Origin of the sequence: Streptomyces incanus (assembly GCF_042656345.1) — a bacterium.
GTDB classification, from domain to species: domain Bacteria; phylum Actinomycetota; class Actinomycetes; order Streptomycetales; family Streptomycetaceae; genus Streptomyces; species Streptomyces incanus.
Genome location: NZ_JBHSPC010000100.1, coordinates 57,301 through 169,884, shown reverse-complemented (window position 1 = coordinate 169,884; position 112,584 = coordinate 57,301). Strand labels below are relative to the sequence as shown.

Annotated in this window: 92 protein-coding genes and 13 pseudogenes (2 of these 105 cut by a window edge); 52 read left to right on the top strand and 53 right to left on the bottom strand. The window is 72.3% G+C overall.

The window, feature by feature from the left end:
* A protein-coding gene (locus tag ACFP2V_RS29470; protein ID WP_381218331.1) for an FAD-binding protein crosses the window boundary here: on the bottom strand, nt 1-575 show its beginning. It extends 682 nt beyond the left edge of the window; 575 of the gene's 1,257 nt are visible here — the first part of the coding sequence; it begins with the start codon at nt 573-575; the stop codon falls past the left edge of the window.
* 145 nt (nt 576-720) lie between these two features.
* Here ACFP2V_RS29470 and ACFP2V_RS29465 point away from each other — a divergent pair, with 145 nt between their 5' ends.
* The 6 genes from ACFP2V_RS29465 (at nt 721) to ACFP2V_RS29440 (ending at nt 9,215) form a co-directional block, all read left to right on the top strand.
* Complete coding sequence (locus tag ACFP2V_RS29465) at nt 721-1,923, top strand: RNA-guided endonuclease InsQ/TnpB family protein (RefSeq protein WP_381218330.1); 1,203 nt, start codon at nt 721-723, stop codon at nt 1,921-1,923.
* A gap of 318 nt (nt 1,924-2,241) precedes the next feature.
* Nucleotides 2,242-3,567 carry a radical SAM protein gene (locus ACFP2V_RS29460; protein ID WP_381218329.1) on the top strand — a complete coding sequence of 442 codons (1,326 nt, stop codon included), beginning with the start codon at nt 2,242-2,244 and terminating at the stop codon, nt 3,565-3,567.
* 293 nt (nt 3,568-3,860) lie between these two features.
* Entirely contained in the window at nt 3,861-5,381 is a 1,521-nt protein-coding gene (locus tag ACFP2V_RS29455; protein ID WP_381218328.1) for a cellulose binding domain-containing protein, read from the top strand.
* A gap of 636 nt (nt 5,382-6,017) precedes the next feature.
* Nucleotides 6,018-7,133 (top strand): ribosome small subunit-dependent GTPase A, encoded by a 1,116-nt coding sequence (gene rsgA / locus ACFP2V_RS29450; RefSeq protein WP_381218327.1) that lies wholly within the window; start codon nt 6,018-6,020, stop codon nt 7,131-7,133.
* 127 nt (nt 7,134-7,260) lie between these two features.
* Nucleotides 7,261-8,664, top strand: a complete 1,404-nt coding sequence (locus ACFP2V_RS29445; RefSeq protein WP_381218362.1) for a bifunctional transcriptional activator/DNA repair enzyme AdaA — start codon at nt 7,261-7,263, stop codon at nt 8,662-8,664.
* A gap of 29 nt (nt 8,665-8,693) precedes the next feature.
* Nucleotides 8,694-9,215, top strand: a complete 522-nt coding sequence (locus tag ACFP2V_RS29440; RefSeq protein ID WP_381218361.1) for a methylated-DNA--[protein]-cysteine S-methyltransferase — start codon at nt 8,694-8,696, stop codon at nt 9,213-9,215.
* A 39-nt stretch (nt 9,216-9,254) separates the two neighbouring features.
* On the opposite strand, the pseudogene ACFP2V_RS29435 reads toward ACFP2V_RS29440, so the two are convergent.
* Nucleotides 9,255-9,722: pseudogene (locus ACFP2V_RS29435) on the bottom strand (DUF456 domain-containing protein); the annotation flags it as partial.
* Between the two features lie 186 nt (nt 9,723-9,908).
* Between ACFP2V_RS29435 and ACFP2V_RS29430 the strand changes: the two are divergent.
* The 3 genes from ACFP2V_RS29430 (at nt 9,909) to ACFP2V_RS29420 (ending at nt 14,141) form a co-directional block, all read left to right on the top strand.
* Nucleotides 9,909-11,330 (top strand): protein phosphatase 2C domain-containing protein, encoded by a 1,422-nt coding sequence (locus ACFP2V_RS29430; RefSeq protein WP_381218326.1) that lies wholly within the window; start codon nt 9,909-9,911, stop codon nt 11,328-11,330.
* Between the two features lie 76 nt (nt 11,331-11,406).
* Nucleotides 11,407-13,149, top strand: a complete 1,743-nt coding sequence (locus ACFP2V_RS29425; protein ID WP_381218325.1) for a pyruvate dehydrogenase — start codon at nt 11,407-11,409, stop codon at nt 13,147-13,149.
* Nucleotides 13,150-13,709: 560 nt separating this feature from the next.
* Nucleotides 13,710-14,141: an ATP-binding protein gene (locus ACFP2V_RS29420; RefSeq protein ID WP_381218324.1), complete on the top strand. Its 432-nt coding sequence runs from the start codon at nt 13,710-13,712 to the stop codon at nt 14,139-14,141.
* A gap of 113 nt (nt 14,142-14,254) precedes the next feature.
* On the opposite strand, the gene ACFP2V_RS29415 is transcribed toward ACFP2V_RS29420, so the two are convergent.
* Nucleotides 14,255-15,298: a DUF2637 domain-containing protein gene (locus ACFP2V_RS29415; protein ID WP_381218323.1), complete on the bottom strand. Its 1,044-nt coding sequence runs from the start codon at nt 15,296-15,298 to the stop codon at nt 14,255-14,257.
* Nucleotides 15,299-15,603: 305 nt separating this feature from the next.
* Entirely contained in the window at nt 15,604-16,506 is a 903-nt protein-coding gene (locus ACFP2V_RS29410) for a (2Fe-2S)-binding protein (protein ID WP_381218322.1), read from the bottom strand.
* Nucleotides 16,507-16,685: 179 nt separating this feature from the next.
* On the opposite strand from ACFP2V_RS29410, the gene ACFP2V_RS29405 reads away from it, so the two are divergent.
* Entirely contained in the window at nt 16,686-17,573 is an 888-nt protein-coding gene (locus ACFP2V_RS29405) for a GntR family transcriptional regulator (RefSeq protein WP_381218321.1), read from the top strand.
* Between the two features lie 59 nt (nt 17,574-17,632).
* On the opposite strand, the gene ACFP2V_RS29400 is transcribed toward ACFP2V_RS29405, so the two are convergent.
* Together ACFP2V_RS29400 and ACFP2V_RS29395 are read right to left on the bottom strand one after the other, a co-directional pair.
* Complete coding sequence (locus ACFP2V_RS29400) at nt 17,633-18,400, bottom strand: hypothetical protein (RefSeq protein WP_381218360.1); 768 nt, start codon at nt 18,398-18,400, stop codon at nt 17,633-17,635.
* Between the two features lie 276 nt (nt 18,401-18,676).
* Complete coding sequence (locus ACFP2V_RS29395; protein WP_381218320.1) at nt 18,677-20,428, bottom strand: PucR family transcriptional regulator; 1,752 nt, start codon at nt 20,426-20,428, stop codon at nt 18,677-18,679.
* Nucleotides 20,429-20,835: 407 nt separating this feature from the next.
* Between ACFP2V_RS29395 and ACFP2V_RS29390 the strand changes: the two genes are divergently transcribed.
* The 4 genes from ACFP2V_RS29390 (at nt 20,836) to ACFP2V_RS29375 (ending at nt 26,055) form a co-directional block, all read left to right on the top strand.
* On the top strand, nt 20,836-21,726 hold the full coding sequence (locus ACFP2V_RS29390) for an FAD binding domain-containing protein (RefSeq protein WP_381218319.1): 891 nt from the start codon (nt 20,836-20,838) through the stop codon (nt 21,724-21,726).
* Entirely contained in the window at nt 21,726-22,349 is a 624-nt protein-coding gene (locus ACFP2V_RS29385; RefSeq protein ID WP_381218318.1) for a (2Fe-2S)-binding protein, read from the top strand. Before ACFP2V_RS29390 ends, ACFP2V_RS29385 begins: the two co-directional genes overlap by 1 nt.
* 2 nt (nt 22,350-22,351) lie before the next feature.
* On the top strand, nt 22,352-24,802 hold the full coding sequence (pucD, locus tag ACFP2V_RS29380; RefSeq protein ID WP_381218317.1) for a xanthine dehydrogenase subunit D: 2,451 nt from the start codon (nt 22,352-22,354) through the stop codon (nt 24,800-24,802).
* 89 nt (nt 24,803-24,891) lie between these two features.
* Entirely contained in the window at nt 24,892-26,055 is a 1,164-nt protein-coding gene (locus tag ACFP2V_RS29375) for an XdhC family protein (RefSeq protein ID WP_381218316.1), read from the top strand.
* A gap of 51 nt (nt 26,056-26,106) precedes the next feature.
* Here the strand turns inward: ACFP2V_RS29375 and ACFP2V_RS29370 are convergent, their stop codons facing one another.
* Entirely contained in the window at nt 26,107-26,547 is a 441-nt protein-coding gene (locus tag ACFP2V_RS29370) for an SRPBCC family protein (protein ID WP_381218315.1), read from the bottom strand.
* A 283-nt stretch (nt 26,548-26,830) separates the two neighbouring features.
* Nucleotides 26,831-27,031: a hypothetical protein gene (locus ACFP2V_RS29365; protein ID WP_381218314.1), complete on the bottom strand. Its 201-nt coding sequence runs from the start codon at nt 27,029-27,031 to the stop codon at nt 26,831-26,833.
* A gap of 237 nt (nt 27,032-27,268) precedes the next feature.
* Between ACFP2V_RS29365 and ACFP2V_RS29360 the strand changes: the two genes are divergently transcribed.
* On the top strand, nt 27,269-28,393 hold the full coding sequence (locus tag ACFP2V_RS29360; RefSeq protein WP_381218313.1) for a winged helix DNA-binding domain-containing protein: 1,125 nt from the start codon (nt 27,269-27,271) through the stop codon (nt 28,391-28,393).
* Between the two features lie 449 nt (nt 28,394-28,842).
* On the opposite strand, the gene ACFP2V_RS29355 is transcribed toward ACFP2V_RS29360, so the two are convergent.
* Nucleotides 28,843-31,674 carry a helix-turn-helix transcriptional regulator gene (locus tag ACFP2V_RS29355; protein WP_381218312.1) on the bottom strand — a complete coding sequence of 944 codons (2,832 nt, stop codon included), beginning with the start codon at nt 31,672-31,674 and terminating at the stop codon, nt 28,843-28,845.
* Between the two features lie 596 nt (nt 31,675-32,270).
* Between ACFP2V_RS29355 and ACFP2V_RS29350 the strand changes: the two genes are divergently transcribed.
* Nucleotides 32,271-33,944, top strand: a complete 1,674-nt coding sequence (locus ACFP2V_RS29350) for an AMP-binding protein (RefSeq protein ID WP_381218311.1) — start codon at nt 32,271-32,273, stop codon at nt 33,942-33,944.
* A 130-nt stretch (nt 33,945-34,074) separates the two neighbouring features.
* Here ACFP2V_RS29350 and ACFP2V_RS29345 read toward each other — a convergent pair whose 3' ends face one another.
* The gene (locus ACFP2V_RS29345) at nt 34,075-34,647 is read right to left on the bottom strand and encodes a GNAT family N-acetyltransferase (RefSeq protein ID WP_381218310.1); all 573 of its coding nucleotides are present in this window, start codon (nt 34,645-34,647) and stop codon (nt 34,075-34,077) included.
* Between the two features lie 52 nt (nt 34,648-34,699).
* Complete coding sequence (locus ACFP2V_RS29340; protein WP_381218309.1) at nt 34,700-34,870, bottom strand: hypothetical protein; 171 nt, start codon at nt 34,868-34,870, stop codon at nt 34,700-34,702.
* Between the two features lie 58 nt (nt 34,871-34,928).
* Between ACFP2V_RS29340 and ACFP2V_RS29335 the strand changes: the two are divergent.
* Nucleotides 34,929-35,552: pseudogene (locus ACFP2V_RS29335) on the top strand (thiamine pyrophosphate-dependent enzyme); the annotation flags it as partial.
* Nucleotides 35,553-35,756: 204 nt separating this feature from the next.
* Here the strand turns inward: ACFP2V_RS29335 and ACFP2V_RS29330 are convergent.
* Together ACFP2V_RS29330 and ACFP2V_RS29325 are read right to left on the bottom strand one after the other, a co-directional pair.
* Nucleotides 35,757-35,996, bottom strand: coding sequence for a hypothetical protein (locus tag ACFP2V_RS29330; protein ID WP_381218308.1), 240 nt, complete (start codon nt 35,994-35,996; stop codon nt 35,757-35,759).
* Between the two features lie 371 nt (nt 35,997-36,367).
* Nucleotides 36,368-36,529: pseudogene (locus ACFP2V_RS29325) on the bottom strand (NAD-binding protein); the annotation flags it as partial.
* Nucleotides 36,530-36,670: 141 nt separating this feature from the next.
* Between ACFP2V_RS29325 and tnpA the strand changes: the two are divergent.
* Together tnpA and ACFP2V_RS29315 are read left to right on the top strand one after the other, a co-directional pair.
* Nucleotides 36,671-37,135, top strand: a complete 465-nt coding sequence (gene tnpA / locus ACFP2V_RS29320; RefSeq protein WP_381218359.1) for an IS200/IS605 family transposase — start codon at nt 36,671-36,673, stop codon at nt 37,133-37,135.
* Nucleotides 37,119-38,330, top strand: coding sequence for an RNA-guided endonuclease InsQ/TnpB family protein (locus tag ACFP2V_RS29315; RefSeq protein ID WP_381218307.1), 1,212 nt, complete (start codon nt 37,119-37,121; stop codon nt 38,328-38,330). Before tnpA ends, ACFP2V_RS29315 begins: the two co-directional genes overlap by 17 nt.
* A 44-nt stretch (nt 38,331-38,374) precedes the next feature.
* On the opposite strand, the pseudogene ACFP2V_RS29310 reads toward ACFP2V_RS29315, so the two are convergent.
* Together ACFP2V_RS29310 and ACFP2V_RS29305 are read right to left on the bottom strand one after the other, a co-directional pair.
* A pseudogene (locus tag ACFP2V_RS29310) lies at nt 38,375-39,118 on the bottom strand (2-hydroxy-3-oxopropionate reductase); the annotation flags it as partial.
* A gap of 39 nt (nt 39,119-39,157) precedes the next feature.
* Complete coding sequence (locus ACFP2V_RS29305) at nt 39,158-40,024, bottom strand: TIM barrel protein (RefSeq protein WP_381218306.1); 867 nt, start codon at nt 40,022-40,024, stop codon at nt 39,158-39,160.
* 1,602 nt (nt 40,025-41,626) lie between these two features.
* Here ACFP2V_RS29305 and ACFP2V_RS29300 point away from each other — a divergent pair.
* Nucleotides 41,627-43,669: an APC family permease gene (locus ACFP2V_RS29300; RefSeq protein ID WP_381218358.1), complete on the top strand. Its 2,043-nt coding sequence runs from the start codon at nt 41,627-41,629 to the stop codon at nt 43,667-43,669.
* A gap of 318 nt (nt 43,670-43,987) precedes the next feature.
* Nucleotides 43,988-44,662, top strand: a complete 675-nt coding sequence (locus ACFP2V_RS29295) for a CBS domain-containing protein (RefSeq protein ID WP_381218305.1) — start codon at nt 43,988-43,990, stop codon at nt 44,660-44,662.
* A 75-nt stretch (nt 44,663-44,737) separates the two neighbouring features.
* On the opposite strand, the gene ACFP2V_RS29290 is transcribed toward ACFP2V_RS29295, so the two are convergent.
* The 3 genes from ACFP2V_RS29290 to ACFP2V_RS29280 all read right to left on the bottom strand — a co-directional run bounded on the left by ACFP2V_RS29290 (nt 44,738) and on the right by ACFP2V_RS29280 (nt 47,277).
* Entirely contained in the window at nt 44,738-45,145 is a 408-nt protein-coding gene (locus ACFP2V_RS29290) for an SHOCT domain-containing protein (RefSeq protein ID WP_381218304.1), read from the bottom strand.
* Nucleotides 45,142-45,510: a carboxymuconolactone decarboxylase family protein gene (locus ACFP2V_RS29285; protein ID WP_381218303.1), complete on the bottom strand. Its 369-nt coding sequence runs from the start codon at nt 45,508-45,510 to the stop codon at nt 45,142-45,144. The genes ACFP2V_RS29290 and ACFP2V_RS29285 overlap by 4 nt, the downstream gene beginning before the upstream one ends.
* A gap of 456 nt (nt 45,511-45,966) precedes the next feature.
* The gene (locus ACFP2V_RS29280; protein ID WP_381218302.1) at nt 45,967-47,277 is read right to left on the bottom strand and encodes a cation:proton antiporter; all 1,311 of its coding nucleotides are present in this window, start codon (nt 47,275-47,277) and stop codon (nt 45,967-45,969) included.
* A 267-nt stretch (nt 47,278-47,544) separates the two neighbouring features.
* Here ACFP2V_RS29280 and ACFP2V_RS38745 point away from each other — a divergent pair, with 267 nt between their 5' ends.
* Nucleotides 47,545-48,036, top strand: coding sequence for a DUF7144 family membrane protein (locus tag ACFP2V_RS38745; protein ID WP_461091035.1), 492 nt, complete (start codon nt 47,545-47,547; stop codon nt 48,034-48,036).
* A 312-nt stretch (nt 48,037-48,348) separates the two neighbouring features.
* Here the strand turns inward: ACFP2V_RS38745 and ACFP2V_RS29270 are convergent, their stop codons facing one another.
* From ACFP2V_RS29270 to ACFP2V_RS29245, 6 genes are all read right to left on the bottom strand, one after another.
* Nucleotides 48,349-50,910, bottom strand: a complete 2,562-nt coding sequence (locus tag ACFP2V_RS29270) for a sensor histidine kinase (RefSeq protein ID WP_381218300.1) — start codon at nt 50,908-50,910, stop codon at nt 48,349-48,351.
* Between the two features lie 99 nt (nt 50,911-51,009).
* Nucleotides 51,010-51,654, bottom strand: a complete 645-nt coding sequence (kdpC, locus tag ACFP2V_RS29265; RefSeq protein WP_381218299.1) for a potassium-transporting ATPase subunit KdpC — start codon at nt 51,652-51,654, stop codon at nt 51,010-51,012.
* A 24-nt stretch (nt 51,655-51,678) separates the two neighbouring features.
* Nucleotides 51,679-53,784: a potassium-transporting ATPase subunit KdpB gene (kdpB, locus tag ACFP2V_RS29260; protein WP_381218298.1), complete on the bottom strand. Its 2,106-nt coding sequence runs from the start codon at nt 53,782-53,784 to the stop codon at nt 51,679-51,681.
* Nucleotides 53,784-55,448 carry a potassium-transporting ATPase subunit KdpA gene (gene kdpA / locus ACFP2V_RS29255; protein WP_381218297.1) on the bottom strand — a complete coding sequence of 555 codons (1,665 nt, stop codon included), beginning with the start codon at nt 55,446-55,448 and terminating at the stop codon, nt 53,784-53,786. Before kdpA ends, kdpB begins: the two co-directional genes overlap by 1 nt.
* Nucleotides 55,448-55,537 (bottom strand): K(+)-transporting ATPase subunit F, encoded by a 90-nt coding sequence (gene kdpF, locus ACFP2V_RS29250; RefSeq protein ID WP_381218296.1) that lies wholly within the window; start codon nt 55,535-55,537, stop codon nt 55,448-55,450. Before kdpF ends, kdpA begins: the two co-directional genes overlap by 1 nt.
* 160 nt (nt 55,538-55,697) lie before the next feature.
* Nucleotides 55,698-55,913 carry a hypothetical protein gene (locus tag ACFP2V_RS29245; protein ID WP_381218295.1) on the bottom strand — a complete coding sequence of 72 codons (216 nt, stop codon included), beginning with the start codon at nt 55,911-55,913 and terminating at the stop codon, nt 55,698-55,700.
* A gap of 178 nt (nt 55,914-56,091) precedes the next feature.
* On the opposite strand from ACFP2V_RS29245, the gene ACFP2V_RS38740 reads away from it, so the two are divergent.
* The gene (locus tag ACFP2V_RS38740) at nt 56,092-56,565 is read left to right on the top strand and encodes an NAD-binding protein (protein WP_461091031.1); all 474 of its coding nucleotides are present in this window, start codon (nt 56,092-56,094) and stop codon (nt 56,563-56,565) included.
* 49 nt (nt 56,566-56,614) lie between these two features.
* Here the strand turns inward: ACFP2V_RS38740 and ACFP2V_RS29235 are convergent, their stop codons facing one another.
* The 6 genes and pseudogenes from ACFP2V_RS29235 to ACFP2V_RS29210 all read right to left on the bottom strand — a co-directional run bounded on the left by ACFP2V_RS29235 (nt 56,615) and on the right by ACFP2V_RS29210 (nt 61,323).
* Nucleotides 56,615-57,607: an Acg family FMN-binding oxidoreductase gene (locus tag ACFP2V_RS29235; protein WP_381218294.1), complete on the bottom strand. Its 993-nt coding sequence runs from the start codon at nt 57,605-57,607 to the stop codon at nt 56,615-56,617.
* A gap of 54 nt (nt 57,608-57,661) precedes the next feature.
* Nucleotides 57,662-58,525, bottom strand: coding sequence for a pyridoxamine 5'-phosphate oxidase family protein (locus ACFP2V_RS29230; protein WP_381218293.1), 864 nt, complete (start codon nt 58,523-58,525; stop codon nt 57,662-57,664).
* Between the two features lie 140 nt (nt 58,526-58,665).
* Nucleotides 58,666-59,127 (bottom strand): Hsp20/alpha crystallin family protein, encoded by a 462-nt coding sequence (locus ACFP2V_RS29225; protein ID WP_381218292.1) that lies wholly within the window; start codon nt 59,125-59,127, stop codon nt 58,666-58,668.
* A gap of 128 nt (nt 59,128-59,255) precedes the next feature.
* A complete protein-coding gene (locus ACFP2V_RS29220) occupies nt 59,256-59,540 on the bottom strand; it encodes a DUF1876 domain-containing protein (protein WP_381218291.1) in 285 nt (94 codons plus the stop codon).
* Nucleotides 59,541-59,593: 53 nt separating this feature from the next.
* Nucleotides 59,594-60,153 (bottom strand): annotated as a pseudogene (locus ACFP2V_RS29215) (nicotinate phosphoribosyltransferase); the annotation flags it as partial.
* Nucleotides 60,154-60,501: 348 nt separating this feature from the next.
* The gene (locus tag ACFP2V_RS29210; RefSeq protein WP_381218290.1) at nt 60,502-61,323 is read right to left on the bottom strand and encodes a universal stress protein; all 822 of its coding nucleotides are present in this window, start codon (nt 61,321-61,323) and stop codon (nt 60,502-60,504) included.
* Between the two features lie 185 nt (nt 61,324-61,508).
* On the opposite strand from ACFP2V_RS29210, the pseudogene ACFP2V_RS29205 reads away from it, so the two are divergent.
* The 3 genes and pseudogenes from ACFP2V_RS29205 to ACFP2V_RS29195 form a co-directional block, all read left to right on the top strand.
* Nucleotides 61,509-62,385: pseudogene (locus tag ACFP2V_RS29205) on the top strand (universal stress protein).
* 112 nt (nt 62,386-62,497) lie between these two features.
* Entirely contained in the window at nt 62,498-63,979 is a 1,482-nt protein-coding gene (locus ACFP2V_RS29200; RefSeq protein WP_381218357.1) for a bifunctional aminoglycoside phosphotransferase/ATP-binding protein, read from the top strand.
* 89 nt (nt 63,980-64,068) lie between these two features.
* Nucleotides 64,069-64,289 (top strand): annotated as a pseudogene (locus ACFP2V_RS29195) (alcohol dehydrogenase catalytic domain-containing protein); the annotation flags it as partial.
* A 28-nt stretch (nt 64,290-64,317) separates the two neighbouring features.
* Here ACFP2V_RS29195 and ACFP2V_RS29190 read toward each other — a convergent pair.
* From ACFP2V_RS29190 to acsA, 5 genes are all read right to left on the bottom strand, one after another.
* Nucleotides 64,318-64,563: an acyl carrier protein gene (locus ACFP2V_RS29190; RefSeq protein WP_381218289.1), complete on the bottom strand. Its 246-nt coding sequence runs from the start codon at nt 64,561-64,563 to the stop codon at nt 64,318-64,320.
* Nucleotides 64,560-65,948, bottom strand: a complete 1,389-nt coding sequence (locus ACFP2V_RS29185; protein ID WP_381218288.1) for a 2-oxo acid dehydrogenase subunit E2 — start codon at nt 65,946-65,948, stop codon at nt 64,560-64,562. Before ACFP2V_RS29185 ends, ACFP2V_RS29190 begins: the two co-directional genes overlap by 4 nt.
* A gap of 2 nt (nt 65,949-65,950) precedes the next feature.
* Nucleotides 65,951-66,967, bottom strand: coding sequence for an alpha-ketoacid dehydrogenase subunit beta (locus tag ACFP2V_RS29180; RefSeq protein WP_381218287.1), 1,017 nt, complete (start codon nt 66,965-66,967; stop codon nt 65,951-65,953).
* Nucleotides 66,964-67,908 carry a pyruvate dehydrogenase (acetyl-transferring) E1 component subunit alpha gene (pdhA, locus tag ACFP2V_RS29175; RefSeq protein ID WP_381218286.1) on the bottom strand — a complete coding sequence of 315 codons (945 nt, stop codon included), beginning with the start codon at nt 67,906-67,908 and terminating at the stop codon, nt 66,964-66,966. The genes ACFP2V_RS29180 and pdhA overlap by 4 nt, the downstream gene beginning before the upstream one ends.
* Nucleotides 67,909-68,035: 127 nt before the next feature.
* Nucleotides 68,036-69,664, bottom strand: a complete 1,629-nt coding sequence (acsA, locus tag ACFP2V_RS29170; RefSeq protein ID WP_381218285.1) for an acetate--CoA ligase — start codon at nt 69,662-69,664, stop codon at nt 68,036-68,038.
* 658 nt (nt 69,665-70,322) lie between these two features.
* On the opposite strand from acsA, the gene ACFP2V_RS29165 reads away from it, so the two are divergent.
* The 4 genes from ACFP2V_RS29165 to ACFP2V_RS29150 all read left to right on the top strand — a co-directional run bounded on the left by ACFP2V_RS29165 (nt 70,323) and on the right by ACFP2V_RS29150 (nt 73,139).
* Nucleotides 70,323-71,237 carry a universal stress protein gene (locus tag ACFP2V_RS29165; RefSeq protein ID WP_381218284.1) on the top strand — a complete coding sequence of 305 codons (915 nt, stop codon included), beginning with the start codon at nt 70,323-70,325 and terminating at the stop codon, nt 71,235-71,237.
* A 97-nt stretch (nt 71,238-71,334) separates the two neighbouring features.
* Nucleotides 71,335-72,192: a universal stress protein gene (locus ACFP2V_RS29160; protein WP_381218283.1), complete on the top strand. Its 858-nt coding sequence runs from the start codon at nt 71,335-71,337 to the stop codon at nt 72,190-72,192.
* A gap of 27 nt (nt 72,193-72,219) precedes the next feature.
* A complete protein-coding gene (locus ACFP2V_RS29155; protein WP_381218282.1) occupies nt 72,220-72,498 on the top strand; it encodes an SHOCT domain-containing protein in 279 nt (92 codons plus the stop codon).
* A complete protein-coding gene (locus ACFP2V_RS29150) occupies nt 72,495-73,139 on the top strand; it encodes a cation-translocating P-type ATPase C-terminal domain-containing protein (RefSeq protein ID WP_381218356.1) in 645 nt (214 codons plus the stop codon). Before ACFP2V_RS29155 ends, ACFP2V_RS29150 begins: the two co-directional genes overlap by 4 nt.
* Here ACFP2V_RS29150 and ACFP2V_RS29145 read toward each other — a convergent pair.
* Complete coding sequence (locus ACFP2V_RS29145) at nt 73,078-73,332, bottom strand: LapA family protein (RefSeq protein WP_381218281.1); 255 nt, start codon at nt 73,330-73,332, stop codon at nt 73,078-73,080. The two genes, ACFP2V_RS29150 and ACFP2V_RS29145, sit on opposite strands and share 62 nt — an antisense overlap.
* A 75-nt stretch (nt 73,333-73,407) precedes the next feature.
* Here ACFP2V_RS29145 and ACFP2V_RS29140 point away from each other — a divergent pair.
* Nucleotides 73,408-73,711 (top strand): annotated as a pseudogene (locus ACFP2V_RS29140) (rhodanese-like domain-containing protein); the annotation flags it as partial.
* Here the strand turns inward: ACFP2V_RS29140 and ACFP2V_RS29135 are convergent.
* From ACFP2V_RS29135 to ACFP2V_RS29125, 3 genes and pseudogenes are all read right to left on the bottom strand, one after another.
* Nucleotides 73,710-74,594: a universal stress protein gene (locus ACFP2V_RS29135; RefSeq protein ID WP_381218280.1), complete on the bottom strand. Its 885-nt coding sequence runs from the start codon at nt 74,592-74,594 to the stop codon at nt 73,710-73,712. The pseudogene ACFP2V_RS29140 and the gene ACFP2V_RS29135 sit on opposite strands and share 2 nt — an antisense overlap.
* Nucleotides 74,595-74,679: 85 nt before the next feature.
* Nucleotides 74,680-74,979 (bottom strand): annotated as a pseudogene (locus ACFP2V_RS29130) (hypothetical protein); the annotation flags it as partial.
* A 288-nt stretch (nt 74,980-75,267) separates the two neighbouring features.
* Entirely contained in the window at nt 75,268-75,501 is a 234-nt protein-coding gene (locus ACFP2V_RS29125; protein ID WP_381218279.1) for a hypothetical protein, read from the bottom strand.
* A gap of 337 nt (nt 75,502-75,838) precedes the next feature.
* Between ACFP2V_RS29125 and ACFP2V_RS29120 the strand changes: the two are divergent.
* The 3 genes and pseudogenes from ACFP2V_RS29120 (at nt 75,839) to ACFP2V_RS29110 (ending at nt 80,294) form a co-directional block, all read left to right on the top strand.
* Nucleotides 75,839-76,661, top strand: a pseudogene (locus ACFP2V_RS29120) (universal stress protein).
* A gap of 306 nt (nt 76,662-76,967) precedes the next feature.
* Nucleotides 76,968-77,837, top strand: a pseudogene (locus tag ACFP2V_RS29115) (universal stress protein).
* A gap of 57 nt (nt 77,838-77,894) precedes the next feature.
* Nucleotides 77,895-80,294 (top strand): glycoside hydrolase family 65 protein, encoded by a 2,400-nt coding sequence (locus tag ACFP2V_RS29110; RefSeq protein ID WP_381218278.1) that lies wholly within the window; start codon nt 77,895-77,897, stop codon nt 80,292-80,294.
* Between the two features lie 561 nt (nt 80,295-80,855).
* Here the strand turns inward: ACFP2V_RS29110 and ACFP2V_RS29105 are convergent.
* Nucleotides 80,856-83,219 carry a heavy metal translocating P-type ATPase gene (locus ACFP2V_RS29105; protein ID WP_381218277.1) on the bottom strand — a complete coding sequence of 788 codons (2,364 nt, stop codon included), beginning with the start codon at nt 83,217-83,219 and terminating at the stop codon, nt 80,856-80,858.
* A gap of 1,021 nt (nt 83,220-84,240) precedes the next feature.
* Here ACFP2V_RS29105 and ACFP2V_RS29100 point away from each other — a divergent pair.
* Nucleotides 84,241-84,684 carry a universal stress protein gene (locus tag ACFP2V_RS29100; RefSeq protein WP_381218276.1) on the top strand — a complete coding sequence of 148 codons (444 nt, stop codon included), beginning with the start codon at nt 84,241-84,243 and terminating at the stop codon, nt 84,682-84,684.
* 11 nt (nt 84,685-84,695) lie between these two features.
* Nucleotides 84,696-84,890 (top strand): annotated as a pseudogene (locus tag ACFP2V_RS29095) (CBS domain-containing protein); the annotation flags it as partial.
* A 308-nt stretch (nt 84,891-85,198) separates the two neighbouring features.
* Here ACFP2V_RS29095 and ACFP2V_RS29090 read toward each other — a convergent pair.
* Nucleotides 85,199-86,884 carry a ribonuclease J gene (locus ACFP2V_RS29090; RefSeq protein ID WP_381218275.1) on the bottom strand — a complete coding sequence of 562 codons (1,686 nt, stop codon included), beginning with the start codon at nt 86,882-86,884 and terminating at the stop codon, nt 85,199-85,201.
* Nucleotides 86,885-87,591: 707 nt separating this feature from the next.
* Here ACFP2V_RS29090 and ACFP2V_RS29085 point away from each other — a divergent pair.
* The 6 genes from ACFP2V_RS29085 (at nt 87,592) to ACFP2V_RS29060 (ending at nt 91,683) form a co-directional block, all read left to right on the top strand.
* On the top strand, nt 87,592-87,843 hold the full coding sequence (locus tag ACFP2V_RS29085; protein WP_381218274.1) for a YkoF family thiamine-binding protein: 252 nt from the start codon (nt 87,592-87,594) through the stop codon (nt 87,841-87,843).
* Nucleotides 87,840-88,208, top strand: coding sequence for a helix-turn-helix domain-containing protein (locus ACFP2V_RS29080; RefSeq protein WP_381218273.1), 369 nt, complete (start codon nt 87,840-87,842; stop codon nt 88,206-88,208). The genes ACFP2V_RS29085 and ACFP2V_RS29080 overlap by 4 nt, the downstream gene beginning before the upstream one ends.
* 191 nt (nt 88,209-88,399) lie before the next feature.
* Nucleotides 88,400-88,927, top strand: coding sequence for a 2-oxo-4-hydroxy-4-carboxy-5-ureidoimidazoline decarboxylase (gene uraD / locus ACFP2V_RS29075; protein ID WP_381218272.1), 528 nt, complete (start codon nt 88,400-88,402; stop codon nt 88,925-88,927).
* Between the two features lie 13 nt (nt 88,928-88,940).
* Nucleotides 88,941-89,348 carry a hydroxyisourate hydrolase gene (gene uraH, locus ACFP2V_RS29070; protein ID WP_381218271.1) on the top strand — a complete coding sequence of 136 codons (408 nt, stop codon included), beginning with the start codon at nt 88,941-88,943 and terminating at the stop codon, nt 89,346-89,348.
* A gap of 5 nt (nt 89,349-89,353) precedes the next feature.
* Nucleotides 89,354-90,274, top strand: a complete 921-nt coding sequence (pucL, locus tag ACFP2V_RS29065) for a factor-independent urate hydroxylase (RefSeq protein WP_381218270.1) — start codon at nt 89,354-89,356, stop codon at nt 90,272-90,274.
* Nucleotides 90,275-90,303: 29 nt separating this feature from the next.
* Nucleotides 90,304-91,683, top strand: a complete 1,380-nt coding sequence (locus ACFP2V_RS29060) for an 8-oxoguanine deaminase (RefSeq protein ID WP_381218269.1) — start codon at nt 90,304-90,306, stop codon at nt 91,681-91,683.
* 82 nt (nt 91,684-91,765) lie between these two features.
* Here the strand turns inward: ACFP2V_RS29060 and ACFP2V_RS29055 are convergent, their stop codons facing one another.
* The 4 genes from ACFP2V_RS29055 to ACFP2V_RS29040 form a co-directional block, all read right to left on the bottom strand.
* Nucleotides 91,766-92,440, bottom strand: coding sequence for a peptidoglycan recognition protein family protein (locus tag ACFP2V_RS29055; RefSeq protein ID WP_381218268.1), 675 nt, complete (start codon nt 92,438-92,440; stop codon nt 91,766-91,768).
* A 212-nt stretch (nt 92,441-92,652) separates the two neighbouring features.
* On the bottom strand, nt 92,653-93,534 hold the full coding sequence (locus tag ACFP2V_RS29050; protein ID WP_381218267.1) for a lysozyme: 882 nt from the start codon (nt 93,532-93,534) through the stop codon (nt 92,653-92,655).
* Between the two features lie 393 nt (nt 93,535-93,927).
* Nucleotides 93,928-94,350 carry an acyl-CoA thioesterase gene (locus tag ACFP2V_RS29045; protein WP_381218266.1) on the bottom strand — a complete coding sequence of 141 codons (423 nt, stop codon included), beginning with the start codon at nt 94,348-94,350 and terminating at the stop codon, nt 93,928-93,930.
* A gap of 59 nt (nt 94,351-94,409) precedes the next feature.
* On the bottom strand, nt 94,410-95,084 hold the full coding sequence (locus ACFP2V_RS29040; RefSeq protein WP_381218265.1) for a hypothetical protein: 675 nt from the start codon (nt 95,082-95,084) through the stop codon (nt 94,410-94,412).
* Between the two features lie 138 nt (nt 95,085-95,222).
* On the opposite strand from ACFP2V_RS29040, the gene ACFP2V_RS29035 reads away from it, so the two are divergent.
* Both ACFP2V_RS29035 and ACFP2V_RS29030 read left to right on the top strand, forming a co-directional pair.
* A complete protein-coding gene (locus tag ACFP2V_RS29035; RefSeq protein ID WP_381218264.1) occupies nt 95,223-96,014 on the top strand; it encodes an IclR family transcriptional regulator in 792 nt (263 codons plus the stop codon).
* 288 nt (nt 96,015-96,302) lie between these two features.
* Nucleotides 96,303-97,643, top strand: coding sequence for an MFS transporter (locus ACFP2V_RS29030; RefSeq protein ID WP_381218263.1), 1,341 nt, complete (start codon nt 96,303-96,305; stop codon nt 97,641-97,643).
* 208 nt (nt 97,644-97,851) lie between these two features.
* Here ACFP2V_RS29030 and ACFP2V_RS29025 read toward each other — a convergent pair whose 3' ends face one another.
* A complete protein-coding gene (locus ACFP2V_RS29025) occupies nt 97,852-98,058 on the bottom strand; it encodes a DUF397 domain-containing protein (RefSeq protein WP_381218262.1) in 207 nt (68 codons plus the stop codon).
* On the bottom strand, nt 98,058-98,885 hold the full coding sequence (locus ACFP2V_RS29020) for a helix-turn-helix domain-containing protein (protein WP_381218261.1): 828 nt from the start codon (nt 98,883-98,885) through the stop codon (nt 98,058-98,060). The genes ACFP2V_RS29025 and ACFP2V_RS29020 overlap by 1 nt, the downstream gene beginning before the upstream one ends.
* Before the next feature lie 242 nt (nt 98,886-99,127).
* On the opposite strand from ACFP2V_RS29020, the gene ACFP2V_RS29015 reads away from it, so the two are divergent.
* Complete coding sequence (locus tag ACFP2V_RS29015; protein ID WP_381218260.1) at nt 99,128-99,298, top strand: hypothetical protein; 171 nt, start codon at nt 99,128-99,130, stop codon at nt 99,296-99,298.
* Between the two features lie 122 nt (nt 99,299-99,420).
* On the opposite strand, the gene ACFP2V_RS29010 is transcribed toward ACFP2V_RS29015, so the two are convergent.
* Both ACFP2V_RS29010 and ACFP2V_RS29005 read right to left on the bottom strand, forming a co-directional pair.
* Entirely contained in the window at nt 99,421-99,747 is a 327-nt protein-coding gene (locus tag ACFP2V_RS29010) for a hypothetical protein (protein WP_381218259.1), read from the bottom strand.
* A 44-nt stretch (nt 99,748-99,791) separates the two neighbouring features.
* Nucleotides 99,792-101,000, bottom strand: coding sequence for a pyridoxal phosphate-dependent aminotransferase (locus tag ACFP2V_RS29005; protein ID WP_381218258.1), 1,209 nt, complete (start codon nt 100,998-101,000; stop codon nt 99,792-99,794).
* Between the two features lie 89 nt (nt 101,001-101,089).
* On the opposite strand from ACFP2V_RS29005, the gene ACFP2V_RS29000 reads away from it, so the two are divergent.
* The gene (locus ACFP2V_RS29000) at nt 101,090-101,743 is read left to right on the top strand and encodes a winged helix-turn-helix transcriptional regulator (protein WP_381218257.1); all 654 of its coding nucleotides are present in this window, start codon (nt 101,090-101,092) and stop codon (nt 101,741-101,743) included.
* 285 nt (nt 101,744-102,028) lie between these two features.
* Here ACFP2V_RS29000 and ACFP2V_RS28995 read toward each other — a convergent pair whose 3' ends face one another.
* From ACFP2V_RS28995 to ACFP2V_RS28985, 3 genes are read right to left on the bottom strand one after another with little or no spacing between them, the layout of a single operon-like run.
* Nucleotides 102,029-102,862 (bottom strand): hypothetical protein, encoded by an 834-nt coding sequence (locus ACFP2V_RS28995; RefSeq protein ID WP_381218256.1) that lies wholly within the window; start codon nt 102,860-102,862, stop codon nt 102,029-102,031.
* Nucleotides 102,862-104,133, bottom strand: coding sequence for a VWA domain-containing protein (locus ACFP2V_RS28990; protein ID WP_381218255.1), 1,272 nt, complete (start codon nt 104,131-104,133; stop codon nt 102,862-102,864). Before ACFP2V_RS28990 ends, ACFP2V_RS28995 begins: the two co-directional genes overlap by 1 nt.
* Nucleotides 104,134-104,192: 59 nt before the next feature.
* On the bottom strand, nt 104,193-105,716 hold the full coding sequence (locus tag ACFP2V_RS28985) for an IucA/IucC family protein (RefSeq protein ID WP_381218254.1): 1,524 nt from the start codon (nt 105,714-105,716) through the stop codon (nt 104,193-104,195).
* A gap of 123 nt (nt 105,717-105,839) precedes the next feature.
* On the opposite strand from ACFP2V_RS28985, the gene ACFP2V_RS28980 reads away from it, so the two are divergent.
* Nucleotides 105,840-107,390, top strand: a complete 1,551-nt coding sequence (locus tag ACFP2V_RS28980; protein ID WP_381218253.1) for an IucA/IucC family protein — start codon at nt 105,840-105,842, stop codon at nt 107,388-107,390.
* A gap of 172 nt (nt 107,391-107,562) precedes the next feature.
* Here ACFP2V_RS28980 and ACFP2V_RS28975 read toward each other — a convergent pair.
* Nucleotides 107,563-107,950 (bottom strand): annotated as a pseudogene (locus tag ACFP2V_RS28975) (TSUP family transporter); the annotation flags it as partial.
* A 607-nt stretch (nt 107,951-108,557) separates the two neighbouring features.
* Here ACFP2V_RS28975 and ACFP2V_RS28970 point away from each other — a divergent pair.
* The 5 genes from ACFP2V_RS28970 to ACFP2V_RS28950 all read left to right on the top strand — a co-directional run.
* Complete coding sequence (locus tag ACFP2V_RS28970) at nt 108,558-109,136, top strand: Dps family protein (protein WP_381218252.1); 579 nt, start codon at nt 108,558-108,560, stop codon at nt 109,134-109,136.
* Nucleotides 109,137-109,602: 466 nt separating this feature from the next.
* Nucleotides 109,603-109,737 carry a hypothetical protein gene (locus ACFP2V_RS28965; protein WP_381218251.1) on the top strand — a complete coding sequence of 45 codons (135 nt, stop codon included), beginning with the start codon at nt 109,603-109,605 and terminating at the stop codon, nt 109,735-109,737.
* 238 nt (nt 109,738-109,975) lie between these two features.
* Entirely contained in the window at nt 109,976-111,223 is a 1,248-nt protein-coding gene (locus tag ACFP2V_RS28960; protein WP_381218250.1) for an NAD(P)/FAD-dependent oxidoreductase, read from the top strand.
* Between the two features lie 124 nt (nt 111,224-111,347).
* Nucleotides 111,348-112,058, top strand: coding sequence for an SDR family NAD(P)-dependent oxidoreductase (locus ACFP2V_RS28955; RefSeq protein WP_381218249.1), 711 nt, complete (start codon nt 111,348-111,350; stop codon nt 112,056-112,058).
* A protein-coding gene (locus tag ACFP2V_RS28950) for a lycopene cyclase family protein (RefSeq protein ID WP_381218248.1) crosses the window boundary here: on the top strand, nt 112,055-112,584 show its 5' end (the start). The gene runs 691 nt beyond the window's last position; 530 of the gene's 1,221 nt are visible here — the first part of the coding sequence; it begins with the start codon at nt 112,055-112,057; the stop codon falls past the right edge of the window. Before ACFP2V_RS28955 ends, ACFP2V_RS28950 begins: the two co-directional genes overlap by 4 nt.

Here is a 112,584-nt window from a genome sequence, read left to right as displayed (position 1 = left end):
AGCGGCAGTTCGGTGAAGAGGTGCTGCTCTACGTCGAACGCCGGCTCCAGGTCCAGGGTGAGTGCCGTGACGACACCGAGTGCCCCGAGCGAGGTGACCGCACCGCCGAACCGGGCCTCGTCCTCGCGGCCGATCCGTATCGCCGAACCGTCCGCCGTGATCAGCTCCACCTCGCGTACCACCGAGGAGAGCGGGCCGTTGCCGACCCCGGAGCCGTGTGTGCCGGTGGCTACCGAACCGGCCACCGAGATGTGCGGCAGCGACGCCATGTTCGGCAGCGCGAGCCCTCGCTCGTGCACCCGGCGGGCCAGCTCCGCGTACCGCACGCCGCCGCCCACCCGTACCGTCCGGGCCGTCGTGTCCACGTCGACCTGGGCGGGCAGGCCGTCGAGCGAGAGCAGGACGCCGGCCTCGCCCGGCTCGGCGATCTCGTTGAAGGAGTGCCCGCTACCCAGGGCCCGCACCCGGCTGCTCCCGGCGACCAGCGCGCGCAGCGCGTCCAGGGTGTGCGGGCGGTGCAGCTCCTTGGCGGCGTACGTGATGTTGCCCGCCCAGTTGGTCACGGTCCCGGTCATCTGAGTCCTTTCGTGGAAACTCCCGCCTTCAGGAGGAGGAAACGAAACTCCTGTGGAGCAGGACATCGAGCGGGGTTCCGCCGTCAAGGCGGAAAACCGTGCCCTGACCGGCGGATTTGATACTCACAGGCAGTCCCGCTAGTTTGTGAGCGTGACCACAGCGTATGTGAAGCGGGCGTTCAAGTACCGCTTCCGTCCGACCGATGCGCAGGCGGCCGAACTGTCGCGCACGTTCGGATGCGTGCGGAAGGTCTACAACCTGGCGCTGGCGGCCCGCACCGAGGCGTGGGCGCGGCGGGAGCGGATCAACTACAACCAGACGTCGGCGTTGCTGACGGCCTGGAAGAAGACCGAGGAGCTCGCCTACCTGAACGAGGTCTCCTCGGTCCCGCTCCAGCAGTGCCTGCGCCACCTGCAGATGGCGTTCACCGGCTTCTTCGGCAAGCGGGCGAAGTATCCGCGCTTCAAGTCGAAGAAGAAGTCCCGGAAGTCCGCCGAGTACACCACCAGCGGTTTCCGCTTCCGCGAGGGGAAGCTGACGCTGGCGAAAATGGCCGAGCCGCTGGACCTCGTGTGGTCCCGTCCGCTCCCCGAGGGGGCGACGCCCTCCACGGTCACCGTGTCGCAGGACGCGGCCGGGCGCTGGTTCGTGTCCCTGCTGTGCGAGGACCCGACCGTGCAGCCGCTGCCTGCCGCGGATGCGGCGGTCGGCGTCGACGTGGGTCTGAAGCACCTTCTGACCCTGTCCACCGGCGAGAAGATCGCCAACCCGAGACACGAGCGACGCGACCGTACCCGGCTCGCCAAGGCCCAGCGGAACCTCGCGAAAAAGGCCAAAGGAGACGGAGCCAACCGGCACAAGGCCCGGATCAGGGTCGCAAAGATCTACGCCCGGATCACCGACCGGCGCCGGGACCTGCTGCACAAGCTGACCACTCGACTCGTGCGTGAGAACCAAACGCTCGTGATCGAGGACCTGGCCGTGCGCAACATGGTCAGGAACCGGAACCTGGCCCGTGCCATCAGTGATGCCGCGTGGTCGGAGTTCCGGAGCATGCTGGAGTACAAGGCCGCCTGGTACGGGCGGGACGTCGTGGCCGTGGACCGCTTCTTTCCCTCCTCCAGGCTGTGTTCCCACTGCGGCGCCCTGCAGGACAGGCTGCCGCTGCAGGTCCGCACCTGGACCTGTGACTGCGGCGCGACCCATGACCGGGACGTGAACGCGGCGCAGAACCTTCTGGCCGTCGGACTGACGGTGTCGGCCTGTGGAGCCGGTGTAAGACCTCAACGGAGAACTCCGGGCGGGCAGTCGGCAGTGAAGCAGGAAACCCCACGGCGCGAGCCGTAGGAATCCCCCTCCTCCAGGAGGGGGAGGAAGTCAACCGTCGTCCTTCCCCGAGGTGCGGGACCGAAGAGGTCCCCGCCCGAATTTATCGCGGGGCCCGGGGTACGTGTCGCCCGGGCACCTCCCCGCGAGGGCCGGCCCGGGACCCGCACGGCACCGAAGCCGGCAGACGCCCGGGAGACGTACTGTTTCCGCAGGTCCGGGGAAGTGCCCCAGGTCACGTCGGGGCCCCGGCACCACGGACCGGGGGGCGGGGGCATACCGTGAGGAGTCGTACGTCCGAGCCGGGAGTCGTACGTCCGAGCCGGAAGGAGACACGGGATGGGCAGCGGCAGCCGTACCGCGCTGGTCGAGGATCTGATGGAGCGGTTTCCGCATGTGCCACGCGAGGCCGTTTTCAAAGAGGACCTGCTCCGGGGCGGAATCGCCTTCGATCCGTCCGCCCTCAGCGACAACGAGAGCGGTGACGTCAAACCGAAGTCGTACTTCATCTTCTCCTTCGACCACGGCACTCTGCCCGAGTTGGGTGAGGCCGCGCTCCGGCGTCCGCCCGAGGAGATCATCCTCACCGGCGGCCCCTACGACCTGCGCCGCACCGTCGTCTCCGTCCGGGTGAACCCCTCCTCCCCGTACCGGGTCGCCGCGGACGAGGACGGCGTGCTCGGGCTCTACCTCGACGGGAAGCGCATCTCGGACGTCGGCGTGCCGCCGATGCCCGAGTACTACCGGCACACCCTCGCCAGCGGGAAGTCGGTCATGGAGGTGGCCCCGACCATCCAGTGGGGCTACCTGATCTACCTGACCGTCTTCCGGGTCTGCCAGTACTTCGGCGCCAAGGAGGAGTGCCAGTACTGCGACATCAACCACAACTGGCGCCAGCACAAGGCGGCCGGCCGGCCCTACACCGGGGTCAAGGACGTCGAGGAGGTCCTCGAGGCGCTGGAGATCATCGACCGGTACGACACGGCGAAGGCGTCCACCGCCTACACGCTGACCGGCGGCGCGATCACCAAGACGGTCGCCGGCCGTGACGAGGCCGACTTCTACGGGCACTACGCCAAGGCCATCGAGGAGCGCTTCCCCGGCCGCTGGATCGGCAAGGTCGTCGCCCAGGCGCTGCCCAGGGACGACGTGCAGCGCTTCAAGGACTACGGCGTGCAGATCTACCACCCCAACTACGAGGTGTGGGACCGCCGCCTGTTCGAGCTGTACTGCCCCGGCAAGGAGCGCTACGTCGGCCGCGACGAGTGGCACAAGCGCATCCTGGACTCCGCGGACATCTTCGGCGCGCGCAATGTGATCCCCAACTTCGTGGCGGGCGTGGAGATGGCCGAGCCGTTCGGCTTCACCACCGTCGACGAGGCCATCGCCTCGACCACCGAGGGCCTGCGCTTCTTCATGTCGCACGGCATCACACCCCGCTTCACCACCTGGTGCCCAGAGCCGACGACCCCGCTCGGCAAGGCCAACCCGCAGGGCGCGCCGCTGGAGTACCACATCCGGCTGCTCGAGGCCTACCGCGCGACGATGGACGACTTCGGCCTGTCCTCGCCCCCCGGCTACGGTGAGCCCGGACCGGGACGCGCGGTGTTCTCCGTCAGCTCCTTCATGGACAGCCTCCCGGCACAGGAGCCCGCCGAGGCGTGAGACCCGAGCGGGCTGCCGAGAGGGCCGCGAAGGCCTGAGACGGTTCAAGGGGAAGAAGCGGAGAAGCGGAGAAAAACAAGGAAGGCCGGAACCGAGACGTTCCGGCCTTCCTTGCGTATCCTCCGGCGTGGGGCGCGCGCGAGGGGCGCGTACGCGGGCGTCGTGCTGCCCAAAGCGGAGACAGTGCTTGTCAGTTGTGTCGAGAGCGTGAAAAGCTCGTCCATCGCCCCGAGGGTCACCCAACTATGCCGCCAATGTGGCGAGTTGACCTCGTTCGTGGATGCAGGAGACTTATGCCCGACCTGCCGGCCCCCCAGGACGCCACCGAGACGGCGCTGTTCTCGGAGTGCTGGGACGCGGTGCTCTCGTACGCCGATCTCTGCACGGCCGGCTCCACCGCCGCCGCGCAACTCGCGCGGGAAGCGTTCGCACAAGGTATACGGGAGGTGCGCGAGGCGGAGGCGAGTACCGTGCGCGGCACCGGCCGCCGAGCGTCCCGGCTGCCCCGAATACCCCTGCTGCTGGCCGCCGTTCGCGCCACCGCGGCGGACTGGGAGGACACCGGCCAGGGACACCGGCTCGATCCCGACCTGCGGCTGTGGCTCCACTCCGACAAGGCCGCCCGGTACACCGGCCCGCCGCTGAGCCGCCCGGTCGCCCTGCGCGGACTGCGCGATCTGCAACAGGCCGACGCCGAACTGCTCTGGCTGGCCGAGGCGGAGTCCCTGCCACTGTCCCTGGTCGCCCGCCGGCTCGGCCTCGACCCCGCCACCGCAGCCGACGAACTCGCCCAGGTCCGCCGCCTGTTCCGGGACCGCTGCCACCGCAACCACCTCGACTCCCCGATGGACGCCGAGTGCCGCAGCTACGCCCGGCTGCTGGACGCCGTCACCCGCTCGCCCGCCGCCGACACCCCCGACGACCTGTCCCGGCACCTCGCCACCTGCGTGCAGTGCGCGGAGGCGGCGGCCTGCCTCCGGCCGCACGGCGGCGGACTGCCCGTCGCGCTCACCGGCGGGGTCATCGGCTGGGGCGGTCTTGCCTACCTGGAGCGCCGCCGCCGTGCGACCGAGGCACGCCTCGGTCCCGGCCGCCCCGACGGCCCCGACGCGGGCGGCGCCCCGGCCGACGGATCGGACCGGGCGCGGGCCGTGCGCAACGGACTGATGATCGCCGCCGTCCTGGTGTCGGGGCTCGCGCTCACGGTCTCCCTCATGCAGCTCGGCGGCGCGGAGGACGACAGCGCGACCCGCCCCGACGCCGACCGCCAGGTGGTGGCCGACCCGGACCCGTACCCGCCCGCGGGCCCCGGCGTCCCACCCGTCTCGGCCTCGGACACCGCTCCCTCCACCGGCGGGAAACCCCCCGCCGGCAGTCCCGTCCCGGAGCGGTCGGACCCCGGCACCGCATCCGACCGCGACCCCGAGCCCGATCCCGAACCCCAGGGCAGCACCTCCGCCACGGCCTCCCCGTCCCGGACCACCGCGCCCAGCGAGCCGGCCGTCTGCCATGCCACGTACGACCTGGGCAACCAGTGGCCCGACGGCTTCCAGGCCACCGTGACCGTCACCACGGCAGCGCCCCTCGACTCCTGGCGCGTCGCCTTCACCTTCCGGGACGGCCAGCGCGTGACCCAGATGTGGGACGCCGAAGCGAGCCAGGAGAGTTCCCGCGTCACCGCCACCGCCGCCGACTACAACAAGACGGTCCCCGCCGGCGGAAAACTGGCCTTCGGCTTCCTCGCCTCCTGGGCCGGCAAGAACTCCCCGCCCACCGACATCACCCTCAACGGCCGCCCCTGCGCGACCGGGTGACGGGGCCCGGCGGCACTCGCAGGGCGGGGCCTGCCGGGCGGCGCGCCGTCACCATCGCCGACCCGGCCGACCTTCGGGCGCCTGGGGCTCCCACCAGGTCTGCCGACCTCCACAGCCCCCGTTCATCCCTCGGGAACGCGCAGCCGGGCCGGGCCGTACCGCGGTCGGGAGAGGGCCGATTCCTGCTGCTGCCGGGTCATCTGCGTAAGGTCGGCCGGTGGATGTGGAGTGTGCGCCGCCGCTACGTGGGGTGGCGCATGCCGCCGCACACCAGCTCGGGGCGGTACAGATCCCCTCGCGAGAGTCCTGTGCCGCGGGCGGCAGGGGCGGCAGGGGCGGCGTAGGTCCGGTGAGGTGCTTACCCGCGCCGGGCGGTGGGTCGAGGACGGTGCCGGAAAAGGGTTGGCCGCCCGGGTGGTCGGGCCTCTAGGCTGTGGCGCGGAAGTGAGCAGGGCCGTTGGCTACCGCTGTTGTCGGTGTGTGGTGAAAGGGAGGTGTGACCGATGGCTGTCTCCGTGATGGGTGCTGTCTGCATCCGGACGTTCGTTCATCCCACCTCCGTGGCCCTCGGCTGACACCTTTCTTCTGCCGCGCCTGTGACGCGCGGTGCCGGGGCCGCCCTTCGAAGGGTTTCCCTTGAACCTCTCCTCTTCTCCGTCGGCTTCCTCGCATCCTCTCGTTCCCCTCGGCTGGGACGAGGAGTGGGAGGCCGTGTTCTCCTCGTACGGCGCGCGGGGGCTGCTGTCCGGCCGCGTGGTGCGGGTCGACCGCGGGCAGTGCGATGTCGTCACCGGTGACGGGACCGTGCGGGCCGACACCGCGTTCGTCACTCCGCACGACCCCCTGCGGGTCGTGTGCACCGGGGACTGGGTCGCCGTCGACCCGGCCGGGAGTACGCCGAGGTACGTGCGGGCGTACCTTCCGCGGCGTACCGCCTTCGTGCGTTCCACCTCCTCCAAGCGGTCCGAGGGTCAGATCCTCGCCGCCAACGTCGACCACGCCGTCATCGCCGTCTCACTCGCCGCCGAACTGGACCTGGCCCGGATCGAGCGGTTCCTCGCGCTCGCCTGGGAGTCCGGGGCGCAGCCGGTGGTCGTGCTCACCAAGGCCGACCTCGTGCCGGACCCGGTGACGCTGGGGCACCTGGTCCAGGACGTGGAGACCAGCGCGCCCGGCGTGCCGGTGCTCGCCGTCAGCGCGCGGGAGGGGGAGGGGCTGGATGTCCTCACCGGGGTCGCCGCCGGTGGCACGTCCGTATTGATCGGCCAGTCCGGCGCCGGCAAGTCCACCCTCGCCAACGCGCTCCTCGGCGAGGACGTGATGGACGTACGGGCCACCCGCGACGTCGACGGCAAGGGCCGCCACACCACGACCACCCGCAACCTGCTCGTCCTGCCCGGAGGGGGAGTCCTCATCGACACCCCGGGCCTGCGGGGCGTCGGCCTCTGGGACGCGGGCAGCGGCGTCGGCCAAGTGTTCTCCGAGATCGAGGAGTTCGCCGAGGGCTGCCGCTTCCACGACTGCGCCCACGAGAGCGAGCCGGGCTGCGCGGTCCTCGAGGCCGTCGAGACCGGCGCCCTCCCGGAGCGCCGGCTGGAGAGCTACCGCAAGCTGCTCCGGGAGAACCGGCGCATCGTCGCCAAGACCGACGCACGCCTGCGTGCGGAGATCCGCAAGGACTGGAAGCGGAAGGGGGCGATGGGCAGGGCCGCCATGGAGGCGAAGAGGGGCGGTGGCGGCAGGCAGTTCTAGCGTCCGCCCCGGGCAGGTTCCGGCTCCGGCGGCGCACGTCCGTCCGTGGCCTGTCCGCAGGCTGCTCGCCTTCATGTCCGTTTTCCGCCAGCCGGGGCCCTCCGGCCGGCGGAGACTGGACGGTGTGATGGACGAGGACAGCAGGTACGAGGCGGTGCGCAGCCGGGACGGACGGTTCGACGGGGCGTTCTTCTTCGCCGTCGGGACGACCGGGATCTACTGCCGTCCCAGCTGCCCCGCGGTCACGCCCAAGCGGCGCAATGTGCGGTTCTTCCCGACCGCCGCCGCCGCGCAGGGCGCAGGGTTCCGGGCCTGCCGGCGGTGCCGCCCGGACGCCGTCCCCGGCTCCGCCGAGTGGAACGTACGCGCCGACGTCGTGGGCCGGGCCATGCGGCTGATCGCCGACGGCGTCGTCGACCGCGAAGGTGTCGCCGGACTGGCCGCCCGGCTCGGCTACAGCGCCCGCCAGGTGCAGCGCCAGCTCACCGGCGAACTCGGCTCCGGGCCCGTCGCACTCGCCCGCGCGCAGCGCGCGCACACCGCTCGTGTGCTCCTCCAGACCACCGGGCTCCCGGTCACCGAGATCGCCTTCGCCGCCGGGTTCGCCAGCGTGCGGCAGTTCAACGACACCGTCCGCGCCGTGTACGCCGCCACTCCCAGTGAGCTGCGTGCCGCCGCGCCCCGCGGCGGCCGGGCCGACCGCCGCACCGCCACCCCCACCGCCGGCATCCCCCTGCGCCTCGCCCACCGCGGCCCGTACCAGCCCGGCCCCGTCTTCGACCTGCTGGAACACGAGGCCGTCGAGGGCGTCGAGGACGTCACCGGCACCCCGGGCGCCCGCACCTACCGGCGCACCCTGAGGCTCCCGTACGGCATCGGCATCACCGCCGTCGACGAACACCCCGGCACCACGCGCACCGGATCCGGCGCCCACCCCGGCGGCTGGCTCGACGTCCGGATCCACCTCACCGACCTCCGCGACCTGACCACCGCCGTACAACGGCTGCGCCGCCTCCTCGACCTGGACGCGGACCCCTACGCCGTCGACGAACGGCTCGGCGCCGACACGCGGCTCGCCCCGCTGGTCGCCGCCCGGCCGGGACTGCGCTCGCCGGGCACCGCCGACCCCGACGAACTCGCGGTACGGGCCCTGGTGGGCCGCGACGAGGCCGCACGGCTGGTCCAGCGGTACGGCAAGACGCTCGACGCCCCCTGCGGCACCCTCACCCACCTCTTCCCCGAACCGGCCGCCCTCGCCGGCGCCGAACCCGAAGGCACCCTGGGCGCGCTCACCGCCGCCCTCGCCGACGGCACCGTACGGCTCGACCCCGGAGCCGACCGGGACGAGGCCGCGGACGCCCTGCGCGGCGTTCCGGGCCTGGACGCCCGTAGCATCGCCGGGATCCGCACCCGTGCCCTCGGCGATCCGGACGTGGCCCCGCCCGGCCCCGACCTGCCCGACAGCTGGCGCCCCTGGCGCTCATACGCCCTGAACCACCTGCGTGCGGCAGGGGAGTTGGAGTACCCATGAACACCACGACACACACCACGACGAGCACGATGACGAGCACGATGACCGGCGGCGCGGCTGCCGTGGACACCTACTGGACGAGTGTCGACAGCCCTCTCGGGGCGCTGCTGCTCACCGCCGGCCCGGACGGGGCGCTGACCTCGCTCTCCGTGCCCGGGCAGAAGGGCGGGCGCGCCGTGCGGGACGGCCTGCGGCAGGACCCGGGACCGTTCCGCGCGGCCGAGGAGCAGCTCGCCGCGTACTTCGCCGGTGAGCTCAAGGACTTCCGGCTGCCGCTGCTCACCGCCGGCACCCCCTTCCGGGAGAAGGTCTGGGCCGCGCTCGACGACGTCCCCTACGGGGCGACCGTGTCCTACGGCGAGATCGCCGCGCGGGTCGGCGCCTCCAGGGCCGCCGTACGGGCTGTCGGCGGGGCGATCGGCGCGAACCCGCTGCTGATCGTGCGCCCCTGCCACCGGGTGATCGGCGCCGACGGGTCACTGACCGGATACGCGGGCGGCCTGGACCGCAAGGTCCACCTGCTCACCCACGAAGGAGCGCTCCGGTCGTAGGAGGAGTGCTGCGGTCGTCACCGCTGGTCGGCGCGGTCGTCCCCGGATGACCGCGCCGAGCCGTGCCGCCGTGATCAGCAGGCAGGTGAACAGTTCGGTCGGTACGCCCCAGCCGCCCGAGCGCGTCGCCGTCACGGCTTCGCCGCGGCGGCCCAGGCGGATCCGCTCGCAGGCGTAGATCCCGGCCACGAAACCCGGGACCGCGCCCAGCACGGGCACCAGCACGAAGCCCAGGAACGACCCCGCGCCCGCGTACGCCGGCACCCGGCCGTCGATGCCGCCGGCCCGCAGCCGGCGGGGTGGCAGGGTCCAGCGGACCACCTGGGAGAGGAACAGGACGACCGTCGCCCCGACGAGCACCCACCACGCCACGGGCCGCGGGTCCTTCAGCGCCCACCACATGACCGTGGCCCACACCAGCCACGACCCCGGCACCCCGGGCAGCAGTACTCCGCACAGACCGAACAGGATCACCAGTCCGGTCAGCAGGAGATCCCACGCTCCCATCCGTCCAGGGTGCCGGAGGGCGGCCGGAGGCGCAGATCAGGTGCGGGCACTCGCACCGACCCCTCGCGTCGGACGGATGTGCCTCCGCGGGTCCCAGGGGCGGGTGTGCCGTGTGCCGCGCGGCGGCGGGAACGGATTTCCCGATGCTCCGTTTTCATCGGGCCCGCGCGGTGGACAATTCAAGGTATGAGCGAGCAGGGAGGCAGGTCCACCGGTCACGAGGACGACTGGTGGGGGCAGTTGTACGACGGCGCCACCGATGACACGGGCTCCGCACCCGCACCCGATTCTCTGGACGACCGCTTCGACTCGGCGGCCGGCACGGTGAACGAGGCGGTCGGCGGCCCGGCGGACGGCCCGGCGGACGTGGAGCCCTCCGCGGGGAGCTCCTTTGGCACCCCGTTACCCGCGCCGAGGCCGGCGCCCGGTGAGGGGACGCCTCCCGTGCGGCCGCCCGGCCCACAGCGGTCCGGCGGCCGGACGCCCCGCCTGCCGGAAGGGCCACCACCGGCCTGGCCCCCGCTGGGCCGTACGACCTCGGCGACCGGCTTTCCCGCCCCGCCCGACCACGCCCCCACGCTCACCGACGCTCCCGCCGACCCCCGCGCCCCGCGCCCTGTCCAGCCCGTGGAGCCGCCGCCCTCGCCGCGCGGCCACGTGGGCTCCCGGCCGCCCACCTACGACGCAGAGCCCACCACGCTGCCCGCCGCCGACCCCCACGAACTGGACGATCTGGTCCCGGACACCGTCCTCGACGGAGCCCGGTACGGGGCCTGCACCCTGCGGGCCGCCTCCGTGCGCGGTGACTCCGCGCGGTACCGGGGCGAACTGCGGCGGGACGCCCTGCTGACCGCCCGGTTCGGCAGCGGGGACCGGGCCCTGGTGCTGGTGGCGGTCGCCACCGGCGTACGGGGCGCCCCCGGCGCACACCGCGCGGCCGCCGAGGCCTGCCGGTGGATCGGCAAGGCGGTGGGCCTCAGCCACGCCCGCCTCGCCGAGGACATCAGGGCCGGCCGGCGCGGCGACCTCAAGTCGGGGCTGCACCGCCTCACCGACCGCACCCTCGGCAGGCTCCGGGCGGGCGCCGCCGAGCAGGGCCTCGAACCCGAGGCGTACGCGGCCACCCTGCGCTGCCTGCTGCTGCCCGCGGACCCCGAATGCCGCACCCGCGTCTTCTTCGGCATCGGCGCCGGCGGACTGTTCCGGCTGCGGGCCGGGGTATGGCAGGACATCGAACCGAAGGCCGCCGAGGCCAGGGGCGGGGCCGTCCTCGGCTTCGGCTCACCGCCCTCCGAGACCCCCGAGGGCGACCGGCTCACCATGGACCTGGGCATACCGACACCCCCGAGCCCGTACGAGCCCGCCCCCGAACCTCCGCGTGAACCCTTCCGCTTCCGTACGTCCGTAGCCCGCGAGGGTGACACCCTCCTGCTGTGCAGTCCGGGCCTCGCCGACCCGCTGCGCGGCGAGGACGAACTCGGCGCCCACCTGGCCACGCGGTGGTCCCGGCCCGAACCGCCCGGCCTCGCGGCGTTCCTCGCCGACACCCAGGTACGGGTCAAGGGATACGCGGACGACCGTACGGCCGCCGCCGTCTGGGAGGCGTGAGCGCACCGGGTGTGACTCCATGGAACCCGAACGGAGATCCAGGGATTCACGGACACCGAAGGGGCACCTGGGAACCATGGCCAAACAGAACGTCGCGGAACAGTTCGTCGACATCCTGACCCGCGCGGGAGTCAAGCGCCTCTACGGCGTCGTCGGCGACAGCCTCAACCCAGTCGTCGACGCGGTGCGCCGCAACTCCGCCATCGACTGGGTCCACGTCCGGCACGAGGAGACCGCCGCCTTCGCCGCCGGCGCCGAGGCGCAGATCACCGGCAGACTCGCCGCCTGCGCCGGCTCCTGCGGGCCCGGCAACCTCCACCTCATCAACGGCCTGTACGACGCCCACCGGTCCATGGCCCCGGTCCTCGCCCTCGCCTCGCACATCCCGTCCAGCGAGATCGGCCTCGGCTACTTCCAGGAGACCCACCCCGACCAGCTGTTCCGCGAGTGCAGCCACTACAGCGAGATGATCTCCAGTCCGCAGCAGATGCCCCGGCTGCTGGACACCGCCATCCAGCACGCGGTCGGCCGCTCCGGTGTCAGCGTCGTCACCCTCCCCGGTGACATCGCCGACCAGGCGGCCCCCGAGAAGGCCGCCGAGACAGCCCTGGTCACCTCCCGGCCCACGGTCCGCCCCGGCGACGCCGAGATCGACCGCCTGGTCGACATGATCGACGAGGCCGAGAAGGTCACCCTGTTCTGCGGCGCCGGCACGAGGGGCGCGCACGCCGAGGTCATGGAGTTCGCCCAGAAGATCAAGTCCCCGGTCGGGCACGCGCTGCGCGGCAAGGAGTGGATCCAGTACGACAACCCGTACGACGTCGGTATGAGCGGGCTGCTCGGCTACGGCGCCGCCTACGAGGCCACCCACGAGTGCGATCTGCTGATCCTGCTCGGCACCGACTTCCCGTACAACGCCTTCCTCCCCGACGACGTGAAGATCGTCCAGGTCGACGTGCGGCCCGAGCACCTGGGCCGGCGCTCGAAGCTGGCCCTGGCGGTGTGGGGCGACGCGCGGGAGACGCTGCGTTGCCTGCTCCCGAGGGTCCGGGCCAAGGAAAACCGGAAGTTCCTCGACCGGATGCTGAAGAAGCACGCGGACGCGCTGGAGGGGGTGGTGAAGGCGTACACGCGGAAGGTGGACAAGCACGTGCCGATCCACCCCGAGTACGTGGCCGCCGTCCTGGACGAACTCGCTGACGAAGACGCGGTGTTCACCGTCGACACCGGGATGTGCAACGTCTGGGCCGCCCGCTACATCTCGCCCAACGGCCGCCGCCGGGTCATCGGTTCGTTCTCCCACGGCTCGATGGCGAACGCGCTGCCCATGGCGATCGGGGCGCAGTTCACCGACCGCGGACGGCAGGTCGTGTCGATGTCCGGCGACGGCGGATTCTCCATGCTGATGGGGGACTTCCTCACCCTGGTCCAGTACGACCTGCCGGTGAAGGTGGTCCTGTTCAACAACTCCTCCCTGAGCATGGTCGAGTTGGAGATGCTGGTCGCCGGACTGCCCTCGCACGGCACCGCCCTGAAGAACCCCGACTTCGCCGCCGTCGCCCGCGCCTGCGGTGCCCACGGGGTGCGCGTGGAGAAACCGAAGGAGCTCGCCGGGGCGCTCAAGTCCGCGTTCAAGCACAAGGGGCCGGCCCTCGTCGACATCGTCACCGACCCCAACGCGCTGTCCATCCCGCCGAAGATCAGCAAGGAGATGGTGACCGGCTTCGCCCTGTCCGCCTCCAAGATGGTGCTGGACGGAGGGGTCGGCCGGATGGCGCAGATGGCACGGTCCAACCTGCGGAATGTTCCGCGCCCGTAACGGCGTCGGCCGAAAGCGTGGACGTTCAGCCCGTGCGGGGTGTCCGGCGGCGGTTGGAGGTGTCGTACTCGTAGCGGGGCGGGCCCTGGATGCCGCTGGTGCGGAACGGACGGCTGCCGTCGTCGATCCGGACGGAGCCGGAGCGGCCGCCCGAGGGCCAGTCCGGTCCAGGTACCAGCGGCAGTCGCAGCCCGCGGTCGTGGCGGTCACCTCCAGCACCTCCGGGTCCTTCGCAAAGACCCGGTAGGGCATGCGGACCGCCGGGATCGGCGTACCGGCGCCGTTCCCGGCGGCCGACGCTTGCGCCGGCCGCCCGGGACGGCAGATGCTCTTGGCGTCGCCCCGACGGCCACCGGACGGACCATCCGGGCCATCCGGTGGCCGTTGAAGTTCGGCCAATAACCGGCCTTGACGATGCCGCATGACTGGCGCGTGGGTGACGGGGCATGGATTCCCACGGACGTGTTCGAGCCGCAGGGGGAATCGACACCGGAACGCGGGCGGGGGCCATGAGAAGGCAGGCACAAGGGGGTTGTCCCGGCACGGCCGGGACCGGCTCGGTGACGACCGTGGAAGGGACGGCCGACGGGGACGGGGAGCAGGCGCCAAAGGCCCAGCTGAGACGCCGGCTGGGGCGCGCGGACCTGCGGGCGGTGCCCGAGTCCCGCCATGACCTACGACAACTGCTCAGGCACTGGGGAAGGCCCGGGCAGTCGGAGACGGCCGAGCTGCTCACCACCGAGCTCGTCACCAACGCGCTGGTCCACACCGACCGGGCGGCGGTCCTCACCGCCATCGTCGGCCCCCGGGGATTACGGGTCGAGGTACGGGACTTCGTGGACCACGAGCCCCGGCCGCGGGTACTGGACACCGACGGCGGTACGCACGGCCGTGGACTGGTCCTGGTCGAGTCCCTCGCCGACGCGTGGGGGATCAGGGCACACGGGGTGGGCAAGGCGGTCTGGTTCGAACTCGACGCGGACGCCGCCTGACACGTGCGCCGGCACCGGCACGGACACCGGCACCGACGCACGGAACGGGACGGGGTGCGGCCTGTGCGGCCGCACCCCGTCCCGTTCCGCGTCCGTCTCCCGTCCCGCCGACGTCAGCCGAACTGCTGCTCCAGGTCCTTGAGCTTGCGCTCGAGGGAGTCCAGGCGCGGCAGTGCCTGGGTGTCGTCCTCCGCGGTGAGGTCGACGGTCATCGGATCTGAACCACCGCGTACCGGCTGCAGGGAGGGACGCGAGCGTACGGGCAGGACGGCCTCCGGCACCGCTATGGCAGGCTCCGTGGTCACCACGTCGTCCGCCCGCTCCACCGTCGGGGCCTCCATGGGGCGGCCACCGCCGCCCACGAGGGCGCGGTGGCCCCGGCTGATGGCTTTCAGCCGCGCCCGCTCCACTCGCTCCTGGCCGCGCCGGCGCCGGCGCGTCTCGTCCTTCTGGCGCTGGTCCTCGCGGACCTCCTCGACCGCCTCGTCGAGGCTGCGTACGCCCTCCAGCAGCATCAGCGACCAGGCACGGTACGTCTCCCGGGGAGCCCGCAGCCAGCGGACGATGCGGATCTGCGGCAACGGACGTGGCACCAGGCCCTGTTCGCGCAGGGCGGCCCGGCGGGTCTGCTTCAGTGCGCGGTCGAACAGCACGGCCGCCGACAGGGACATACCCGCGAAGAAGTGCGGAGCGCCCGCGTGCCCCATGCCCCGGGGGGCGTGCACCCAGTTGAACCAGGCCGCGGCGAACGCGAACGTCCACACGAGTATGCGGGAGCCGAGCGCCGCGTCACCGTGGCTGGCCTCGCGCACGGCGAGCACCGAGCAGAACATCGCCGCACCGTCCAGACCGAAGGGCACGAGGTACTGCCAGCCGTCGGACAGGCCGAGGTTCTGCTCGCCGAAGCCGACCAGACCGTGGAAGGAGAGCGCGGCCGCCACCGCGGCACAGCAGAACAGCAGGATGTAGGAGACGGTGCCGTACAGAGCCTCCTTGCGCCTGCGGCGCTCCTCGTTGCGCTCCCACGAGTCGTCCGCGCTCGGGTCCTTGACCGAGGAGCGCTTGCCGCGCGCGAGCACCGCCACCGCCGCCAGCATGCCCAGGAGCAGCACGGCGCCCGGAAGCAGCCAATTCAGCGATATGTCGGTCAGTCTCATCCAGGGGTCCCTTGCGTTGGGATAGGGCGTAACGCCCGCCATAGTGGCCCAATCCCGCCGTCCTTCAGGGGATTTCGGGGCAAGTGGCCGCCATTGAAGCGCGAGGGGGTACCCAAGGCGGCGTTCTGCTCGAACTGACGCATGAGGGACGAGGGTTGGGTTCGAATGAGACTACCGGTACGGGTGGTTCCGTGAATACACCTTGCGGCAGGTGAGGGAATCGTGAAACCTCTGTGACCTTCGCGGTGCTTCAGGGCCGGGCGCGGTTCAGCGGACGCGCGGGTGCACCGACGCCCGACGTGCCGTCAACTCGCCTTCGCCATCGGCATGACGGCGTCGCCGGTGGGCATGTCGACGACCTTGCCGGTGGCCGCCCTGCCGCCCGCCTGTCCGGCGCCGCAGGTGCGCGGGCAGGTGGCGCAGATGTCGTCGGGGCGCAGGGTGTAGAACATGCAGCAGCTGATCCGGTCCCGAGTGTGCGTGGCTTCGCCGCCCGGCCCGGTGACCGGGCGGAAGCCCGCCGCGCCGACGTACGGCTTGGTGGCGCCCGGCAGCAGCAGCTCCAACTCGCGCAGGGCCCGCTCCTCCTCGCCCAGCAGCCGGCCGATGTACCGCAGGCTCTCCACGACCTCATCGGTCGCCATGCCCCACAGGGCGCGGCCGCGACGGCGCATCCTCGGGCCGAAGCCCGCCAGGACGGGTTCGAGGTGCTCGGCGACGGAGGCGCGCACCTCGGCCCGCAGGGCCTCCTCGTCCACCACCACGCGGGCGCCGGGCAGCGCGGCCGCCGGGTCGTCGGGAAGGCAGGCGAACGTGTCGGGGCGTACAGCCATGCGGCCCACGGCGAGCCCGGCGGCGGTGCGGTCGAAGGAGACGTGGGTCGCGGGGTAGCGGGGCACGCGGCGGTGCAGGAACCACGGCACGGTGATCAGCAGGCAGGCGGGCCAGGCGTAGCGGTGCAGGCCGAAGCTGGCGACCACGTCGGGGCGGGCCTGCTGTCCGTAGTCCCGCAGCACCTGGCTGTCGTCCCAGGACAGGAAGGCGTCGAGGGCGGAGCCGCTGTCCCCCTCGGCGAGAGCGTCGGCGGACACCCAGGCGCCGCCCCGGGGTGTCTCCTCGTCGGCGGCGAGTTCCGTGACGGCGAGTGCCGGGAAGGCCTCCGCCAGGCGGGCGTACGCGTCCGCGACGGCCGAACCGGGCGCTGTCATGGAACCACCCCTTCACGTCTCGCCGGACCGACTCGACGCCGGGCCGGTAAAGGTAAGCCTCACCTTACCCAAGGTCGTTGAGATGTGAACCGCGGGGCCCGTGCCCGTAAGGTGCTTGACGAGCGACTGACAAGCCGCCGTAATGACCTCAAGTACCGAAACGTCCGGAGGAGGACCCCGTGAGGCAGGGTACGAAGGGCTTCGCAGGGGCGGGTGACACCGGGACCGGACAGGGCGGCACGGGCACGAGCGCGAGCGCGAGCGCGGGTGCGGGTGCGGGCGTGGACGCGCGCACCGGCGCGGGTCCGGGCAGGGTCAGGGTGTCCGCCCAGTCCGGCGTACGGGGCCAGGAAGGCGACACCGCACCCGGCCGGGACGACGCCGTGCGCGGCGAGCACACCCACAGTGAGCCGGCCGCCGTCCTTCCCCGGCCCCGGACACCCGTCCAGCGGTCCTCCGTGCGCGGGCAGGTCCTCGCCGCACTGCGCACCGCGCTGGTGACGGGCGACCTGCGGCCCGGAGTGGTGTACTCCGCGCCGGTGCTGGCCGAGCGGTTCGGGGTCTCCGCGACACCCGTCCGGGAGGCCATGCAGCAACTCACTCTGGAGGGCGCGGTCGAGGTCGTGCCGAACCGGGGCTTCAGGGTCGTCGAGCGGGGCGACCGGGAACTGGCCGAACTGGCCGAGGTCCGGGCGCTGATCGAGGTCCCGGTGGTGCTGCGGCTGGCCCGTGCGGTGCCCGCCGAACGCTGGGCCGAACTCCGCCCCCTCGCCGAGGCCACGATCCGCGCCGCATCCTCCGGCTGCCGGGCCACGTACGCCGAGTCCGACCGCGTCTTCCACCGCGCGGTGCTCGCCCTCGCCGGCAACGAACAGCTGGTCCGGATCGCCGAGGACCTCCACCGCCGCGCCCAGTGGCCCCTGGTCGGCACCACCCCCGGCCCCCTCGGCCGGGTGGGACTGGTGACCGACGCCCACCAGCACACGGCCCTGCTGGACGCGTTGATCGCGGGCGACCAGGACGCGGTGCGGTCACTGCTGGGGGAGCACTTCACCGGCGCGGTCTGAACGACAGCCCACCCCGCCGCACTCGACACGCGGTACGGGGTCCGAAGCCGCGGGCGTTCCTACGCCGTCGCCGCTCCCGGGGCCGGCGGGGCCAGCTGGCGGGACAGCCAGGTGGGGACGCCGCCGAGCAGGCGCAGCAGCCGGCGGGCCTCCTCGCGCAGGCGGGACGCCTCCGGCTCGGTCTCCGTGTCGGCGAGGGAGACCAGCGCCGGGGCCGTGCCGACCAGATAGCCCAACTCCTCCCGGATCCGCAGAGATTCGGCGAAGCCGTGCCGTGCCTCCGCCAACTCGCCCTCCCGCAGGGCAAGCCCGGCGAGATGACGCCAAGTGCCGGAGAGCAGCAACGGGTCGGCGTGCGCGGTGGCGCCCGCGTGGGCACGGCGGTACGCGGTATGCGCCGACTGCGGGGAGCGGGCCAGGTTCTCGGCGATCAGCCCGCGCCGGAAGTCCAGCAGCGCCCGCGCCGGGGCCCCCGGAGGGATCAGCGCCGCCGCGCGCCCGAGCGCGGCCCGCGCCTCGTCGGCCCGGTCGCGCACCGCGAACAGGGTGGCGGCGTAGGCCAAGTACCCGCGTTCACAAGCGGCGGCACCCCGTTCGTCGTCGGTGTCGGCCAGCGCCTCGGCCGTACGCAGCGCGTCCTCGGCCTCGGCCCAGCCCGTCTCCGTGTACAGGCACCGCTCCACCAGGAGCGACGACCGCTGCAGCGCGGCGGCCGCGGTGTCCGGGGCGAGCAGGGCGGCGGCGTCGGCCCAGCAGGCGCGTGAGCGCAGCCGCCATACCGCGGTCTGGAGGGGATCGTCACCAGCGGTCGTTCCGTTACCAGACATGGCGGTGTGCGCCACGTTGCCCTCCCCGAGCACGCCATCGAGCTGTTGAGTGGTGGCCGCATCTCAGCACGAACAACGGGGTCGGGCCAAGAGGGTAGGTGAAGGATTTCACAAAGTCGTGGATCAACGGGCACGAACGGGGGAGTGCCCGACGGCGCCCGCGACTCCCCACCGGCGCACACTCCCCGAGCACGCCACCCCTGCCACGCGCCCCCACCACCCCACCGGCCCACCACCCCACCGGCCCACCGCCCCCGCCATGCGCCCGCCGGGCCGTCAGCTCATGCGGAGGGCCAGGAAGAAGTCCAGCTTGTCCTCCAGGCGGGACAGATCACGGCCCGTCAGCTGCTCGATGCGGCCCACCCGGTACCGCAGGGTGTTGACATGCAGGTGCAGCCGGGCGGCGCAGCGGGTCCAGGAGCCGTCGCAGTCCAGGAACGCCTCCAGTGTGGGGATCAGCTCGGCGCGGTGGCGCCGGTCGTAGTCCCGCAGCGGGTCCAGGAGACGGGCGGTGAAGGCCCGGCGCACGTCGTCGGGGACGAAGGGGAGCAGCAGGACGTGTGAGGCCAGCTCGTGGTGGCCGGCCGCGCAGACCCGGCCCGGCCGCGCCGCGGCCACGCGCCGCGCGTGCCGCGCCTCCTCCAGGGCCCCGCGCAGCCCCTCCGCCGAGTGCACGGCCGCGCTGACCCCGAGGGTGAGCCGCCCGTCGCCGTCCAGACCGGCCGTCAGCGGCTCCCGTATGGACTCCAGCAGGGCGTCGGCGAGAAGTCCCCGCCCGTCGGCACCGTCGTGCTCGCTCGCCACCGCGGGCAGCGGGACGAGCGCGACCGCCTCCTCCCCGGCGTACGCCACCGCGATCCGGTCGGAGTGCTCGGGCCCCGTCGACGCCGGGTCGACCAGGATCTCCTCGAGCAGCACCTGCGCCGCCGCGCCGCCCTCGGCCCCACCGCCGTCCCAGTCGATCCGCGCGACGACCACCTGCCAGTGCGGCGCGGCCCCGAGGCCGGGTACCAGCACCGGCGCCGCCACGCGCAGCCGGGCCGCGACCTCGGCCGGCGCGGCACCCGCCTGCACCAGCTCCAGCACCTCCTGCGCGAGCCGGCGCCGTACCGTGCGCGCCGCGTTCCGGCGGTCCCGCTCGACCACGATCAGCTGGGTGACCCCGTACAGCAGATCCAGCCGCTCCTCGGCCCAGTCCCCGGCGTCCGCCTCGACCACCAGCAGCCAGTCCGACAGCACCGTCTCCCGGCCGTTCTGGCCGTCCCGTACCTCCGGGGAGGCCGATGTGTCGTGCTCGCCGTGCTCGCTGTGTGCGGCCTGTGCGGCAGCCGCCACCGTCGTGGCCGTGGGCCCGCCGCCGTGCAACGGGAAGAGGCTGTACGTCGTCCGGTCGTCCAGGGTCACCCGGTGGGGTCCGGGACGGCCGCTGCGGGCGGCCGCCAGCTGCTCCGTCGCGATCCGCACGCACACGTCGTCGGGCAGCCGCGGCCCCGCCTTCGAACCGGCGATCAGCCGCCCGGTGGACGAGAGCACCCACGCCCGCAGGTCCAGGTCGGTGCCGAGCAGGTCGAGCACCACGTCCGGGCCCCCGCCCGCCGGACCCGACGTCATCAGCCGCCGGTGCCGGTCCACCACGGCCGCGAGGTCCCCGGCCCGCTCGCCGGACACCTGCCGTACGACATGCTCGGTGACCGTTGCGAAGGCCACCGACTCGTGCACCGCGAACAGCGGCAGCCGGTGCCGTGCACAGGCCATGACCAGGTCGTCCGGGACGGCGCCCAGCTCCGCCTCGCCGGCCGCCAGCGCGACGACCCCCGCCTGTACCAGACGCCGTACGAACGGCTCGGAGTCGGCGGCGTCCCGGCGCCAGGCCAGGCCGCTGAGCACGAGTTCCCCGCCGGAGAGGTAGCGGCTGGGGTCCCTCAGGTCGGTGGTCATCACCCCGTGCACGGTGCGGTCCAGCTCGTCCTCGCCGCAGAGCAGCGCGAGCCCCAGCGCGTCGGTCTCCAGCAGTGCGCGCAGCCGCATTCTCGTCGCCGCCGTTCCCTGTCTCGATGTGTACCGATGTCTACGATGGGCCGTGGAAGGGCCCGTGGAGGGCCTTCCACGCAGCGCCCGGGCGAGTGGCCGATCCAGCACGGTCGGCCGTCTCCCGGACTGTGTACTCCGTGTCTTCCGTGTCCGTTGTTTCCAAAGGACGTGTCCGTTGTTTCCAAAGGAAAACAAGGAGGCCACTGAGACCCTCTTTTCATATGAATCTACAAGATGCCCCCGCTGGCCAGCCAATTCCTTCAGGTCTTTCGTGACTGACCCGGGTGGAGCAGTGGGCGGTGTACTGAGCCCACTGCGCGTGAATCCCCCATGAACGAGCCGGGCCCGCCGCACACGGATTGGCTCGATCCGTACGACCCACAAGACGAAGAAGAGAGCCGGTCATGGACTTCCTTCGCCCCGCCGGCTGGGAGGAGGCGCTCGCCGCGAAGGCGGAGCACCCCACCGCCGTGCCGATTGCGGGTGGCACCGACGTGATGGTCGAGATCAACTTCGACCACCGCAGGCCCGAGTACCTCATGGACCTCAACCGCATCGGCGACCTCACCGAGTGGGAGGTCGGCGAGGACACCGTACGACTCGGCGCCTCCGTCCCGTACACGAGGATCATGGAACACCTGCGGGCCGAACTGCCGGGCCTCGCCCTCGCCTCCCACACCGTCGCCTCCCCGCAGATCCGCAACCGGGGCGGGGTCGGCGGAAACCTCGGCACCGCCTCCCCGGCCGGCGACGCCCACCCGGCGCTGCTCGCCGCCGGTGCCGAGGTCGAGGTCGAATCGGTGCGCGGGTCCCGCCGCATCCCGATCGACGCCTTCTACACGGGCGTGAAGCGCAACGCGCTGGCGCCCGACGAACTGATCCGCGCCGTCCACATCAAGAAGGCGGACGGACCGCAGCAGTTCTCGAAGGTCGGCACCCGCAACGCCATGGTCATCGCCGTGTGCGCGTTCGGCCTGGCCCTGCACCCCGGGACCCGCACGGTCCGCACCGGCATCGGCTCGGCGGCGCCCACCCCCGTACGGGCCACCACCGCCGAGGAGTTCCTGAACGCGGCGCTGGACGAGGGGGGCCTCTGGGACAACGGGAAGATCGTCCCGCCGTCGGTGGCCAAGCAGTTCGCCGACCTGTGCTCGGCTGCCTGCAACCCGATCGACGACGTCCGCGGCACCGCGAGCTACCGCCGGCACGCGGTCGGCGTCATGGCCCGCCGCACGCTGACCTGGACCTGGGAGTCGTACCGCGGCGCCCGCCGCACCACCGAGGGAGCCGCGTAATGCGTGTCCACTTCACGGTCAACGGACGTCCCCAGGAGGCCGACGACGTGTGGGAGGGCGAATCCCTGCTGTACGTGTTGCGCGAACGGCTCGGCCTGCCCGGCTCCAAGAACGCCTGCGAGCAGGGCGAGTGCGGCTCCTGCACGGTGCGCCTCGACGGCGCCCCGGTGTGCTCCTGCCTCGTCGCGGCCGGCCAGGCCGAGGGCCGTGAGATCGTCACGGTCGAAGGGCTGGCCGACTTCGCCCGGCAGCGCTCCCGCGCCGCCGGGGGCGGTGCGCAGGGCGGTGCGGCAGCCCCGGACGCCACCGGCACCCCGCTCGACGCGGCTCAGCGGTGGCAGGCCCACGGTGCCCATGGATCCCAGGGCACCGGCTCGCAGACCGGGGAGGGAGCCGCACTCGCCCCGATCCAGCAGGCGTTCATCGACGCCGGCGCCGTCCAGTGCGGTTTCTGCACCCCGGGCCTGCTGGTCGCCGCCGACGAGATGCTGGAGCACAACCCCAGCCCGAGCGACGCCGACATCCGCGAGGCGCTGTCGGGCAACCTGTGCCGCTGCACGGGCTACGAGAAGATCATGGACGCGGTCCGCCTCGCGGCCGCCCGCCAGTCCGAGGGGGCCTGACCATGACCGAGCACAGCTCCGGGCCCGCCCGCACCCCGGCCCGGGCCGCCACCGGACCCGGACCCGCCGGAATCCCCCTCGGCGCGCCCTCCACCCTCACCCAGGGCGCCCCGGCCAGCGGCGGAATCGGGGAGTCCACCCTCCGCCCCGACGGCACCCTCAAGGTCACCGGCGAGTTCGCGTACTCCTCCGACCTGTGGCACGAGGACATGCTCTGGGGCCAGATCCTGCGCTCCACGGTCGCGCACGCCGAGATCGTCTCGATCGACACCTCCGAGGCCCTCGCCCTGCCGGGCGTGCACGCCGTCCTCACCTACGACGACCTGCCGACCGAGGTGCGCCACTACGGCCTCGAGATCCAGGACACCCCCGTCCTCGCCCACGGAAAGGTCCGCCACCACGGCGAACCCGTCGCCGTCGTCGCCGCCGACCACCCCGAGACCGCGCGCCGCGCCGCCGCGAAGATCAGGGTCGAGTACCGGGACCTGCCCGTCGTCACCGACGAGGCCTCCGCGCTCGCCCCCGACGCGCCCCTCGTCCACGAGCACCGCGACGACCCCCACAGCCGCCACGTCGCCCACCCCAACATCGTCCACCGCCAGCCGATCGTGCGCGGCGACGTGGCACGGGCCCGCGGGCGCGCCGATGTCGTCGTCGAGGGCGAGTACACCTTCGGCATGCAGGACCAGGCCTTCCTCGGCCCCGAGTCGGGGCTCGCCGTCCCCGAGGAGGACGGCGGCGTCCACCTCTACATCGCCACCCAGTGGCTGCACTCCGACCGGCGCCAGATGGCGCCCGTGCTCGGCCTGCCCGAGGACAAGGTACGGATGACCCTGGCCGGCGTCGGCGGCGCGTTCGGCGGCCGCGAGGACCTGTCCATGCAGATCCACGCCTGCCTGCTCGCCCTGCGCACCGGCAAGCCCGTCAAGATGGTCTACAACCGCTTCGAGTCCTTCTTCGGCCACGTCCACCGCCACCCGGCCAAGCTGTACTACGAGCACGGCGCCACCCGGGACGGCAAGCTGACCCACGTCAAGTGCCGCATCGTGCTCGACGGCGGAGCGTACGCCTCCGCCTCCCCGGCCGTGGTCGGCAACGCCTCCTCCCTCGGTGTCGGGCCGTACGTCGTGGACGACGTCGAGATCGAGGCCCTCGCCCTCTACACCAACAACCCGCCCTGCGGCGCCATGCGCGGCTTCGGCGCGGTCCAGGCGTGCTTCGCCTACGAGGCCCAGATGGACAAGCTGGCCGAGCGACTGGGCATGGACCCGGTGGAGTTCAGACGGCTCAACGCCATGGAACAGGGCACGGTCATGCCCACCGGACAGGTCGTCGACTCCCCGGCACCGGTCGCCGAACTCCTGCGCCGCGTCAAGGCGATGCCGATGCCGCCCGAGCGGCAGTGGGAGAGCAGCGAGGGCGCCGACGTACGCCGGCTGCCCGGCGGCCTGTCCAACACCACCCACGGTGAAGACGTCGTGCGCGGCGTCGGCTACGCGGTCGGCATCAAGAACGTCGGCTTCTCCGAGGGCTTCGACGACTACTCCACCGCACGCGTCCGGATGGAGGTGGCCGGCGGGCAGCCCGTGGCCACCGTGCACACCGCGATGGCGGAGGTCGGGCAGGGCGGAGTCACCGTCCACGCCCAGATCGCCCGCACCGAGCTGGGCATCGGCCAGGTGACCATCCTCCCCGCCGACACCCGGGTGGGCTCGGCCGGTTCGACCTCCGCCTCCCGGCAGACGTACGTCACCGGAGGGGCGGTCAGAAATGCCTGCGCGCTGGTCCGGGAGCAGGTCCTGGAGCTGGGCCGGCGCAGGTTCGGCTCGTACCACCCGGCGTGGACGACGGCCGAACTGCTGCTGGAGGGCGGCAAGGTCGTCACCCACGGCGGTGAGGTACTGGCCGATCTGGTGGACGTCCTCGGGGACGAGGCCGTCGAGGTGGAGGAGGAGTGGCGGCACCGGCCGACCGAACCCTTCGACCTGCGCACCGGCCAGGGCGACGGCCATGTCCAGTACACCTTCGCCGCACACCGGGCCGTCGTCGAGGTCGACACCGGACTCGGCCTGGTCAAGGTGATCGAACTGGCCTGCGCACAGGACGTCGGCAAGGCACTCAACCCGCTGTCCGTCATCGGCCAGATCCAGGGGGGCACCATCCAGGGCCTGGGCGTGGCGGTCATGGAGGAGATCCTCGTCGACCCGAAGACGGCGAAGGTGCAAAACCCCTCCTTCACCGACTACCTCATCCCCACCATCCTCGACACGCCGGTCATCCCCGTCGACGTGCTCGAACTCGCCGACGACCACGCGCCGTACGGGCTGCGCGGCGTCGGCGAGGCCCCCACCCTGTCGTCCACCCCGGCGGTCCTCGCGGCCGTCCGGGACGCGACCGGGCTGGAGCTGAACCGCACACCGGTCCGCCCGGAACACCTCACCAAAACCGGGTGACGCACCCACCGCCGCCGAGCACCCGCCCGGGACGGACAGGCCCTGACCGATACCGAGGCCCGTGGACCCTTGCCGAGGGAGACCGACAGATGCTGGACATCGCCGAGGAACTGCACCGGTGGGCAGAGCAGGGCCGTGACTTCGCGGTCGCCACCGTGGTGGCGGTCGCCGGCAGCGGACCCCGCGGGCCCGGCGCCGCGCTGGCGGTGGACGCCGAGGGCACGGTCATCGGCTCGGTGTCCGGCGGCTGCGTCGAGGGTGCGGTCTACGAGCTGTGCCGGCAGGCCCTCCAGGACGGCGCAACCGTCCTGGAACGCTTCGGCCCCAGCAGCGAGGACGCCTTCGCCGCCGGTCCGACCTGCGGCGGCGTCATCGACATCCTCGTCACACCGGTCAGGGCGGCCGACCCTGTGCGCCCTGTCCTCGTCGCCGCGCTCGCCGCTGCCGCGTGGGGGGAGGCGGCGGCCGTGGCACGTGTCGTGAGCGGCCCGCCCGGCCTGCTGGGCCGCGCGCTCACGGTCCACCCCGACGGCACGTACGAGGGCGGCCTCGGTGTCCACGCGGACCTCGACCGCACGGTGGCGGCGGAGGCCGGCGCGTACCTGGACGCGGGCCGTACCGGCACCCTGGAGATCGGTGCGGAGGGCTCGCGCTGCGGCGCCCCGGTGACGGTCCTGGTGGAATCGTCGGTGCCGCCGCCCCGGATGATCGTCTTCGGCGCGATCGACTTCGCGTCGGCGCTGACCCGGGCCGGCGCGTTCCTCGGCTACCGCGTCACCGTGTGCGACGCGCGCCCCGTGTTCGCCACCCGGGCACGCTTCCCGGACGCCGACGAGATCGTCGTCGACTGGCCGCACAAGTACCTCGAGCGCACCGCCGTGGACGCCCGTACGGTCCTGTGCGTCCTCACCCACGACGCGAAGTTCGACGTACCGCTCCTGCGGCTCGCCCTGCGCCTCCCGGTCGCCTACGTCGGCGCGATGGGCTCCCGCCGCACCCACCTGGACCGCGACGCCCGCCTGCGCGAGGTAGGCCTCACCGACCGGGAACTGGCCCGCCTGCACTCACCGATCGGCCTCGACCTCGGCGCCCGCACCCCGGAGGAGACGGCCGTGTCCATCGCCGCCGAGATCGTCGCCGCCCGCCGAGGAGGCACCGGCACCCCCCTCACCGGCGCCCACACCCCGATCCATCGCGACCGCGAGCCCGATCACGCCTCCGAACCCACCGGCAGAATCAATTCGATGGCGTGACAGAACAGAAGGGCATCGGCATGGGCGTGACACCTCCCGGTGACACCTCCGTCACGGCTGCCGCAGCAGGGTGTTCACCGCCCGGCCGAACACCCTGCGCGAGACGGCTCGCAGGGCCGGGTCGCAGAAGCCGGGCAGGAACCGGACCCGCAGGTCCTCACGCCACAGCACGCGGGTCCGGCCGCCCGGCCCCGGGCGGACCTCGATCTCCGCCCAGCCCCTGACCAGGCGACCCCGCTTCTCCAGCCGGCACAGGCCGGGGGAGCCGTCGGCCGGGGGCTGCCAGACGGTCACCTCCATCCGGTCGTCGAAGGCGACCGGGCCGAGGCCCGAGCGGGCGACGAACACCGTGCCCCGACCGGTGGGCGGGGGAGTGGTCACGGTGACCCGGGTGAGCGGGACCGCTGCCCCGTGGCGGGGCCACTCCGTGAGCCGACGCCAGGTCTCGTCGAGCGGAAGGGGTGCCGTGCGCTGGAGATGGAAGGTGGCCACGAGGGGATCCTAGGGAATCAGGACGGGCCGACGGCCCCGCCGGGGGCGCGTCACCCGTCCGGCTCAGTCGTGTCCCGCGTCGTGGTGCAGGGGGTCAAGCGTGACGCGTTCCGGTACGAGGTCCCTGCCGATCTCCCAAGAGGCGGCGGTCAACGAGGCCTTCCGCTGAGGCGGGTCGAACGCCCGGTCCGGCGGAGCCACCGTCCCCGACCCGCGGATTCCGGTGCCTTGACCGGCCGCGCCACCCGGCGGGACGCCCTCTCCGGCCCAGCCGGCGCGTGGTTCACCGGGGGGCCGGCGCGGGTGCGGGCCGGGTGTGGGGGCGTACCGGCAGTACCTGGCGCATCAGGCGCTCCGTGCGCTCGGCCACCTCGCGGGTCTCCGCCAGGACGTCCCCGAGTTCGCGCACGAGGCCTTCGTAGACGGGGAGACGAACGTGTCCGGACGCGGCGGAACCACCGGTGCCGGCGGGATGGGAAGTCACGGAGGAAGCCCTTCGGTCGGGGGGTGTTCCCGGTACTGGCCTACGACATGCGAAAGGGGCCGCTTCTCGCGCCCCGTAGGACTCAGCGTCCGGTGCCCTCCGGGGTGTTACACGTCCCGAGGAAATGTCCTGAATCGGCGGTCCCGAATCGGCGGTCGTGGACCGGCGGTCGTGTTCTCGGCGGTGCTCCGGGCCTTGCGGACAGGGGGTGGCCGCAAGCCTCGGTAGCGTGCGGGCATGACGAAGACGAAGCGGAGCGTCACCCCGGTGCAGGGTCCGGCCGCCGTGCTCGGCACCCGGGCCCTGAACCGAGCCACCCTCGCCCGGCAGCTGCTCCTGCGGCGCTCCCCGCTGTCCGCGGAGGCGGCCGTCGAGCATCTGGTCGGGCTCCAGGCACAGAACGTCAAGCCGCCGTACTACGCGCTCGCCGCCCGCCTCGACGGCTTCACCCCCGAGGCGCTGTCGCGGCCGATGGCCGACCGCGCGGTGGTCCGCATCGTCACCCTGCGCTCGACCATCCACACCCACACGGCCCAGGACTGCCTCACCCTGCGCCCCTTGGTGCAGCCCGCCCGCGACCGCGAACTCGCTTCCTTCAGCAAGGGGTTGATCGGGGTCGACCTGGACCGGCTGACCGCCCTCGCCCGGGACCTCGTCGAGGCCGAACCGCGCACCATGAAGCAGCTGCGCGAGGCCCTGCTCAAGGAATGGCCCGACGCCGACCCGCAGGCCCTGTCCGTCGCCGCCCGGTGCGGGTTGCCCCTCGTCCAGATCACCCCGCGCGGACTGTGGGGCCACAGCGGCCAGGTGACGCTCACCACCGCCGAGCGGTGGCTGGGCCGCCCCGCCGAGCCCTCCCCGGGGCCGGACGCCGTCGTGCTGCGCTACCTCGCCGCCTTCGGGCCGGCCTCCGTGAAGGACGCGCAGATCTGGGCCGGACTGACCAGGCTGCGCGAAGCCTTCGACCGCCTCCGGCCGCGCCTGGTCACCTTCCGCGACGAACACGGCGTCGAGCTGTTCGACCTCCCCGACGCGTCCCGGCCCGACCCGGACACCCCGGCCCCGCCGCGGTTCCTGCCCGAGTTCGACAACCTGCTCCTCTCCCACGCCGACCGCACCCGCGTCGTGCCGGACGAGCTGCGGGGCAGTACCTGGCGGGGAAACATCTCCTACCGCACCCTTCTCGCCGACGGCTTCCTCGCGGGGGTGTGGCGGCTGGACGAACACGCCCTCGTCATCGAGCCGTTCGGTCCGCTCACCAGGACCCGGCGGGACGAGATCACCGCCGAGGGGGAGCGGATGCTCCGGGTGATGCACCCGGACACGCCGTACGACATCCGCTTCGGAGCCGTACGCCGATGACGTGACGGGGCATGGATAGGGGGCGTTGCGGGCTGCTCGTGGAAGCCCGCAACGCCCCCTGGCAATCACCTGAGGGATACTCAGGAATTCAGGTGGCGGCGATCACGGCGGTGGTCGCGGCGGTCTTCGTGCTGCGGGTGAGCCCGTACATCGGTCTCCTCATCGGTTGCCGGTGGGGGCGCGCGGGGTGGGGGGTTCGGCACGAGGGCCGGGCCACCGGTCCCCGTGTGCCCGGCGAGCGGCACACCATTACGCTACGAGCCGGAGCGCGAGCCTCCAATGAGGGAAGCCCCTACGGGAGTTGGACAGGGAAAACCCTCGGTCCCGCCCGCCCCGTACTGCCCGGCACCGCGCTCATCGCTGACCCCGAGCAGGCCCACCACGCGTACCCCGACCCGGGGCACCGCGCCCCTGCCGCCCCGCGCCCGCCGTACCCCCGCTCCCCGGGGTCACTTCGTGCGGCGCCCCGCGGCCAGGCGGACGATGTCCACCCGCGACCGGATGCCCAGTTTCCGGTACACCCGGGTGAGCGTCGCCTCGACCGTCTTGACGCTGATGAACAACCGGGCGGCGATCTCCCGGTTGGTGGCGCCCTCCATCACCAGCGAGGCGACCTGCCGCTCCATCGAGGCGAGGCCGTCCAGCGCCGCCGAGGTGGCCGCGGGCACCGTCTCCGGCTCCACCGGACCGGCGGCCACGGCCGCGTCCACCTGACGCAGCCAGGGCAGCGCGCGGCAGCGCCGGAACAGCCGGGCGGCCTCGTCGTAGGGGGCATGACCCGGGGCCGCCCCCGGGCGCCGGGCACGCAGCCGGGCCAGCGCGAACGCGGCCCGCGCCTCCTCCAGCCCGTACCCCAGCCGGCCCAGCCGGTCCTGCGCCGACGTCAACTGCTTCTGCGCGCCCTCGTGTTCCCCGCAGGCCGCCCGCACCAGGGCCTCCGCGCGGTCCAGTACGGCGAGGACGCCCGCTCGGTCCAGCCGCAGCGCGTGCACCCGGATGAGGTTGATGAGTTCCTGCGCCTCGCCGGGCTCACCGATCCGGACCAGTGCCTCGGCGAGATCGCCGTGCCAGCGGCCCCGCGCCGGGTCGGTGATGCCCATGCCCTGCTCCAGCTCCCGCACCCGGCGCAGCGAACGGACCGCCCCCGCCGCGTCCCCGGCGACCGACTGGGCATAGCCGAAGGCGGCCAGGGCGCGCGAGAGGTACATCTGGTCGCCGTCCACCTCGGCGTGGTCGGCGGCCTCCCGCGCCAGCGCCAGCGCCCGCTCCACGTCCCCGCCGGACGCCTCCGCGAGCGAGGCGAGCATCGCCGAGGCACCCTCCCCGATTCCGGAGTCCCGGGCCAGCCGCAGGCTCTCCCGGGCCAAATCCAGGGCGCGGCCGCAGTGCCCGGAGCGCAGCTCCGTGTCGGCGAGGAAGCGCAGGAAGTGCACCTCGCTCTCGACCATGCCGCGCCGCCGCGCCTCCCGCAGCAGCCCGGTGATGCTCTTGCGGGCCTCGGGCAGCTGGTCGCTCATGAGCAGCCAGCGGAACCTGGCCGTGCCCGCACCGTTGTGGTGGCAGGCCACATAGGGGTCCTGGGGTTCCCTCAGGGCCCGCTTGATGGTGGCCGGGGCGTCCGGGTGGCCCATCAGGGTCTCGGTGGACGACTGGAAGGCCAGGGCCATCAGCTCGGTGCGCCGGTCCGCGCCCCGGGCCGCCAGGTCCGCCGCGTGCGCGGCCTCCCGCCGGGCCTTGTCGAAGTCGCCGTCGACCACCAGTTCCCGCCAGGCCAGCTGGTAGTGGACCAGCGCGAGCAGCCGCGGGTCGTCGCCCGCGTCGGCCAGCACCTGCGGGAAGACCGCGTCGACATCGCCGAGCGCCTGCCCGGCCGCCTCGATGACCACCATCCACGCCCGCACCCGCTCCGCGGGCACCGTGGCCCGGGTCAGCACCTCGCGCGCGATGTCCCGGGCGAGATCCGCCTCGCCCGCGGTGATGGCGTCCTCGGCGGCCTGCAGCCGCCGCTCGTCGGGGCCCGGCGTACTGTCGGCCGGGGTGCGGCGGGCGGCCAGCAGCCCCAGCGAGGCGGCGACCGAGGGAGCCCCGCGGTCGCGGGCCAGCGCGGCGGCCTCGGCGAGCCGGGCCGCCACCTCCGGGTCGGTGCCGGTCGTGGCGAGGGCCAGATGCCGGGCCCGCTCGATGGGGTCGGAGGCCGCCGTGGACAGCGCGGCGTGCGCGGCCCGCCGCTCGTGCGCGGGGGCCTCCGCGTACAGCGCGGCCGAGATCAGCGGATGCGCGAACCGCAGCGCCGGCTCCTCCGGGTCCGTCGCCAGCAGCCCCAGCGCGGCGGCCTGGGCCGTCTCCTCCTCGGCGTGGTCCCGGCCGGCCGCGTGCAGCAGAGCCGGCGTCGGGCGGGCACCGGCGCTGGCCACCAGCAGGGTGCGGCGCGCGTCGTCCGACAGCATCTCCAGCCGGCTGAGCACCAGGGCACGCAGCGAGGTCGGCACCGGCAGCGGCTCGCCGGGGCGCGGCCGGGCCGGGCTCTCGGCCAGAGCACGGCCCAGTTCGAGCGCGAACAGCGGGTTGCCGTCGCTGGTGCGGTGGATGTCGCGGACCGTGGTGCGGGACAGACTCGTGTAACCGCGGTGGTCGAGCAGCGCGGACACCTGGGTACGGGAGAACGGGCCCAGCCGGACCACACGCGTGTCCGGCGGGCAGGCCCGCAGATGACGGTCGTACTCCTGCCCCTCCGTGCCCTCGGTCCGCACCGCGCACAGCATCTGCACCGGCGCGTCGCCGAGGCGCCGGGCGGCGAAGCCCAGCAGCTCCGCGCTGGCCGAGTCCAACCACTGGAGATCGTCGGCGACGACCAGGACGGGCCCCTCGGCGGCCAGCGCCCGCAGTGTGGACAGCACCGCCAGGCGCAGCGCGAGCCCGTCCCGCTGGAGTGTGGACTCGCCGCGGCCGGTGAGCGCCGACTCCAGGGCGGTGCGCTGCGCGGCGGGCAGCGCACCGGAGACCCTCTCGAGGACCAGACCGAACAGATCCGCCAGCGCCAGGAACGGAAGGTGGGATTCGGACTCCGTGGCGGAGCAGCGCAACACGGTGGGCGCCCCGCCCGCGTTTTCCGCCGCAAGTGCCCGCAGCACGGTCGATTTACCTATTCCGGCCGGCCCGTGCAGCAGCACGCTGCCCCCTCGGACCAGCTGCTCGCGCGCTTCGGCGAACGGCTCCTCCCTGCCGATGACCAGGTCGGGACGGCACCTGGCAGGATCCTTGAAGTCCCGGCGCACGGTCACCGCTCCCTCCTGTGTCGTGTTCTGGCCAATATTAGGCAATGGGTCAGTTGGATTCGGAGGGGTGACGTCGTGAGGCACATAACAGCGGACGCGCGGATGAAATCCAAAGTCCCGGCACACCGGCCGAAAACTCCGGCACACCGGCCGAAAATCCCGGACCGCCGGTAATGTCGACCCCCCGAGAACACCGCAAACCTACGGCAACCACCCCGCCCGCCCTGCCGCCCAGCCCGCTCCCCGAGACCACCGCCGGCGAGATCGGCGCGGGCGTCGCGGTACCGCTCAGCCTGCTGGTCCGCACCGGCCGCAGCCCCTGCCCCACCAGGCCGCCGAAGACCACCGGCACCCCCGTCGTCCGCCGCAGCCGGGCCGGCGCGCCGCCGGTCCCCACCGCGGCCCGCGCCTGCGCGCCGAATGCGCCCGTCGGGTCAGCTGCCACCTGTTCGCCCCTCCGTCGCGGCTCCCGAGTGAGCCACACCCCCTTTCGGGGGTGGTGAGACCTGCGTCACGGATTAGACGATGGCACAGAGCCGCCCGGCAAGGTCCGGGACCGAGGAGGACAGAGCACCCATGACGACGGCGACGGAAGGGACCACATGACAACGGCGACGGAGGAGTTCCGCAGGGCCCGGGACTTCCTGCTGGAACACCGCGACGACTACACCACGGCCTACGAGGGCTTCCGCTGGCCGCGCCCCGACCGCTTCAACTGGGCGCTCGACTGGTTCGACGTGATCGCGGACGGCAACGACCGCACCGCCCTGCACCTCGTCGAGGAGGACGGCGAGCAGACCAGGCTCTCCTTCGCCGAACTCGCCCGCCGCTCCGACCAGGTCGCCAACTGGCTCCGGCAGCAGGGCGTACGCGCCGAGGACCGGGTGCTCGTCATGCTCGGCAACCAGGCCGAACTCTGGGAGACCGCGCTCGCCGCGATGAAACTACGGGCCGTGGTCATCCCCGCCACCCCGCTGCTCGGCCCCGCCGACCTGCGTGACCGCGTCGACCGGGGACGCGTACGGCACGTGATCACGCGCGCCGCCGACACCTCGAAGTTCGACGAGGTGCCGGGCGACTACACCCGGATCGCCGTCGGCGGGGGCGCCGGCGACGCCTGGCTGCCCTACGAGGACGCCTACGGGGCCGTCGAGCACTACGCGCCCGACGGCCCCACCCTCGCCGACGACCCGCTGATGCTGTACTTCACCTCGGGCACCACCGCACAGCCCAAACTCGTCGAGCACACCCACACCTCGTACCCCGTCGGGCACCTGGCGACCATGTACTGGATCGGGCTCAAACCCGGCGACGTGCACCTGAACATCTCCTCACCCGGCTGGGCCAAGCACGCCTGGTCCAACCTCTTCGCCCCGTGGAACGCCGAGGCGACCGTCTTCCTGCACAACTACGCGCGCTTCGACGCGGCCCGGCTGATGGCTGAGATGGACCGCGCGAAAGTCACCACCTTCTGCGCCCCGCCCACCGTGTGGCGCATGCTCATCCAGTCCGACCTGACCGGGCTGCGTACCCCGCCGCGCGAGGTGGTCGCCGCCGGCGAACCGCTCAACCCCGAGGTCATCGAACAGATCCGGCACGCCTGGGGCGTCACCATCCGCGACGGCTTCGGCCAGACCGAGACCGCCGTCCAGGTCGCCAACAGCCCCGGCCAGCACCTGCGGACCGGCTCCATGGGCCGCCCGGGGCCCGGCTACCGGGTCGAGCTCCTCGACCCCGTCTCCGGCGCGCCCGGCGCCACCGAGGGAGAGATCGCCCTCGACCTGTCGAACCGTCCGGTGGGCCTGATGACCGGCTACCACGGCGACCCCGACCGCACCGCACAGGCCATGGCCGGGGGCTACTACCGCACCGGCGACATCGGCTCCCGCGACACCGACGGCTACCTCACCTACGTGGGTCGCGCCGACGACGTGTTCAAGGCCTCCGACTACAAGATCTCCCCCTTCGAGCTGGAAAGCGCCCTGCTGGAGCACGAGGCGGTCGCCGAGGCCGCCGTCGTGCCCGCCCCGGACGAGCTGCGCCTGGCCGTGCCCAAGGCGTACATCGTGCTCGCGGAGGGCCACCGGCCCGGCCCGGACACCGCGAGGGAGCTCTTCGAGCACTCCCGCAAGGTGCTCGCCCCCTACAAGCGGATCCGCCGGCTGGAGTTCGGCGAGCTGCCCAAGACCGTCTCCGGCAAGATCCGCCGCATCGAGCTGCGCGAAGCCACGGCGGCGGGTTCCGACGCCGAGTACCGCGAGGAGGACTTCCGGTGACCCGGAACCTATTTCGGAGGCGGTCCAGCAGGAGCGCTGCACCTCGCTCCACGACGCCCCGACGATGTGCATCGCCGAGCTGAACGTCCCCGGCGCTGAACGGTGAGGTGGTGGGGAGCGGCCGATCCGATCAGCACTCTGACCGTGATCCGGGCGGGCCGTCAGGAGTCCGTCCCGGCCGGCGGAGCGTTCGGACGCTTCCGCGCATGCACACGCGCGGCCACCGGTCGAGCCCGTGCTCGCCCTCCTGGGCGCGGATCCGGCGCAGACCGGGCGTGAGTTCGGCCTCGGCCAGTGTGCGGAAGCCGAGGCGGGCGTAGTACGGGGCGTTCCACGGGACGTCGGCGAAGGTGGTCAGGGTCAGGGCGCTCAGGCCCTGAGTGCGGGCCTGCTCGGCGGTGTGGGTGATCAAGGACCGGCCCACGCCCCGGCGGGCGGCGCGCGGGTGCACCGAGACCTGCTCGAGATGGAGCGCGTCGTCCACCGGTTCGGCGATCAGATAGGCGGCGGGCCGGTCCCGTTCGTCGGCGGCGACCCAGCAGCGGCCCGCCCGCCGGTAGTGGTCGAGGGTGCCGAGGGCGGGTGGTTCGTCGTCGGCGATCTCCGGCATGCCCAGGGCCCGGAAGGGGGCGCCGGCGGCCCGTTCGATGTCCTGGAGGGCGGACAACTCGTCGGGGGCGGCGGGCCGGATGTGCGTACGCATGCGCCGAGTATCGGACGGCGGAGGCGGGAACGTCCCCGGGTTTTCGGGCTTCTCAGGAGCGGGTGGCGTCCAGCGCGACGGCCGGGGCGTTCACCGGCTGCGGGATGCCGGTGAGGTCGAGCAGGAACAGCGGGACACCGAGGCGGTCGGCGCGCTCCCGGGCATCCGGGGCGTACCCGGCGAGGGTGAAGTGCAGGCCCCGGGCGGACTCCGTCATGGACATGAGCCACAGGCACTCCACGTCCCGCGACGTCGCCGGACGCGCCGACGGGTCGACCAGGGCGAGGACACCCCGGCCGGCCGGCCCGATGCCGGACGGGGGACGCCGGTGGGCGCGGCGGATGTCGTCGTGGCCGAGCAGGCGCAGATACAGCACGGTCGCCGTGACCGCGTCCCGCGCGGTGCGGATCGGCACGGAAGGGATGTCGGGGCGGCGGGGAGTGGGTCCGGTGGCCGTCAAACGCCCCGGTTCCGGGGTGCCGTGGACCGTTCCGGCGGCACTCGGCGTGGCCAGGGCCGACCCCGGAGCCCAGGTCGTCGCCCTGTCCGGCGACTACGAATTCCAGTTCACGCTCGAAAAGCTGGCCGTCGGGGCGCAGCACAAGATCCCGTACATCCATGTGCTGGTTAACAACTCCTACCTCGGCCTCATCCGGCAGGCGCAGCGGGCGTTCGACATCGACTTCCAGGTCAGCCTGGAGTTCGAGAACATCAACGCGCCCGAACTGGGCGTCTACGGCGTCGACCACGTCCGGGTCGCCGAGGGCCTCGGCTGCAAGGCGATCCGGGTGACCGACCCCGGTGAGCTGGGCGCGGCCCTGGAAGAGGCCAAGAAGCTTGCCGCGGAATTCAAGCTGCCGGTGGTCGTCGAGGCGATCCTGGAGCGTGTCACCAACATCTCCATCAGGACGCTGAAGGCCTGACCGGCGAGTTCGGGGTGCGGGTCGGTGGTGCGGTAGCCGCGCACCACCGAGCGGATCTCCCGCCGCGACTCCTGCGCGCTGCGCTGCGCCCCCACCGTACGGCCGCTTCCGTGGAGCGGTCGTGGTCGCACTCCGGCCAGCCGCCATGGCACCCTCGCGCATGCGTACGTGGATCAACACGCTCGCTCAGGCCTCGTGGTGCTCCTCCGACAGGCCCGGCCAGTCCTCGGGGCCGCCACCCTGCCACTCGATGAGGTCCGCCCCCTCGACGTCGGTGACGTAGAGGTCGGCGAGCCGCAGGATCTCGCCCACGTCGTCGATGTGCGAGGCGACGCCCAGCGTCTCGTCGCCGGAGGTGACCCGGCGCGAGCCGTCCAACGCCGGGGAATGCACCACGATGTGCGGATGCTCCGCGGGATCTGCCATGTCTCCAGGCTGCTGCCCGCCAGGCGGATCCGCACCCCGGACGGGACCGGGGGATCGGAGTCGGGGCCGTGGCCGTGGCAGGTGCGACGGCACCGGGCGCTGTTCCCCTCCGGTCGAAGGAGAAGCGCCGGCGGCCTTCACCACCGCACTGGCTCGCCCGCTGCCGCGGCGCCCTTGCCCTGCCCGCGGAGCCCGTGCGGTCACCCTCGTCCCGGGCCGCACGCAGCCCACCGCGGGCTCCGCGTACGGCGCCGGCCCCCGTCAAGGGCCGTACGCGAGCCTGTTCTGGTTCTGGGGGCCGGGGTGGTGCCGGTGCCTCGGGCGGGACAGGATGGATGCCGGCGCCGGCGCCCCCGGAGGTCTCGGCGTACTCAGACCCGGGTGCCGGACAGGCGCTCCACCGCGCGCAGCAGCGCGGAGTGGTCCAGTCCGCCGTCGCCCTGCGCGCGCAGGCTTGCGACGAGTTGCGCGACCACGGCGCCGACGGGCAGGGCCGCGCCGACGGTGCGGGCGGCATCGGTGACGATGCCCATCGGATAGCTAGCGAGGGGACCCGCGCCTTTAGGCGTGGGGGGGAATCGCTTCTCAGGACTGCTCTGACCTCAACTGTGCTCACGGATCCGCACTGTTCACCTCGGCTAGATGTATGCCACGTGTATAGTGATCACGTGACTGTGACGCGGAAGGTCCGCCGGTACTCCGGCGGCGTGTACGACTTGGGCTTGCACGTGGTGTGGTGCCCGAAGTACCGCCGCCGGGTTCTCGGTGGCCAGGTCGCGGTCCGGCTGCGTGAGCTGATCGAGCAGAAGGCGGCCGAGAAGGGCTGGGAGATCATCGCCCTCGAGGTGATGCCCGATCACGTGCACCTGTTCGTCAAGCACGAGCCGAAAGCCTCGGCGTCGTACGTGGCGAACCAGTTCAAGGGCTTCACCTCCCGCGTGCTGCGGGAGGAGTTCCCGCACCTCAAGAGCCGGATGCCCACGCTGTGGTCGTCGTCGTTCTTCGTAGCCTCGGTCGGCACGGTCAGTGCCGACACGGTGGAGAAGTACATCAACACCCAGTGGGAACGCCCCTGGACGAAGAAGCAGAAGCAGAAGCAGAAGGAGGAGGAGGAGGCCGGCCGTGCACCGGGCGTATAAGTTCCTCCTTCGCCCCACCGTCCGCCAGGCCCGGGCTCTCGGCGAGATGCTGCGGGATCACTGCTCCCTCTACAACGGCGCCTTGCAGGAACGCCGTGACGCCTATCGGCACCTCTCCAGGACGAGCATCAAGTACGGGCAGCAGTCCGCCCAGCTCAAGGAGATCCGGGCGCTCGACCCTGAGCGGCAAGGACGCTGGTCGTTCTCGTCGCAGCAGGCCACCTTGCGCCGCCTGGACAAGGCGATGCAGGCGTTCTTCCGCCGGGTCAAGGCAGGAGAGAAGCCCGGATACCCCCGGTTCCGAGGCGTGAACTGGTTCGACACCGTGGACTTTCCCAGGGACGGGGACGGCTGCCGGTGGGACTCCACCCCGCACGATCCCGTCACCCGAGTCCGCTTCCAGGGCGTGGGGCACGTCCGGGTCCACCAGCACCGGCCCGTCAAGGGCCGCGTCAAGACCGTCAGCGTCAAGCGCGAAGGACGGCAGTGGTACGTGATCCTCGCCTGTGATGAGGTTTTGGCCGAGCCGCTGCCCGCCACCGGCGCCGTGACCGGCATCGACATGGGCATAGCCCACTTCCTCACCACCTCCGAGGGTGAGCACATCACCAACCCACGGCACGGCAAGCGCAACACCGAGGCCCTCGCCGAAGCCCAGTGCGCCCTCAAGGCGTTCCCGCGCCGCAAGCGGGAGAACCGGTCGGCGAAGCACCGCCGGGCCGTGGAGAAGGTCACCAAGCTGCACCGCAAGGTCCGGCGCCAGCGCACCGACCACGCACACAAGACCGCGCTCGCGATGGTCCGTACCTACGACGTGATCGCGCACGAGCGCCTGAGCATCGCGAACATGGTCCGCGCACCCAAGCCGAAGCCCGACCCCGAGCAGCCCGGCAGCTTCCTGCCGAACGGCGCTGCTGCGAAGGCCGGGCTGAACAAGAGCATCCACGATGCGGGTTGGGGGGTGTTCCTGGACATCCTCACGCACAAGGCTGAAAGCGCCGGTCGTGTACTGATCCCCGTGGACCCCCGCAACACCTCCCGCACCTGCCCCGCCTGTGGGCACGTGTCCGGGGAGAACCGCACCACCCAAGAGAAGTTCGAGTGCACCCGGTGCGGGCACACCGCCAACGCCGATCAGGTCGGCGCACTCAACGTCGCTATCAGGGCCGGGCTGGTCCTTCCCGACGTGGCCTAGCCACCGACAGGAGAAGCCCCCCGGATTTATCCGGGGGGAGGAGTCACGTCCTTGTGATGCAGGTCGATCCGGAAGCCGGGCTCGAAGTTCCGGCCGAGGAAGTTGTCCTTCTTGCGGGTCAGTACGGTCGAGCCCGCGAGGCCGCCGTTCAGGACGTCCAGCGCGGCCGCCAGGTTCACGCCGGACTTCTCGAGGAAGACCACGGCCTCGGCGCACGCCTGGATGTTGACGGCGACGATCAGCTGGTTGGCGACCTTCACGGTCTGCCCGGAGCCGTGCGGGCCGCACCGGACGACGGTCCTGCCGAGCACCTCGAACAGCGGTTTCGCGGTGTCGAAGTCGGCCTGCTCACCGCCGACCATGATGGACAGCACCGCCTCGACGGCGCCCGCCTCACCGCCGGACACCGGGGCGTCGAGCACACGGATGCCCTTGTCCTTCGCAGCGGCGGCCAGGTCGACGGACGTCTGCGGGGTGATCGAGGACATGTCGATCAGCAGGGCGCCGGGCCGCGCGTTCCCGAGGATGCCGTCGGGCCCGTACGCGATGGCCTCGACCTGCGAGGACGCGGGCACCATCGTGATGATCACGTCCGCGTCCCGGACCGCCTCGGCGACGGAGGGGGCCGCAGTGCCACCGGCGGCGGCCAGCCGGTCCAGCTTCTCCCGCTCCAGGGTGTGGCCGGTGACGTCTTAGCCCGCCTTGATCAGGTTCTCGGACATGGGGGAGCCCATGATGCCGAGGCCGATCCAGGCGATCCTGGGAAGGGTGTCGGGGGTGTCGCTCATGGTGGGAGTGCCTCTCTGTACAAGTCTGTACGAGGATGATCAGCGGGCGGCGCGGGCCGCACGGGCCTCGCGGGGCAGCCAGTCGAAGGCCTCCGCGCTCGGCCGGTCGCCGGGCTTGTACTCCAGGCCGACCCAGCCCGCGTAACCGGCCTTGCGCAGGCGGCCGAGGAGATCCGCCAGCGGGAGCGCGCCCGTGCCGGGGGCGCCGCGGCCGGGGCTGTCGGCGATCTGCACATGGCCGGTCCTCGCGGCGTACCGCTCGATCACCGCCGGCAGGTCCTCGCCGTTCATGGCCAGGTGGTAGAGGTCCATCAGGAACCGGGCGTTGCCCAGCCCCGTGGCCGCGTTCACCCGGTCGACGACCTCCACCGCAGCCGGCGCCGACACCAGCGGGTACAGCGGCGACTCGGTCCGGTTCAACGCCTCGACCAGCAGAATCGCGCCGATCCGGTCAGCCGCGCGGGCGGCGAGGGCGAGGTTCTCCAGGGCGAGCGCGTCCTGCTCGGCCGGGTCCACGCCGTCGACACGGTTGCCGTACAGCGCGTTGAGGGCCGTACAGCCGAGGGACTCGGCGAAGCCCGCGGCCACCTCGACATGAGCACGGAACCGCTCCGACTCCTCACCCGGCAGCGACAGAGCGCCGCGGTCGGGGCCCGGGAGCTGTCCGGCGTAGAAGTTCAGGCCCGTGAGGCGGACGCCGGCGTCCTCGATCGCCTTGCTCAGCCCGTCGAGCTCGGACCGCGCCGGTGCCGGCGAGTCGGCCCAGGGCCACCACAGCTCGACCGCGGTGAAGCCGGCCGCGGCGGCTGCCGCGGGGCGCTCCAGGAGAGGGAGTTCGGTGAAGAGGATCGACAGGTTGACGTTGAAGCGCTGGTCTGCGGCTGTACTCCACTCGACACCTGGCATCGGGGCCGCGCTCCCTTCACTTCCGTTTACTTCCGTGGAGGTATTCCGTATGGAGAAATCTTTTTTCTGCTTCATGGAAGACTGTCCGTGGATCTCGGTGGCTGTCAAGGGGGCCCCTCGCCCGGGGGGCCGCCGTGGCCACGCCCCCGTCCCGCTGCCCGCCCCCGCAACAGCTTCGGAGAAAGACAGCGAAGACGAGCGAGAACCGCGACCTGTTCCACCCGGCCGTGCCCACGGGTGCATACGACGACCTGCCCGCCCGGGTCCCTCCGCGAGCACGCCTGCAACGCCCGTGGGAGGAGGGCGACGGACCGCTGCCGGCTCCGTTATCAGCCACGGCGCCCCACCGGCCTGGACGACTCCGCCGGCTGGACAATCTGTTCACCTGGGCCCGGAGCATGTCCAAGCCGCGCGCCGTCGTCGTCCCCGCGAACGGGGAGGATGCCCCCGCCCGCCACGTCGGGCGTCAGGTACGGCGACTCCATACGCTCCGTCCAGGTGGCCTGACCGCACCGACTGCCACGGGAGAGGCCCACTCCTCCCGCTTCTACGAACAGAGCCGGGGTCCAGCCCATGTCCTGGGAGCCGGCTGAAGCAGGACCCGGCGTTTCGCACCGCCGTGCAGTGGGCCGCCGCGCCGGCGGCAGCCCATGGGCCCAGTCCGACGGCGGAGCCACTCCTGCCGTGGTGCTGGTCGTGATGGTCGCGTCCCTCACGGCGCCGACTGGCCGACGACGACTTCCCTCGCGAGGTGGCCACGTACGAGATGCTGTGGGAGAGCCCGGAGCAACGGTCAGGTCGGCGTCCGTTCCCGCCCACCGGCCGCCTCAGCTCCGCCCGTCCTCACGTATGAGCCCTTCGGTGAGCCGGGCCGGCACCGTATTCCGGTCGCCGTCCCGGTCGAGTTCGCGACGCATTCGGCGGGCGGTCAGGCCGTGGGGGTCCTCGACGGGGAAGCAGGGACGGGACGGCAGTGGTGCCACGGTCGTCCGGCCAGTGACTGCGGGATCACCGAGCGAACCTCAGCGGCCGGCCGCGGTTTCCCCGCCGCCCACAGCGCAGCCAGTACGCCTGCCTCCCACTCTCCCGCGGGCCGACGCTCACCGTCACCCTCCGTCATGACCCCCCTCTCCTCGTCAGGCTGTGCGCAGAACGGCCCTGGCTCACATCCGGTGGTGACGGATCGTGAGTATTGGGCATCCCTGCCTTGCAGAGAGTGCGGCCGGTGCTCCGACCTCGACCCTTTGAAGCGGATGGCAGCGCATCGGGGTCGCTGAGCTTGTCGCGCCGGACTCTCACGGACAGACGCCGGGCCGATCGGTCGGCCCCGGAGAACGACCGCTGTGGTGCGCGGACCTGCGGATTCATGATCGATGACCTATTCGTCGCCGCCGTGACTTCCCGCCACCACCGGATGTGAGCCAGGGCCCGCAGAACAGCAGAAGCGATTCCGCCATCGGGAGCAGGCCCCGCCGCCCTCCGCACCCATGATCGGGGGAGGCCCTCGCGGAGAGAATGCGCGTCGCTTACGCCGACTGCGCGTCGGCAGGGCCGGTGCCGGCGCGGCCGGTCTACGATCGCGCTGTGCCGAGGGTGACCGAAATGCTGAAGCGCCTGGTCATCGGGCGGGCCATGCGCAGTGAGGAGTTGAGCGAGACGCTGCTGCCCAAGCGGCTCGCTCTGCCGATCTTCGCGTCCGACCCGTTGTCCTCCGTGGCCTATGCCACGCAGGAGATCCTGCTGGTCCTCACCCTCGGTGGGCTGGCCTATCTGCACTTCACGCCGTGGATCGGGGCCGCGGTCGTCGCGCTGATGACGGTGGTGGTGCTCTCCTACCGCCAGGTCATCAACGCCTATCCGAGCGGAGGCGGCTCATACACGGTCGTCTCGACCAATCTCGGCCCCTCGGCGGGTCTGGTGGTAGGGGCCTCGCTGCTGGTCGACTACGTGATGACCGTCGCGGTCTCGGTCGCCTCCGGAGTGGACAACATCATCTCGGCGCTGCCGTCGCTGGCCGACTACCGCGTCCTGATGGCGCTGGGCTTCGTGGCCCTGCTGACGGCGATGAACCTGCGGGGCGTGCGCGAGTCCGGCCGGTTGTTCGCCTCCCCCACGTACCTGTTCATCGGCGGAGTGCTGATCATGGTCGGCACGGGGCTGCTCCGCTATGTGCTGGGCGACGCCCCCGTCGCCGAGAGCGCCCGCTACGGCATCACCCCCACCCCCGGCGACACGGACCTGGCGGGGCTGGCTCTGGTCATGCTGGTGCTGCGCGCGTTCTCCAGCGGCTGCACGGCGCTGACGGGCGTGGAGGCGATCTCCAACGGCGTGCCGGCCTTCCGCAAGCCCAAGCCGAAGAACGCCGCGAGCACCCTGGCCGCCATGGGCATCATCGCCGTCGTCATGTTCGTCGGCGTCACCGCCCTCGCGATCGTCGCCAAGGTGCACATCACCGACGACTCCTGCCGGCTCACCGGACTGGCCGACTGCGGCGCGTACACCCAGCGCACCGTCATCGCGCAGCTCGCCGCCGCTGTCTTCGGCGGGAACAACAGCTTCGGGTTCTACTACATCCAGACGGCCACGGCCCTGATCCTGATCCTCGCCGCGAACACCGCCTTCAACGGCTTCCCGCTGCTCTCCTCGATTCTCGCCCAGCACCGCTACCTTCCCCACCAGCTGCACAGCCGCGGCGACCGGCTCGTCTTCTCCAACGGCATCCTCGCCCTGGCCGTCGTCGCCGGACTCCTGCTCTACGGGTTCAAGGCGAACGTCACCAGTCTGATCCACCTCTACATCCTAGGTGTCTTCACCTCCTTCACCCTCTCCCAGACCGGCATGATCCGGCACTGGAACCGCGCACTGCGCACCGAGACCGACCCCGCGTCGCGCCGCCGCCACCAACTGGCCCGCGTCATCAACACCACCGGCGCCGCCGTCACCGGCCTGGTCCTGGTGATCGTGCTGGCCACCAAATTCACCCAGGGTGCCTGGCTGGCCGTCCTCGCGGGGGTCCTGCTGTGGCTGATGATGCGCGGCATCCGCCGTCAGTACGACCGGACCGCCGCGGAACTCGCGGTGACCGACCCGCGCCAGGAGAGCACGCCGCCGTCCCGGGTCTTGGCGATCGTGCTCGTCTCCACCCTCCACAAGCCGACGCTGCGAGCCCTTGCCTACGCTCGCGCCTTCCGGCCCGACAGTCTGGAAGCGGTCACCGTCGCGGTCGACCAGGAGTCACTGGCCGCCCTGCGCAAGCAGTGGGACGACTTCGACATCCAGGTGCCGTTGAAGGTCCTCCGGTCTCCCTACCGCGAGATCACCAGACCGGCGGTGGAGTACGTACGCTCCATCCGCCGCGCCGGCTCCCACGACGTCGTCGCCGTCTTCATCCCCGAATACGTCGTCGGCTACTGGTGGGAGAACTTCCTCCACAACCAGTCCGCCCTCTGGCTCAAGAGCCGTCTGCTCTTCACCCCCGGCGTCACCGTGACCAGTGTCCCCTGGCAGCTGTCCTCCGCCGCCCACGTCAAGCGACCGATCGCCCGCGCCCCCGGTTCCGTCCGCCGCGGCGAGCCCCCCAACACGATCCGACACACCACTGCCCACCCCCCACCGGCCCCACCGGACGCCCCCGGCCCGCACTGACCACACGAGCGAAGCGACCGTCCCCCTGCTCCGCCCTGCGACGGCACTGGATACCCCGCCTCGATTCAGCGCCGGCCCGCGTCGAACCCGCCCTGGAGCAGGCCGAGCACGAGGACGCGGTGAGGCGCCGCTGGGCAGCTCGTACCCGGGAGGGCGGCAGAGGGGGCGGTGAGTGAGAAGGGCCGCGACGGCCGAGCCCGGCTCGCACGGTCGTCCCCGTTTCCCCACAATGGGGCTGTAACCGAGGCAACCCGGCAGGGTGCCGTATCCGAGCAGTCGGACCGCCGACCGGAACGGAGACCGGAACGGAGAAGCGACATGCACCACCGCACGGTCGCAGAACTCATGACCCGGAACGTGGTCCGGGCACCGCGTGACATGCCGTTCAAGGAAATCGTCAGACTGCTGGAGGACAACGACATCACCGCCGTACCGGTGGTGGACGAACTGGACCGGCCCATGGGCGTGGTGTCCGAGGCCGATCTGCTGCGCAAGTCCTCCGCCCAGCCCGACCCGTTCGGACGGACGCCGATCCCGCACCTCGAGGCGTGGGACCGGGCCAAGGCCGAGGGCACCCGTGCCGAGGAACTCATGTCGGCCCCTGCCGTGTGCGCGCGTCCCGAATGGACCATGGTCGAGGCGGCCCGCCTCATGGCGGCGCAGAACGTCAAGCGACTGCCCGTGGTGGACGAGACCGACCGGCTTCAGGGCATCGTCAGCCGGAGCGACCTGCTCCGGATCTTCCTGCGCCGCGACGACGCCATCCACGACGAGATCACCGGAGACGTTCTGCAGCGGACGCTGGGTCCTGCCGCGGAGCGGGTCACAGTCGAGGTGCACGAGGGGAAGGTGACCCTCGACGGGTCCGTCGAGGTCAAGATGATGATCCCCGTCATCGAGCGGCTGTGCCGGAGTGTCGACGGCGTGGTCTCGGTCTCCGAGCACATCGCGTACCGCACGGACGACCCTCGACGCTTCCCCACCGGCGCATAGCCGGCGCCCCGCCCGTGGACCACGTGTCGGCGTGCCGACCGGTCCGGGGGCGGAGCCCCGCCCGTTCCCGCCGGTTCAGTGGAGGATCTTCTCCTTGGCCCGCTGGAACTCGGCGTCGGTGATGTCGCCCCTGGACCGTATCTCGGAGAGTTTGGCGAGTTGCTCCGCCTCGTTCCCGCGCCCCGCGCCGCTGCCCGCCGTCTCACGGATGTAGTCGTCGAACGCCTGCTGCCGGGCCCGGGCGTGTCGCACCTCGCGGCCCCCCATGCCCTTGCCGCGGGCCAGGACGTAGACGAACACGCCGAGGAAGGGCAGCACGACCACGAAGACGAGCCATCCCGTCTTGGCCGCCCCGCCGAGCGTGTCGTCCCGGAAGATGTCTCCGATGATCCGGAAGAGCAGGATGATCCACAGGACCCACAGGAAGATCCACATGGCCGTCCAGAATGCTCCGAGGACCGGGTAGTCGTAGGACAGATTCATGTCACCGCTCCTTCTTCCTCGCTTCCGCCGGGCAGCAGGGGCAGCCCGAAGGCCTCACCGATACCGCGGGCGGCGGTCACCACACGGGCGCTGCCGACGATGGGGGCGATGGCCACGAGGGTGCCCCGGATTCTCTCCGGTGGCACGCCGATGTCATCGGCGGCGCCGACGTTGAGCAGGTACGACGCGGGAGAGGCGCCCATGGCCACCAGCGCCGCGACGCGGGTCAGCAGATACGTCTCCGGGTCCAGACCGGATCGTTCGAACGCGTCGAGCGTCATCTGGACAAGAGTGTCGAACACGGGGGCTTCCGCCTCGCCGGGCGTCGTGCCGGCTCCCTCCGCCCCGATCGTTTCCCCGGCCATCCCCGGGCTCCTTTCCGCCGGTCCACCGTCCGTGGGTGTCCTGCCGTTCAGTCGGTCGTCAACCAGCCCCCGTACCAGCCCGGTCCGGCTGCGCCCCGTGGCTCCGCCGGGTGTGCGAGCGGCCGGGTGTGCGAGCGGCGGGCCGGTGGGTGGTCCGCGCACCAGCGCGGCCGGCGGGAAGAGGCCGTCGGGGGCCCGGGTGACCGGTCGTCCGACCGTTCGCGGGGTGGGGCCGCTTCTGCCCGTTCCCCCGGGGCCGGCGAACCCCGTTCAAGACACGCGTCACGCAGGTCGGGGGCGATTCTCTCCCCGGAAGGGCTTGGTCATGGCAGTCTCCTCGCTGACTCGGGCTCTGCCCCGGTCGCCCTTCCACCATGGGCACGGGCGGCTCGCCCCGCCTCACCCGCCACGGGTGACAGAGCCCTGCCACGTCACCCGGGCCCGGGGCGTTCGACGTCAGCGAACGGTGACGCGCCGCCGTCGGCCGGCCTCGGGGACGGGGACCCCCTCGTGCAGTTCCCGGCCCGTGGCCGTGGTTTCCTCATGCCAGCGGCCGTACCGGTCGGCGAGGACGACCGCCGACACGCCGTGCAGGAGGACGCTCAGGCCGACGGTGACCGCGACCACCCTGCCCAGCAGCCCGATCCCGTGGACGTGCTCCTCCAGGACGAGCAGACCCAGCACGATGGACGCCAGACCCCGTGGCCCGAACCACCCGATGTACGCCACCGTGGGCAGCCGTAGTCCGCTGCCGACGAGCGCGACGGCCACCGGCAGCATCCGTACGACGGTCAGACTGAGCACCGCGTAGCCGACGACCGGCCAGCTCAGCCGCTCAAGCGTCGGACCGAGCAGCACCGCGCCGAAGACGAGCAGGCTGACCGAGGCCAGGAGCCCGCCGAGGTGTTCGGTGAAGTCGGCGGCGCGATCGGGGCCCTCCCCCCGGCCCTCCGCCGGCCCGGTGGCCCCGTACCGGCGCAGGGCGGATCCGAAGGAGAAGCCGGCGACCCAGGCGGCGATGAAGCCGCTCCCGTTCGTGGCGACGCCCAGCGCGTACGACGCCATGGCGACGGCCGGGACGAAGAGCTGCTCCCACTCCCGCGAGATCCACCCCCGTGCCTGCGCCGACCGCAGCAGCCGGCCGCATCCGGCGCCGACCAGGAGGCCCAGCACCGTGCTCAGTACGAGTGCCCGCCAGAACACGCCCGCCACCCCCTCCTGGGCGGCGGACGTCCCCGGAATACCGGCCAGGAAGAGAAGGAAGAACGGCAGCACCATGCCGTCGTTCAGGCCGCTCTCCACGTTGAGCCCCTGGCGTACGAGCGCCGGGACCCGTGGACTGGTCATGGCCGTTTTGCCGAGGGCCGCGTCCGTCGGCGCGAGGACGGCGCCGACCAGTGCGAGCTCCCAGACGGTCAGTCCGGGCAGCAGGGGCCAGGCCAGCAGCCAGCCGGCCGCGATGCTCAACGGCAGTCCGATGCCGAGCAACCGGCCGGGCAGGAAGCCGCCGGACCGCAGGTCCCGTGGACGCACGATCATGGCGTCGGTGAACAGGACCAGGGCGAGGGCGGCTTCGAGCAGGGTGAGGATCTGCCCCACGTCGTGCTTCAGATCGATGACATCCCACACGGCGGGCCCCAGGAGTACCCCGCAGCCGACGAACACCATCGCCGACGACACCGGTGTCGACGCAAGCCGCCGTGAGCACAGTGCGTACGCGGCGGTGACGCCCGCCAGCGCCACACCCGTCCAGGCATCGCTGTTCATGCGCGGCCCTTTCGTCCCTGGGTTCCCAGAGCACCAGCGATCCGCCTCGCGAACCTCACCCGTCACGGGTGATCACCCCGGGCGGACCGCCTCACATGCTCGGAGGCGCAGCACCGGCCGCTGCGGCTCAGGAGGAAGTGAGGAAGCAAACATGACAACGACCACCCACCGCCGCTCGCAGGCAGGCGAGGAGACCGCGGGCGGGCTGGTGACGTTCGCCGGTATCCTGCTGTTCATCGCCGGTCTCCTGGATCTGCTCGGGGCATCATGGCGATCGCCCGGAACGACGTCTACATCTCCGCCCCCAGCCACCTCTTCAAGTCCGACCTGACCCGCTGGGGCTGGATCCAGCTGATCCTCGGCGTGATCGCCACGGGTGTGAGCGTCGGCCTCTTCTCGCGCGCCCGGTGGGCCCGGGTCGTCGGGGCCGGCATCGCGGGACTGCTGCTCATCGCCGACTTCCTGGTCGATCCCGTACCACCCCCCGGGGTCACTCACCCTGATCGCGCTGTACGCCCTCGTCATCCGGGCCCTGTGCGTCGTGCGGGAGTAAGGGCGCGGGGCCCGGCGCGCCGCCCACGGCGAGGGCGTGAGGACGTGCTCGTCGCGCTGCTCGCAGGAGCACAACGGGGACCTGCACTCCTGCGACCACTTCGTCGAGCCGGAACACCTGCTCGGCAACATCGTCGACCACGTTCCCTGCCCCGTCCTGCCGGTGTGGCCTGCCGCGCGTCAGTCGCGTCCCGCCAGGTGGGGTAAGCGGCCCTGTGCTTCGCCCTCCGGTATCCGGCTAGCGATGACCCCTCCGTCGGAAGCGGCGCGCGAAGTGGCTCGATGAGGCGCCGTGAGGGCCCCAGCCGTTCGAAGCACCCACCATGACCTGCGCGTTCCGGTCCGTTGATCGGCTCCACCACCCGGCGGGACGCCACCCGCGCGTCCGGCAAGGGTGGGCTCACGGTGCGGCGGACGGTGAACGACCCGTCGTCGGCCGCCACCTTCCGGGCCGCCGGCCGGTGGCGGCCGCCGGGGACCATCAGGTCGGCGGGCCGGGACTCCTGCCCTTCGAGCGTTTCATGCGGGGGATTCCCGCTCATGAGAGGCGGACGGAGCGGCTGTCGGCAGGCTGAGAACCATGGTGACGCCGCCGCCGGGCGTCTCCCCGGGGACGAGGGTCCCGCCCATCTCCTCGGCCAGCCCGCGGGCGAGGGTGAGGCCGAGCTCGGCTCCCGCGTGGCTCTCCTCGGCGTCCAGGCGCTGGAAGGGGCGCAGGGTCCGTTCGTGGTGGGGCGGGTAGCCCCCCAAGCCATGGTCGATCACCCGGATCTCGACGCGGTCGGCGTGCGAGCCGGCGGTCAGCAGCACCCGCTCCCCGGTCGGACTGTGGTGGCGGGCATTGGTGACCAGGTTGACCAGGATGCGTTCCACGAACGCGGGATCGGCGAGGAGTTCGGGGATGCCGTCGGGGATCCGGATGTCGACATGGTGGTCCGAGGGGCCGAGGCTCTCCAGCGCCCGCGGCACGATGTCCTCGACGGCCAGCGGCTGGGGGGCGGTGCCGAGCGTGCCCGCCTGGAGCCGGCTCACGTCGAGGAGGTTGCCGAGCAGGTGGTCGAGGCGTGCCAGGGAGCCGGTGGCGGTGGCGGTGAGCCGCGCGCGATCGGCCCCGGTCCGCGCACCGTCGGGCTCGGCCAGGCGGTTGACGGCGTCCTTGGCGGCGGCCAGCGGTGTGCGCAGGTCGTGGCTGATGGCGTGCAGCACGGCGGTACGGGCGCGGTCGGCCTCGGCGATCGGGCGCGCCTTTTCGGCCTGTTCCTCCAGACGCTGCTGGCGCAGGGCGACGGCGGCCTGGGCCGCGTACGCCTCCAGTACCCGCCGGGCCGCCGCGGGGAGGGGATGGCCGCGCAGGACCAGCGACAGTCCGTCGCCGACCGGGATGTCGGCATCGCCTTCGTCGGGGGTGGCACACGGCTCGTCGCCCACGCCGGCGGCGATCTGCCATCTGCCGGGGTCGCGTTGGCGGTCGGGGGTCAGGGAGGTGCCGGGTCTGTGTTCGAGCAGGGTGACCGATGTCAGGCCGTACGTCTGGCGGAGTCGTTCCAACAGTGTGTCGAGGGCGCGCTCGCCGCGCAGCACGCTGCCGGCCAGCGTGGACAGAGCCTCGGCGTCGGCGGTGGCGCGGGCGGCGTCGTGGGTGCGGCGGGCGGCGATGTCGACCACCGTGCTGACCGCCACGGCCGCCAGGACGAACGCCACCAGGGCGCCGAGGTGGTCGGCGTCGGCCACGGCGAAGGTGTGGACGGGCGGTGTGAAGTAGTAGTTGAGCAGCAGGAAGCCCGCCATGGCCGCGGCGAGCGCCGGATACAGACCGCCCACCAGCGCCACGCCGATGACAGCGATGAGGAAGGCGAGGAGGTCGCTGGGCATCGACAGACGACCGCGCAGAGCGGCGAGAGTCGGCGTGAGCAGGGGCAGGATCGTGGCGGCGAGGAGGAAGCCGGCCAGGCGGCGGCGCCGCGTCAGCCCTTCGCGGGTCGCGGCGCGCCGTCCCCGTCCGATCTCCTCATGCGTGACCAGGTGGACGTCGATCGTTCCGGATCGCGCGACCGTGGTCACTCCGACGCCGCGCGAGAACAGTTGTCCGACAAGCCCGCGACGTGAGGCGCCGAGGACCAGCTGGGTGGCGTTGACACCGCGGGCGAAGTCCAGCAGCGCCGTGGGGATGTCGTCGCCCATCACCTGGTGGTATGTACCGCCGAGGCTCTCCACGAGAGCCCGCTGGCGGGCCAGGTTCGCCGGTGCGTCGGCGTCGGCCGGCCCGTCGCTGCTGGTCACGTGGACGGCGAGCAGGTCGGCGCCGCGTGTGCGCTCGGCGATCCGGGAGGCCCGGCGGACGAGGGTGTCGCCCTCGGGGCCGCCGGTGAGGGCGACGACGACGCGTTCGCGCGCCTCCCAGGTTCCGGCGATGCCGTGGTCGGCGCGGTAGCGCTCCAGTTGGTCGTCGACCTTGTCGGCCAGCCACAGCAGCGCGAGCTCACGCAGCGCGGTCAGGTTGCCGGCTCGGAAGTAGTGGGTGAGCGCGGCGTCGACCTTCTCCGGCGGGTAGATGTTGCCGTGGGCCATGCGGCGACGCAGGGCCTCGGGGGTGATGTCGACCAGTTCGACCTGTTCGGCCCAGCGCACGACCTCGTCGGGGATGGTTTCGCGCTGGGGAACCCCGGTGATCTGCCGGACCACGTCGTTGACGGACTCCAGGTGCTGGACGTTGACCGTGGAGACCACGGTGATGCCTGCCTCCAGCACCCGCTCCACGTCCTGCCAGCGCTTGTCTTCGGCCGAGCCGGGCACGTTGGTGTGGGCCAGTTCGTCGATCAGTGCCACCTGCGGGTGGCGGGCGATCACCGCGTCGGTGTCGAGCTCGGTGAATGTCGCGCCCCGGTAGTGCATCGTCTTGCGCGGGACGATCTCCAGTCCTTCGAGCAGCGCCTCGGTCCTGGGGCGCCCGTAGGTCTCCACGTAGCCGACGACCACGTCGGTGCCGCGCTCGGCCCGCCGCTGTCCCTCGGCGAGCATGGCGTACGTCTTGCCGACACCGGGGGCGGCGCCGAGGTAGACGCGCAGCTGCCCGCGCTCCATAGCCGGTCCTCCCTCCGCTGGTGCGAGGCCCGTCCCTGACCCCAGTGTCCGCCCCCGGCGGCGCGGCATGCTCAGCGCTGCTCAGGTGGCGTGCCGCGGTCAGGACGTGCCGCCTTGGGGCAGTGTGGCGAGTGCGTGGTTGAGCTCGACGACATTGACGCGTTCCTGGCCGAGGAAGCCCAGGACGCGGCCTTGGACGTGGTCGTCCACCAGCCTGCGGACGGCGGCCGGGTCCATGCCCCGGGCCCTGGCCACGCGGGCGGTCTGGAGGCGCGCGTACGCCGTCGAGATGTGCGGGTCCAGTCCCGAGCCGCTGGCGGTCACCGCATCGGGCGGCACCGATGCCGGGTCCACGTGGTTGAAGCGGGCGATGTCCCTGCGGCGCTGGTGGATCGTGTCGATGAGCCGCCTGTCGTGGGGGCCGAGGTTGGACGCCCCGGAGGCCAGCGGGTTGTAGCCGCCCGACGAGGGGCGCGGTTGGAACCAGCGGGGGTCGGGGCGCGGCTGTTCGTTTGGGCCGTCGGGGTTTGGCTGCGGCAGGTTGAACTCCTGGCCGATGAGGCTGGAGCCGACGGCCTTCCCGTTCTGCTTGATCCGGGAGCCGTCGGCCTGGTCCCCGAAGAGCGCCTGGGCGACTCCGGTCACGGCGAGGGGATAGATCAGCCCGGTGATGGCGGTGAAGACCAGCAGCATGCGCAGCGCCGAGAGGAGGACGCGGGTCCGGATCGGCAGGAAATCGGTCATCGGGAGGTCGCCTTCCCTCGGTTGTCAGTGCAGCCCGGGGATGAGCTGGACGATGAGGTCGATCAGCTTGATCCCGATGAACGGCAGGACCAGACCGCCGAAGCCGTACAGGGAGATGTTGCGGCTGAGCAGCGTTGCCGCCGATGAGGGGCGGTAGCGCACGCCGCGCAGCGCGAGCGGGATCAGCGCGATGATGATCAGCGCGTTGAAGACGATGGCGGAGGTGATGGCGGATTCCGGGCTGTGCAGGCCCATGACGTTGAGCTTGCCCAGGCCCTCGAATTCCGCCGCGAACATCGCCGGGAGGATCGCGAAGTACTTGGCGACGTCGTTGGCGATGGAGAAGGTGGTGAGCGCGCCGCGGGTGATGAGCAGCTGCTTGCCGATCTCCACGATCTCGATCAGCTTGGTGGGATTGGAGTCCAGGTCCACCATGTTCCCGGCCTCCTTGGCGGCCGAGGTGCCGGTGTTCATCGCCACGCCGACGTCCGCCTGGGCGAGGGCCGGGGCGTCGTTGGTGCCGTCACCGGTCATCGCGACCAGCTTGCCGCCCGCCTGCTCCCGCTTGATCAGCGCCATCTTGTCCTCGGGAGTCGCCTCCGCGAGGAAGTCGTCCACCCCGGCCTCCCGGGCGATGGCCTGCGCGGTCTGCGGATTGTCACCGGTGATCATGACCGTCTTGATGCCCATGCGGCGCAGCTCCTCGAACCGCTCCCGCATGCCCTCCTTGACCACGTCCTTGAGGTGGACGACCCCGAGGACCCGGGCCGTGATGCGCCCGCGCTCGGTGACGGTCTCACCGACGACCAGCGGGGTGCCGCCGCCCGCGGCGACCGCGTCCACGATCGGGCCGACCTCGGCCGTCGGGTGGCCGCCGTTGTCCCGTACCCACTTCATCACGGCGGTCGCGGCGCCCTTGCGCAGCCGTCGGGTGCCGTCGCCGTCGCCGGCCAGGTCGACGCCGGACATCCGGGTCTGGGCGGTGAACGGCACGAACGCGGCGTGCGCCAGCTCCCCCTCGGCCCGTGCGCGCAGCTGGTGGCGTTCCTTGGCGAGGACGACGATGGAGCGGCCCTCCGGTGTCTCGTCGGCCAGCGAGGAGAGCTGCGCGGCATCGGCGAGCGCGACGGGCTCCGTACCACCGACCGGGATCAGCTCGGCGGCCTGCCGGTTGCCGAGGGTGACGGTGCCGGTCTTGTCCAGCAGCAGGGTGTTCACGTCGCCCGCGGCCTCGACGGCCCGGCCGCTCACGGCCAGGACGTTGCGCTGGATGAGCCGGTCCATACCCGCGATACCGATCGCCGACAGCAGTGCGCCGATGGTGGTCGGGATCAGCGCGACCACCAGAGCCGCCAGCACCACGACGGGCTGCTCGGCGTGTCCGTAGATCGCCAGCGGCTGGAGGGTGGCGACGGCCAGCAGGAAGACGATCGTCAGCGAGGCGAGGAGGATGTTCAGCGCGATCTCGTTGGGGGTCTTCTGCCGGGCAGCCCCCTCCACCAGGGCGATCATGCGATCGATGAAGGTCTCCCCGGGCCTGGAGGTGATGCGGACGACGATGCGGTCGGAGAGCACCTTGGTGCCGCCGGTGACCGCGGACCGGTCGCCGCCGGACTCGCGGATGACGGGCGCCGACTCCCCCGTGATCGCGGACTCGTCGACGCTCGCGATGCCCTCGACGATGTCGCCGTCGCCGGGGATGATCTGGCCGGCCTCGACGACCACATGGTGACCGACCGTCAGCTCGGCCGCGGGGACGGGCTGTTCTCGGGGGGATGGCTCGCCCGGCCGCCAGTCGGTGAGCTTGCGGGCGGTGGTGGCGGTCCTGGTCCTGCGCAGCGTCTCCGCCTGAGCCTTGCCGCGCCCCTCGGCCACCGCCTCCGCCAGGTTGGCGAAGACGACCGTCAGCCACAGCCAGCCCGCGATCAGCCAGGAGAAGACGGACGGGTCCGCGATCGCCAAGCCGGTGGTGAGGAGCGCTCCGGTCTCCACCACGAACATGACCGGGTTCCGGTACAGCGTCCGCGGATCGAGCTTGCGGCAGGCCACGGGCAGCGACCGCCACAGCAACGCGGGGTCGAGCAGCCCCGCCTGGGTCCGGTGCGTCGCGTGGGGGGCGGTGGAGGCCATCACATCAGCCCCTCCGCGATCGGGCCCAGGGAGAGCGCCGGGAAATAGGTGAGCCCGACGACGATCAGCACCACCCCGGCCAGCAGGACGACGAACTGCGGACGGTGGGTGGGCAAAGTGCCCGCCGTCACCGGTACCGGCTTCTGCCGCGCGAGCGAGCCCGCCAGTGCCAGGACGAACACCATGGGCAGGAACCTGCCCAGCAGCATGGCCAGGCCGAGGGCGGTGTTGTACCAGGTTCCGTCGACGGTAAGGCCGGCGAAGGCGGAGCCGTTGTTGTTGGCGGTGGAGCCGAAGGCGTAGAGCACCTCCGCGTAGCCGTGCTCGCCGGTGTTCAGCATCTTGGCGCGGGCGCCCCTGCTCGCCATGGCCGACGCCGTACCGATCAGCACGAGCGCGGGAGTGGTGAGGATGTACAGCGAGGCGAACGTCATCTCCCGCCTGCCGAGCTTCTTGCCCAGATACTCCGGCGTGCGGCCGACCATGAGCCCGGCCACGAAGACCGCGACGACGGCCAGGATCACGATCCCGTACAGCCCGGAGCCCACACCTCCGGGCGCGATCTCGCCGAGCAGCATGTTGAAGATCAGCAGGCCGCCGCCGCCCGGGGTGTAGGAGTCGTGGGAGGAGTTGACGGCCCCGCAGGAGGTCAGCGTGGTGGAGACGGCGAACAGCGCGGACGCCCAGATACCCAGGCGCTGCTCCTTGCCCTCCATCATCCCGCCGGCGGCGTCGCCGGCCGGGCTGCTGACGCTGTGCAGCTCGTTGGCGGTCACCACGGCGACCGAGGCGGCCCAGATGAGCCCCATCACGGCGAGGAGGGCATAGCCCTGGCGATGGTCGCCGACCATCCTGCCGAAGGTGCGCGGCAGGCTGACCGGGATCACCAGCAGCAGGTAGATCTCGATGAGGTTGGTGAACGCGTTGGGATTCTCGAACGGATGGGCGGAGTTGGCGTTGTAGAAGCCGCCGCCGTTGGTACCCAGCTCCTTGACGGCCTCCTGCGAGGCCACCGGGCCACCCGTCAACGCCTGCGCGTCCCCGGAGAGCGTGGTGATCTCCTGGACGCCGTGGAAGTTCTGGATGACGCCGCCTGCGACCAGGACGAGGGCGAAGACGAAGGAGAGCGGGAGCAGCACCCGCAGGACAACCCTGGTGAGATCCACCCAGAAGCTGCCGACCCGGTCGGTCTGTCTGCGGGTGAACCCGCGGATGAGCGCGGCGGCGACGGCGATCCCCATGGCGGCGGAGACGAAGTTCTGCACGGTCAGCCCCGCCATCTGCACCAGATGGCCCATGGTCGATTCGCCGTAATACCACTGCCAATCGGTGTTGGTGACGAAGGACACCGCGGTGTTGAACGAACCGTCCGGATCCACCGACGCCATCCCGGTCGACAGCGGCAGGTGGTTCTGGAGCCGCATGAAGCCGTACAGGAACAGGACGCTCACGGCGGCGAAGGCCAGCAGGCTGCGCAGATACGCGGGCCAGCTCTGGTCGGCGTCCCCGTCGACTCCACCGAGGCGGTAGACGGCCCGCTCGGCCCGCAGATGGCGGGGGGCGGTGAGGACGTGCGCCATGAAGTCGCCGAGCGGGCGGTACGAGGCGGCGAGGAACGCGAGGAGGAGCAGGACCTGGAGCCAGCCCGCAAGCGTCGTGCTCATCAGAACCTGTCCGGCCTGATCAAGGCGATCACCAGATAGACGATCAGCGCCGCGGCGACCACCAGGCCGACGATGTTCTCGGCGCTCACAGCCGCTCGACTCCGCCGGCGACGAGCAGGAGCACAGCGAAGGCGGCGATCGTGAGGCCGATGAAGGCGAGGTCGGTCATCTGGGGATTCACCTCAGGCACGGGCTGCTGAAAAGCGCGGAGAGCAATGAGCCATGAAGAAGTACCCGTGCGGGGCTGCCTCATCGCACCCCGTCGCCCATCTGGCCCTCGCTGAGGGCCTTCCGGCGGCGCGAACGGGTGACCGGCCGCCCGGTGCCCGCCGCCTCGAGCCAGGGGTGGCCCAGATCGCCGCAGACACCCGGGGCCGCCGGCGGCGCCCGGTCGAGGCGTAGCCGGAAGCAGTCCAGCCGCCGACCGGAGCACCCCTGGCTGCTGGCCGCCGGATGTTTCGGCATCACTCTCATGGCAGGCATCAGCTACCTGCCCGCTGCAGGCCCTGTTCAACACCGCTCCACTGGCCGCGGGTGACTGGGCCGTCCTCGCCGGGCTCGGCGTGCTGCTGCTGGTCGCCGAGGAAATCAGGAAGGCGTGGGTGCGCCGCCGCACGCCCGCAGACCCGAAAGGAGGGACGCGATGAGAGTGATCATCGCCGGCTGCGGACGGGCCGGGTCCCTGCTCGCCGCCCAACTCGCCGCCGAAGGCCATGACGTACGGATCGTGGACCGCGTGGCCAGGACGCGCAGGCTGCTGCCCGCCGGCTTCCCGGGCCGGTTCCACGTGGGCAACGTATACAGCCGCACGGTCCTCGAGGCCGCCGGGGTCGAGCACGCGGACGCGTTCGTCGCCGTCACCTCGGGCGACAACAGCAACATCGTCAGCGCGCGGACGGCCAAGGAGACCTACCGGGTGCCGATCGTCCTCGTCCTCGCCCACGTCTACGCCCCCGCAGCGCCGACATCTGCCGCGAACTCGGCATCCCCACCATCGCCGGCGTCCGCTGGCCGGCCCACGGTCCCCGCTCCGGGGACGCGGCTGCAGCCCGGCGACGAACTCCTCGTCGTCTCCCACGCCGCCACCGAGCAGGAGATCCACGCGGCCTTTCAGTAGACCGGAGACCGGGAACGGCGTTCCGGTTCCAGCTGTGCCCGGCTGCCGGTCAGGGTTGGATTTCGAGGATGTCCGGCACCGGGCGCCGCGGGGTGCTGGGGCCCTTGGGGCCGTATCCCAGGCGCAGCACGATCTGTATGTGCCCTGTCCCGGACACGGGGTCGCGCAGCGGCCAGCGCAGGTCGCTCCACTCGAGGGCCTGGGTGGCGAAGGAGCTGGACAGTCCCTCGACGGTGGCCAGCAGCAGGACCCGTTCCATGGCCTGGCCGGCGCGCAGCCAGTCCTCCGGGCGGTCGTGGGCGGTGCTGAGGACGGCCAGCTGGGGGTTCCGTTCGAACTCGGCGGTGCCGCGGCCGGGCACCGGCCTGTTGCCGGCGAAGTCGCGCATGGGCGCCCTGCCGCCGCGTTTGCGCGGCCCGAAGGCGTAGCCGGGCACTCCATCGGAGGCGGTGTTCACCGACGGAGCATCGATACGGGTCCACTCCGCCAAGTCCTGGCCGCTGCCCCGGTCCGTGAGATTGCGTGCCTCGGCCTCCTCCAGCAGTTCCAGCACCTGTTGAAGGTGCCAGGAGGACGGGAAGGTCAGCATCGCCCCCTCACCGCGGGCGGCGTCGGCCAGGGCCGTGCGCACCTCCTGCGGGATCTCCGTCTCCTCGAACGGGAAACGGCTGCTGTGCCGCTGGTGGATCGCCGGATACAGCGCCGCGAGATCGCTCTCACCGCTCCCGAGACCGGTCGGCTGTACGGAGGCGAGCAGCACCGGGTCGGTCGGGTCGGGCAGCAGCCGGGCTGCCGGGTGCCATCCCTCGTGGACCAGCGCGACCCGCAGATTCAGCAGGGCGGCGCCGCCGCCGAGGTGCAGGGCGCGATGGTCCGGGTCGGCGTGCGGCAGGACGCGGTCGAGATCCGCGCGCACATGGAAGGCGCGGCTGCCCCGGAAGTAGCGGAAGCGCCACGGCTGTGCGTTGTGCATGGACGGGGCGGCGGCTGCGTCGTACACGAGGGCCGTCACGCGATCGTCCGGCAGTGCCTGCTGGTTCACAGGGGGCTCCTTTCGTGGGGGCGGCGGAGCACGGTGAGCACGAGCCGTGGCCGCTCACCGATCGGCCGGAGTGATGCGGCGTCCCGTCAGGCGCGTGGGCCGGATCGACACCCACATCTCGCGCCCGTCCCCGGCCCACGGTGTGGTGTGGGCGCGTTCGGCCAGGTGTCGCACCTCGTCGGGCTCCGTGACAACCCGTGCGGGGCCGACGGCGAGCACGCTCCAGCCCCGGCTCATGGCCTCGTCCACATGATCGACCTCGAACGCGGCATTCGATCCCACGGCCGCCGCGGTCACGGAGTCGGGCGCGGTCCGGAAGGCGATTGCGTCGTCGACGACCTCGTAGTTGACCGGGATCACCACCGGCCCCTCGGACGTCGTCACCGCGACCCGCCCGACCCCGTGCGTGGACAGCAGAGCGCGGCATTCCTCCGGTCCGAGGTTTTGAAGCCCGGGGTGCAGGAGCGCCATGCCCTGGCCGGGCGGCAGGTCGATGCCACTCCCGCGCAGCGCTCGGACGCTGGTGCCCAGCGCCGCGGCCAGCCCGATGAGAGTCGCCGGGCCGGGGTCGCCAGGGCGTTCTTCGAGGTGGGCGAGGTAGTCCGGCGCCATCCTGGCGCGGCGGGCCGTCTCTTCCCGGGACAGGCCACGTCGTCGGCGTTCGGTGGCCACCCGTCGGCCGATGTCGCCCGGTCCGGGCGCGCCGGCCCGGGCATCGGTCTCGGGCTCGTGTCCGAGATGCTTGACACGGGCGTCGGGGCCGGGGAACACGAGCGTCACCTCGTGCGTGTCCGACCAGCGCACGTCGTACGGAGGTGTGCCGTCCTCGTGGTGGAGCCCGATGATCTCGCCGTCGCGCCTGGCGGCGCCGGTCGCCGGACTCTCGATGACAAGTCGATCGCCGAGGTGAGCTCGCATGATCGCCGCCCTTCCCTCAAGGTGCCGATGAACGCGACCGGCCCCCTGGCACGCCCTTCACGAAAGACCGCCAGGAGGCGGAGGAGGCGGGCACCGGCCTGTCGTGGCCGCACGGACCGCGACGGCCGGCCCCGCCACCCTCAGCCCGTGATGGCGATGCGGTGCGGCTTGGCCTTCCGGGCCTTCGGGACGCGCACCGTGAGGACTCCGTTGGCCAACTCCGCGGTGATGTGTTCGGGGTCGGCGTTCGGAGGCAGACTCGTGCGGTAGTCGAACTCCCCGATGTGCCGGGTCTGCCGACGGAGCACACCCGTGCGTTCCTTCTCCTTGATCTCGCCGTGGACATCGAGCTCGCCGTCTCCGATCTCCACGCTGATCTGGTCCTTGTCCACGCCGGGGAGTTCCAGCTCCATCAGGTAGGCGTCCTCGGTGTCCTCCACGGCGGCCGGCGGCGCCCACGCCTCGGCCTCGGGGAAACCGCCGCCGGGGAAGGGGAAGGTGGCGTGCGCGAGCTGATCCATCCGGGTGCGCAGCTCCTCGAGTTCCCGGAAGGGGCCCCACCCGGAGAGCGAGTCCCTGCCGCGGTGTGCTGGAAGCGTCATCGGTCATCCTCCTTGGTCTCCGGTCCACAGGGCATCCGGCCGCAGTGGCGGATCCGCTGCCCACGAGGCCGGGTACCCGGGCGGGCGTCGGACCCACAAGGCGACCCCGGCCGAAGCGCGGAGCGCGGTCACATCGACCACCCGGCGGCCGGACGGGGGCCCGGCCCGGTCGCACCCGTGCCTTCGACGTCGCGCTCGGCGATGTCCACCAGTTGCCGGCCCAGATCCTGCATGGCCCTGCCCGCCGCCAGCTCGTCACCGATCTCCGGCACTTCGGTGTCCACCGGATTTCGGCGTGCGGTCCCGTGGCCGGTGAGCACCGTGGTCCCGGTGTCGATCACCGCGCGGGCCTTCGTCGTTCCCCCGTCCTCGAAGAGATGGAGGCGAACCTTCCATTCCACGGTGTGCGACATCGTTCTCCTCCTCGGCTCGGGACGGACCGGTACGGCCCGGAGGTGGTTCGTCCGGGCATTCCGTGCCGTGCGGCGGGTGCGCCCGTCTGCTCCGCGACACGGCGCCGGACACGGTCGGCGAGGGCGCTCAGCCTCTTGGAGGGCGTCGGCCGGGGCGGTAGGGGGCCCGGATCCGCCGGGCGGCCGGCGGCAGTGCGGCCAGGTCGGCGGCGAACCTCTCCCGGCACTCGTCGAGCGCGGACCTCTCGCCGGTGCGCTGTCCGTGCCGCATCGCCGTCTCCAGCAGAGGCGTGCCGTCGCGGGGTGGCCGCTCGTCGGCGAGACCGGTCACGTCGGCACAGCCGGGACGACGGAACACCTGCTGCCGCCCGGGCGCCGTCACCTTCGCCGACGACAGCTTCATGACCGGCCGCCCCTCGTACTCCACCATTTCGTAGGCCGAGTCCGGATACGGTGCGTCGGCCGAAACCCCGACGCGGGTGCCGACCGCGTAGACGCCGATCGGCGCTCCGGAGCGGACCAGGTCGTCCACGGCGTACCCGTCGAGACCGCCGCTGACGGTGATCCGTACGTCCGGCGGGCCCGCCTCGTCGAGGACGGCCCGGGCCCGCACCGTAGGCAGCGACGACGCGTACGCTGTCCTGCCTGCGACGAGTCCTGCCACGGGCAGTCCGACGACGCGGACGATCACCAGCACGCGACGCAACCAGAACTCGACCCGGTCCGACGTGCGGATCAGGGGGTTTCGCCCCTGGGGCCCCTCATTCTCGCGCGGTGGCGGCGGACCGGACGCATACGGTGAACTTCGGGTACTCATCGTCGGGCCTCCAGCAGATCGCTGGTCGCTTCACTTCCCACCGTCGAACGGCGGCAGGCCTCGGTCACTGGGCCGAAGGTCCCTGGTGGGCGGTCCTTCGTACCTTGGGGACCGACCCCCGGCACGGTTCCCGTCGGCGCACGGTCAATTCTGCGGTACGACCACGACCGGACACGGTGCGTGATGCAGCAACGCGTGGTTGATCAGGCCGAGTTGCAGGCCGGGGCGGCCTTGCCGTCCACCGGCGCCGACGACGAGCAGATCCGCCTCCGCCGCGGCCTCCAACAGCGCCCGCCGCGCCGGCCCCTCGACCACCCGGCGCATCACGGTGGTGTCCGGGTACTGCTTGGCAGGGCCGCGCAGAGCGTCGTCGAGCACTTGTGCCGGCGGGCGACGGTGCGTCTCGAGGGCGTACCACGACCCGGGCAGAGGTTCCGAGAGTGCGCCGATCGGCGCACTCCAGGCGTGGACCGCCACCAGTTCGCAACGCCGTACGCGAGCCTCGCGGAGGGCGAACTCCACGGCCGCGTCGCTTCCCTCTCCGTCCTCGACCCCCACGACGACCCTCCCGAACCGGGCGGCCCGGTGCTCCTGGGAGCCGCGCACGACGATGACCGGGCAGTCCGCCCGCGCCGCCACGGCGAGGCTGACCGACCCCAGGAGCAGCCCGGTGAGCTCTCCGAGTCCCCTGGACCCGAGCACCAGCGCGAAGGCCTTGTGTCCCTCGCCGACCAGGGCGGAGGCGGCATCGTCGCGCAGCACCTCGCTCGACAGCCGCACGCCGCGGGCGCCCCCTCGGGCCCGTTCCGAGGCGGCGGTGATCAGGCCGGACGCGTCCTGGCCGGGCGCCGCCGCGTGCGTCAGGCGGAGCGGCACCCCGTGCCGGGCCGCCTCATCGACGGCCCAGTCCACCGCCTCCAGGCTCGCCTCGGACCCGTCGACCCCGGCCACCAGGGGAATCAACACAGCCTCACCTTCTCCCTTGCCGGACTCCCCCTTCGAGCCCCGGCCCGCACCGGGTCCGCGTGCGCCGCAGAAGAGTTTGCGGTAACTCTCGAATGAGTGGCGGGCACCGCATGGCGTGCCGCGCGTCCGGAGGGGCGAATCCGGTCATCACCATCCCAGTTTCTTACGAGACGGAGGCAGGCGCCATGGAGCCAGTGATCACCGTCGGCCTCGACGGCTCACCCGAGAGTCTTTCCGCCGCCCGTTGGGCCGCGGACGAGGCCGAGCGCCGCAAGCTCACCCTGCGTCTGCTGCACGCGTGGCCCATGCTCGCGCCGGAACCCACCGAGGTGCCCTCCGAAATCGACCAGAACTACTGGGCGAACCGGCTGGTGCACAACGCACGGGGGGGAACTCCAGAGGCGCCACCCCGGTCTCGCCGTCGTCGGAAACCTGGTCGCCGACGACGCCCGGGACGCACTGCTGCACGCGGCGTCGGAGTCCGAGATGGCCGTGCTCGGGTCGCGGGGGCTGGAACTCGTCGAGAGCTACTTCCTCGGCGACATCAGCATGTCCGTCGTGGCACGGGCCGAGCGGCCGGTCGTCCTGGTCCGTGCCGAATCCCGCGCGGAAGCACCACCGGCCGCACCCGGGGGGACAGGCGATGTCGTGGTCGCGCTGAAGCTGCACGGCCCCTGCGACGACCTGCTCGGGTTCGCGTTCGCCGCGGCCTCGGCGCGGAATGCGCCGCTGCGGGTCGTCCACGGCCGGAACCTGCCCGTCCACGCCCACGTTCCCCGGGGGGTGGACCACGACGTCGCCGAAGGGATCACGCAGGACGTGAGGAAGCAGCTGGACCAGGTCCTTCACCCCTGGCTCGAGAAGTACCCGCGAGTGGAGGTGGCCGACACCATCGGGCTGGAAAGCCCCGCCAGGGCGGTCCTGCGGTCCGCCGGGAGCGCCGGGCTGCTGGTCGTCGGCCGGCGCCGGCACCGCCGCATTCCGGCACCTCCCCTGGGCCCCGTCGCCCAGGCCGCCATCCATCACGCACGCTGCCCCGTCGCCGTCGTCCCCCATGACTGAGCCGACCGAGCCGGATGACCCGAGGGAAACGATGACCGCCGTACACCGGACCGACGCGTCCGTACTCCGTCCGGGCCCCGGTCCCGACGGTGCGACGTTTCCGCGCGCGGAGCTGCACGAGACGCACACCGCGATCGTGCTCCTCTTCGGCGATCACGCCTACAAGATCAAGAAACCGGTCGATCTGAGGTTCCTGGACTACACCACGGTGGCGGCCCGCCGGGCCGCCTGCGAACAGGAGCTCGCCCTCAACCGCCGCTTCGCCGCGGACGTCTACCTGGGCCTGGGAGAGATCCGGCTGCCGCATACGGACGCGGCCGAACCACTCGTCGTGATGCGCCGCATGCCGGCGGACCGCCGCCTGTCCCGTCTGGTACGAGAGGGAGTCGCCGTCGACGACGTCCTGCGGGCCGTGGCCCGGCAGCTCGCCGCCCGCCACGCGGACGCGCGCCGCAGCCCGGAAGTGGACGTCCAGGGAACCCGCGACGCTCTGGCATCGAGGTGGGAAGCGAGTTTCGCGCAGGTCCGTGCCCTGGCCGACGACATCCCCCTGCCCGACGGCCTTGACGAGGTCGAGCGGCTGGTGCGCCGCTATCTCGTCGGACGCGAGCGCCTGTTCGACACGCGCGTCCGGGAAGGACGGATCGTCGACGGTCACGGCGACCTGCTGGCCGAGGACGTCTTCTGCCTCGACGACGGCCCCCGCATCCTGGACTGCCTGGAGTTCGACGACCGCCTCCGCTTCGTCGACGGCCTCGACGACGCCGCCTTCCTCGCCATGGACCTGGAACAGCTCGGCGCCCCGGAATCCGCCGCCTGCCTCCTCGCCCGGTACAGCGAGTACTCCGGCGACCCCGCGCCCCCTTCTCTGTGGCACCACTACGTGGCCTACCGTGCGTTCGTCCGCGCCAAGGTCTCTCTGATCCAGTCACGTCAAGGCGCGCCCGGTGCCGAGGCGGCGTCCCGGCGGCTTGTCACGGCGACGCTGCGACACCTTCGCACCTCCGCCGTCGGTCTGACACTGGTGGGCGGGCTCCCGGGCAGCGGGAAATCCACGCTCGCCGGGGCCCTGGCCGACCGCCTGGGGGTGACCCTGCTCAGCAGCGACCGCCTCCGCAAGGAGCTGGCCGGCATCCCGGCGGAGCAGCCCGCGGCGGCCGGCTACGGCGAAGGCCTGTACACACCGGAGTGGACCGCCAGGACCTACGCCGCCCTGCTCGACCGTGCGTCCGCCCTGCTGTCCTCGGGAGAATCCGTCGTCCTCGACGCCACCTGGTCCGACGCGGGACAACGCGAAGCGGCCCTGCGCACGGCCGAACGCACCAGTGCCGACCTGGTGGCCCTGCACTGCCAGGTCCCCGGCGACGTGTCGGCGGCGCGCCTCACCTCTCGCGCCCCAGGAGCATCGGCATCCGATGCCGACCTCGCCGTCGCCACCGCCATGGCGGCCGAGGAGCCACCGTGGCCCGAGGCCGTCACGGTCGACACCAGCGGCTCCCTGGAGGCCGCGGCCGTCCATGCGCTGGCAGCCCTGCGCCCGTGGGGCACCGGCCAGGCCCCCGTCTTCCGCCGCCCCTGCACGCGGTCGGACTGACGGCCCCGGGGCGGTGCGGGCATTCCGTGTTGCCAGGGAGCCTTTCCAGGGCGGCGGTGGAGATGAGACGGCGAAGGAGGGAGCCCCCCGTGCGAGGGCTCGTCCACCACGGTCCTGCACAGACCTCCTGGGACACGGTGCCGGATCCCGCGATCGAGGCCGACACCGACGCGGTCGTACGCGTCGACGCGACCACCGTCCGCGGAAGCGACCCGCACATTCGGCGGGGGACCCCGCCGAGGTGAAGCCGGGGGCGGTCCTCGGCCACGAGGCCGTCGGCGAAGTGGTGGAAGTCGGCGGCGGGGTGCACTCCGATTCGCGCCGGTCGACGACACCTCTCACTTCCCGTGGGCGACGAGGAAGTCGGCGCTGCCGGACAGCGTGGTGAGCTGCGGTGTGTCCTCGTCGTCGATACGCATGCCGGCCTGTTCGCCCAGGATCTCGATGTAGGCCAGGAAGTCCAGCGAATCCATCTCGAGCGCGTCCCGAAACGCGTCGTCGGGACCCAGCGTGGCCAGGTCGGCGTCAGGAACGGCCTGGATGATCGACTCCTTGACCACGTTCAGCGCGTCGGTTCGGTTCACAGTTTCTCCGGGTTCTGCAGGAGACGGTCGAGCGTTGTCAGATAGTGGGCCCCGACGGCGCCGTCCGTCGCCCGGTGGTCCGCCGAGAGGGTGGCCGTGACGACGGGACGTACGCCCAGCAGGCCGTCGACGGCGCACGGCCGGTCGACCACCCGCCCGAAGCCGACCAGGGCCACCTGCGGCGGATAGATCACGCCGAGCACGGTTTCCACGCCCTGGTCGCCGAGGTTGGTGACCGTGATCGTGGCATCGGACACTTCGGAACCGCGCAGCCTGCCCGTGCGGGCGCGTGACACCAGGTCTTTCAAGGCGGTCATCAGCTCGGGCAGTTCGAGGGTGTCGGCTCGGTGCAGGACGGGGGCGACGAGCCCCCCGCCGCGAAGGGACACCGCCACGCTGAGTTGGACGTCCTGACCGGCGGTGAAGTGGTCGTCGGTCCAGAAGCCGTTGAGCTCGGGCACCTCGCGTGCCGTGAGGGCGGCCGCCTTGAGCAGCAGGGCCGCCGGAAGCAGCCGTTCGGACATCGGACTGCGCCGGTTGTGGTCGTGCAGCCAGTCCATTGCGGCCGCCATGTCGACGGTGGTGGACAGGTAGTAGTGCGGGATGTCGCGGTTGGAGCGGGTCATCAGGCGTGCGATCGCCTGGCGCATGCCCGACGCCTGATCCTCGGAAGGACGGGAAGCGCGAACAGCAGCGGTGGCCCGGCGCGGCGGTGGGGGCGCGGCAGCATGTTTGGAGGCCGCCTTGTCCACGTCCCCGGCGCGGACGGCGGAATCCCTCCCGGTACCGGTCACCGCGGACAGGTCGACACCCAGCTCGGCGGCGCGTCGGCGGGCGAGGGGGGTGGCCCGTATGCGCGAGGGCCGAGCAGTGGTCGCGGCTGCCGCTGCCCGCTCGATGTCGGCCCGGGTGACACGCCCTGCCGGCCCGGATCCGTGGAGAGCCGCGAGATCGACGCCACTCTGCTCCGCGAGGTGCCGGATCAGCGGACCTGCCTCGACGTGTCCGCGGCCCCGGACCCCGGACGGCACCGGCATGCGGGCAGGGGCGGGCTCGGTGGTCGGGGCAGGCCTCGGGCGCTCGGGGGCGGGCGGGACCTGTGGTTCCTCCTGGGCCTTTTGGACCCTCCCGGGTTCGCCGCGCTCTTCTGCCGCCGGCTCGATCAGCGCGAGCGGCGTGCCCACCGGCACCGTCGTGCCCGGCTCGACGAGCAGTTGTCCCATCGCCCCGTTCTCGAAGCACTCCGCCTCGATCGTGGACTTCGCGGTTTCGATGACCGCGACCGGATCGCCTCTGCGGATGAGGTCGCCGGGTCCCACCAGCCATTCCACCAGCGTGCCCTCGTCCATGTCGGTGCCGAGTGACGGCATGGTGAACTCGCCCATGATCAGTCCACCGCCCGGTGTGCGGCCGCGACGATGTCGGCGGTCTGTGGCAGGGCGGCCTCTTCCAACTGCCGGGCGTACGGAATGGGCACCTCGGCGCTGCACACCCGCTCGACGGGGGCGTCCAGGTCGTAGAACGACTCCTCGGCGATGCGGGCGGACTCCTCGGCGATGCGGGCGGACACCTCGGCGGCGGGACTCCCCGTGCGCCATGCCTCGTCGACGATCACCGCACGGTGGGTACGGGCCACGGACGCGGCGATCGTCGCGCCGTCGAGGGGCCGCAGCGTGCGCAGGTCGATCACCTCCGCGTCGATGCCCTCGGCGGCCAGCCCGTCCGCCGCCGCGAGCGCCTTGGGCAGCGAACCGCCGTACGTGATCAGGGAGATGTCGGTGCCGGGCCTGCGGATCGCCGCGTGGTCCAGGTCCACGGGGGCGGTTGGCGGGGCGAGTTCGCCGGAGGCGTTGTAAAGGCTGCCGTGCTCGAAGACCACCACCGGGTCGGGGTCGGCGAGCGCCGGGGCGAGCACGTGGCGTGCGTCCTCGAGTGTGGCCGGGGCGAGGACGCGGATGCCGGGAATGTGCGCGTAGAAGCCTTCCAGGCTGTGCGAGTGCTGCGCCGCGAGCTGCCGCCCCGCGCCCGTCGTCGTACGGATGACCAGCGGCACGGGCAGCTGACCGCCCGGCATGTGCAGCAGGGTGGCGGCGTTGTTCAGGATCTGGTCGAGGGCGAGCAGGCTGAAGTTGACGGTCATGATCTCGACGACGGGCCGCATCCCGGCCAGGGCTGCGCCGATGCCGGCGCCCACGAAGGCGGACTCCGAGAGCGGGGTGTCGCGGACACGGTCGGGGCCGAACTCCTCCAGCAGCCCGAGGCTGACGCCGAAGCAGCCACCGTAGCGGCCCACGTCCTCGCCCATGAGGAAGACCCGGTCGTCGGAACGCAGGGCCTCCCGCAGGGCCTCGCGCATCGCCTCCCGGTAGGTCGTCTTCGCCCCCTCCGTCCCGGAGACGCTCACGGTCGGTCCACCCCCTCGGCCGAGGTACTGGTGACATGGCGGAGCAGGTCCTCCACCGGCTCCTCGGGGGCCTGCTCGGCCGCTTCCACGGCGCGGTCGATCCCGTCGGTGATCCGGTGCTCGATCCGGGTGAGTTCCGCGTCGTCGAGCTCGCCGTTGTCACGCGCGAGGTGCATCAGCCGGTCGATCGGGTCCCGGGACTTCCACGGCTCGATCTCCGCCTTCTTGCGGTAGCGGTCCGGGTCGTACATGGAGTGGGCGCGGAACCGGTAGGTGCGCAGCTCCAGGAAGTGCGGTCCGGTGCCTGCCCTGATGCCCTCGACGGCCCGCCGGGCGGCCTGTTCGACGGCTTCGACGTCCATGCCGTCCACGGCCCAGGCGGGCATGCCGTAGGAGGCGGCGCGCATCGCCAGGTCGGTCTGCGCGTGCTCCCGGGCGAGCGCGGTGCCCATGGCGTACAGGTTGTTCTCGCAGACCAGCAGCAGGGGCAGATTCCACAGGGCGGCGAGATTCGCCGTCTCGTGGAACTCGCCCTCGGCGAAGGCCCCGTCGCCGAAGAAGCAGCAGGTGACGCGGGGCAGGCCGCGCATGCGGCCGCCGAGGGCGAGACCGGCGACCAGGGGAAGCCCGCCGGCGACGATCGCGCTGCCGCCGTAGAAGCGGCGGCTCGCGTCGAACAGGTGCATGGATCCGCCCCGTCCGCCGCTGCAGCCGGTCGTCTTGCCGTACATCTCGGCCATGACGGCCTCGGCCGTGAGGCCGCGGGCCAGCGCGTGACCGTGTTCGCGATAGGTGGAGACGACCGCGTCCTCGGGTGTCAGCACCTCGTTGACGCCGACGGCGACGGCCTCCTCGCCGATGTAGAGGTGGACGAAGCCGCGGATCTTCGCGGCGCTGTACAACTCGACGCACCTCTCCTCGAAGCGCCGGATGCGCAGCATCGCCTCCAGCAGGTCCGTCCGGTGCCCGGCGTCCGTCCGGCGCCGGCCTTCCTCTTGGCGCCGGCCTTCCTGCCGGGCTTCACGGGCGCCGGATCCTTCCGGGGACGGACGGTGGGTCGGGCCGCGCTCATGCGGATCCCTCCAAGATCGACAAGTCGCCGGTGGGCAGGCCGAGTTCACGCGCACGCAGCAACCGGCGCATGACCTTGCCGCTGCGGGTCCTGGGCAGGTTCTGGTCGAACGCGATCTCCCTGGGCGCGACGGCCGGGCCCAGCCGCCGACGGGCGAAGCCCAGCAACTCGCGCTCCAGATCCGGGGAGGGACCGAGACCGGGGCGCAGCGACACGAAGGCCTTGACGACGTTCCCGGCGACGGGGTCCGGCCGTCCGATCACTCCGGCCTCCGCGACCGCCGGGTGCTCCATCAGTGCGCTCTCCACCTCGAAGGGGCCGATCAGGTGCCCCGCCGACTTGATCACGTCGTCGGCGCGCCCCACGAACCAGTACCAGCCGTCCGCGTCCCGTCGCACCAGGTCGCCGGTCAGGTACCAGCCGTCGGTGAAGGCGGCGTCGTAGCGCTCCTTGTCGTGCAGATAGCCGCGGAACATCGACGGCCAGCCGGGGCGCAGCGCCAGCTCACCCTCTTCGTCGGGGCTCTGTACTTCCGTGACCCGGCCGCCGGTGACCAGCGCCCGGCCGTCCTCGCCGGTCCTCGGTACGGTCGCCTCGACGCCGGGCAGCGGGCGGCCCGTCGAGCCGGGCCGGATGTCGCAGGCCGCGTAGTTCGCGATCATGATGCAGCCGGTCTCCGTCTGCCACCAGTTGTCGTGCACCGGCAGGCCCAGCACGTCCCGGCCCCATACGACGGCCTCGGGGTTGAGGGGTTCCCCGACGGAGGCGATGAGGCGTAGGGCCGACAGGTCGTAGGAGCGCGGCAGGTCGTACGGGCCCCGACGTGGTGTCGCGCGCATGAGCATGCGCAGCGCGGTGGGCGCCGTGTACCAGACGGTGACCCGCTGCTCGCCGAGGATCCGGTACCAGCGGCGGGCGTCGTAGTCGCCCTCGTCGACGACCACCGTCACGCCGTGCACCAGCGGGGCGACGATGCCGTACGACATCCCCGTGACCCAGCCGGGGTCGGCGGTGCACCAGTACACGTCCCCGGGGCGCAGATCGAGCGCGTACGCGGCCGTGGCGTGGTGGGCGACCACCGCCTCGTGGACATGGACCGCGCCTTTGGGGGTGCCCGTGGTGCCGCTGGTGAAGTGCAGCAGGGCCATGTCTCCGGGCGAGGTCGGCGGGATCGTGAAGGTGTCCGCGGCGGCGGACAGCAGTTCGTCGAAGGAGACGGTGCCGGGCAGGCCCTCAGTGCCCGGCCCGACGATCAGGACGTGCTCCAGGCCGGGCAGCGAGTGCCGGCGGTCGGCCACCTTCTTCCGGTAGAGGGCCGCCGTGGTCACGAGAGCCCGGGCGTCGCCGAGACGCAGCCGCTGCTCCACCGGGTCGGGGCCGAACGCGGAGAACAGCGGGCAGAGCACGCTGGTGTTCTTCAGCGTGCCCAGCACCGTGGTGTAGAGCTCGGGGCAGCGGCCGAGCAGCGTGAACACCCGGTCGCCGTGGCCGACGCCGAGTGTCCGCAGCGCGTTCGCGAAGCGGGCCGTGCGCCGGGCCGGCTCGGCGTACGCGACCGTCGGTGACGGCGTCGTCCCGGGCGATGCACCGCAGCGCGACCTTGTCCGCCCGGTCCGAGGCCGCATGCCGGTCCACCGCCTCGTGCGCGCTGTTCAGCCCGCCGCCTGGCAACCCGGCCAGCGCCTTGCGCGCCTGAGCCCAGGTGAACGTCGAGCGGGCCCGTTCGTAGTCGGTGAGACGGGGCGGAACGACCGGTGCGGTGTCCTTGTGGATCGTTTCCCAGTCCATGGGTGCTCCTCGCGGCACTGCCCTTGATCTCCAGGGTCGCGGAGCATGGCGCGTGTCGCACGTCGGCCCGGGGAGCACGGCCCGATGGGCGGGCGGCAACCGCTGTCGTCGATGAAGCCGAGGGCCGCCCGCCTCTTGCGGGCCCTCATTGCACGGTGCGCGGTTTCGCTCCGCTTCCCCGTGTCTCGTGTGGCCCTCGGCTCATTTCCATGACACCGCTGCCCGCCCGCCGGCTGTAGGGCCGGACGGCCCCGACCGAGAGGGCCCGCCGGCCCTCTCGGCGGAGAGCAGGGCCGGCCGGATCCGCTCAGGGACCAGCGGCACCTCCAGCTACGGGCTGAGGGCCGCGAGAGTGGAATCACACTTCACCAGGAGGCCCATGATGTTTCCTACCGTCACCGTCGGTTCGGACGGCTCGTGCGAAAGCCTCGCCGCTGCCGATCGGGCCGCCGGTGAGACCGCCCTGCGGCAGTGTGAGGAAAGGCGGTGGGCACTATGACTCAATTGCCCTTGGTCGTGGGCGTCGACGGATCGGATCCCAGCCTCCTGGCGGTCGACTGGGCCGTGGACGAGGCGGCCCGGCACAAAGTGCCGCTGCGGCTGGTACACGCCTCCCTCTGGGAGCGCTACGAAGGCACCGTTTCCCCGGTCGGCGAACAAAGGCCCCCGGCGCGTGTGCCGGCCGAGCGCATCGTCGCCTCCGCCGCGGAGCGTGCTCACCGGCGCAACCCGCAGATCAAGGTCTCCACCGCGATACTCCCCGAGGAAGCGGCCCACGCCCTGCTGCGCGAGGGCGACAGCGCCTCGCTCCTGGTGACCGGATCGCGGGGCCGCGGCGAGTTGAAGGGACTGCTCCTGGGCTCGGTCGGGCTCGCCGTGGCCGCGCGGGCGCACTGCCCGGTGATCGTCGTGCGAGGCGACACGGCCGGTCTGGCCGGCGCCCACGAGCGGATTCTGCTCGGCGCGGGGGACCCCGGCACGAGCGGTGAGGCGGTGCGCTTCGCCTTCCGCGAGGCCGAGGCCCGCGGGTGTGTTCTGGACGTCGTGCGCGCCTGGCGCTGCCCGGCGTACGAGACCACGGGCCACCCGGCGGCGGCCGGGGAACCGGAGCGTCAGCACGAGGAGCGGGCTTCCGCCCTGCTCGACGAACTGCTCCGCGACGCGATCGCCGCCCACCCGGGCGTCCGGGTCCGCCGCGCGACGGTCGAAGGCCCGGCCTCGAAGGTCCTCGTGCTCCGGTCGGCCGCCGCCGACCTCGTGATCGTCGGCGCGCAGCGCCACCAGGGCCACTTCGGCCTCCAGCTCGGCCGGGCGAGCCACACCCTGCTGCACCACGCGCAGTGCCCGGTGGCGGTCGTACCGCACGATCCAAGCGGCCGTCCCGTGGGCGGGCCGGGGGCATGGGCCTGATGGCCCTCGAGCGGACCCGGTAGCCCCCTGTTCCGGCCGCCGCTTCCCGCATGACGCTGGTGGCGGGGGAGAAGGCCTGGCTCTGGAGGTGCATGTCATGGTGTCGCCGGTTCCGCCGAGAGCCTGGCAGCCGCCGAGTGGGCGGCCCGCGAGGCCGTACGTCGAGGACGAGCCCTGCGACTGCTGCACGCGCGCAGCCGGCACCCGCACCAGGGAGAAGCGGAGATCGCGCGCGGGCGAGCGGCACCTGGCGCGGCGCGTCCTGCGGGAGGCGGAGGGAAGCGTCCTCGTCGCGTGCCCCGACGTGCCGCTGTACGACGAGCAGGTCGAGGGACCGGCGACCGTTGTCCTGGTGAAGACGGCAGGCGACGCCGACCCGCTGGTGCTGGGCTCGCGCGGGCTGAGCCGCACCACCGGACTGCTCGTGGGTTCGGTCGCGCTCGGTGTCGTGGCGAAGGCCACGCGGCCCGTCGTCCTCGTACGGGCCGGCACGGCCGGGGAGGAAGAGGAAGCGGCCGGCACCGACCGGCGGGACGTGGTCCTCGGTGTCGACGTCACGGAACCGTGCGACGAGGTGCTTGCGTTCGCCTTCGAGGCGGCCCGCCTGCGCCACGCGCGGCTGAGGGCCCTGCACGCCTGGCGCACGCCCGGCCCGCTCACTCTGGGACCCGGCGAGATCGGCCTGGTGAGGGATCCGGAGCGGGCCGGGGAACGGCTGCGCTTCCTCTCCGCCGTGCTCCAGGTGTGGCGCGAGAAGTACCCCGAGGTCGGGGTACTGGAGACGGTGGTGGAGGGCAAGCCGTCCGGCGCCCTTCTGAAGGCGGCGTCCGGGGCGGGTCTGCTGGTCGTCGGCCGCCGGCTCACCGACCGGCCGAAGGTCCCGCGCATCGGCCCGGTCACCCACGCCGTGATCCACCACGTCAGCCGCCCGGTGGTGAGCGTGCCGCACGACTGACGGGACGCTGGGAGGAAGTGATCCGTGATGCCGTACTGGAACGGACACGGCATGAACGGCTGGGGCTGGTTCGCCATGTCACTGGGCACGGTCCTGGTCTGGGCGCTGCTGATCATCGCCGGGGTGCTCGTCGTCCGGGCCCTCGGCCGGGCTCCCGGTCCTCCGCGCCCGCCCGTCGACCGCCCCGCCGCGGAACAGGTCCTCGCTGAGAGGTTCGCCCGCGGGGAGATCGACGAGGACGAGTACCGGCGCCGGCTGGCCGTCCTCCGAGGGGGCGCCCCGCCTTCGGGCGGGCACTCGCCCTGATTCCCCTGGACCGGCCGACTCCTGGAGAAAGGGCGGTACCTGTCCCTGTCCGTCGTCAGAGCACGTCCCGGCCGTGCCTCCGCTGCTGGCTGCTGTGGGTCGACATCATCATGGACGGACCGCCCGCCATGGCACTGGACGTGGACTCCGCCCGCGACGACGTCATGCGCCACCCGCCGCGCGGTCCCGGCGAACGCGTCCTCGACGCGAGGCGGCTCTTCGCCATCGGACGGGCCGGTGCGGTCGTGTCCCTCGGCACCGTGACCCTCCTGGCTGCCACCCGCTCCCCCGTCGATCCGCGGACCGCCGCGAGCACGGCGTCCACCACGTTCGTGCTCTTCCAGCTCTTCAATACCCTGAACGCCCGCGCGGACGACGGGCCGTTGCCGAGCCGCCACCAGCCGCGCGACCGCACGCTGGGGCTGTGCCTGGCGGGTGTTCTGGCGGCGCGGATGACCGCCGTCCGTCTTCCGTGGGCACGGGGTGTCCTTGGGGCCGTGCCGCCGGACGCGGCGCAGTGGGCGGTGTGCAGGGGCACGGCATCGACCGTGCTGCTCGCCGAGCACCTCCGGCGGGTTGCTATCGGCGGGAGCTTCGGCGGGCGGCGAGCAGGCCGAGAGCCATGCCCACGAGGATCGTGACCGTGAGGACGCTCCACAGCGGGAGCGTGACGGTCGGGATCCACAGCCTGATGGTGACCGATTCCGTGTTGGCGGCGATGAACCAGATGGCCAGGCCTGCGAGCAGCACGAAGCCGAGGGTGCGCAGCCTGATGTCCCGCCCCTTGACCGTCACGGTCGAGGGACCATACGGGTGTGCGGCTTTCCGGGCCATGTAGCCCATTATCAAGCGGTTCGTTCGCACCGGCGACTCGCGGCCCCTTCTCCAGGAATCCCCCGGGGGTACCTGGTGGGCATCGACCGCCCGGCCGCCGTGGCCACCGGAGGGCCGGCCGGGGCGCGAGGGCGGGGAGCCGGCCTCCTTCCCCCGGGCGACCTCCCCCGGCCCGGCGGACTGGCATCCGGCCGAGGGCGTCGTCGTCCTCGGCGTCCGGCGTGGCTCGGAGCGGGCGGGCGGACACGTCCGGGGCTCGGTGCACATTCCGATCCACGCCCTGCACAGCCGCCTCCACGAGGTCCCCGAGGGCGAGGTGTGGGTGCACCGCGGCAGCGGCCTGCGCGCGGCCGTCGCCGCCTCCCCGCCGGACGCCGCTACCGCTTCCGCTCGTGGGGGACCACGAGGACCGGGCAGGACGCGTGGTGCAGGACGCCCTGGCTCACGGAGCCCAGCAGCATGTTGCCGAAGCCGCCACGCCCGCGCGTGCCCACCACCAGGCCGAGCGCGTGAGCGGAAGCCTCCGCCAGCTCCTGCACCGGATGTCCCTTCACGACCTCGTGGTGCAGTTCCACCTCGGGGTGGGCCGCAGTGCGCCCGGCCACCGTCTCGGACAGCAGCCGACGGCACTCCTGCAGCGCCGCGCTCTCGTTCAGGACCCCGAGCAACGGGGTGTGCCAGACGTACAGCGCGCGCAGCGCCGCGCCCCGCAGGGAGGCCTCCTCGAACGCGAAGTCGACGGCGGCGGCCGAGTGCGGGCTGCCGTCGACGCCGACGACGAAGTACGGCGGCTGCTGGGTGGTGTGTTCCGCCTCGCGCAGGACGACCACCGGACACGCCGCGTGGGCGGTCAGCGGCAGGGCGACCGGGGCCGAGCCGAACAGCCCCCGTACGGCGCCGAGATGCCAGGAGCCGACCACGACCTGAGTGGCGTGGTGCGAGTGCTCGGCCAGCACCCACGCCGGGTGCCCCTCGGCCAGCACCCCCGAGGCGTCCACGCCGGGACAGCGCGACTCGACGAACGCGGTCGCGCGCTCGAGCACGTCGTTGCCCGCCGTGTGCAGTTCCTCCCGCCATTTCTCCCACGAAGGAGGCCTGCCCTCCTGCCGGAATCCGGGAACCGGCTCGCCCTGCGCGTACACGAGCGTCAGGGGAAGACGGCGCCGGTCCGCCTCGTCGGCGGCCCAGGCGAGAGCCGTCCGCTTGTCCGGATCGGGATCGACACCGACCACGATCGGCTTGCGTCCGTCGGCGCGCATCATCAACACCTCCAGCGGTTTGTCGTCCCCGCACCACTGCGACGGGGCTGTGCGCGTGAGGGAGAACGGTCTGCCCGACCGGACCCGGTAGCAGCCCGGTGAACCCGCCGTGGCTCCGGTGTCCCACGACGACCGGATCCACCGCCCGGGACTGCTCCTCCAGCACGGTCAGCGGTTCTCCCACCCCTACCGGTCGGACACGTCGACGTTCCGTGCGACCGTCCGCGCCCGACGCACGGCGTCGTCCACCGGCCCGTCGGCCGACGCGCGGAAGTGATCCCTGACGTGCTTCGGCAGCACGGTGTCCGAGGGCAGGTGCACGAGCCGGGCCAGGGCGTGTACGACCTTGAGGGCAGCCATTCGGGCTTCGGCCTCCCGGGCCGCACAGGCGACGGCGTCGAAGCTCGGCGCGGAGCCGTCCGCGCCACGAGGACCAAGCCGCTCAGCGCTCCTCCCTCCGCCGGACGGCCCTGTGCGACCAGAGTGATCCGTGAACGGGATTTCAAACGAGGGCCGAACGGTCCACGCTCATGTGACGGTGGCCCGGTCAGCCGGTCACACCTGCCCTCTCCTCTCTCACACGCGGCTGCGGCGGCGGTCGGGGATACGCATGCCGCGTGTGAGAGGAGAGGGCAGCCACGGCGAGCGTCCGGGCGGCGCCCACAGCGACGGCGGTTCATCGGAGGGCGGTGTACACGCGGTCGCCCTTCCCGGGCGAACGGACCCGGATCACTGATCCGAGCGAGTTCCCCCCGGCTGTGCCCGTCGCCCAGCCGTCGACCGCCTCCCCGTCACGGAAGCCGCCGAACCGTCCGCCCACCAGGCGGAACACGAGGTGTCCGGCACGGGGGAGCTGGGCGAGGGCGGCACCGCGACGGACGGCATGGCCGGGGGCGCTGTTCGTGCTCATGGCGACCGGTCCCTTCGAACCCGGGCGACGATCACGAGGGGCGATGCGACGCCCCGATATCAGCGGCAGTGGCCACACGGGCGGCAGCAGGGCTCTCGGGCGAGCCGCCGAGACCCACGGTGACGGCTGGTGACATGGCGGCGGCCTCCGTTCCGTACGAAGCTGGAAGCGACCGTGAAGGGCGGGAACGAGGCCGGTGGAGGCGGGAGTCCGCACACGGCCGACCCGGAGCCCGGGGCACCCTCTCGTCCGAGGGATATCCCCAGCCCCCTCCACCGCGTACGTGGACGTGCGGGCGGGAGGTGTGCGCAACCCGGTACGAGAGGAGACACGGGCGGTGACCATTCCCCTGGTGGTCGGGGTCGACGGGTCCGAGGCGAGCCTGGAGGCGGTGGACTGGGCCGCGGAGGAGTCGGTCCGGCACGGAGTGCCGCTCCGTCTCCTGCACGCAGCGGTACGGGACGACGAGGCGGCCGACGTCATCGGCGCTGCCGCGGAGCGTGCCAGGAAAACCGCTCCCACGGTGCCGCTGTCGAGCGAGGTGGTGCGTGAGGACGCCGCCCGCGCCCTGGTCGGCGAGGGACGCAACGCCTTCGCGCTGGTGCTGGGACCACGAGGCCTCGGAGGTCTGTCCGGGATGCTCCTGGGCTCGGTCGGTCTGGCCGTGGCGGCACGAGCGGACTGTCCGGTGGTCGTGGTTCGCGGCGCGGCGGAGCACCGGGACGGGAGGTTCGGGAACATCGTCGTCGGTGTCGAGGAGGGAGAGGGGAGTGGCACAGCGGTGCGGTTCGCACTCCGCGAAGCCCAGGTGCGGCGCTGCCGGCTGGTGGCGGTGCATGCCTGGAGCACGGTGGCTGGTGCTCTCCCCCCCACCTCAGGTCCCGTCGTGGTACGCCCTGGACGCCCACCGGCGTCCACCGGCGCAGGTACTCGACGACGCCCTGCGTGACCCCGCGGAGCAGTACCGCGACGCCCCGGTGAGCCGACGGGTGATCGAGGGAGCGGCACGCCGGGCACTGCTGGAGGCGGCGTCGGAAGCGGACCTGCTGGTCGTCGGCGCGCGCAGACGAAAGGGGCACCTGAGCCTGCAACTGGGCCTGACCAATCATGCGATGCTGCAGCACGCGCCGTGCCCGATCGCAGCCGTCCCCCAGATATGACCGCCAGGTACGACCGCGGACCGTGGAGACGCGGACGGTGGGGGAGACCGGGGGGGGCACGAGGGCAGAGCCCCGGCGGGCCGACGAGCCCGTACCGGTGACGTGGTTCTGGCGCGCTCTCCGGACCGGCCAGAGCCGCGGACTCGCCGGTGGGCCGGGCCGTGACGGCGATGCCCCGTGGCGGCGACGTGGGAGGCGCGGGCAGGCCACCGGGAGCCGGATCCGGAGGTCGCGGCGGGCCGTGGGCAGTGCGACGGTGAGTGCAGGGAGTCTCGCGAACGGCAGGACGGGAAGGCGGTGGCGACCATGGAACTTTCGCTGGTGGTGGGGCTCGACGGTTCGGATCCCAGCCTCGCGGCGTTGGACTGGGCGGTGGAGGAGGCGGCGCGGCACAGACTTCCTCTGCGGTTGGTCCATGCCTCGCTGTGGGAGCGCTACGAAGGCGGCGTCCCGTCCTTCGGACGACAGCGTCCCGCCGAAGCCGTTCTTGCCCAGCACATCGTCGCCTCCGGAGCCGAACGCGCCCGGCAGCGCCGCCCGGAGGCCAAGGTGTCGAGCGACGTCCTCCCCGACGACCCGCTGTCGGCGCTGCTGGCGGCCGGACACGAGGCGTGGGCCTTGGTCACGGGTTCCCGCGGGCGCGGCGAGTTCGCCGGGCTGACGCCGGGATCGGTCGGTCTCGCGGTGGCCGCTCGCGCGACGTGCCCGGTCATCGTGGTCCGCGGCGGGGAACGGAACAGGTAGGGAGCCTTCGGGCGGGTGGTGGTCGGGGTGGGTGACCAGCCCCACGGCCCGGGTGCGGTGCGTTTCGCCTTCCGCGAGGCCGAGGTACGGGGCTCGACCCTGGAGGCCGTGCGGGCCTGGCGCAGTCCGGCTCCTGAACACGCGGGCCCCCGGACCGCGGACGACGGCATGCCTGCGCCCGAGGAACGGGCGTCGGCCGGCCTCGCCGAGGCGTTGCGCGAAGCGGTACGGGAACACCCGGACGTCGACGTACGCCGCAGGCCGGTCGAAGGTCCCGCCCACAAGGTCCTTCTGAAGGCCTCGGCCGACGCCGACCTGATCGTCGTCGGAGCCCTGCGGCGGCACGGCCACTTCGGTCTCCAGCTCGGCAGGGCCGCCCATACCCTGCTGCATCACGCCGAGTGCCCGGTCGCCGTCCCGCAACGGGTCTGAGCCCGAGGGGCGTCGCGCTCCCGCACAGGTCGGCGAGGAGAAATGCGAGGGTGGCCGATGCCGGAGTGGACGTGGGAGTACGAGGGGTACGACCCCGCTGCCGAGCGGTTGCGGGAATCGCTCTGCACGCTCGGCAACGGCTACTTCGCCGCCCGGGGCGCGGTGCCCGAGTGCAGGGCGGGCCTGGTGCACTACCCGGGGACCTACGCGGCCGGCTGCTACAACCGCCTCGAGTCGACCGTGGCGGGGCGCCAGGTCGTCAACGAGGACATGGTCAACCTCCCGAACTGGCTGCTGCTGCGCTTCCGCCTGCGTTCCCGGGGAGGGACATGGGGGCCGTGGCTCGCCCCGGACTCCACAGCCCTGCTCGACCACCGGCAGGTCCTGGATCTGCGCCGGGCCGTGCTCATGCGCGCCTCGCGCTACCGGGACGATGCCGCGAGGGTGCTCCGGGTGGAACAGATCCGCCTGGTGCACATGGGGGACCCGCATCTGGCGGCGCTGCGGACGGTGCTCACCACCGAGGACTGGTCGGGGGACGTCGAGGTCGAGTCCTCCCTCAACGGCGATGTGATCAACGCCAACGTCCACCGTTACCGGTCCCTCGACCGGCACCACCTGGCCCGCGTACGGACCGGCGGGCAGGAGCCCGGGACGGTGTGGCTGCGCTGCCGGACCAGCACCTCGGACATCGGGATCGCCATGGCCGCCCGGAGCGTCGTCGTGGGGCCGCCCCCGTCCTCCTCGCAGCTGCGTCCCGGCCGGCGCCGCGCGGTCCACCGCCTGGTGGTCCCGATCGCTCCGGGCCGGCCCGTCGAGGTCGAGAAGACCGTGGCGCTGCACACCTCCCGCGACACCGCGATCAGCGACCCGCTCGGCGCGGCCGTCGACCGGGTGACCCTGGCCCCGGACTTCGCCGCCCTGCTGCACTCACACACCGCCGCCTGGCAGCGGCTGTGGCGGCGCGCGGACATCCGCATCCCCGGCCAGGCGGGCCGCATCCTGCGACTGCACCTCTTCCACGTCCTGCAGACACTGTCCCCGCACACCGCGGATCTGGACGCCGGCGTGCCGGCACGGGGACTGCACGGCGAGGCGTACCGGGGCCACGTGTTCTGGGACGAGCTGTTCGTGCTGCCGTATCTGAACCTGCATCTCCCCGAGGTCTCCCGGGCACTGCTGACCTACCGCCACCGGCGCCTCGGCCGGGCCCGCCGGGCCGCCGCCACCCTCGGCCGGGCCGGGGCGATGTACCCGTGGCAGAGCGGCAGTGACGGCCGCGAGGAAACCCAGGAGCTGCACCTCAACCCCCGCTCGGGCCGCTGGCTGCCGGACAACTCCAGGCTCCAGCACCATGTCGGCTCGGCGGTCGCCTACAACGTGTGGCAGTACTGCGAGGCCACCGGCGACACCGAGTTCCTGTACACCAAGGGTGCGGAGATGCTGGTGCAGATCGCCCGCTTCTGGGTGGACAGCGCGGTTTTCGACTCCGCGGCGGGCCGCTACCGCATCCGCGGCGTCGTCGGCCCCGACGAATACCACGACGGCTACCCCGGCGCGGCCCGGCCGGGACTGGACGACAACACGTACACCAATGTCACCGCCGCCTGGGTCATCACCCGCGCCCTGGACCTCCTGCGCCGCCTGCCCGCCTGGCACCGGCGGGAACTGTTCGAGCACGTGGGTCTGGACCGTGACGAGCTCCCGAAGTGGGAGGAGGTGTCCCGGCGGCTGCTCGTGCCGTACCACCAGGGCGTCATCAGCCAGTTCGAGGGCTACGGCGACCTTGCCGAACTGGACTGGAACGGCTACCGCGCGCGATACGACAGCATCCGGAGACTGGACCGGATCCTGGAGGCCGAGGGCGACACGGTCAACCGCTACAAGGCCTCCAAGCAGGCCGACGTCCTCATGCTCGGCTACCTCTTCCCGCCCACGGAGCTGCAGAGCCTGTTCCGGCGCCTCGGGTACTACCTGGACGACGAGGTCTGGAGCAGAACCGTCGACTACTACCTGCACCGCACCAGCCACGGGTCCACCCTCAGTGAACTGGTGCACGGCTGGGTCCTCGCCCGGGTGAGACGGGCCGAGGCGTGGCAGTACTTCCACGAGGCCCTGGAGGCGGACATCGCCGACATCCAGGGCGGCACGACCGGCGAGGGCATCCACCTGGGCGCCATGGCCGGCACGCTTGATCTGGTCCAACGCGGCCTGACGGGACTGGAGACCCGCGAGGACGCCCTGTCGTTGGACCCGGTGCCTCTGCCGGCCCTGTCGGAGTACGGGTTCGCACTGGGCTATCGCGGTCACTGGGGCATCAGCCTGCGGCGCCACAATGAGCAACTGGAGCTCGGCGTACCGGACTCGGAGGGAGCGCCGGTCCGCGTGGTCCTGGCGGACCGGGCCGTCACCATCGCTCCCGGAGAGACCTGTACGCTCCAGCTGCCGGCGAGCTGATCGGCGCCGCCGACGGGAGAAGTCCGAGGTGACGTCACGAGCCGCCGGCGACGCCGACGAGGGGGCGGGCCCCGTGGGTACGAGTCTCACACCGGAGTTCCGGGAGCGGTTCGCGCTTCTGCTCGTGGCCGCGACGGGCGTGACGTTCGTCCGCACAGCGGTGTGCGACGCGGGAGACCGGCCGCATCATGATCGCGAACTACGCGGCCTGCGACATCCGGCCCGGCTCGACGGCCCGCCCGCTGCCCGGCGTCGAGGCGACCGTACCGAGGACCGGCGAGGACGGCCGGGCGCTGGTCACCGGCGGCCGGGTCACGGAAGTGCGGAGCCCCCTCGCTGTCCGGCTGCTGAGCCGTCGCGCGCACCGTAGACCGACACGGACATCCCGCCGTGCCGGGAGAGGAACCGCTGGTCAGCTTCCGCCCGCCCACCACTGACCGGCCGAGACCGGTCGTCGCTCTTTCTGGTACTTCCGGCGCGCCGTCTGCTGAGGAGCCGACCGGGGGCCATACCCACGATCAGGGACAGCGCGAGCGCCCCTTCGTGTGAAAGGCGTACCGATCAGGGAGCCAGGGAGAAGTAGTTCTCCTCCTCCTGCGTGAAGTGCAGCCGCAGCACGGTGTGCAGACCGTACAGGCAGGCGCGCAGGTCCTCGATCTGCTCGGACTTCAGTGCGCCCTGCGCTTCGGCGAGTGCCACGTGGGTGGCCACCCGCCCGGAGAGCCGTTCGATCTCGACGTGGGCGCGGCTCATGGTCGCCGTCGCCTCGGGGCCGCCGAGCGCGGGTCCGAGAGCCGGATAGAGCTGGTGCTCCTCGGCGTACTCGTGCGGCAGCAGCCGCTCGGTGAGCAGCCGGTTCACCTCGCGCACCGACTCCAGGGCCTGCGCGTCCCGGCCGGGAGCCGAGAGCCGGGCCGCCGCGTCGCGCACGGCCTGCAACACGTCTTGCAGGTCCTCGTGCTCGGCCGCGAAGCGGTGGATCAGGGCCTCGGCGGCGGGTTCCAGGGCGGGCCGGACCCCTTGGTCCACGCGCAGGGCGCGCAGCGCGTTGAGGATGACCGCCACGTCGATTCCCTCCTGCAGCAGGGCGCCGACCGCCGGCGGCAGCAGTCCCATGGCGGCCGCGCCCATGGCCACCAGGGACAGCAGCATGCCGCCGAGGGCGCTCTGCACGGCGATGCGGCGCGCCCGTACGGCGATCGACGTGGCGTCGGCCAGTCGGTCCACGCGGTCGGTGGTGAGGACGATGTCCGCGGCCTCGGAGGATGCGGTGGAACCCCGCGCTCCCATCGCCACACCGACGTCCGCGGCGGCGAGCGCGGGCGCGTCGTTCACCCCGTCGCCGACCATGACGGTGACCGCGCGCTCGCGTTCCGCGCGGACCGCGGCCACCTTGTCGGCCGGCGTCAGTTCGGCCCGTACGCCGTCGAGTCCGAGGACGGCGGCGATCTCACGGGCGGGTTCGGGCCGGTCGCCGGTGAGCATCACGATCCGCTCGATGCCGGCCGTACGCAGCCGTCGCAGGGCCCGCGGCGCGTCGTGGCGCAGCGGATCGCGCAGCAGGACGGCCCCCACGGGGCCGCCGTCGACGGTGAGCCAGGCGACGGCGGCCCCGTCCAGCAGCGCCCGGTTCTCCACCGTCCCCGCCCAGTCCGGGACCGGCACACCGGGCTCCAGGCGGCCGACGGCCGTCCTGCGGCCCTCGACCACGCCGTGCGCGTCCCGGCCGGCCTCCTCCGACACGTCGGTCGCCGCCGACGGCTCCAGCCCGCGCTCACGGGCCGCGTCGACGATGGCGTGGGCCAGGACGTGCGGTGAGTACTGGTCGACGGTGGCCGCCAGCCGCAGCACCTCGGCGGGTTTCCAGCCGGGGCCCGCGGTCACGTCGAGAACGCGCGGGCGACCGCCGGTGAGGGTACCGGTCTTGTCGAGCAGCAGCGTCCGGGCCCGTCCCAGGCGCTCCAGGGCGCCACCGTCCCGGACCACCACACCCAGCCGGGACGCCCGGGACAGTCCGGAGACGATCGCCACCGGGGCGGCGAGCAGCAGCGGGCACGGGGTGGCGACCACCAGCACCGCGACGGCGCGCACCGCGGAGCCGCTGAACAGCCAGGCCAGCCCCGCGGCCGCCACCGACAGGGGCAGGAACCATGCCGCGTAGCGGTCGGCCAGGCGGACGACGGGGGCAGCCTCCGCGCCCGCCTGCCGGGCCAGCCGCACGATCCCGGCGTAGGCGCTGTCCTGCTCGGTCGCCGTGGCCCGCAGATCGAAGGCCCCGCCCGCGTTGACGACTCCGCTGCGCACCGTCTGCCCGGACACCCGTTCCACCGGCGCCGACTCTCCCGTGAGCACCGACTCGTCGAGGACGGCCGCCGGGCCCACCACCTGCCCGTCGACCGGAACGACCTCGCCCGCGCCGACGACGAGCAGGTCCCCCACGGCGACCTCGGCGAGGGGGACCGGACGGACCTCGGTGCCGGTGCGCCGGCGGGCGGTGCGGGGCGCGTGTGCGAGCAGCGCACGCAGGTCGTGGGAGGCACGACGCTGGGCGGCGGCCTCCAGCGCGCGGCCGGTGGCCAGCATCAGACCGATCAGCGCCCCGGCGAGATACTCGCCGACGGCCAGGGTGCCGCCGAGTGCCAGGACCGCGATGAGGTCCACGCCGGCGTGACCGCGCCGCAGCGCGGCCACCACCCAGCCGACCGCGGGGGCGACGGCGGAAGCCGTGCCCAGCGCCCAGCACAGGTCGGCGGTGTCGGTTTTGCCCAGCAGCCAGAAGATGCCTCCCGCCGCCAGCGCCGAGGCCGTGACAGCCAGGAGAACGGGTTCGAGCCAGGACGTCGCCGTCTGTGCTGAGGCAAGTCCGGGCACCGGCTTCTCCGCGGCGGCCCGGCGGGAGTGGCCGGCGCGGTTGACGTGACTCATGGCAGTCCTCACCGTCGGCGGGTTCGCGGCGGGGAGCAGCCGGGGACGACGCCGCCCACCCGGCCGGTCCACGGATCGGCCGCGCGGGTACTCCCCTGCCTCGCGTCCAGGATCCGACGACTCATCGGGTGGATCCAGGGCCGCATGGCCCCCATCCTCCTCGTCCGGATCCCGGCCCGCCACGCCCAAGGCCCGTCACGGTGCTCCCCGCCGGGAAGCCAGAGGTGCAGCGCGCAGCCGGCCGGATCGGGCGATGGCGAGTACGCGTGGGTGCGGTGAGCAACCCGGGTGAGGAGACCACTTCCCCCGCCCGGCGTCTGTACCCGCCCGGTCAGGGTCCGGGCGGCGGCAGGCCGGCCGCCGCGGGTGCCGCGGGTACTGCCCCGCCGTCTTGCACCGTGAACGCCGTGGGGCATCGCTCTGCCTGATCTCCACCCTCGAGCCGGAGACTTCCTGGAGGGCGCGCCCTCGACCAGCACCACGAGCACACCTCTACCTCAGCCGCGCCCGAACCCCGGCAGACCGCTCGGTGAGCGGTCGGCCCGCGAGAGACGCCGGTCGTCCTGCACGCCGGCCCTCCCACCAAGCCCTGAACCCGGCCGCACCCGGCCGCAGCCCTCGGCATCCGCTGAAGGAGGCCCGCGACGAGCGCGGTGCCCGGTCGCGGTACCTTCGGCGGCGGGGTCGAGGGCTTCGGGATCTCCCACAGCCCGTCCGGAACAATCCAACTTCACGTACCCCGCCCCATGATGAGCCCAACGGCCGAACCCCCACGTAGGACGCGGTCCAAGTCGCGACATGCTCCGGCCTGACAGCTGACAGCTGACAGCTGACGGCTCTTGACTGAATGCGTGAGGGCGTGGGATCCGGCTGGGTGACCCGCTTTGCGTACGGACGGCGCACCGCCCTCCGTCATGCCGCCGGATGCGCATCTCTGGCGGTGTGGCGATGGTTCCCGCAGCGTGGAGAGCAGGGGAGGACCGGCCCGGTAGGCACGTACGCCGAAGGAGAGGTGGGACGTATGGACAAGGACGCCTCCGAGCGCCGGGTGGTGGTCGGTGTCGACGGGTCGCAGTCCTCGTACGAGGCCCTGCGGTGGGCCGTGCGCTACGCCGGTCTCGTCGGAGGCACCGTGGACGCGATCGCGGTGTGGGAGCTGCCGGGTCTGTACGGCTGGTCGGCGCCCGCCGTGGACATGGACGTCGACGAGGAGGAGACCCGGCAGAAGATGAGCCGGGAGCTGACCAACGTGCTTGGCGCGGACACGGCCGGCTCGGTCCGGAGCCATGTGGTGCACGGCAATCCCGCCGACGTCCTGCTGCGGGCCGCCGAAGGAGCCGAGGTCCTGGTTGTCGGCAGCCGGGGCAGAGGCGGATTCGCGCGCGCCCTGCTCGGCTCCGTCAGCCAGCACGTGTCCCAGCACGCGAGCTGCCCGGTGGTGATCGTGCGCTCCGAGAAGCAGTGACCCCCGAAGCAGTGACCTGCGGCTCGGGGCGGTACAGGGCCCCGGGTCACCGGAACGCCGCGGTCGTCCGGGCCGAGTACGGCACCCCGTTCGAAGAGGTCGTACGCCTGCCGGCCGGGCACCGGATCAGCGGGCTGCCCGTGGTCGACGAGGACGAGCAGGTCATCGGTGTCATCTCGGAGACGGACCTGATGACGCGCCAGGCCCGGTGCGTGATGACCGGACGACTCACCGGTGGCCACCGACAGGCAGACGGACCGGCCGCCCTGCCTGCCGCTGATCACGGAGTGGCAGGACAGGGCGGGATCCCCCGTCCCCGGCGTGCAGCCGGTGCCGGAGGGGCGACAGCGGCCACCAGCCGTTCGAGCGCCCGTGAACCTCGACCCACCCGGGTTGGAATCCCCCTCTTTTAAGAGGTGGAGGATGTCAACTTTCTGATGTCCGTCGGGCACAGGGGTGCCGCTGAGGTGGCGCCCGGCAGTCCGCGCCCGGGGTGATACGGGGTGCGGTCCGGTCAGGCGTCGATGATGACGGGGATGATGAGGGGTTTGCGGCGGTAGGTGCGGAACGCCCAATTGGCCACGGCGCGGGCGACGAGCTGTTCGAGCTGGTGCGCGTCGCCGACGCCCTCCTCGGCGGCGGTGGCCAGCGTCTTCTCGATGACGGGGACGACGGGTTCGAACGTGGTCTCGTCGTGGACGAAGCCGCGGGCCAGGAAGTCGGGTGCCTCGGCCAGCGCGCCGGTGTCGGCGTCCACGATCGCCACGACCGTGACCACGCCTTCCTCGGCCAGGGTGAGGCGGTCCTTGAGGGATGCCTCGGTTGCGCCGCCGACCTCCATGCCGTCCACGTAGACGTTGCCCGCGGGCACCTTGCCGGTGATGGACGCGCGCCCGTCGACGAGGTCCACGACCACCCCGTCCTCGGCGACGACGACCCGCTCAGGGGCGACTCCGGTGCGGATGGCGAGGTCGGCGTTGGCCCGCAGGTGGCGCCACTCGCCGTGGACGGGCATGACGTTGCGGGGCTTGACGATGTTGTAGCAGTAGACGAGTTCGCCGGCGCTGGCGTGCCCGGAGACGTGCACCTTGGCGTTGCCCTTGTGGACGACGTGGGCGCCCCACCGGGTCAGCCCGTTGATCACCCGGTAGATGGCGTTCTCGTTGCCGGGGATGAGGGAGCTGGCGAGCAGGACGGTGTCGCCCTCGCCGATGCGGATCTGGTGGTCGCGGTTGGCCATCCGCGACAGCGCGGCCATCGGTTCGCCCTGCGATCCGGTGCACACCAGGGTGATCCGGTGGTCGGGGAGCTTCTCCAGTTCCCTCGTGCTCACGACCAGGCCGGAGGGGATCTTCAGGTAACCCAGCTCGCGGGCGATGCCCATGTTGCGGACCATCGAGCGGCCCACGAACGCCACCTTGCGGCCGTGCTGGTGGGCGGCGTCCAGGACCTGCTGGATGCGGTGCACATGGCTGGCGAAGCTGGAGACGATGACCCGCCGGGGCGCGGTACGCATCACCTGCTCGATCGCCGGATTCAGTTCCCGCTCGGAGGTGGTGAAGCCGGGCACTTCGGCGTTGGTCGAGTCGGTGAGGAACAGATCCACACCCTCCTCGCCCAGGCGGGCGAAGGCGCGCAGGTCGGTGATGCGGTCGTCGAGGGGGAACTGGTCCATCTTGAAGTCACCGGTGTGCAGCACCAGCCCGGCGCCGGTACGGATCGCCACGGCGAGGCTGTCCGGGATGGAGTGGTTGACCGCGACGAACTCGCAGTCGAAGGGGCCGAAGCCCCGCCGGTCGCCCTCCTTCACCCGTACCGTGCGCGGCCGGATGCCGTGCTCCTTGAGCTTGGCCTCCAAGAACGCCAGCGTCAGCTTCGACCCGACGACGGGAATGTCGGACCGCTCACGCAGCAGATAGGGCACGCCCCCGATATGGTCCTCGTGCCCGTGGGTCAGGACGACGGCTGCGATGTCGTCCAGACGGTCCCTGATCGACGTGAAGTCGGGCAGGATCACGTCCACTCCGGGCTGCGTCTCCTCGGGGAACAGCACCCCGCAGTCCACGACGAGCAGCTTGCCGGCGTGCTCGAAGACGGTCATGTTGCGGCCGATTTCGCCCAGGCCGCCCAAGGCGGTGACCCTCAGCCCTCCTTCGGGCAGTGGCGGGGCGGCTTTGAGTTCGGGGTGCGGATGGCTCATACCTTGACGTTAGCGGAGGCGTTCCCGGCGGGCCGCTCCACGTCCGTGTTCTTCGGTGCCGCAGTCTCCGACCTCGGCGTACGGCTGCTGCTGGACGCCGTCGTCGCCCTCGCTCCACCGCCCGGTCCACGCAGGCCCGCCCGGCACTCGTCGTCCTCGCCGCCCTGCCGATCGCCGCCGCACTCGCTGTCCTGTTGGCCAGGTCCCCGCACACGGCCATGGACACCACACCGGGCCGACCGGAGCCGCCGTCATGACGGTTCGGACGTACTGGGAGCTGCTCCCCCCGCACGCGACCTGTCCGTTTGACGGCCCAGGGGGCGCGGTGACGCCGGTGGTGGGACCGGCTCCTGCCGGGATTCCGACCCGGTTTCCGTCTGTGGGCCAGGCGTTGCGATGACCGCGGGCAGATGCTCGGAGCCGACGGACCGGTGCGCGCTCGACGGGGCGGCCGGATGCAGGACGACCAGCTATGGGGCCATGGCGTTGCGCGGGCGGCCCGGGCACGTGCAGGGCGGAGGGACGCCCTGGTCGGTTAGGGTCCCCTCGTGGCGGACGAAGCGGCTCCGTCCCAGTGAAATTGATTGGTCCGGGGCGCGTCGCGGCTGTGAAGCAGGCGACTGATGCGTCCCTGTTGTGCCCTGATGTGCCCTCGCGATGGGTGATCTGGGTAAAAGTGCAGGTCAAGGGCGCGTTCGGGGAGTGCAATGCGATTGAGAGTGGAGTTCACGACCGAGCCCTTCGATCTGGACGAGGCGCCCGCGCATGCGGTGGTGGCCCGGGAGGTCGTGGAGGGGGCCGCGCTGGACTCGGTGGACGTCGGGCCGTTCGGGAACACCGCGGAGGGCGGTGCCGACGTGGTCCTCGCCGCCGTGGACGCCCTGCTGCGCCGAAGCCTGGAGGCCGGCGCGACCCGGGTCTCGCTCCAGGTCAACGTGGTCGCGGAGGCCGAGGGATGAGCGGCGGGGCGGACGAGCCGTTCATCGCCGCCGTCAAGCCGCTCGTCGACGCCATGGGCGGGCGGCTGCTCCCGCCCGACGAGGCCGGTCCTGACGACATCGTCCTCGCCTGGGAGGGCACCGACGCCGTCGCCGTGCGCCTGCCCCGGCTCGCCGACTCCCTCGAGCACATCCTCGCCGCGCTGGAACGCCGGCACGGCAGACCCCTCGCCGACCTGGACCGCAGGGCCAAGCAGGAGATCGTGCGGAGCCTGGAGGCGCGCGGCGCCTTCACCGTCCGGCACGGTGTCGAGACGGTGGCGGGCGCGCTCGGCGTCAGCCGCTTCACCGTCTACAACTACCTCAACCGGGAGAAGGGCTCCTGAAGGCCCCCTGAAGGGCTTCCGGTGAGCTTCTGCCTGGTTCCTGAGGGGGGCAGACGGGCTTGCGGCCGGTCTGCGAGGGCCGCCCAGCCCTCCCGTTCTTCAACAAACTGTTGACGTAGCGGCCCGGGGCGGCGTTAGCTGTTCGCACGCCCGTTCCGCAGGAGGGTCGGTCCCGGCCGGGGGAGGTTTCCGTGACGTCCGCTTCCACGCCGCAGGGCCTGGCCCGCTTCAACGTCCTGGAGGAGCACGCGGCCCTCGCCGCCCTCCACGAGGTGTGCGCCTCCACCGCGTGGGCCCGGCGGCTGCTCGCCGGCCGCCCGTACACGACCGCCGGTGATCTGTACGCCGCCGCCGACGCCGCCACGAGCGTGCTGACCGCGGCGGACCTCGACGAGGCGATGGCCGGGCATCCGCCGATCGGCGGACCCCGGCCCGGTGACCCGGCCTCGGCGCGGGAGCAGAGTGGCATGGCCTCCGCGTCGGACCGGCTCAAGGCGGAGATGCTCGAGCTGAACCTCGCCTATCAGGAGAAGTTCGGCCATGTGTTCCTCGTCTGTGCCACCGGCCGGACCGGCGAGCAGATGCGCGACGCGGCCAGGGAGCGCATCGGCAACACGCCGGAGCGGGAACGCGAGACCGTCCGCACCGAACTGGGGAGGATCAACCGCATCCGCCTGGCCCGGCTCGTCGAAGCGGACCGACGGCCCCGACCTCTCTAGGAGCAGTGCCCGCATGAGCACCGAGACCACCGCCTCCGTCTCCACGCACATCCTGGACACCAGCGTCGGCCGCCCCGCTCGGGACATCGCTGTCCAGCTCTCCGCCCGCTCGGGCCGGCAGGCGCGCTGGCAGGCGCTCGGCGGATCCGCGACCGACGCGGACGGGCGGTGCAAGGACCTCCCTGCGCTGCCGGAGGGCACCACCCACGTACGGCTCGACTTCGCCGTGGAGCCGTACTTCGAGCCACATCCCACCGACAGGCGAGCCGCGGCCCAGCAGGACGCCCCCGCGCATCGGGACAGCGGCACCGGAGTGTTCTTCCCGGAGGTGGCGATCACGTTCGCCGTCGTACCGGGCGAGCACTACCACGTACCGCTGCTGCTCAACCCGTTCGGCTACTCCGTATACCGAGGGAGCTAGCAGACATGCCCACGATTCTCGGCCAGAACCAGTACGGCAAGGCGGAGAACCGCGTCGTCAGGATCACGCGGGACGGCGCCACCCATCACATCAAGGACCTGAACGTCTCCGTCGCCCTCTCCGGCGACATGGAGGACGTCCACCACTCCGGCTCCAACGCCAACGTCCTGCCGACCGACACCACCAAGAACACGGTGTTCGCCTTCGCCAAGGAGTACGGCATCGAGTCCGCCGAGCAGTTCGGCATCCACCTCGCCCGGCACTTCGTCACCTCCCAGGAACCCATCCACCGGGCCCGCATCCGCGTCGAGGAGTACGCCTGGGACAGGATCGCGACCTCCGGCACCCACCAGCGGGAGCACGGCGCACACTCCTTCGTCCGCAAGGGCCAGGAGACCCGGCTGACGCAGGTCACCTACGACGGAGAGCGGTGGGAGGTCGTCTCGGGCCTGAAGGACCTGACGGTGCTGAACTCCACCGACTCCGAGTTCCACGGCTTCGTCAAGGACAGGTACACGACCCTGAAGGAGACCCGGGACCGCGTCCTCGCCACCTCGATCGCCGCCCGATGGCGGTTCAACTGGACCGACGACGCACAGCCGATGCCCGACTGGGAGACGTCCTACGAGCGGACCAGGCAGCACCTGCTCCAGGCCTTCGCCGAGACCTACTCCCTGTCCCTCCAGCAGACGATGTACCGGATGGGCGCGCAGATCATCGAGCACCGTGAGGAAATGGACGAGGTGCGCTTCTCCCTCCCCAACAGCCACCACTTCCAGGTGGACCTGGAACCCTTCGGACTCGACAACGACGGCGCGGACGGCGCCGTGTACTTCGCCGCCGACCGCCCCTACGGCCTGATAGAGGCCACGATCCTGCGCGACGGCTGCGAGGCGCTCATACCGGCGGATCTCACCAACCTCTGAGCACGAGAACGACGTGGAGAGACGAACCCATGGAAGCAGTCCAGCGCATCGTCATCGAGAACTGCGCGATCGCGACCGTCGACGCGCAGGACACCGAGTACGCCTCCGGGTACCTCGTCCTCGCCGGCAACCGCATCGAGTCGCTCGGCGCGGGCAGGGCCCCCGAGGGCCTGGAGAACGTCGTCCGCCGCATCGACGCCACCGGGCATCTGGCGACGCCCGGCCTGGTCAACACCCACCACCACTTCTACCAGTGGATCACCCGGGGCCTGGCCACCGACCACAACCTGTTCGACTGGCTCGTCGCGCTGTACCCGACCTGGGCGCGCATCGACGAGCCCATGGTGCACGCCGCCGCCCGGGGCTCCCTCGCGATGATGGCCCGCGGCGGTGTCACCACCACCATGGACCACCACTATGTGTTCCCGCGCGGCTCCGGTGACCTGTCCGGCGCCGTCATCCGCGCCGCCCGCGACATGGGCGTGCGCTTCACCCTGGCTCGCGGTTCGATGGACCGCAGCGAGAAGGACGGCGGACTGCCCCCGGACTTCGCCGTCGAGACGCTCGACGGCGCCCTCGCCGCGACCGAGGAGACCGTCCGGCAACACCACGACACCTCCTTCGACGCCATGACCCAGGTCGCCGTGGCACCCTGCTCCCCGTTCTCCGTCTCCACCGAACTGATGCGACAGGGAGCGCGGTTGGCGCGCAGTCTCGGCGTACGACTGCACACGCACGGGTCGGAGACGGTGGAGGAGGAGAAGTTCTGCCACGAACTGTTCGGGATGGGCCCGACCGACTACTTCGAGTCCACCGGCTGGCTCGGCGAGGACGTGTGGATGGCGCACTGCGTCCACATGAACGACTCCGACATCGCCGCCTTCGCCCGGACGAGGACGGGCGTCGCCCACTGCCCCTCCTCCAACGCCCGCCTCGCCGCCGGGATCGCCCGCGTCCCCGACCTGCTGGCGGCCGGCGCTCCGGTCGGCCTCGGCGTGGACGGCACCGCGTCCAACGAGTCCGGCGAACTGCACACCGAACTGCGCAACGCCCTGCTCGTCAACCGCCTCGGCCCACACCGCGAGGCTGCCCTGACGGCCCGTCAGGTACTGCGTCTGGGGACCTACGGAGGAGCCCAGGTCCTGGGCCGGGCAGCGGAGATCGGCTCACTGGAGCCGGGCAAGCTCGCCGACCTGGTGCTGTGGCGGATGGACACCCTCGCCCATGCCTCCATCGCCGACCCGGTGGCCGCGCTGGTCCTCGGGGCGGCGGCACCGGTCACGGTGTCGTTCGTGAACGGCCGGCAGATCGTGGAGGACGACCGGCTGCGCACGGCCGACGAGGACGAGATCGCCCGCACCACCCGCGCGCAGGCCCGGCGGCTGGCCGCGATCGCGGCGCGGGACTGACCGCGACCGCGGGTCCGGAACGCCGAACGGGCCCGACCGAAGTGTGCCGGGCGGGCCCGTGAGGCCCATGACGGACTCCGTCTCACGCCAGGGCCGCCCCCACCTCGTCGCGCAGCCGGGGCAGCATGTCGTGGAAGACCCCGGGGCAGAGGGTGTCGCCGTAGTCCTTGTGGCCGTAGAGCCGCGTGGCGGGGATGCCGTAGCGCGCGCAGGTGTACGCGCACAGCGTGACCAGGACCTCCCACTGCGCCTGCGGTGGTGTCGCGCCCGCCTGGTACGAGCCCTCATTGGCGATCCCCATGGCCTGGTTGTTCTGTCCGGAGGTGTGGGCGCCGAGGACGAAACCGGTCCCGCCCGCGAGGGCCTGAAGGCTGCCGTGCCTCCCCTCGGTGACCCAGCCGCCCCGGCTGACCAGGAAGTGGTAGCCGGTGTCGACCCACCCGTTGTCGTCCATGTGCAGGTCCTGGACCCAGTGGGCGTGGGTGTGGGCCTGCGCGCGGGAGAAGTTCGTGGTGTTGGCGCTCACCGTGTGGTGGACGATGATCCGGCTCGGCCGGTACGAGAGCCGGCTGATGGTTCCCCGCGGGGAACGGGCGCCCCAGGCCGCGGTGGTGTCGATGTCCGGCTCGATGACCCCGGTGCCCTGTGTACGGGCGGAGCTCTGCGCGCGGGCGGCGCCCGGCAGCGCGGCGACGGCGGCCAGGCCGGCCGCCCCGGCGAGCAGGAGGCGGCGCCGGAGCGCGTTCTCGGCGTTCACGAGCACTCCTTGGAGGAGGGGGTGGGGGGAAACGGTGGAGCCGACGGGATCGGTCGTCGGCTCCACCGCGTGTTCACGTGCTCGGACGTGCTGAGGTGCGGACGTGCGGGCGTGCTGAGGTACTGACGTGCTCGGACGTTCGGGATGCGTCGCGACCGACGTGGCGAGGGGGTGTCAGCCCGCGCTTTCCGTACGGGTCGCGCCGGTTGGGGTCACGTGTTGTTGGCGAGGGCCAGGAGCCGGTCCCGCGAGCCGTTGAACTGGTTGCGGTCCACGGTGCCGGCGACGCCGCCGACCGAGCCGGTGCTGGTGTACTGCCACACCGTCCAGGTCGGGAAACCGCTCGGGAGGGTCGGCGAGGTGGTGGTCCAGTGCGCCACCCACAGCGGGCTCTTGGCGGACATGCCGGTCCAGTTGCCGGTGCAGGTGTTCCACCAGCTCGCGGTCGTGTAGATCACCGCGTCTCGCCCGGTGCGCGACTTGTACGTGGTGTGGAAGTCGTCGATCCAGGTGCGCATCTGAGTGGTGGACAGGCCGTAGCACATCGCCCCGTAAGGGTTGTGCTCGATGTCCAGGACACCGGGGAGCGTCAGGTTGTCGCGCGACCAGCCACCGCCGCTGGAGGCGAAGTAGTTCGCCTGGGTCGCGCCGTTGGAGGCGTTGGGGAGTGCGAAGTGGTACGCGCCGCGGATGACGCCGGCGTTGTGGGCGGCGGGATAGTTGGTGTTGAAGCTCGGGTCCTTGTGGCCGGTGCCCTCGGTCGCCTTCATCCAGGCGAACTGGATGCCCGAATTGCGCACCGAGGTCCAGTTGATGGCGCCCTGCCAGTGCGAGACGTCGATGCCCTGGACGCCGTCGGTCGGGGCCATGACGCCCATCGACGGCTCTTCGGCGGGGACGTCGTCGTGGATCCGGGCGCCCACACCCATGTAGGCGTTGCCCGGGGTGATGTCGGTGCGGTCCGGGGCGGGCCGGGGTGCGGCGGTGGCACCGGGGGCGGAGGTCACGGTCAGGGCGAGTGCGGCGCCGAGGACTCCGAGCGCCGTGGCGATCCGTCTGCGAGGGCCGGTCAAGCGGTGGGGGAACGAGGACATGGCTGCCTCCTGTGCACATGTGGGGATGAGAGAGGAGGTGACGTCGGCCGGTGCCACCTTGGGCGGATCCGTGCTTTTTGACGTGCGCGCGTCACGAGTTTACGCACGTAGATTCCGTGCCTGTAAAGAGCTTCCGGCCGCCGCTGGAGGTCTGGTCCAGTGGCGGTCCGGACGGCCAGCGGCGTTGCCGTCCCCGCGGCGGAAACTTTCACCGGGTGAAAGCGGAAGAGGCCTTTGCGCCACGAGCGGCCTGCGGCGACGAGGCCGACCCGACACCTTTGACACGGAGGCCGGCTCCGACCGGAACGACGTGTGGCCGTACCGGGAGTTGAACTCCCGGTACGGCCACCATGCCGTCGGTCGGTTTGCCGGAACCCGTTGGTTCCGAGGGTCCTACAGCCCGAACAGGCCCGGTTCCTCGGCCAGCTCCCGGAAGATGTCCTGCGGGCTCGGCACCAGCTTGCGCAGCTTGAGGTCCAGCACGCCGCCGACCGCCGTGATCTCGGCCGAGACCGTGCCGTCCGCCTTGGTGATGACCTGCTCGATGCGGAACGTCTTGCCGGTGCTCCAGGCGAAGGCGCAGCTCACGTCGACCTCGTCGCCGGCGAGCAGTTCGCGCTTGTAGCGGATGGTCGTCTCCAGGGCGACCGGTCCCACGCCCCGTGCGGCGAGCACGGACTGGGTGATCCCCGCTTCATGGAGCAGCGCCCAGCGCGCGTGCTCCGCGTAATTGAGGTACACCGCCTGGTTGAGGTGGCCCTGCACATCGGTCTCGTATCCGCGCACGGTCACCCGGACGGAAAACGGCTCGCTCACTGCGTCCCCTTCGCACCTGCTCGATTCGCTGCACTCACCACCGATCCTGGCACGCGCCCTCATACGCGCCGCGGAGAGGCCAGCACATAACGCGCCCGCGTCCTGGGCTCCGTGTACTCCCCGACCTGCCAGCCGGCCTCCTCCAGGGTGGCCGCGCAGGCCCGCAGCGCCTCGCCGTCCGGCTCGTGGACGGCTACCGCCTCCGGCTGCGGCGTCTCCCGCACCCGGTACCCGCCCGCCTCGGTGTCCTCTCCGGCGGGACGGTGTCCGGCAGCCTCCAGGGCGAGCGCGGCGGCCTGCACCAGATGGCCGCGCTCCCAGCCGCAGGGCCGGTCGGTGGCACCGTCCGTATGCGACATGCGCCGCAGCTCCAGCAGTCCCTGCCACGCACTCCGCACCTCACGTACGCGTGCGGCCCCGCCCTCGGCCGCACCCTTCTCCCCGCCGACCCGAGCGGCGAAGACTCCGCCGGAGGTCCCGCTGCCGGAGGCCCTGCTACCGGAGGCCCCGACCTCCGGCTCCGGGCCGCTCTTCCCCTCCGCGTCGTCCTCCCCCTCCCGTATCCGGTGCCCCGCCGGCGTCAGGAAATGACCGTGCGGCGCACGGGGGTGCCGGAACGCGAGCCCTCGCTTGACCAGCCCCGCAAGCTGGGCCTCGGTCCCCTTGAGCCGCCCGCTGACCGGATCGGCCGCCTGCACCACCCGCCGCAGCCCCGCGCCCAACGCTCTCGTCACCGCACCCACCCCCGGTCCCCGACCGCCCGGCCGGCCTTTCCGGCCCTTTCGAAGACTACGACCGAACACCGACACTCCCGGCGTCCGGAGCTTCGGCGCGATACGTGCCGCTCCATGAGCCGGCCGTAGAATTCCGCTGTGGAGAACTCAGATCGTACGTCGCGGCCCGGAGCGAAACCGGGGAGCGCGGGCGGCAAGCCCGCGCAAGGCCTGGAATCCGTGGAGAACGCCCTCTCCCTGCTGCTCCTGCTCCGCACGCAGGGGCGCGTGCGGCTGAGCGAGGCCGCCGACGAGCTGGGTGTGGCCAGGTCCACGGCCCATCGCCTGCTCTCCACCCTGCGCGGTCGCGGCTTCGCGGTGCAGGGCGCCGACAAGGTGTACCGGCCCGGCCCCACGCTCTACCGCCTGGGGATGTCCCAGCGCTCCGAGTACGACCTCGTGGAAACCGCCCGGCCGCACCTGCTGTGGCTCAACGGACAGCTCGGTGAGACGGTGCACCTGGCGGTCCGGGCCGGGGCCGAGGCGCGCATCCTGCACAGCATCGAGGGAACGCACGCGCTGCGCGTCGGCAGCCGCACGGGCGTGAGCCTGCCCGCGCACCTCTCCGCCGGCGGCAAGGCACTCCTCGCCGACCTGGGCGTCTCCGAACTCGCCGACATCTACGGCACCCGGCGCACCGCGCAGGCGGACACCGACCCCGAGACACTGCACCGCACGCTCGAGACCGTCCGCAGGCGGGGCTACGCCGTCAATATCGGAGGTACCGAGCGCGGCATCTCCGCGGTGGGCGCCGCCGTGCGGGAGCCGGGCGGCCGCGCCGTGGCGGCGATGATCGTCTCGGCCCCTTCGCTGCGCTTCACCCGCGCCCGCCTCGGCGATGCGGCCGCTGTGCTGGGGGAGGCGGTACGCCGCATGGAGGCGGCACTCTGAGCCGGCGGCCGGTGTCCTCGCACGCACGCGGCCGAAGCGGGGAGGCAGGATACGGCGGCAGGCCCGTAGTGCAAAGAAATGCTCCGCCCTGTACCGCAGAGCGGAACTACTGGACAGTTTCATTGCTCTCTGCGTAACAGGGCTGCTTCCATTCTGGTCACCGATGGGTCATTCGCTTGTCGCCGGGAGGACACCGGGGTCTGCGGAGCCGCCCACCGTGTCGGTGCTCCGCATCGCGGCCCGCCCGGCTTCCTTTCCCCCCACCTCTCCGCGACAGGACGTGGCCGCATGACCACTGATGTTCAAGCACCCGCTCCCGCCCGCGCTTCCGCCCGGCCCCCCGCTCCGGACCCGACGGACCGTCGCACCCGCGCCCTGACCCGTGCGGTCGTCGCCCTGTGCACGGCGGCGATCACGGTCGAGGGGTTCGACCTCATCGTCTACGGCGTGGCGATGCCGTCGATGCTCGCCGACTCGAATCTGGGCCTCGACAAGTCCCTCGCCGGAACTCTCGGCAGCCTCGTCTACATGGGCATGCTCATCGGCGCCATCGTCTGCGGGCCGCTCGCCGACCGTCTCGGCAGGCGTCGGCTCGTGCTGGCGTCGGGAGTGATCTTCACCCTGTTCACCGTCGGCTGTGTCGTCGCCGCCACGCCCTGGCAGTTCGGTCTCTTCCGGCTGCTCGCCGGCATCGGCATGGGCGGTGTGATGCCGTCCTGCGTGGCCCTCGCGAAGGAGTACGCGCCGCGCGGGCGCTCCGCGCTGGTGGCGACCATCGTCCTCGCGGGCGTTCCGGTCGGCGGTGTGCTCGCCGCGCTCACCGCCGCCGCGTGGGGCGATTCCCTCGGCTGGCGCGGCCTGTTCGGTGTCGGCGCGGCGCTGTCGACTCTGGTGTTCGCCAGCGCGTACGCCCTGCTGCCGGACTCGCGGCCCGGAGCGGCCGGCGCCCCCGACCCCCGAGCCACTCCCTCGACGGTGTCCGTCGGCAGCCCCGCGTCCGGCGGAGGCCTCGCGTCCGGCGGGCCGACGGCCGAGGCGAAGAACCCCTCACCGGCCCGCTCCGTGCTGTCGGACGGCCGCGCCCGCACCACCGTGCTGTTCGTCGTCGCCAACTTCGCGGTGCTCCTGGCCTGGTACGGCCTGAACACCTGGCTGACCCAGCTGATGCGCGAGATGGACTACCCGCTCGGCTCGGCACTGCAGTTCACGCTCGTGCTTAATCTGGGTGCCGTGATCGGCTCGTTCGCCATCGCCGCCGTCGCCGACCGGATCGGCCCGCGCTTCGTCACCATCGGCAGTGCGGCGCTCTCCGCAGTCGCCGTCGTCGGCCTGTCGTTGGGCGGCAACACCGTCGTGGTCCTCTGTCTGACCGCGCTCGCCGGTGTCGGTGCCCATTCGTCCCTGACCGTGCTCAACGACTGGGTGGCGTCCAGCTACCCGGCCTCGATCCGGGCCACGGCCCTCGGCTACGTCTCGGGCTTCGGGCGCGGCGGCGCGATCGTGGCGCCGCTGCTCGGCGGCTGGATCCTGACGGCCTCTCTCGGCCCGACCACGGTCTTCTACGTCTTCGCCGCAGCCGCCGCCCTGAGCGCCGCGGCCCTCCTCGCCATCCCCCACCGCCGGGCCTGACACCCCCGCCGCGAAGCGCGACGCCCCGTCTCCAGCAGGAGGCGGGGCGTCCTCGTCGGGTGGGAGGAGCCTCACCGCCGAAGACCCGGCCGGACCGTAGGGTAAGCCGCGCCCGGCCGCGCTACTGCCGGTATCCGCTCAGGAAGCGGCCGATGCGACCGATCGCCGCCTCCAGGTCCTCCGCTTGGGGAATGCGGAAGTGGTCGGGTCACCGGCGTCCGGAGGCGTACGGCAGGAAGGCGGCCCACTGCTGGGGGGCGAAGGTCAGGCGGGGACCGCGTATGTGCTTCGAGTCCCGGACGTGGATGGTTTCGGGGGCAAAGGCGATCTCGACGCACTCGGGGCCATCGTTCGTGCTGTAACTGCTCTTGAACCACTCCAGCGCGGGACCGTTCCCGGACGGGCGGTTGGTCATCAGGTCTCTCCCAGCACTTTCTCGATGAAGGCCAGCGACTCACGGGGTGTGAGGGCCTGGGCCCGGATGATGCCATAGCGGATTTCGAGGACTTGGACCTCTTTGGGATCGGAGATCAGCCGATTGATCAGCTGGACCTCGATGTGGCTCACGGTGACCCCCTCCTTCAGCCGCAGCAGTTGCAGCGCCCCTGCGAGTCCAGCGTGGTCCTCGCGATCCGTGGGCAGCACCTGGATCTCCACGTTTCGCCGCCGACCGACCTGCAACAGGCGTTCGAGCTGCTTCCGCATCACCATTCTGCCCCCGAGCGGGCGGCGCAGCGTCACTTCTTCCTGGACAAAGCTGAAGACGGGAGCAGACTGCTGGTCGAAGATCTTCTGTCGCGCCAAGCGGGCCTCGACGAGCCCGTCCACATGATCCTCGGTGTACGGAGGCCGCCGCATGCCATAGATGGCCCGTGCGTATTCCGGCGTCTGGAGCAAGCCGTGCACGACGTGATTCGCGTAGGCGCATAGCTCGACCGCCTCGTCCTCCAGCTTGGCCAAGTCCCGTACCTTCTTCGGAAACCGTGCCTTCTCCACATCATTCTTCAGCCCCGAGATCAGGCCGCCCGCTTCCAACACTCGGTCCGCCGCGTCGAGGAAGGACTCCGTCGGCGCCCGTCGTCCGCGCTCGACGGACGACACCTGCTCCTCGCTGTACCTGATGGCCGTTCCGAGACCGGCCTGGGTCATGCCCTCCCGCTCCCGGCACATCTTGATGACCCGCCCGACGGTCCGCAGAACGGCCGCCGACTCCTCGTCCGCGCCGTAAGGTTCCACGCTCATGTCCTTGCACCTCCATGTGCCACTCGTGCTCAACTCGCCGCCGGTGCGGGGCGTCACGCGTCGCGGCCCGGACAGAGCCGTACAGCGGGCGTGCGGTGACGTCGTGCTGTGGGGCCGCACCGGTCTCACCAGCACCCACCTGACTCCGCGTGCCGGGGAGCACCGCGACCGGCCCGGGCAGGTGATCGCGCGGGGCCGGCCTGCTGGTCACGCAGCCGGTGGAGCGGGGCGCGCTGCCCCGGTTGCGCGCCGCGACCGACCCCGGTGTGCGGGGCGGCCAGTTCTTCGGACCGTCCGGATTCGGGGAAACGCGCGGCCGGGTCACCGAGGCCCGACTCAGCCGGGAGGCGGCCGATCCGGCCGTGGGCGGGCGGCGCTGGGCGGTGGCCGAGGAACTGACGGGCGTCAGCTAGCTGTGAGCCGTCGCCGACCGGAAAGGGCCGCGAAGGCAGTCGGTGTGGGGCGAGGCCGTCCTGGGGCGAGATGGCGAGGACCTCGCCGGGACCTCGCCCTCCCGCGTCCCCCGCAGGGGCGCCTAACCCATGAACTCGGTTTGCTGGTAGGGCGTCCACCAGCTGAGCAGGCCCCAGATCCCGAGGGCGAGGGCGCTCGCCGCGATCACGGCCGCGAGCCAGGGGCGGCGCAGCGCACGCAGGGTGAGCAGCCAGGCGGCGAGCGGGACGAGCGCGCCGCCGGCGGCGATGAGCGGGAGGTCGACGTAGAGGACGCTCAGGTCCCGGTGCATGCCCTCGAACCCGCCGTCGACGCTGACCCGTGCCCGCGGCGCCCAGGCGAGCACCGCGACCACGGCGCCCACGGCCGCCAGGAAGATGCCCGCACAGCCCTGTCTTTCGTCTCTCATACCTTGATCCGACGCGGTCGTTCCGTCGGCGGTTCCCGCGTGCCCTACTGCCGGTATCCGCTCAGGAAGCGCCCGATCCGGCCGATCGCCGTCTCCAGGACGTCCGCGTGGGGGAGGGTCAGGATGCGGAAGTGGTCGGTGGTGGGCCAGTTGAAGCCGGTGCCCTGGACCACCTGGATCTTCTCCCGCAGGAGCAGGTCGAGGACGAACTTCTCGTCGTCGTGGATCTTGTGGACCGCCGGATCGATGCGGGGGAACGCGTACAGGGCGCCCTTGGGTTTGACGCAGCTCACGCCGGGGATGTCGTTGAGCATCCGCCAGGCCGTGTCCCGCTGTTCATGCAGCCGGCCGCCGGGGGCGGTCAGCTCGTGGATGGACTGGCGGCCGCCGAGCGCGGCCTGGATGGCGTACTGGGCGGGCGCGTTGGCGCACAGGCGCATGGAGGCCAGCATGGTCAGGCCCTCCAGGTAGTTCTTCGCGTGCTGCTTGGGGCCCGTGACCACCAGCCAGCCGGAGCGGAAGCCCGCCACGCGGTACGTCTTCGACAGCCCGCAGAAGGTGAGGACGACCAGGTCGGGGGCGAGCGCGGCGGCCGAGTGGTGCACGGCGTCGTCGTAGAGGATCTGGTCGTAGATCTCGTCGGCGAGGACCATCAGGCCGTGCCGGCGGGCCAGATCGAGGATGCCCTCGACGATCTCCTTCGGATAGACCGCGCCGGTCGGGTTGTTGGGGTTGATGATGACCACGGCCTTCGTACGGTCCGTGATCTTAGACGCCATGTCGTCCAGGTCCGGGTACCAGTCGGCCTGTTCGTCGCACAGGTAGTGGACCGCCTTGCCGCCCGCGAGGGTGGTCACCGCCGTCCAGAGGGGGAAGTCGGGGGCGGGGATGAGGACTTCGTCACCGTCCTCCAGCAGTGCCGTGACGGCCATCGACACCAGTTCGGACACGCCGTTGCCGAGGAAGACGTCGTCGACGTCGACCTCCATGCCCAGGGCCTGGTAGCGCTGGGCCACCGCACGGCGGGCGGAGAGGACGCCCCGCGAGTCGGTGTAGCCGTGCGCCCGCGGCAGCATCCTGATCATGTCCTGGAGGATCTCCTCCGGCGCCTCGAAGCCGAACAGGGCCGGATTGCCGGTGTTCAGGCGCAGCACACTGTGCCCCGCCTCCTCCAGCGCGTTCGCGTGCTCGATGACCGGGCCGCGGATCTCGTAACAGACCTCGCTGAGCTTGCTCGACTGCCGGAACTCCATGCGCCGCTTCCCCTCACGCCGTTCTCGTGTTGCTTGGTTTTACCAAGTGACCACTTGGAAAGTCCAACACCTTGTCTACACTGCGTCGCATGTCACCTCGCCGAAGCTACGACCAGTACTGTTCCGCCGCCCGCGCGCTCGACGCCGTCGGTGACCGCTGGACCCTGCTGATCGTCCGCGAGCTCCTCGCCGGCCCGCGACGCTACACCGACCTGCACGCGGACCTCCCCGGCGTCAGCACGGACGTACTGGCCTCACGGCTGAAGGACATGGAACGCGAAGGGCTGACCACCCGGCGCAGGCTGCCCCCGCCCGGTGCGGCCTACGTGTACGAACTCACCGGCCGGGGACGCGCGTTGCTGCCCGTGCTGCAAGCGCTCGGCGCGTGGGGGCAGGCGTCGCTGGGAGAGCGGCGGCCCACCGACGCGGTGCGGGCGCACTGGTTCGCGCTGCCTCTGCTGCGCGCCCTGGACGCCGTGGACGTGGGGGAGGGCGCGGGTGGGGGCGGCCTGGTCGAAGTCAGGCTGGAGGAGGGGAAGTTCCACCTGCGCGTCGGCGCCGAGGGCGGGCCGGTCTACGGTGACGGACCCGCTCCCGGCGAACCCGACGCCACGCTGGTCCTCGACACCGGCACCTGTACGGCGATCAGCCGCGGGGAGTCGACCGTCGCCGACGCGGTACGCGACGGGCGGGTCGTGGTGAGCGGCGACGGCACGCTCGCCAAGGTGCTGAGGGAGGCGTGAGGGGAAGTGCGGCCGCGAAGGGGAAGTGCGGCCGTGAAGGGGAAGTGCGGCCGTGAAGGGGAGGCGCGGCTGTGAAGGGGAAGTGCGGCCGCGAAGGGGAAGTGCGGCTGTGAACGGGAGGCGCGGCTGTGAACGGGGGGCGCGGCCGCGAAGGGGAGGCGCGGCCGTGAACGGGAGGCGCGGCCGTGAACGGGAGGCGCGGCCGTGAACGGGAGGAGGCCCGCACAAGGCGGGCCTCCTGGGAGCGTCACGTGCCGGGCGTCCCCTCGGACGCCCCGCCGGGTGTCACGCGCCCGGCGGCACCCGGGACGGCCGTCCCGTTCCCCGCGTCAGCCGGTAGCCGGCGACTCCGGCCAGCGCGGCCAGCGCACCGCCCACCGCGGTCCACACCCAACGGCTCGACCACCAGCCCGAGGTCCAGCCGTCCTCGGGCTTGAGGTCGGCCAGTACGGCGGTCGGCGAGTCGTTCTCGTCGCCGTCGCTGTCCTGGTCGTCCGCGGCGTTCTGCAGCGCGATACCCGGTACCAGCGGCTCCGCGAGCGAGCCGTCGACCGCCGCTGCGCCGCCCATCTCCTTGGAGTTCGACCGGACTTCGATGTCCACCGGCTGGCCCAGGTCGGACGCCGAGAGGTTCACCGCCGTGAGCCGGACGTAGTACGTGCCCGGCAGGGGGTCGTTGGCCCACGGCTCCGACCAGGCGCGGACCGTGCGCAGCACGCACTTCAGCTCCACGGAGGCCGCGTCGGCCGCCGCGGAGCGGGTCTGGGCGCCGTACTGGCAGGCCTGCCGGCGGCGCAGACCGTCGTACACGTCGATCCGCCAGGTCTCGGCGGCGTGCGTCTCGGGCAGCTTCACCGACGCCTCGACGGTGGGACGTTGCCCCGTGCTAGCCGGGAACGACCAGTACAGGTAGTCGCCCACGGACGCACGCGCCGTGGCCGTCTGCCCCTGCTCGAACTCCGTCGCGGTACGGAACGAGGTGCCCGCGCGGGTCGGTCCGGCACTGTCCTTGGACGACGCGCCGGGAGAGGGGGTGGAGTCGGCCGCGGCGGGGGCCACGGCAGCAGCCGCCAGCCCGAACGTCAGCAGGGCGGCGCCCAACAAGCGGGTGATACGCATCAGCTGGTCCTCCAGACCGCGAGCCGCCAGCGTGACAGCCAGCCCCAGACGAGACCGGCGAGGAAGCCGGCGAGAACCAACGTGCCGAGCAGCCACCAGCCCCGGCCCAGGCCGAAGGAGGCCACGTCGCTCGACCCGTCCGGGCCCTCCACGACATCGATGGTCAGTTCCAGCGGCAGGCCGGGCGTGGTCTTCACACCGGAGCCCGGCGAGAACGAGTTGGTCACCGCCAGGCACACCGTCTCGGCGGCCTGCCCGTCGCCGTCGCCGTCCCGTTCGGGCTTCGGGTAGCGCAGGCCGGTGGACAGGACGTCCGTACGGCCGTTGCCCGCGGCCTCGCCGCGGACGATCTCCCGGTTGTGCACCGTGACGGCCCGCAGCAGCACGCCGTAGTCCGGGTTCACCGCCCGGTCCGCCGCCACACTCACCGAGGCGCGCAGTTCCTGGCCCGGCAGCACGTCCACGCGGTACCAGCGCTGCTGCCCGAACTCCTCGCGGTCCGTGTAGAGACCGGAATCCAGCGTGGGCGCCTTCGCGCAGGACGCGGCACCCTCGGTCGCGACCGGGGTCACTACCGGCTCGGCTGCGCGGTCCACCAACTCATTGACACGGTCGGTGAGTTCGTCCTGGTGCTCGACCGAGGTGTAGGTGCCGCCGGTTGCCTCGGCGATGCAGCTGAGCTGCCGGCTCAGCTTGGCGTTCGGCACCAGGCCCAGGGTGTCGATGGTCAGGCCGATGCCCTTGGCCGCGATCTCCCGGGCCACCTCGCACGGGTCGAGCGGGGCGCAGGTGTCCTCGCCGTCACTGATCAGCACGATGCGCTTGGAACCGTTGCCGCCCTTGAAGTCGCCGGCCGCCTTCAACAGGGCGGGGCCGATCGGGGTCCAGCCGGTCGGGTTCAGCGTGGCCACCGCCGTCTTGGCCTCCGTGCGGTCCAGCGGGCCGACCGGATAGAGCTGCGCGGTGTCCTTGCAGCCCTCCTTCTTGTCGTCGCCGGGGTAGTTGGCGCCGAGGGTGCGGATCCCCAGCTCGACCTCCTCCGGCGTCGCGTCCAGCACCTCGTTGAACGCCTGCTTCGCCGCGGCCATCCGGGACTGCCCGTCGATGTCCCGGGTCCGCATCGAGCCGCTGACATCGAGGACGAGGTCGACCTGGGGTGCGTCCTGGCCCGTGGGTTCACCGGCGGCCGCCGCGGACGGGAAGGCGAGCCCCGCCGTCAGAGCGGCGAGCAGGACACCGACGCCTGCTGCCGGCCATTTTCTTCTGATCATCGGCGGATCCTATTGATCAGGGACGCCTTGCTCCAAAAGCGGGGGCTCCAGGGCGGGCCCTACAGGGGCTCGTCTTGAAGGGGATTGGGTAGTTCCGCCCATTCGTCCCCGGCCGTCCGTGGTGAAAGCCGCATCCACGTCAGCGCCTTCGCGGGCAGCGGATCACCGCACAGCGCCGCCAGGTCCGGGGTGCGCGGCAGATCCCGTACGACGCTCTCCAGCACGGCCCGCAGCGCCGGGCCGGAACCCGTCGTACCGGCCAGCGCACCCGCCACCAGCGAGCCGAACAACTTGCGCCGCAGGGCCCGTTCGTCGTCCGTCACCATCCGGGCGGGCAGTTCGGGCACGGGGATGCCGTGTCGTGCGAGCCGCGCGGGGCTGATCCGCAGGTCGGCCAGATCACGGTAGACGAGCCGCACCGGCTCCCCGTCAGGCGACAGCACCACCAGAAGGTTCTGTCCGTGCGCCTCCAACGCCACGCCCAGTTCGAGCAGGCGCAGCCCCACCGTCAGGGCAAGCCGCGCGAACCGGGCCGCCCAGGCGGGGGAGCGGGGCAGCCCGGTCGCCGCCAGGGCCGCCACCGGCACCACCCACTCCCCGGCCGCCGCGTACTCCTGCGGCGACTCGCGCACCACGGCGGCCAGATCGGGGGAGCCGGCCGCCGCGGCGCCCAGGGTGCGGGTGGTGTGCAACAGCCCGCCGGTCCGCGCCGCCATCGACTCCCCGAACTCCGACAGCACCGCGGACGCGGCGACCGAACCGAGCGAGATGTCCCGCACCGACGACGTCAGCCGCGTACTCAACGCCGTCTTCACATGCGGCCCGTCGGGCAGCGCGAGCGTCCGCAGCGCCATCAGCGGATGCGCCGCCATCCGCCCCGCGGGCTCCCGCTCGAGCACATGAGCCGCCTGCCAGGGATGCACCGGGATCACCACCCGCCCCCCGTCCCGCAGCCACCGCGGCCAGGCCCCCGTCACCAGACAGTCCCCGGCCGGCACCGGAACCAGCGCCAACTCCACGAGAGGCCGATGCTCGGGCCCGTACGCCAGCTGTTCGGCCACCGAGAACCCGGGCCGGGAACGGCAGTTGGGATGGAACGGATGCCCGTCGACCACCCGCTGCTCCCACTCCCAGTCCGACCCCCGGCCCCGCCCGCCCGCCTCATCCCCCCTCTCCTCCTCCGGGACGTTTGCCCGGGACAGTGCCAACGAGGCCACGCTGTGCGCGAGTTCGGCGGAGAATTCAGCCGAGTGCGGTACGGCGAGTTCCCCCATCAACCGCGCGGGATCGCCGTACGCCACCTCGTCCAGCCGTACGGCGGTGACGTACCCGGCGGTCGCATACGGATCCGGGCGCGGGCCGCGCAGCCGACGACCGTCCGTCAGCCGCAGCGTGAGCCCGTCACGGTCCGGCTCCCGGCGCACGACCCACGGCAGGGGATCGTGCGCGAGACCACGCCAGAGCCGGGTCAGCACGGCCGCGCGGGCCCCCGGCAGCGCTGCCGCGTACCGGGGCACCAGCGCGGGTCGTACGGTGGCCAATTCGTCGGCGATTTCGGCCTCGACGGCGGGGGGGCGGTGCACAGGCGGGCTCCTCGGGTACGAAAGGTGCTGCGGAACGAACAGTCGGGCCGTGGCGGACACGCGGACGTACCGATCGTCCTCGTCCGGACAGACCGTAGGGAAACAGTGGAACGCGTGGACCTCATGCCCCCACCCGCAGACGACGACGCGGCACCCCGCGCCCACGAAACCGCCCGCCTGGCCGCCCGAGCCGACGCATACGCGACGGCCCCGCTGCTGAACTGCCTGCTGCGCGAGATCGCGCAGCAGGTGCCGCACGCGGAGCAGGACCGGGACGGGCGAACCCTTGGCACATACCGCCTGCTCGGCACCGGCCGGCTGCTACGGGTCCACGGCACCCGGCGCCCCACCGCACCCGAGGTACGCGCGGAGGACGGCACGTGGCGTCGCCTCGGCCACCCGGAACTGGTGGGACTCGTCGCCGAGGAGCTGCGCCGGTACACCGGCGTGCCCAACCAGGAACTGCCGACCGAGATGACCGACAGCCGCGACGCGGTGGCCGCGCTGCTCGCCGCACGAGCGGGCGCCGGCCCACCCGCCGACCCCTACCTGCGCTCCGAGCAATCCCTGCTCACCGGCCACACCCACCACCCCGCCCCCAAGGCGCGCGGCGCCGGCCCCGTGGCGAGCTGGCTGCCGTACGCACCGGAGGCGTACGCCCGCTTCCCGCTGACGCTGCTGGGACTGCGCGAGGACGCGGTGGTGGAGGAGGGCGACACCGCGGCCCTGGACCGGTTGGGCACTGCCCCGCCCGGCTACCGCCTCCTGCCGGCCCACCCCTGGCAGATGGAGCTGACGGCCCGGAGCCTGGCCCCCGCGTTCGCCGACGGCCGCCTGATCGGGCTCGGCGCGACCGCGTTCCCGGCATGGCCCACGGCCGCGATCCGCACCGTGTACACGCCCGCACACGACCTGTTCCTGAAGTTCAGCCTGGACGTGCGCATCACCAACGACATCCGCCGCCTGTGGCGCCACGACCTGCTGAGGCTGAGCCGGACCGACCGGGCCACCAGCGAGGCGTTCGCCGCCTCGGCCACTCCTGACGCCCCCGCGGCCTGGCTGAGCGACCGCGGTTACCGCACCGCGGACTTCGCCTTCGAAGAACTGGCCGTACTGGTCCGCGACGGCCTGCACCGCCACCTGCTGCCCGGTACGACCCCGCACCTCGCCGCAGCCCTGGGAGAGGACTACGAGGGCAACCCGCTCGCCACCACCACCGCCCCCGCCGCCTGGTGGGAGGCCTACCTGGCCCAGGTCGTTCCCCCGGTACTGAACGCCTTCGCCCGGCACGGAGTCGTCGTCGAGGCCCATCTGCAGAACACCCTGATCGCTGTCGACGCCCATGGCACGCCCGTACAGGCCCTGTACCGGGACGCCGAGGGCGTGAAACTGCTGTCGGAGGTGACCAGGGAGGCGGGCTGGGAACGGCTGGTGTACTGCCTCGTCGTCAACCACCTGACAGAAATCGCCGCCGCCCTGACCGAACACCACCCGGGCTTCGCCCCCTGGCCCGCGGCCCGCCGGGAATTCTCCCGCCACCCCTTCCCGGAGGCCCGGGCCCTCCTCACCGCCCCCACCCTCCCCGCCAAGACCAACCTTCTCCTGCGCTGGACCGACGCCGACGGAGCGGCGGCCCGCTACCGCCCGGTCCCCAACCCGCTGGCGGAGACATAGCCGCGTACGGCGCCGGGCCGTGCTCCCGAAGCGGCCGGGCCGGGGGCGAGCAGGCCGCCGGGGACCGGGACCGGATGCGGGCGCGGCTGGAGAAGCTCTTCCTGTCGCTGGCCTGACGTCGCGGACCGCGTCAGGTCGCCACCGCGTCAGGTCACCACGTCAGACCATCACGTCAGGTCGCCGCGTCGGCGAGCATGAAGGCGGCCACGCCCAGCAGCGCCACGGCGAACAGGCGCTGCAGTCCGGCCCCGGACATCCTGGTGGCGAGGCGTTTGCCGTCCCAGGCACCCAGCACCGCGGTCCCGATGAAGGCCGACCACCGTCCAGTCGAGAGAGACGGCGGCGCCGGAGCGGGTGGCCAGGGAGGCCGGCGACGTGGTCGTGACGACCAGCAGGCTGGTGCCCACGGCGGCCCGTACCTCGAAGGCCGGGGCCTTGACCAGGGCCGGTACGGCGAGGAAGCCGCCCCCCACCCCCAGCAGGCCGGTCAGCGCGCCCAGCCCCGCCCCCGCGGCCCTGCCCGGCCGCACCACTCCGCTCCCGCCGCCGGCCGCCGGGCGATCCGCTCCGCGTCGGCCGGCGCGGGCGGGGTCAGATCGCCCGGCGAGGGCCTCCGTCTCGCGGGCCTCCGGGGTCTTCGGGGCCTTGGAGAAAAGGATCCGGCCGATGATCGGGTGCGCGCCGGTGCAGCAGCGTTCGTGGAACGCCTGACGGGCGGCGAACGGACTGCAGGTCATGTCCCCCGCCATCCGCATCGCCCGGCCCGCACGGTGGACGCCGTCGACGAACTGTTCCTGCACGCCGGGGCCCGGCGCTGCACAGCGACTCCACGCTGCAGCGCCGCCGGCGTGACATCCGCGCCGCGACGAACCACGCCGGCGACAACGCGGGCCCGATCTACCAGGCCTACGGCCTGAACGCCTGTGGACAGCGGCTGCCGGCGTCGGTGCTCTTCCGGGGGCGGGGCGGGACCGGACGGACACCCGGGGGCCGTGAGGGGCGGACGAGAATCGGCGGGCCGCTCGAACTGCGTGCGGCCGTGGGCCTCCCGCGCGCCTTCCTCCGAACCGGTGACATGAGATGAGCAGGCTGCGGTCGAGCGCCGGGATCGCGGTGACCGGTGCTTGTCTGGTCATCTCAGCATCCGATCGCACAAGGAGTACCGCCATGCCGTCACAGCCATCGGACATCTCGTACACCGTGCCGGGGATGAACACCCAGGACAGCCAGGACATCATCAAGGTGCTGCAGATGCGTCTGCACTCCCTCAACGACCTCCACCTGACCCTCAAGCACGTTCACTGGAACGTCGTCGGACCGCACTTCATCGCCGTTCACGAGATGATCGACCCCCAGGTCGACCAGGTCCGCTCCATGACCGACGACCTCGCCGAGCGGATCTCGACTCTCGGCGGAGAGCCCAACGGCACCCCCGGCGCACTGGTGGAGCGGCGCACCTGGACGGACTACTCGATCGGCCGCGCCGAGGCCATCGAGCACCTCGGGGCTCTCGATCTCGTGTACACCTCCGTCATCAAGGACCACCGGGAGGCCATGCAGGCCACCGAGACGTCCGACCCGGTCACCCAGGACATGCTCATCGAGCAGCTGCGCGGTCTGGAGCTCTTCCAGTGGTTCGTCCGCGCCCACCTGGAGTCCAGCGGCGGCAAGCTCAGCACCCGCGGTGCCTCCACGGAGAGCGGAGCCGCGGGGCAGGCGGCGGACCAGGCACGCACCCAGCCCTGACCGTGCCGGGCGTCCGCCCGGGCCGGCGGCCCCCTCTTCGGCGCCGGACCCGCCGAGGGGCGAAGCCGGTCCGCGGCGGAACCGGCGGGCGCCACCGTGCGCCGTCGTGCGCCCGGTGGGGCGGATCCGTTCCGCACGACCGGGACACGACCGCGATACGGCCGGCTGCGAGTCAGCCGCCGCGGCCGGTCCGCCGCGCCGAACGGGCCCGTACCGACCACCGGACGACGCCGGCGGTCCCGACGAGGAGACCCGGCATCCGGCGGCTTGTTCGGGTGCCGTTCCACGGGGAGTGGACGGCGCGCCGTCCGGCTCCCCCCACCGCACGAGGCCGGCGGACGGGTTCCACGACCGGTGGCGGGGCCGCCTCCCCGGTCCGGGGCACCTCCGGCGTGATCCGCAGCCACACCCGCTGCGGGGGAGCGACCGGCAGATCGGACTCCTCCACACCGCGATGGAATGGGGTGTGCGCGGCGCGCGCAGGAAGCCGGTCGTCCTGACGCTCGGACCCGGCTGGGCCGGGCAGACCGTGCCGGGGCTGCCGCGTCCGCCGGGGCTCGCGGAGGCGGTCACGGCGGTGGAGTCGGTCGCGCTCAGGTGATCCGGCGGGCTCGGTGGGTACCGGGTCGTGGTGGCGCCTGGCCCTGCCGGACGCGACGTGCTCGGGTGGACGTGGCACGCGCTGGGTCCCGCCACCGCTCACGGCGCCCGCCGACGACACGTTCCGCACTTGTGGCGGGCGAGGCGGGACGGGTGCGGCGGCACGGGCCGAAGAACGCGCCCCAGGACGCGTACCGGCCCTTGATACAGAGGGAATCCCGCGGCGAAGGAAGAGGAACATGAACACTCGGCACCGTGGGTCTTCGGACGCCGTCGTCGTCGGAGCGGGTCTCGCCGGCCTGGCCTGCGCCCTGGACCTGTGCCGCGCCGGGCGGCGGGTGACCCTGCTGGAGGCGTCCGACGGCGTGGGCGGCCGGGTGCGCACCGACCGGCGGGACGGATTCCGGCTCGACCGCGGATTCCAGGTGTTCAACACCTCCTATCCCCAGGTGAAGCGACGCCTCGACCTGCGGAGTCTGCGGCTGAGGCCCTTCACACCGGGCATCACCGCGCACACCTCGACGGGCCCCGTCCACCTCGCCGATCCGACCCGGCGGCCGAGGTCGGCGGGGACCCTGCTGCCCGGACGGGTCCTGTCGGCCCGCGACCTGGCCGCGATGGCGGCGCTCACCGCGCGGGACGCCCTCCTGCCCGCCGGACTCCTCACACGACGTCCGGACAGCTCGACCGCCGCCGCCCTGTCCCGCGCCGGTCTGTCGGCCGGGGCGGTGACGGAGATCCTGCGGCCGTTCCTGTCCGGCGTGTTCCTGGAGGACCGGCTGGAGACCTCCGCCCGCTTCTTCCACCTGGTCTGGCGCAGCATGGTCAGGGGAACGCTCTGCCTGCCCGCCGACGGCATCGGCGCCGTCCCCGCCCAGCTGGCCGGCGGTCTGCCCGACGGCGTCCTGCGGCTGGAGACACCGGTCGCCGCGCTCACCGCGTCGGGGGTTCTCCTGGGGGACGGCCGCGAGCTGCCGGCCGGGCCCGTCGTGGTGGCGACGGACGCCGCCACCGCGGCCCGTCTGCTGCCCGGCCTGGCCGTGCCCGAGGGCCGTACGGTCACCACGTACTACCACGCCGCCGCGCACACCCCCCTGGCCGAGCCGACCCTGCTGGTGGACAGCACCGGTGCGGTGCTGAACACCTGCGTCCTCACCGAGGTGGCACCCACCTACGCCCCGCCCGGTACCGCGCTGATCTCCAGCTCCGTCCTGGGCGCCGACCGGCCCGGGGCCGACGGGGCGGTGCGCCGGCGCCTGTCCGAGCTCTACGGCACCGACACGAGCGGCTGGCAGCAGGTCGGCGCGTACACCGTGGCGGGAGCCCTGCCCGCGATGGAGCCGCCCTGGCCGCTGAGCCGCACGACGCGTTTCGCCACGGGCGGGTACGTGTGCGGGGACCACCGGGCGACCGGATCCGTGCAGGGCGCTCTGGCGTCCGGCACCCGGGCCGCCCGGGAGGTGCTGAACGACCTGCCGCTCGGTTGACCCGGTGCCGGACCGCTGACCCGGTGTCGGACCGCGTCCGGCGCATCCCACCGGAAGCCGGCCCACGGAATCGACAGTGCGGCACAGAACGCCGCCGACCCGCCCCTGCGACCCGGAGTGAGACGTGGACATCGACGGCGCGCGCGTGCTGGTGGCCGGAGCCACCGGCGTCCTGGGCAGTGCCCTCATCGCGGAACTGGCCGGCCGCGGAGCGCGCCCGGCGCTCGCGGGACGGGACCCGGCCCGCCTCGCCGAGGCCGCCCAGGCGTACACGGGCGCTCCGACCCTCCTGTTCGACGCGTACGACCCCGCCTCCTGTGCCCGCGCCGTGCAGGGAGCGGCCGACGCTCTGGGCGGACTGGACGCGGTCGTGACGGCCTTCGGAGCGGTCGCCTTCGGCCGGGCCGCGGAGCTCGGGGACGAGGTCGCGGAGCATCTGACGGCGGTCAACGTCCTCGCACCCGCCGCCTTCTTCCGCGCCGCGCTCGCCCTCATGGAACCGGGCTCTCTGATCGCCGCCTTCACCGGCGTGGTCGCCGAGCGCCCACAGGCGGGGATGGCCGACTACAGCGCCTCCAAAGCCGCGCTGAGCGCCTGGCTCTTTGCCGCACGCCGCGAGGCACGGACCGCCGGCATCCGCGTCCTGGACATCCGGCCCGGACACCTGGACACCGGCTTCGCCGACCGGCCCGTCGCGGGCACCGCCCCGCCCATGCCCCAGGGAGGCGACCACCGCCGGGTCGTCGCCGCCGTCGCCGACGCGATGGCGGCGGACGCCGAACTGCTGCGTACCGCCCCGGACGGCACCCCCGTCGTCGAACGGCACGCCCGGTGAGCCGCCGCGACGCCCCCGACGAGACGTCCGATGTGGTCGTCGTCGGCGGAGGGGCGTCCGGACTCAGCCTCGCGCAGCGCCTGACGGCGACCGGTTCCACCACCGTGACCCTGGTGGAACCACCGGACGGTCCGCGGCGACCGCCCGAACGGACCTGGTGCTACTGGGACGACGGCACCGGCGACTTCGACGAAGCGGTCGCAGCCTCCTGGTCCCGGCTGCGGATCCACGACACCGACGGCGACCGGATCACCGTGGACCCCTCTCCGCTGCGTTACCGCATGCTCCGCTCCACGGCGTTCGAGCGTCTGGCGCACGCCCGGCTGGCCCGCTCGCCCGGCGCCCGCGTCCTGCGCGCGACGGCGGACACGGTGCGCGACACGGCCGACGGAGCCGAAGTCCGGTGCACGGCCCCCGACGGCCGGACGCTGACCCTCCGTGCCCGCCACGTGTTCGACTCCCGCCCGCTGCCTGCCCTGCCCCCTGCCCGGACACAACTCCTCCAGCACTTCCGCGGCTGGTTCGT

What these genes read in the sequence shown, in the direction of transcription:
- ACFP2V_RS29460 (WP_381218329.1), top strand. Translation starts at nt 2,242, where the DNA reads ATGGGCAGCGGCAGCCGTACCGCGCTGGTCGAGGATCTGATGGAGCGG.
- ACFP2V_RS29455 (WP_381218328.1), top strand. Translation starts at nt 3,861, where the DNA reads ATGCCCGACCTGCCGGCCCCCCAGGACGCCACCGAGACGGCGCTGTTC.
- ACFP2V_RS29445 (WP_381218362.1), top strand. Translation starts at nt 7,261, where the DNA reads ATGGACGAGGACAGCAGGTACGAGGCGGTGCGCAGCCGGGACGGACGG.
- ACFP2V_RS29440 (WP_381218361.1), top strand. Translation starts at nt 8,694, where the DNA reads ATGACGAGCACGATGACCGGCGGCGCGGCTGCCGTGGACACCTACTGG.
- ACFP2V_RS29430 (WP_381218326.1), top strand. Translation starts at nt 9,909, where the DNA reads ATGAGCGAGCAGGGAGGCAGGTCCACCGGTCACGAGGACGACTGGTGG.
- ACFP2V_RS29425 (WP_381218325.1), top strand. Translation starts at nt 11,407, where the DNA reads ATGGCCAAACAGAACGTCGCGGAACAGTTCGTCGACATCCTGACCCGC.
- ACFP2V_RS29415 (WP_381218323.1), bottom strand. Translation starts at nt 15,298, where the DNA reads ATGAGACTGACCGACATATCGCTGAATTGGCTGCTTCCGGGCGCCGTG.
- ACFP2V_RS29410 (WP_381218322.1), bottom strand. Translation starts at nt 16,506, where the DNA reads ATGACAGCGCCCGGTTCGGCCGTCGCGGACGCGTACGCCCGCCTGGCG.
- ACFP2V_RS29400 (WP_381218360.1), bottom strand. Translation starts at nt 18,400, where the DNA reads ATGTCTGGTAACGGAACGACCGCTGGTGACGATCCCCTCCAGACCGCG.
- ACFP2V_RS29395 (WP_381218320.1), bottom strand. Translation starts at nt 20,428, where the DNA reads ATGCGGCTGCGCGCACTGCTGGAGACCGACGCGCTGGGGCTCGCGCTG.
- ACFP2V_RS29390 (WP_381218319.1), top strand. Translation starts at nt 20,836, where the DNA reads ATGGACTTCCTTCGCCCCGCCGGCTGGGAGGAGGCGCTCGCCGCGAAG.
- ACFP2V_RS29385 (WP_381218318.1), top strand. Translation starts at nt 21,726, where the DNA reads ATGCGTGTCCACTTCACGGTCAACGGACGTCCCCAGGAGGCCGACGAC.
- pucD (WP_381218317.1), top strand. Translation starts at nt 22,352, where the DNA reads ATGACCGAGCACAGCTCCGGGCCCGCCCGCACCCCGGCCCGGGCCGCC.
- ACFP2V_RS29375 (WP_381218316.1), top strand. Translation starts at nt 24,892, where the DNA reads ATGCTGGACATCGCCGAGGAACTGCACCGGTGGGCAGAGCAGGGCCGT.
- ACFP2V_RS29360 (WP_381218313.1), top strand. Translation starts at nt 27,269, where the DNA reads ATGACGAAGACGAAGCGGAGCGTCACCCCGGTGCAGGGTCCGGCCGCC.
- ACFP2V_RS29350 (WP_381218311.1), top strand. Translation starts at nt 32,271, where the DNA reads ATGACAACGGCGACGGAGGAGTTCCGCAGGGCCCGGGACTTCCTGCTG.
- ACFP2V_RS29345 (WP_381218310.1), bottom strand. Translation starts at nt 34,647, where the DNA reads ATGCGTACGCACATCCGGCCCGCCGCCCCCGACGAGTTGTCCGCCCTC.
- ACFP2V_RS29340 (WP_381218309.1), bottom strand. Translation starts at nt 34,870, where the DNA reads ATGTCCATGACGGAGTCCGCCCGGGGCCTGCACTTCACCCTCGCCGGG.
- ACFP2V_RS29330 (WP_381218308.1), bottom strand. Translation starts at nt 35,996, where the DNA reads ATGGCAGATCCCGCGGAGCATCCGCACATCGTGGTGCATTCCCCGGCG.
- ACFP2V_RS29305 (WP_381218306.1), bottom strand. Translation starts at nt 40,024, where the DNA reads ATGCCAGGTGTCGAGTGGAGTACAGCCGCAGACCAGCGCTTCAACGTC.
- ACFP2V_RS29300 (WP_381218358.1), top strand. Translation starts at nt 41,627, where the DNA reads ATGCTGAAGCGCCTGGTCATCGGGCGGGCCATGCGCAGTGAGGAGTTG.
- ACFP2V_RS29295 (WP_381218305.1), top strand. Translation starts at nt 43,988, where the DNA reads ATGCACCACCGCACGGTCGCAGAACTCATGACCCGGAACGTGGTCCGG.
- ACFP2V_RS29290 (WP_381218304.1), bottom strand. Translation starts at nt 45,145, where the DNA reads ATGAATCTGTCCTACGACTACCCGGTCCTCGGAGCATTCTGGACGGCC.
- ACFP2V_RS29285 (WP_381218303.1), bottom strand. Translation starts at nt 45,510, where the DNA reads ATGGCCGGGGAAACGATCGGGGCGGAGGGAGCCGGCACGACGCCCGGC.
- ACFP2V_RS29280 (WP_381218302.1), bottom strand. Translation starts at nt 47,277, where the DNA reads ATGAACAGCGATGCCTGGACGGGTGTGGCGCTGGCGGGCGTCACCGCC.
- ACFP2V_RS38745 (WP_461091035.1), top strand. Translation starts at nt 47,545, where the DNA reads ATGGCGATCGCCCGGAACGACGTCTACATCTCCGCCCCCAGCCACCTC.
- ACFP2V_RS29270 (WP_381218300.1), bottom strand. Translation starts at nt 50,910, where the DNA reads ATGGAGCGCGGGCAGCTGCGCGTCTACCTCGGCGCCGCCCCCGGTGTC.
- kdpC (WP_381218299.1), bottom strand. Translation starts at nt 51,654, where the DNA reads ATGACCGATTTCCTGCCGATCCGGACCCGCGTCCTCCTCTCGGCGCTG.
- kdpB (WP_381218298.1), bottom strand. Translation starts at nt 53,784, where the DNA reads ATGGCCTCCACCGCCCCCCACGCGACGCACCGGACCCAGGCGGGGCTG.
- kdpA (WP_381218297.1), bottom strand. Translation starts at nt 55,448, where the DNA reads ATGAGCACGACGCTTGCGGGCTGGCTCCAGGTCCTGCTCCTCCTCGCG.
- ACFP2V_RS29245 (WP_381218295.1), bottom strand. Translation starts at nt 55,913, where the DNA reads ATGCCGAAACATCCGGCGGCCAGCAGCCAGGGGTGCTCCGGTCGGCGG.
- ACFP2V_RS38740 (WP_461091031.1), top strand. Translation starts at nt 56,092, where the DNA reads ATGAGAGTGATCATCGCCGGCTGCGGACGGGCCGGGTCCCTGCTCGCC.
- ACFP2V_RS29230 (WP_381218293.1), bottom strand. Translation starts at nt 58,525, where the DNA reads ATGCGAGCTCACCTCGGCGATCGACTTGTCATCGAGAGTCCGGCGACC.
- ACFP2V_RS29225 (WP_381218292.1), bottom strand. Translation starts at nt 59,127, where the DNA reads ATGACGCTTCCAGCACACCGCGGCAGGGACTCGCTCTCCGGGTGGGGC.
- ACFP2V_RS29220 (WP_381218291.1), bottom strand. Translation starts at nt 59,540, where the DNA reads ATGTCGCACACCGTGGAATGGAAGGTTCGCCTCCATCTCTTCGAGGAC.
- ACFP2V_RS29185 (WP_381218288.1), bottom strand. Translation starts at nt 65,948, where the DNA reads ATGGGCGAGTTCACCATGCCGTCACTCGGCACCGACATGGACGAGGGC.
- pdhA (WP_381218286.1), bottom strand. Translation starts at nt 67,908, where the DNA reads ATGCTGCGCATCCGGCGCTTCGAGGAGAGGTGCGTCGAGTTGTACAGC.
- acsA (WP_381218285.1), bottom strand. Translation starts at nt 69,664, where the DNA reads ATGCGGCCTCGGACCGGGCGGACAAGGTCGCGCTGCGGTGCATCGCCC.
- ACFP2V_RS29165 (WP_381218284.1), top strand. Translation starts at nt 70,323, where the DNA reads ATGACTCAATTGCCCTTGGTCGTGGGCGTCGACGGATCGGATCCCAGC.
- ACFP2V_RS29160 (WP_381218283.1), top strand. Translation starts at nt 71,335, where the DNA reads ATGGTGTCGCCGGTTCCGCCGAGAGCCTGGCAGCCGCCGAGTGGGCGG.
- ACFP2V_RS29155 (WP_381218282.1), top strand. Translation starts at nt 72,220, where the DNA reads ATGCCGTACTGGAACGGACACGGCATGAACGGCTGGGGCTGGTTCGCC.
- ACFP2V_RS29145 (WP_381218281.1), bottom strand. Translation starts at nt 73,332, where the DNA reads ATGGCCCGGAAAGCCGCACACCCGTATGGTCCCTCGACCGTGACGGTC.
- ACFP2V_RS29135 (WP_381218280.1), bottom strand. Translation starts at nt 74,594, where the DNA reads ATGATGCGCGCCGACGGACGCAAGCCGATCGTGGTCGGTGTCGATCCC.
- ACFP2V_RS29125 (WP_381218279.1), bottom strand. Translation starts at nt 75,501, where the DNA reads ATGAGCACGAACAGCGCCCCCGGCCATGCCGTCCGTCGCGGTGCCGCC.
- ACFP2V_RS29110 (WP_381218278.1), top strand. Translation starts at nt 77,895, where the DNA reads ATGCCGGAGTGGACGTGGGAGTACGAGGGGTACGACCCCGCTGCCGAG.
- ACFP2V_RS29105 (WP_381218277.1), bottom strand. Translation starts at nt 83,219, where the DNA reads ATGAGTCACGTCAACCGCGCCGGCCACTCCCGCCGGGCCGCCGCGGAG.
- ACFP2V_RS29100 (WP_381218276.1), top strand. Translation starts at nt 84,241, where the DNA reads ATGGACAAGGACGCCTCCGAGCGCCGGGTGGTGGTCGGTGTCGACGGG.
- ACFP2V_RS29090 (WP_381218275.1), bottom strand. Translation starts at nt 86,884, where the DNA reads ATGAGCCATCCGCACCCCGAACTCAAAGCCGCCCCGCCACTGCCCGAA.
- ACFP2V_RS29085 (WP_381218274.1), top strand. Translation starts at nt 87,592, where the DNA reads ATGCGATTGAGAGTGGAGTTCACGACCGAGCCCTTCGATCTGGACGAG.
- ACFP2V_RS29080 (WP_381218273.1), top strand. Translation starts at nt 87,840, where the DNA reads ATGAGCGGCGGGGCGGACGAGCCGTTCATCGCCGCCGTCAAGCCGCTC.
- uraH (WP_381218271.1), top strand. Translation starts at nt 88,941, where the DNA reads ATGAGCACCGAGACCACCGCCTCCGTCTCCACGCACATCCTGGACACC.
- pucL (WP_381218270.1), top strand. Translation starts at nt 89,354, where the DNA reads ATGCCCACGATTCTCGGCCAGAACCAGTACGGCAAGGCGGAGAACCGC.
- ACFP2V_RS29060 (WP_381218269.1), top strand. Translation starts at nt 90,304, where the DNA reads ATGGAAGCAGTCCAGCGCATCGTCATCGAGAACTGCGCGATCGCGACC.
- ACFP2V_RS29050 (WP_381218267.1), bottom strand. Translation starts at nt 93,534, where the DNA reads ATGTCCTCGTTCCCCCACCGCTTGACCGGCCCTCGCAGACGGATCGCC.
- ACFP2V_RS29030 (WP_381218263.1), top strand. Translation starts at nt 96,303, where the DNA reads ATGACCACTGATGTTCAAGCACCCGCTCCCGCCCGCGCTTCCGCCCGG.
- ACFP2V_RS29025 (WP_381218262.1), bottom strand. Translation starts at nt 98,058, where the DNA reads ATGACCAACCGCCCGTCCGGGAACGGTCCCGCGCTGGAGTGGTTCAAG.
- ACFP2V_RS29020 (WP_381218261.1), bottom strand. Translation starts at nt 98,885, where the DNA reads ATGAGCGTGGAACCTTACGGCGCGGACGAGGAGTCGGCGGCCGTTCTG.
- ACFP2V_RS29010 (WP_381218259.1), bottom strand. Translation starts at nt 99,747, where the DNA reads ATGAGAGACGAAAGACAGGGCTGTGCGGGCATCTTCCTGGCGGCCGTG.
- ACFP2V_RS29005 (WP_381218258.1), bottom strand. Translation starts at nt 101,000, where the DNA reads ATGGAGTTCCGGCAGTCGAGCAAGCTCAGCGAGGTCTGTTACGAGATC.
- ACFP2V_RS29000 (WP_381218257.1), top strand. Translation starts at nt 101,090, where the DNA reads ATGTCACCTCGCCGAAGCTACGACCAGTACTGTTCCGCCGCCCGCGCG.
- ACFP2V_RS28995 (WP_381218256.1), bottom strand. Translation starts at nt 102,862, where the DNA reads ATGCGTATCACCCGCTTGTTGGGCGCCGCCCTGCTGACGTTCGGGCTG.
- ACFP2V_RS28990 (WP_381218255.1), bottom strand. Translation starts at nt 104,133, where the DNA reads ATGATCAGAAGAAAATGGCCGGCAGCAGGCGTCGGTGTCCTGCTCGCC.
- ACFP2V_RS28980 (WP_381218253.1), top strand. Translation starts at nt 105,840, where the DNA reads ATGCCCCCACCCGCAGACGACGACGCGGCACCCCGCGCCCACGAAACC.
- ACFP2V_RS28970 (WP_381218252.1), top strand. Translation starts at nt 108,558, where the DNA reads ATGCCGTCACAGCCATCGGACATCTCGTACACCGTGCCGGGGATGAAC.
- ACFP2V_RS28960 (WP_381218250.1), top strand. Translation starts at nt 109,976, where the DNA reads ATGAACACTCGGCACCGTGGGTCTTCGGACGCCGTCGTCGTCGGAGCG.